Here is a 105,417-nt window from a genome sequence, read left to right on the forward strand (position 1 = left end):
AATGGCGCGTATCATGAGATCGCGGGAACCGTGATGGCTTCATGCACGACAGTTTATAACCTCTTACCAGGACAGGATGTATGCGCATTGAAGAAGATTTGAAACTGGGATTTAAAGATGTATTGATTCGCCCCAAGCGCTCAACGCTGAAAAGCCGTTCTCAGGTTGAGCTGGATCGCAGCTTTACCTTTAAGCATTCCGGTCTTAGCTGGAGCGGTGTGCCGGTTATCGCCGCCAATATGGATACCGTTGGCACCTTTCTGATGGCGGAGGCGCTGGCTGGTTTTAATATTCTGACGGCTGTGCACAAGCATTACAGCGTAGAGGAATGGCGGACATTCGTGCAACGCGTACCGAGTGCAGTGCTGAAGTATGTGATGGTTTCTACCGGGACCTCGGATGCCGATCTCAATAAACTGATCGCGATTATGGCGATCTCCGACGAGTTGCAGTTCATCTGCATCGACGTCGCCAATGGCTATTCTGAACACTTTGTCGATTTCCTGAAGCGCGCCCGTGAAACCTTCCCTGGTAAAACGATCTGTGCAGGGAACGTGGTGACCGGCGAGATGGTGGAAGAGTTAATCCTGTCTGGTGCAGACATCGTTAAGGTCGGCATTGGGCCTGGCTCGGTGTGCACCACGCGCGTCAAAACCGGCGTAGGCTATCCACAGCTCTCTGCGGTCATTGAGTGCGCCGACGCGGCCCATGGCCTGAGCGGGCAAATTGTCAGCGACGGGGGTTGTAGCGTACCGGGCGATATCGCGAAAGCCTTTGGCGGCGGAGCAGATTTCGTCATGCTGGGTGGCATGCTGGCCGCGCATGATGAGTGTGAGGGCCGGATCGTCGAAGAAAATGGCGAGCGTTTCATGCTGTTTTACGGCATGAGTTCAGAGTCGGCAATGAAACGTCATGCCGGTAGCGTCGCAGAATACCGCGCGGCAGAGGGAAAAACGGTGAAGCTGCCGTTACGCGGGCCGGTGGAGGAAACCCTTCGTGACATTCTCGGCGGTCTCCGTTCTGCCTGTACGTATGTTGGCGCTGAGCGTCTGAAAGAGTTAACCAAACGCACGACCTTTATCCGGGTAGCCGAGCAGGAAAACCGAACCTTTACCCGTTAAGGCAACCTGTTGTGCATGCAGTAAGGGTGAGGCTGCGCCTTTACTGCATCGCTTCTCCTAATCCAAACACGGGTAAGTACATGGCAATCACTAATGTGCCCACAATGCCGCCAATCACCACCATCATGATGGGTTCCAGCGAGGCTGCAAGATTATCAGCACGCGTCAGCGTCTGTCCTTCATGCCATTCAGCCAGACGTACCAGCATCACATCCAGTGCGCCTGCTTCTTCACCTACGCGAATCAACTGACTGCAGAGCGGGCTAAATAAGGGATGATTGTTCAGCGCCTGGTGCAGAGGATTGCCCTGAGCAATATGATGCTGAAGTGCCTCGATAGCTTCCCGCCACAGCAGCGAGGAGAGCGTGGCCTTCGCCGCCTCAAGCCCTTGCAGCAGCGTCAGTCCTGCCTGCTGCGTCAACTGCAAAACACTGTAGATTTGTGTCAGTTGACTTCCCCGCCATAGTCCGGCGATCACGGGAATGCGCAGCAAAGCTCGCTGCTCGCGACGCTGCCAGTTTTCAGCGTGCCGACGCCACTGTTGCCCTCCCATGGCCAGCAGAATAACCAACCCGGTTAACGGTAATCCCCATGCCTGCAATATCTCAGAGAGCGTAATAACAGCAGCGGTGAAAGCAGGTAAGGGGGCGTCAAAGGAGGCATACACCGAAACAAACTCCGGCAAGACAAACAGCAGCATGCCGCAGGTGACAGCCAGCGCGACAGCCAGGATAAACAGCGGATAACGCAGCGCTTTAATCACCTTGTCCCGTAAATGTTGCTGGCGTGTTTGCTGCTGTGCCAGTTGTTCGCAGCAGATGTCCAACTGGCCGGTCAGCTCACCGACCTCCATCAGGGCGGGATAAAGTGGCGGAAATATTTGCGGCCACTGACGCAAGGCGTGGGAAAAGGGCTCGCCTGCTAACACGTGATGTTGCAAAGCCAGCATCAGGGCACGCCAGGCTGCCTGAGGATGCCCTTCAGCAAGGAGGCTCAGGCTCTGTGACAGAGGAAGGCCCGCCTTAAGCAGCGTGGCGAGCTGGCGAATCAAATCGATTTTATGCTGCCACTTCCAGTCACTTCGGCGTATAACTTTTTCCCGTTTCCAGCTCACGGGCAGTAAATGACGTTGCGCCAGATCAGAAAACAGCCTGTCGCAGTCAGGTGCAAGGTGGTGGCCTGTTTGCAACCTTCCGCTGCTGTCTACCGCATGCCAGCGATACAAACAGAGGCTAGTCATTATCCAGTCCGATCACGCGCTGCATCTCTTCCAGCGAGGTTTCACCGCGACTGACGGCTTCCAGACCGGATGTCATCAGGGTACGCATGCCCTGCTGTTTGGCCAGGTCCAGTAAGCCTTCGACCGGCATTTCGGCGGCGATGGCGTTTTGTAACTTCGCCGTTACGGGCAGTAATTCAAATAATGCCAGCCGACCAAAATAACCCGAAAAGCAGTGATCGCAACCCGGAGCTCGCCAGGTTTGTAAGGTACCAGGCCAGAGTGACGCAGGAAAGTGGGCCACCGCCTGCGCCGGTTCGCGGCAGCGAGGGCACAAGCGTCTTACCAGCCGTTGTGCAACGATCAGGCGGAGTGCCGAACCCAGCAGATAGCCCGGAATGCCCATTTGACGTAAGCGAGTCAGCGTTTCCGCCGTCGAGTTGGTGTGCAGGGTCGAGAGAACCAGATGACCGGTTTGCGCTGCCTTAACGGCAATTTCCGCCGTCTCACCATCACGTATTTCACCCACCATGATGACGTCAGGATCCTGACGTAGCAGAGCGCGTAACACGCGGTTGAAATCAAGGCCATACTTTGGATTAATCTGGGTCTGGTTGATACCCGGAAGCGGGATCTCAACAGGATCTTCCACGCTGCAAAGGTTCTTATCCGGCTGGTTGATGGCGCTCAGCCCGCTATAAAGCGTAAAGGTTTTGCCGCTACCGGTTGGGCCTGTTACCAGAATCAACCCTTGCGGCTGCATCAGTGATGAGGTCAGCAGGCGTAGCTGCGCGGCAGGCAGTCCCAGCTTATCCAGTGACAATGCTGCGCCTTCACTCTGCAGCAGGCGTACCACGGCTTTTTCGCCGCCCTGAATGGGCAAGGTTGAGAGCCGAAAAGAGGCCGACCTGCCTTCAATATCACAACTAAATTGCCCATCCTGAGGCAGGCGCCGTTCGGCAATATCCAGACCGGCCAGAATTTTCAGCCGCGCCAGCAGTGCAGCCGGTTGCGTATCACACTGCGGGGGCAGGGGATGCAGGACCCCGTCAATGCGCAGGCGAATACGCAAGCCGTTCTGGTAAGGTTCGATATGAATATCCGACGCACGACGCAGTGTAGCCTGGCGCAAAAGCTGACTGGCGGCATCAATCGTCGATTCCCCTGGCGCTTTTTCTTTTGCCGTTAGCGGTTTATTCGTCGATTCAAACTGTTCCAGTCGGGCCTGTGGCCAGCATTCCACTTCGGTTTTACACGGGCTGGCAAACTGTAAGGCTTCAAGCAGGCCCGCCGGAATGCTTTCGGCAACGGCAAGGCGTAAGTGGGTCGTATTGTGATCGAGGACAATCGCTCGGTAGCGCTGGCAGATCAGCCTAATCGCATCATCAGGTTTTTGCATATGCGCCTCCCCGATCGGCAAAGCGGAATTGTTCCTGGCAGTTATCACGCAGAATCGTGTTATTGCTGGTACAGGTGCGCTGCCACACGATGGTGCCCTGGGTGCTGTCCCATACGGGGAGCATCTCAACGCTTAATCCGTTAAGGCTTTCCTGCCCGGTCAGGGTAATCATGCCGTTGACCACGGTGATGGCCGACACATAACGCGATGTGGTTCCCTGCGGAATACCGCGTTGCCCGGCCTGGCACTGATCAGGACCGCCGCGCTCAATGGCACACAGTTCAACGGCTGTCTTAAAGGGCACCATCGTTTGCAGCATGTCGGTTAGCGCGGCGCGCTGCAGATAGTTTTGATAAGCAGGCAGCCCAATAGCGCTGAGAATTGCCACGATGCCAACCACAATCATTAATTCAACCAGCGTGAAACCACGTTGATAGATCATTCCATTGCCTCCTGTGTAAGAAGGCCGCAGTGTAAAAAGCCTGTGGCGGCGATAACAGCAGCAGATCAGGAGAGTGGAAAAGCGCAGGCAGGAAAGAAAGCGGATTACAGCAATACAGCTTAAACAGTGGAAGAAACTGCACAAAACAGGCCGTGCCAGTGGCACGGCGAAAACGATTAGCTCGCTTGAAAGCGCATGGAAAGATCGAGGGCACGCACATGTTTAGTCAGTGCACCGACGGAAATATAGTCCACACCGGTCTGGGCGATTTGGCGGAGTGTCGTATCAGTGACATTGCCGGAGACCTCCAGCAGCGCGCGACCTGCCGTTACCGTCACCGCTTCGCGCATCTCATCCAGCGTAAAGTTGTCCAGCATGATGATATCGGCTGCCGCCTCAAGGGCTTCCTGTAGCTCCTTTAACGACTCGACTTCCACTTCCACCGGGACATCCGGATAGAGCCAAAAGGCTTTTTCCACCGCCTGGCGAATCGATCCACTGGCAATAATATGGTTCTCTTTAATTAAAAAAGCATCAGACAGCCCAAGGCGGTGATTGCTGCCCCCGCCGCACAGTACGGCATACTTTAAGGCCGTACGCAGCCCCGGTACGGTTTTACGCGTATCCAGAAGCTGTGTCTGTGTGCCTTCCAGCAGCGCGACATAGCGGCTGACTTCAGTGGCCACACCCGACAGCGTTTGCACAAAGTTTAGGGCAGTACGCTCGGCAGTGAGCAGCAGGCGAGCAGGGCCCTCAATGTCAAACAACCGCTGATCCGCGATAAGGGGTTGTCCATCTTCAACATGCCAGGTCAGAGCGTCATAGGCACCCAACTGGTTAAAGACCTCTTCCACCCAGCGTTTACCACAAAAAACACCGGCTTCGCGGGTAATGACCTGGGCATGGGCCCGGCTTTCGGCAGGCAACAGCTGCGCGGTAATATCCCGATCGCTGTCTATCTCACCGCCAAGATCTTCCTGTAATGCGCGTGCAACCGTTTCAGGAATATCATTTTCAATACGTTCAAGCAGCGCCTTGTGGCGACTGTCAGGATCATAGCGACGCACAGACATAGCGTTCAGCTCCAGCAAAAGTCAGATAACAGTGTGATTACCATATCCTGAATAATACAACGGTGCCAGTCCTGGACGGTGTTTTGTTTAGTATACTTAACAAAACAGTGTCGGCGCCCGGGTCGCGGCGCATTTTGGCGCAATAATTCCTTAGAATTCATGTTATTCTCAAACCGATTCCGCGATGAGAAACCAGTATGAAATTAGAAAAAGGATGGCTGACCGGTGTGCGACAGGTGCCGTCACCGCACTATAATGCGCGGCCGCATAACGAAGCACCTTCTCTTCTGGTTATTCATAATATTAGCCTGCCGCCGGGTGAATATGGCGGCCCGTGGATTGATAAACTGTTCACGGGCACACTGCCTTCAGACGCCCATCCTTACTTTGCTGATATCGCCCATTTACGCGTCGCCGCACACTGCTTAATTCGGCGTGATGGCGAGATTGTGCAGTATGTGCCCTTTGACCAGCGCGCCTGGCACGCGGGGATATCGCAGTTTGAAGGACGGGAAAACTGCAACGATTTTTCCATTGGTATTGAGCTGGAAGGAACGGATGTTGAACCCTATACCGAAGCGCAATACCAGGCTCTGCATCAGATCACGCAAATCTTGATGCAGCACTATCCGATAACGCCTGCCCGCATTACCGGACACAGTGATATCGCACCGGAGCGTAAAACCGATCCCGGCCCGGCGTTTGACTGGACCTATTATCAGCAGCGGTTACAGCAACGAAAATCATGATTTATCTGGAGTAACTATGACGTTATTTACCTTGTTACTGGTTTTAGGTTGGGAGCGGCTGTTTAAGCTGGGGGAGCACTGGCAACTGGATCATCGGCTTGAGCCCTTTTTCCGCGGTCGTCGGCACTTTTCTGTTATGCGCACCCTGTTGATGCTGTTTGTGGTGATAGTGCTGACCGCGCTGGTGGTATGGAGCCTGAAAGGCATTCTGTTTGGTATCCCTCAACTCGTGTTCTGGATTGTCGTGGGATTATTGTGCATCGGTGCCGGTGTGGTGCGTCAGCATTATCATGCCTATCTGCAGGCCGCGAGCCGTGATGAAGCCGCAGCGCATCAGGCAATGGCAGCAGAATTAACCCTGATCCACGGCGTGCCAGTTGAATGCAGTGAACGCGAATTTTTACGTGAGTTACAAAACGCCCTCATCTGGATTAACTTCCGTTTTTATCTGGCACCGATGTTCTGGTTTGTGGTGGGAGGCGCGTGGGGCCCGGTTTTGCTGGTGGGTTACGCTTTTTTACGGGCCTGGCAAAGCTGGCTGGCAAAACACTGTACGCCGATGGCGCGTGCGCAATCCGGCGTGGACAGCATTTTGCATCTGGTTGACTGGATTCCGGTGCGGCTGGCGGGCGTGGCCTATGCGCTGCTCGGCCACGGAGAGAAGGCGTTACCTGCCTGGTTTGCATCATTAACCGACAGGCACCGCTCTCAGTACCATGTGCTAACCACGCTGGCGCAGTTTTCCCTGGCCCGCGATCCACACAGCGATAAGGTCGCTACGCCACGTGTTGCGGTGGCGCTGGCGAAGCGTATTTCGCTGGTGTTAGTCGTGGTGGTTGCGCTCCTGACCATCTACGGCACGCTGGTGTGATCGGCAGGTGGCACGCCAAAATCCGGTGTGCCATCTTCTCGCCAGTGTATATATTTCAGGCGCGTGTGACGATTACCATCCCACAGAGGGTTCCCTTCAATTTCCGTATAGTTGCGCGCATGGTAGACCAGCAGATCGCGTCCGCTTTCATCCTGTGTAAAGCAACTGTGCCCTGGCCCGTACTGGCGATTTTCCCAACTGGTCGAGAATACCGGTCGCGCTGACTTTTGCCAGGCTAGCGCGTTCAACGGATCGGCGTCACGCTGAATAGACAGCAGGCCCATACAGTAATTTTCATCCGTTGCGCTGGCCGAATACGTAATGAAAAGCCGATCGCCATACACAATCGCTGCCGCCCCTTCATTAACACTAAAGCCCGCGCACTCCCATTCGTATTCCGGGCGGCTCAGCATCACCGGTTTACCTTTTAGCGTCCACGGATTGCGCAACTCCGCAAGGTAGAGGTTGGAATTACCCGGAATGCTGGGATCTTTCTGCGCCCATAAATACCAGTTTTTACCTTGATGAAAGAAGTGAGTGGCGTCCAGCGAGAAACTGTCGATGTGGCTTAAGACCTGGCGTGCAGGCTGCCAGCTGCCGCTGAGGGGATCCGCATCGTCGCAGACCAGTGCGTACATGCGGTGCTGAAACAGCCCGTCTTTGATGTCGCGTGAAGGGGCTGCGGCAAAATAGATGACCCACTGACCGTCAATATGGTGCAGCTCCGGTGCCCAAATCAACTCGCTAAAGGGGCCGATATCAGGCTTTTGCCATACCACAACCGGCTCTGCGTTGCGTAAGCCCATCAACGTGCTGGCACGACGGATTTCCAGACGATCGTATTCCGGTACGGAAGCAATGAAGTAATAGTGCTCTCCATGGCGCAGGATAAAAGGATCGGCACGTCGTTCGATAAAAGGGTTAGGCCAGTTCTCGCTCATTTCACTGCTCCCGTCTGGATCTCGCTGGTGTGTTGATCGTGTCCCGTCTGTACCGCTGTACGGCGCAGGGCAAGATCGCGTTGGATGGTTTGCATTAAGCTGCGATCCACTTTCATCAGCCGCACTACGCCGGCGGTAATCAAATAACCGATGCCCGGAATAATGGTAAACAGCAGCACGATCCCACTGATGGCATGCGCGGATTGCTGTTTCGCTCCGGCATCGTAGCCGTAAGCCGAGAGCAGAAAACCAACCATTGCACCTGCGACCGCCAGGCCCACCTTGAGGAAGAACAGGTTGCCGGAAAAGCTGATGCCGGTAATGCGCTTGCCGGTTTTCCACTCACCGTAGTCATCCACATCGGCCATAAGGGACCAATGCAAAGGCGAAGGAATCTGATGGAGGATATTCAGCAGGAAGTAGGCGATGACCACCGTGACGGTGGCATGGGGATCGAGCCAGTAAAAACCACTGGAGAACAACGCGAGGGCAATATTGGTCCAGAAAAAGACCTTCAGCTTACACCAACGATCGGTCAGCACTTTTGCCAGCGTACTGCCTAGCATCATGCCCACCACACCAAGGCTGATAAACAGCGTAGCAAAGTGAGGGGTTTGGCCCATCACCCAGGTGACGTAGTACATGGTTGCCGCCATACGAATAAACCCAGGGCAGACGTTGCAGAACGTCAGCAGCAGGATGCGCACCCACTGATCATTCTTCCACACGTCACGCAAATCGTGTTTCAGGTCATCATTTGTCGGCACGGCAGGGTGAATACGTTCACGGACGTTGGCGAAACAGAACAGGAACATCGCTAATCCCACCAGCGCCAGTACGCCCATCGCCATTTGATAGCCGCGCGCTTTATTCTCGCCACCAAACCACTCAGCCATGGGCAGCAGCGACAGCGAGAGGATCAACGTGGCAATGCCCACCATCACAAAGCGATAGGACTGACAGGACACGCGCTCACCGGGATCGTTGGTAATCACGCCGCCCAGCGAGCAATAGGGGATGTTAATCGCAGTGTAGGTCAGGGACATGAAAAAATAGGTGACAAACGCCCAAATAACCTTGCTGTGGTAGCTCCAGTCAGGTGTCGTAAACATCAGCACACTGAATATGACATAGGGCACCGATACCCAGAGCAGCCAGGGGCGAAAGCGTCCCCAGCGACTTTTGGTGCGGTCGGCAATAGCGCCCATTATCGGATCGGTGATGGCATCAAGAATCCGGACAGAGAGTAACAGTACACCGACCAATGCCGGGGCTAAGCCAAACACATCAGTATAGAAATAGCTGAGAAACAACATGACGGCACCGCCAATCATATTGCATCCGGCATCACCCATGCCGTAGCCCAGCTTTTCTCTGAACGAGAGCGTTTTACCTGTCATTATTGTTTCCTGCAGAAGGATTAAACAGAAAAGGATTATTAATGTTTAATCAGCAGGATGAGCGGCAATAAATCGTTGCGATGATGGACAAAACAGCCATGGAGAGAGAAGTGTGAACAGCGTCGGGTTTAACGACTGCCCACCCGCTTAAACATGCGCGCGGGTGGGCAGCGCTATCAGGCTTTTTGCGTTTTATTTTTAATTACATAACCAACAGCAAGGATGACCAGCCAGACAGGGATTAACCATACGGAAATGGCCATGCCCGGTGTCATCGCCATCAGGACCAGAATTCCGCCCAGGAAAACCAGGCAAATCCAGTTACCCAGTGGATACAGAACGGCCTTGAAGCGGGTCGTCACGCCCTGCTGATTTTTCTTTTTACGGAATTTCAGGTGCGCCAGGCTAATCATCGCCCAGTTGATAACCAGCGCAGAAACGACCAGCGACATCAACAGACCAAACGCTTCACCCGGCATCAGGAAGTTGAGCAGCACACACAGGGCAGTCGCAACGGCTGACACCAGAATACTCATTACCGGCACGCCGCGACGGTCAACGTTCAGCAGCGCTTTAGGCGCATTTCCCTGCTGTGCCAGACCAAACAGCATACGACTGTTACAGTAAACGCAGCTGTTATAGACCGACAGGGCGGCCGTCAGGATGACCACGTTCAGGGCATTCGCAACCATCGCATCGCCCAGTTCATGGAAAATAAACACGAAAGGGCTGGTGTCTTCGGTTACGCGCGTCCACGGCATCAAAGAAAGCAGTACCGCCAGCGAGCCGATATAGAAAATCAGGATACGCCACAGCACCTGATTGGTCGCCTTAGGGATCGTGGTTTCCGGGTTATCCGCTTCCGCCGCCGTAATTCCCACCAGTTCCAGCCCACCAAACGAAAACATGATAATCGCCATGACCATCACCAGTCCGCCCAGGCCATTAGGCAGAAAGCCGCCGTGCTCCCACAGGTTGCGCACGGTTGCCTGTGGACCGCCGGTACCGCTAAACAGCAGCCAGCCGCCGAACAGGATCATCGCAATAACCGCAATCACCTTGATAATGGCGAACCAAAATTCCATCTCACCAAACACTTTTACGTTGGTCAGGTTAACGGCATTGATCAGCACAAAGAAGATCGCGGCTGAGGCCCAGGTAGGAAAATCAGGCCACCAGAACTGAATATATTTACCGACGGCACTCAACTCGGCCATCGCCACCAGCACATACAGAACCCAGTAGTTCCAGCCCGATGCAAAACCAGCAAAGTTACCCCAGTATTTATAGGCGAAATGACTGAAGCTACCGGCTACCGGCTCTTCAACCACCATTTCACCAAGTTGGCGCATAATTAAAAAAGCGATAAATCCGGCAATGGCATAGCCTAAAATAACGGCTGGCCCTGCCGATTTGATGACCGACGCGCTGCCCAGAAACAGGCCGGTTCCCACTGCACCACCCAGGGCAATCAACTGAATATGGCGGTTTTTTAAACCGCGCTTCAGCGATTCGCCGTGCTGTTGTTCCATACACACCTCGTGATGTTGTTATTCTTCGCTGCAGTGCAAGCTGACTGTAAAGAATTGATTACATTAACGACTGATATTTTTAGGGTATCTGACTTGCGTAATGAAGCCAGTTGTAGCCTGGGGACCAGAATAGTGATAAGCGCAGGGCTTTGCACCTGCTTTCGCTTTAGCGGTCACGAGTTGCCTGAAAAAGAAGCAACCAGGTGGAATCCATAGCGATTGGCGATAAAGAAAAAGGCTCCGGCTCGGTCAAAAACCGCACAGCCAGCTAAATCGGTTTAACTGCCGACGTTATGTAATTTTTAGTAAAAGTTAAAAAAATTAACATTCCGCTAACGCCCGGCTTTCCACTTTTTAACTCTACAGTTATGGCAGCCACGCCGCATTCCTTCACTTTAATGTCACAGATGCCGTATAGACACAAGGTGAATACTTTGTTACTTTACGGGCACCTTTTTTGAATTGGTATTACCAATTTACTTTGTCAGACAGGCACATTTAAGAAGGGAAGATGGCTTACAGTAAGATTCGTCAACCCAAACTCTGCGATGCAATTGAGCAGCAACTTGAATCCCTGATCATGGAAGGGACGCTTCAGCCGGGAGAGAAGTTGCTTCCCGAGCGCGAACTCGCCAAACAATTCGATGTTTCACGTCCGTCTCTCCGCGAGGCAATCCAGCGTTTAGAAGCGAAAGGATTGTTACTTCGCCGTCAGGGCGGCGGAACATTCGTACAGAAGCATCTCTGGCAGAGCATGAGCGATCCTCTCGTTGAGCTTCTCGCAGAACATCCGGAATCTCAGTTTGACCTGTTGGAAACGCGCCATGCTTTAGAAGGTATCGCGGCTTACTATGCCGCACTGCGTGGCACAGAAGAAGATTTACAGCGTATTCGCGACTGTCATCTTCATATACAGCAGGCGCAGGACAGCGGCGATCTCGACGCTGAAGCAGACGCAGTGATGAAGTATCAGATCGCTGTCACAGAAGCCGCCCATAATGTCGTGCTTTTGCATTTGCTACGATCAATGGGCCCTATGCTGGAACAGAACGTTCGACAGAATTTTGAATTGCTCTACTCGCGCCGGGAAATGCTGGCGAAAGTGAGCGGTCACCGCGCCAGAATTTTTGAGGCGATTGTGGCTCGTGAGCCGGAACAAGCACGCGAGGCTTCACACCGTCACCTGGCGTTCATTGAGGAAATCTTGCTGGACAGAAGTCGGGAGCAGAGCCGTCGAGAACGCTCCCTGCGTCGTTTACAGCAACGTAAGGAATAACGTGCGGCAAAGATCGTGCGGACATGTGCGACGAGCCTGTCTCCCTGACGTTAACAGGCTCCCGATTTTTCAACGTATTAGACACAGATAAGGAATACCCCCCATGTCAGAACGTTTACACAATGACGTGGATCCGATTGAAACTCGTGACTGGCTACAGGCGATCGAATCGGTCATCCGTGAAGAAGGTGTTGAACGTGCACAGTATCTGATTGATCAGGTACTGAGTGCAGCCCGCAAAGGCGGTGTGAAAGTTGCTGGCGGTGCTGCCGCAATCAGTAACTACATCAACTCTATTGCCGTTGAAGATGAACCGGACTATCCGGGCAACACCTCACTTGAACGTCGTATCCGTTCCGCCATCCGCTGGAACGCCATCGTGTCAGTGCTGCGTGCATCGAAAAAAGATTTGGAACTGGGTGGTCACCTCTCCTCCTTCCAGTCTTCCGCCACCATTTATGAAGTGTGCTTTAACCACTTCTTCCGGGCGCGCAGCGAAAAAGATGGCGGTGATCTGGTTTACTTCCAGGGCCACATTTCGCCAGGCATTTACTCACGTGCCTTCCTTGAAGGTCGTCTGACTGAAGAGCAGATGGATAACTTCCGTCAGGAAGTTGACGGTAAAGGTCTGTCTTCTTATCCGCATCCAAAACTGATGCCGGAATTCTGGCAGTTCCCGACCGTCTCAATGGGCCTGGGTCCACTGAATGCAATTTATCAGGCTAAATTCCTGAAATATCTGGAACACCGTGGCCTGAAAGAGACGTCGGGCCAAACCGTTTATGCCTTCCTGGGCGACGGCGAGATGGATGAGCCAGAATCGAAAGGTGCGATTACCATCGCCACCCGTGAAAAACTGGATAACCTGGTCTTCATCATCAACTGTAACCTGCAGCGCCTGGATGGACCGGTAACCGGTAACGGCAAGATCATCAATGAGCTGGAAGGCATTTTTGCCGGTGCTGGCTGGGAAGTGATCAAGGTTATCTGGGGCGGTCGTTGGGATGAACTGCTGCGCAATGACACCAGCGGTAAGCTGATCCAGCTGATGAACGAAACCGTTGATGGCGACTACCAGACCTTTAAATCCCGCGACGGCGCTTATGTGCGTGAGCACTTCTTCGGCAAATATCCGGAAACCGCAGCCCTGGTGAAAGACTGGTCAGACGATGAGATCTGGTCACTGAACCGCGGCGGTCACGATCCGAAGAAAATCTATGCGGCCCTGAAAAAAGCGCAAGACACCAAGGGCAAGCCGGTGCTGATTCTGGCACATACCATTAAAGGTTATGGTATGGGCGACACGGCCGAAGGTAAAAACATCGCGCACCAGGTCAAGAAGATGAACATGGATGGCGTTCGCTACATCCGCGATCGCTTCAACGTGCCGGTAGAAGACGACAAGATCGAATCTCTGCCTTACATCACCTTCGATAAAGGCTCTGAAGAGTACAACTACCTGCACGGCCAGCGTGAGAAGTTAGGTGGTTACCTGCCATCACGTCAGCCGAAGTTCACTGAAAAGCTGGAAATGCCAGCGCTGGAAGAGTTCGGTGCGCTGCTTGAAGAGCAGAACAAAGAGATCTCGACCACCATCGCGTTTGTGCGTGCCCTGAATGTGATGCTGAAGAACAAGTCGATCAAAGATCGCCTGGTACCGATTCTTGCTGATGAAGCACGTACTTTCGGTATGGAAGGTCTGTTCCGTCAGATTGGTATCTACAGCCCGAACGGTCAGCAGTACACGCCGCAGGACCGCGAGCAGGTGGCTTACTATAAAGAAGACGAGAAAGGTCAGATTTTGCAGGAAGGGATCAACGAGCTGGGCGCAGGTTCATCCTGGCTGGCGGCGGCGACCTCTTACAGCACCAACAACCTGCCGATGATTCCGTTCTACATCTATTATTCGATGTTCGGCTTCCAGCGTATTGGCGATCTGATGTGGCTGGCGGGCGACCAACAGGCACGTGGCTTCCTGGTCGGCGGTACATCAGGCCGTACCACATTGAACGGTGAAGGTTTGCAGCATGAAGATGGTCACAGCCATATTCAGTCTCTGACGATTCCAAACTGTATCTCCTACGATCCGTCATATGCCTACGAAGTAGCCGTCATCATGCATGATGGCCTCGTCCGTATGTACGGCGAAGCGCAGGAAAATATCTATTACTACATCACCACGCTGAACGAAAACTACCACATGCCAGCGATGCCGAAAGGTGCCGAGGAAGGTATCCGTAAAGGTATCTATAAGCTGGAAACCGTGGACGGTAGCAAAGGTAAAGTTCAGCTGTTGGGCTCAGGCTCTATTCTGCGCCATGTACGTGAAGCCGCCCAGATCCTGGCGACCGATTACGGCATCGGTTCAGACGTTTACAGCGTTACCTCGTTCACCGAACTGGCCCGCGATGGTCAGGATTGTGAGCGCTGGAACATGCTGCATCCAACGGAAGCACCTCGCGTGCCTTACATCGCTCAGGTGATGAACGAAGCACCTGCCGTGGCGTCAACCGACTACATGAAGCTGTTTGCTGAGCAGGTTCGCAGCTATGTGCCGTCAAGCGATTACCGCGTGCTGGGTACGGATGGTTTTGGCCGCTCTGACAGCCGTGAAAATCTGCGTCACCACTTTGAAGTGGATGCATCTTACGTTGTGGTTGCCGCGCTGGGTGAACTGGCTAAACGTGGCGAAATCGATAAGAAAGTCGTGGCGGATGCGATCGTGAAGTTCAAGATCGATGCCGATAAAGTTAACCCGCGTCTGGCTTAAGAGGTAACAGAGTAATGGCTATTGAAATCAAGGTACCAGATATCGGGTCAGACGAAGTTGAAGTCACCGAAATTCTGGTCAAGGTTGGCGACAAGGTGGAAGCCGAGCAGTCGCTGATCACCGTGGAAGGCGATAAAGCCTCGATGGAAGTTCCCTCGCCGCAGGCCGGTGTGGTGAAAGAGATCAAAATCGCGACCGGCGACAAAGTAGAAACCGGCTCGCTAATCATGATGTTTGACGCAGACGATGCTGCAGAAGCCGCACCCGCGCCAGCGCAGGAGAAAAAAGCAGACGCAGCGCCAGCCGCTGCACCTGCCAGCGCCAGCAAAGACGTTAACGTACCGGATATCGGCGGCGACGAAGTTGAAGTCACCGAGATCCTGGTAAAAGTGGGCGACAAGGTAGAAGCTGAGCAATCGCTGATTGTGGTTGAAGGCGACAAAGCATCGATGGAAGTTCCGGCGCCGTTCGCGGGCGTGGTGAAAGAGATCATTATTACCACCGGCGATAAAGTGAATACCGGTTCTCACATCATGGTATTTGAAGCAGAAGGCGCTGCGCCTGCTGCTGATGCTAAGCCAGAAGTAAAAGAAGACGCGGCGGCTGCGCCAGCAGCAGCGGCTGGCGCAAAAGACGTCAATGTACCGGATATCGGTGGCGATGAAGTCGAAGTCACCGACGTGTTGGTGAAGGTGGGCGATAAAGTCGAGGCTGAGCAGTCACTGATTGTGGTGGAAGGCGATAAAGCCTCGATGGAAGTTCCTGCACCTTTCGCCGGTACGGTCAAAGCGCTGAAAGTCGCTACTGGCGATAAAGTCAGCACCGGCTCGCTGATTATGGTGTTTGAAGTGGAAGGCGCAGCGCCAGCCGCTGCACCTGCTGCCAAAAAAGAGGCAGCACCTGCGCCAGCGGCGGCGGCGGAATCTAAGCCTGCGGCTCCTGCTGCTGCGAAAGCAGACAGCAAAGGTGAGTTTGCCGAGAACGATGCCTATGTACATGCCACGCCGGTCATTCGTCGTCTGGCACGTGAATTTGGCGTGAATCTGGCGAAAGTGAAAGGCTCGGGCCGTAAGGGCCGTATCCTGAAAGAAGACGTTCAGGCTTACGTGAAAGATGCGGTGAAACGTGCAGAAGCCGCGCCAGCCGCTGCCAGCGGTGGTGGCCTGCCCGGCATGCTGCCATGGCCGAAGGTTGACTTCAGCAAGTTTGGTGAAATCGAAGAAGTGGAACTGGGCCGTATCCAGAAAATCTCGGGTGCGAACCTGAGCCGTAACTGGGTGATGATCCCGCACGTTACGCACTTTGATAAAACCGATATCACCGAGCTGGAAGCCTTCCGTAAACAACAGAACGCCGAAGCTGAGAAGCGTAAACTGGATGTGAAATACACGCCTGTTGTCTTCATCATGAAAGCGGTCGCTGCGGCGCTTGAGCAGATGCCACGCTTCAACAGTTCACTGTCTGAAGATGCGCAGAAGCTGACGTTGAAAAAGTACATCAACATCGGTGTGGCAGTTGATACGCCAAATGGCCTGGTTGTTCCGGTGTTTAAAGACGTGAACAAAAAGGGCATCACCGAGCTGTCTCGTGAGCTGATGGCGATCTCTAAAAAGGCGCGCGATGGCAAACTGACCGCTGGCGATATGCAGGGCGGCTGTTTCACCATCTCCAGCCTTGGCGGCCTGGGAACCACCCACTTTGCGCCGATCGTTAACGCGCCAGAAGTGGCCATCCTTGGCGTGTCGAAGTCAGCGATGGAGCCAGTATGGAACGGTAAAGAGTTTGCACCGCGTCTGATGATGCCAATCTCTCTGTCCTTCGATCACCGGGTTATTGACGGTGCAGATGGGGCACGTTTCATTACCATTGTTGGCAATATGCTGTCAGATATTCGTCGTCTGGTTATGTAAAACGCGCAAAAGGCCGGCAAATGCCGGCCTTTTTGTAACATTCAGGGCACCGCGGTTGGCAGTTTATTAACAATTCTGTAAACTCTTGCGGTGAACATGTCCCGGTGGAATAAGGACATTATGAGCCTATTCCATTAGGCATAATTGGCGTAGTCAGATTGAGTCACTGCCGCGCAAACCCGATAGCCGTGGGTTTGCAGCAGCATACGCAATATGGCCAGTTAACTAGCCTAATGGGATAGGCTCAGCGTCTGACCCGCCGGAAATCCAATAAGAGGTCATGATGAGTACAGAGATTAAAACTCAGGTCGTGGTACTTGGGGCAGGTCCTGCAGGTTACTCTGCAGCCTTTCGTTGCGCTGACTTAGGTCTGGAAACCGTACTGGTTGAGCGCTACAGCACCCTCGGCGGTGTCTGTCTGAACGTAGGCTGTATCCCGTCTAAAGCGCTGCTGCACGTTGCTAAAGTGATTGAAGAAGCGAAAGCGCTGGAAGAACACGGCATTGTGTTTGGTCAGCCGCAAACGGATATCAACAAAATCCGCAGCTGGAAAGAGAAAGTCATTAACCAGCTGACTGGCGGCCTGTCAGGCATGGCCAAAGGTCGTAAAGTTACTGTGGTTAACGGCCTGGGTAAATTTACCGGTGCGAATACACTGGTCGTCGAAGGTGAAGGTGGGGCAACCACGATTAACTTCGATAACGCCATCATCGCTGCAGGTTCACGTCCAATCGAACTGCCATTCATTCCTCATGAAGATCCACGCGTGTGGGATTCTACCGATGCGCTGGAACTGAAAGAAGTGCCTAAGCGTCTTCTGGTCATGGGCGGCGGCATTATCGGTCTGGAAATGGCCACCGTTTACCATGCGCTGGGTTCAGAGATCGACGTGGTTGAAATGTTTGACCAGGTTATCCCGGCTGCGGATAAAGACGTGGTTAAAGTCTTCACCAAGCGTATCAGCAAGAAATTTAACCTGATGCTGGAAACCAAGGTCACCGCCGTTGAAGCTAAAGACGACGGTATCTACGTTTCAATGGAAGGCAAAAAAGCGCCAGGCGAAGCCCAGCGTTATGATGCCGTTCTGGTGGCGATTGGTCGTGTGCCAAACGGTAAAGGCATGGACGCTGACAAAGCTGGCGTTGAAGTCGACGACCGTGGCTTTATCCGCGTTGACAAGCAAATGCGTACCAACGTGCCGCACATCTACGCGATCGGCGATATCGTCGGTCAGCCGATGCTGGCGCACAAAGGCGTGCATGAAGGCCACGTGGCTGCAGAAGTCATTTCAGGTCTGAAGCACTACTTCGATCCGAAAGTGATCCCATCCATTGCCTATACTGAGCCAGAAGTTGCCTGGGTCGGTCTGACCGAGAAAGAAGCGAAAGAGAAAGGCATCAGCTATGAAACCGCCACGTTCCCGTGGGCGGCATCAGGCCGTGCAATTGCTTCTGACTGTGCAGACGGCATCACCAAACTGATTTTCGACAAAGAAACCCACCGCGTTATCGGTGGTGCCATTGTCGGCACCAACGGCGGTGAGCTGCTGGGTGAAATTGGTCTGGCTATTGAAATGGGCTGTGATGCAGAAGATATCGCACTGACCATTCATGCCCACCCAACCCTGCATGAGTCAGTAGGACTGGCGGCTGAGATCTTTGAAGGCAGCATCACTGATTTGCCTAACGCGAAAGCGAAAAAGAAATAAGTCTCAGGACAGAAATAGCGGCCCCTTATGGGGCCGTTTTTTTATGGTTTCTTTTAATTCGGATAAGTAAACGAATAAAGGAAAGGGCGCCTGCGCGAACACATTCACACTGGCAAAAATGGCGGAGTTACCCCCGCCATTAACGAAGTTTTTACTGCCTGGTTTCGTAATTCAAGACAGCCGAAAGTTCAGCGCTCATTATTCTGAGGCGAAGTTCACATAATGAACTTCGGTTCGATAAGCTCAAACCTAAAAGAATTAACCCGCTAATAACAAGTAAACCGTATTTCGACTTCATGGTGGCACCTCTCTTGATTTTTATCGAGTGAGGGACTACCCTGACAGTGTTGAGGTGTTAGGGTGGTTCCCCCGCTCGCATTCGATGAATAGTGAATGTGAGCGGTTCCTTCCTCTTTCCACCTCAGGTTCTCACCCAAAGCAAAAAGCCTCAGGCGCCCAACCGCAGTCTACCCATTGATTATTTTATTGTCTCTGTGCTTTTAACTAATTTATGGTTGTTATTTTCTACTTTAATGATTAATGAAAGTCTCTACGTTTAATTGATTATGCCTGACGTGATTCTTAACATTAATTTCCTGGTGAGTGGTTTAAAATAATTTCGTCACTGTTATCACCTTGTCATGAAATTGGGTTAATTACTCACTTCATTATTATTAAAACGTAGCCAGTCAATAAAATGACGTAAAGGTGCTGAGACATAGCGCCTGCCGGGATAGTAAAGCCAGAATCCTTCCGCATTGCCTGTAAAGTCACTTAATAGCTCAACGAGTTCGCCACGTTGCAGGCTAGGATTCACGGCTGCCTGTTGCAGAAATGCGATGCCTGCGCCCGCGACAGTGGCCTGCAAAATCCGCGCGTTGTTGTCCAGTACCAATGGGCCACGTACGGCGATCTCCTGTTTTTTTCCTGCGTTCCAGAATTCCCAGCGATAGCGTCGGCCACTGGGAAAACGCCGTTCGATACAGGGAAACTGAAGCAGTTCATCCGGTGTTTGCGGTGTACCATGACGTTCGATAAACGCCGGGCTTGCGACCACCAGGGTGCGCATTGCCGGACCAAAGGGCAGGGCGATCATGTCCTGTGCCAGCACATCGCCGTAGCGAATACCTGCATCAAAACCCGCTTCCAGGATATCGACCAGTGCATCGTTACTGTCAATTTCCAGCGTGATGTCCGGGTACTGCTGGATAAACGGCAGAATCAAGCTATCAAAAAACAGCGCTTCTGCAGAACGCGGCATATTGAGCTTTAGCGTGCCGTGCGGACGGGCACGCCAGTCATTAAGCTCATCTACCGCCTGCGACAGATCGACCAGCGCGGGTTGGATACGCTGCAGAAAATATTCGCCCGCTTCGGTCAGTGAGACACTGCGTGTGGTGCGGTTAAGCAGTCTTACGCCGAGCCGTTGCTCAAAATGGCGCATGGCGTGGCTCAGCGCCAACGGCGTAACGTTACGCGCCTGTGCAGCCTTACGAAAGCTACGGTGGTGCGCGATGGCGCTGAACATTTCCAGTTCCTGCAGGGTTGCCCGCGAGAGTGTCATTGATGAGTTTTCCTCACTGAATCGGCAAAAATAGCGCAATTGTTGTTGTGATTGTTGAGGATTATAACAATAACACCGCAACAATAATGAGGAAGATGTCATGCAACAACGTCAATTAGGCAATCAGGGTTTACGGGTATCGGCGCTCGGACTGGGCTGTATGGGAATGACCTTTGCCTACGGCAACACCGATGAGCAGCAGGCATTGAATACGTTGTCCCGCGCGTTTGAACTGGGCGTCAACTTTCTGGATACCGCCGAGATCTATGGTCCCTTTACCAACGAAGCGCTGATTGCCAAAGCCATTAAAGGCCGCCGTGATAGCGTGACGATTGCGACGAAATTTGGTTTCAATATTACCGGTGCAGGTCAGGGCTGGGAGAACATTACCGGCGTGAACAGCCAGCCGCAGCATATTCGCGAAGCCGTCGAGGGATCGTTAACGCGTCTGGGCACCGATCATATTGATCTGCTTTATCAACATCGTTTTGATCCTGCCGTGCCGATTGAGGATGTTGTGGGCACCATGGCGGATTTGATTCAAGAAGGCAAAGTGCGTTACCTCGGACTGTCAGAGGTGTCCGCAGCAACGCTTCGCCGTGCCTGTGCGGTACATCCCATATCGGCTTTACAAAGCGAGTACTCACTTTGGACTCGCGATCCGGAGCAGGGCATTCTTGCTACCTGTCGCGAACTGAATGTGGGTTTTGTACCTTACAGTCCACTAGGGCGGGGTTTCCTGACCGGCAAGCTGGCATCCGTGGCGGATCTTGACCAAAGTGATTTCCGCCGCAGTTTGCCGCGCTTTCAACAGCAGGCACAGGAACATAACCAAAAGTTAGTTGATCAATTGACAGAGGTCGCACGGGGTTATGGTATTTCTGCGGCGCAGCTGGCGCTGGCGTGGGTTTTAGGCAAAGGCGAGGATATCGTGCCGATTCCGGGAGCGAGTAAGGTCCACCATCTTGAAGAAAACTGCGCGGCTGCGGCAGTCGTCGTGAAAGACACCGATAGTGATTATCTGGATGGGTTGTTTGCGCCGGAAAACGTTAGCGGTGCGCGCTATGTCAGCGCTGAATTTGGCATGATCGATCGCTAATCCGGGCGCGGCATTCCATTGTTAACAGGCAGGGCTTTACGCCCTGCTTTTTTTCGTTTACACCGCATTAGGCAGCTCATTCTGCTGAAGAAAACGCTAATGTTGCTTTTTTGTAAACAGATTAACAAGGCGGCTAAATCCTGCTATGCTGCCCCACGCGGAACCGGGCACCTTACCCTACTCATGGAATGCGTTGTCATCAGGGTGCACCGGAAACCCATACAATGAGAGCGAGGAGAACGTCGTGCTAGAAGAATACCGTAAGCACGTTGCCGAGCGTGCTGCCCTGGGGATTGTACCTAAGCCATTAGATGCTTCCCAGATGGCCGCGCTGGTTGAACTGCTAAAAAATCCACCTGCGGGTGAAGAAGAATTTTTGACCGATTTGTTGGTCAACCGCGTACCACCCGGCGTCGATGAAGCGGCGTATGTTAAAGCAGGTTTCCTGGCTGCTGTCGCCAAAGGCGAAACAACCTCTCCTCTGGTATCTCCTGAAAAAGCCATCGAACTGCTCGGTACCATGCAGGGCGGCTATAACATCCATCCTCTGATTGAAGCACTGGATGATGCCAGACTGGCACCGATCGCAGCAAAAGCGCTTTCTCATACGTTACTGATGTTTGACAGCTTTTACGACGTTGAAGAAAAAGCGAAAGCGGGCAATGCCCATGCGAAGCAGGTGATGCAGTCCTGGGCTAATGCCGAATGGTATCTGTCACGTCCTGAGCTGGCTGAAAAAATCACCGTTACGGTTTTCAAAGTCACTGGCGAAACCAATACCGACGACCTGTCTCCGGCACCTGATGCCTGGTCACGTCCGGATATCCCTCTTCATGCCCTGGCGATGCTAAAAAATGCCCGTGAAGGTATTGAGCCGGATGAAGCGGGTAATATCGGACCGATTAAACAGATCGAAGCGCTGCAGGCCAAAGGTTTTCCTCTGGCTTATGTGGGTGACGTTGTGGGTACGGGTTCATCACGTAAATCTGCCACCAACTCGGTGCTGTGGTTTATGGGTGATGACATCCCTAATGTGCCTAACAAAAAAGGCGGTGGTGTTGTCTTAGGCGGCAAAATTGCCCCTATCTTCTTCAACACGATGGAAGACGCCGGCGCGCTGCCAATTGAAGTGGACGTTAACGACCTGAATATGGGAGATGTCATTGATATCTATCCGTTTAAAGGCGAAGTCCGTCATCATGAAACCGGCGATCTGCTGGCAAGCTTTGAACTGAAGACAGACGTTCTGATTGATGAAGTGCGTGCCGGCGGCCGTATTCCACTAATCATCGGTCGTGGCCTGACCAGCAAAGCGCGTGAATCGCTTGGCCTGCCTGTCAGCGATGTGTTCCGCGTAGCGAAAGACGTCGCGGAAAGCTTACGTGGCTACTCACTGGCACAGAAAATGGTTGGCCGTGCCTGTGGCGTGGATGGCGTGCGTCCGGGAGCCTATTGCGAACCTAAAATGACGTCGGTGGGTTCTCAGGATACCACCGGTCCAATGACGCGCGATGAGCTGAAAGACCTGGCGTGCCTGGGCTTCTCTGCTGACCTGGTGATGCAGTCCTTCTGTCACACAGCGGCTTATCCTAAGCCTGTGGATGTAAGCACTCACCATACGCTGCCAGACTTCATCATGAACCGTGGCGGTGTTTCACTGCGTCCGGGTGATGGCGTTATTCACTCCTGGTTAAACCGCATGCTGCTGCCAGATACCGTGGGCACGGGTGGGGATTCCCACACGCGCTTCCCTATCGGTATTTCGTTCCCGGCAGGTTCTGGCCTGGTTGCCTTCGCGGCGGCTACCGGCGTTATGCCACTGGATATGCCTGAATCTGTGCTGGTCCGTTTCAAAGGTAAAATGGAGCCAGGCATTACGCTGCGCGATTTGGTTCACGCCATTCCGCTGTATGCCATCAAGCAGGGCCTGTTGACCGTTGAGAAGAAAGGTAAGAAAAACATCTTCTCCGGCCGCATCCTTGAAATCGAAGGTCTGCCGGATCTCAAAGTCGAGCAGGCATTTGAACTGACGGATGCCTCTGCTGAGCGCTCCGCTGCAGGCTGTACTATCAAGCTGGATCAGGCGCCGATCAAAGAGTATCTGACGTCCAACATTGTTCTGCTGAAATGGATGATCTCAGAAGGCTACGGCGATCGTCGTACGCTTGAGCGTCGTATTGATGGCATGGAAAAATGGCTGGCCGATCCACAGTTGCTCGAAGCCGACGCCGATGCAGAATATGCTGCGGTGATTGACATCGATCTGGCTGAGATCAAAGAGCCGATTCTGTGTGCGCCAAACGATCCTGATGACGCGCGTCTGCTGTCTGAAGTTCAGGGCGAAAAGATTGATGAAGTCTTTATCGGTTCGTGCATGACCAACATTGGTCACTTCCGTGCGGCAGGTAAGTTGCTGGACAGCCATAAAGGCCAGCTGCCAACCCGTCTGTGGGTCGCTCCACCGACCAAAATGGATGCGGCACAGCTGACGGAAGAAGGCTACTACAGCGTATTCGGTAAGAGTGGCGCGCGTATCGAGATCCCCGGCTGTTCACTGTGCATGGGTAACCAGGCACGCGTCGCCGATGGCGCAACGGTGGTATCGACCTCAACCCGTAACTTCCCGAACCGTCTGGGAACAGGAGCAAACGTCTACCTGGCGTCTGCCGAGCTGGCTGCGGTCTCATCGCTGTTAGGTAAGCTACCCACGCCGGACGAGTATCAGCAGTTTATGGCGCAGGTGGATAAAACAGCCAGTGATACTTATCGCTATCTCAACTTTGACCAGTTGAGCCAGTACACTGACAAAGCAGATGGCGTGATTTTCCAGACTGCCGTCTGATAGCTGACATTTATTGATCCATCGAAGAGGGACGCCCTGGCGTTCCTCTTTTTTTTATGTCTCACAAGACGATTATCAGGAATCAGGATGTGTGCGCTAAGCAGGTGCACAGCAATCAAAATAGCGGTATAACAGCGCGAGTTACTGACAAAGAGATAAGATCATGGAGTATGAATTTCTGCGGGACGTTACGGGCAAGGTAAAAGTCCGGATGTCGATGGGGCATGAAGCACTGGGCCACTGGTTCAATGAAGAAGTTGAGCATGACGCCAGCGTGCTTGATGAGGTGGAAGCAGAAGCCCTGAAGCTTAAAGGCAGCCAGCGCCAGTGGCAGCGTACCGGGCGTGAATATACGCTCTGGATGGACGACGAAGAGGTCATCGTCCGTGCGAATACGTTGAATTTTGAAGGTGATGAAATGGAAGAGGGCATGAATTACTACGACGAGGAAAGCCTGTGCTTCTGCGGTATGGAAGATTTCCTGGCGGTCATTGCCGCCTGGCGACGGTTTATGCAAAACACATGATCGCTGAGCCATCTTGTTACCCGCACTCCTCCTGCTATATTGATTGATTATGCTCAAATAACTGCATTTTATTCTGCGACTCACGCCACATCTTTTCATTAAATGATTCAATATCATCATGATGATTATAATTAATCAATCTGGTGATGATATGGATATTAAAGCAACCATTGAAAAAATCCCCGGCGGTATGATGGTTGTGCCCCTGGTCTTGGGGGCGGTGGTTAACACACTGGCCCCAGAAGCCTTACAGGTGGGGGGTTTTACCAGTGCCCTTTTTAAAGACGGTGCGCCCGCCCTGATTGGCGCATTTTTGTTTTGCATGGGCGCAGGAATCTCTCTCAACGCTGCGCCAAAAGCCCTGCTGACAGGCGTCGGTGTCACGGCAAGTAAGTTTCTTGTCGCTGTGGCGATGGGCTTTGCTGTCGATAGGTGTTTTGGCGCTGATGGGTTGTGGGGACTGACCTCGGTCGCTGTTATTGCGGCGATGAGCAACAGCAATGGCGGCCTTTATGCCGCGCTGGCGGGTGAGTTTGGTCGCGACAATGAAGTCGGGGCGACGCCCGTGATCGCCCTTAATGACGGTCCGATATTAACCATGATTGCCCTGGGCGCGGCAGGCATGGCAAACATACCGGTGATGTCGGTGGTGGTGGTGATCATCCCTATGCTGCTGGGCATGTTGCTCGGTAATCTCGACCCGCAAATGCGTGATTTCCTGTCTAAGGGCGGCCCGCTGTTAATTCCTTTCTTTGCCTTTGCTTTAGGTGCCAGTATTGATTTTGCCATGTTGCTCAAAGGTGGCCTGGCAGGCATTTTACTGGGTGGGTTAACCACGCTCGTCGGCGGTTTCTTTAATATTAAGGTTGATCGTTTGTTAGGTGGCAGCGGCATTGCCGGCACAGCGGCGTCGAGCACGGCTGGCAATGCTGTTGCCACGCCCATCGCCATCGCCCAGGCCGATCCCGCTTTGGCACATGTGGTCGCCACAGCGACGCCGCTGGTCGCCACCTCTGTCATTGTTACCGCAATTTTAACGCCCATGCTGACCTCATGGGTGGCCAAGGGCAATCAGCAACGATCACTGTCTTCCACGGAGAAACCATTATGAAAATGATCGTCATCGCCGACGATTTTACTGGCGCAAACGACACGGGCGTCCAACTGGCAAAAAAAGGGGCGCGCACGGAAGTGATGCTGACGCCACAACAGAAACCGTCGCGCCGGACTGACGTACTCGTCATCAATACAGATAGTCGGGCGCTCAGCGCTGAGCAGGCGACGATGGCCGTTACCCAGGCGCTTTCTGCCAGGCAGGACGAGGCGCAAAATGACGTGCTGATCTATAAAAAAATCGACTCAACTTTTCGGGGGAATCCGGGGGCAGAGATTGCAGCGGTCATGGCGGCAAGTGGTGCTACGCTGGCGATAGTTGCCGCTGCGATACCTTCGGCAGGGCGAACAACGCGCAATGGCGAATGTCTGGTGCACCAGCGTCCGTTGCTGGAGACGGAGTTTGCCAGCGATCCGCGCACGCCGATTATCTCATCGCGCATTCGTACGCTTATCAGCTTGCAGACCTGCCTGCCGGTGAATGAAATATCGCTGGATGAGGTACGAAGCGGCAACCTGAATGTCCTGCTTGAACGTGTGGCCCGGCAGGAATACAGCATAGTGGTCATGGATGCCGAAAGTGATAACGATCTGAATCTGATTGCCCAGGCGGCCTTAGCGCTGAAAAAACGTCCCCTGTTAGTGGGGGCGGCGGGACTGGCAAATGCGCTTCCGGCGGAAAGTTACATGAATATGCATCAAAGCTTGCCGGTGCTGGTGGTGGCGGGGTCGATGAGTGAAATGACCCGACGCCAGGTGGAGCAGGCACAGCGTCAGGGACGTGTTGAGGTTGTCAGGATTGATGTAAAAACGCTTCTGGCACCTGAAGACGAGAGTCATGACATTGTGACGCAGGCCTGCCAGATACTGATGCAGAACAGGCATTGTGTTTTGCAGACCAGCAGTAACGTTGACGATCGCAACCAGATAGACGCGCTAACCGCGCAATACGATATGAGCCGGGAAGTGTTAGGTGAAACGCTGAGCCGGCGTATCGGCGAAATCACCTTAGCTATCCTGGACCGTGCCCGCACAGGCGGCCTTTTCCTCACCGGCGGCGATATCGCTATTGCCGTGGCTAACGCCCTGGGTGCAGAAGGTTATCGTATTCAGAGCGAGGTTGCCCCCTGTATTCCTTGCGGCACCTTTGTTAACAGTGACATTGATGATTTGCCGGTCATTACCAAGGCGGGCGGATTTGGCACCGACAACACCCTTTGCGAAGCACTCCACTATATTGAGGAGTTGTATCGCAGACAGTGAGTATCAACCTGCACCTCGACGACTTTACAGTCGATGTGCAGGCTAAAATCGGTTTTAGAGAGCAGAAGGTAGGGCTTATTTGTATTAACGTCAGGGTGACAGACAATATTAAATGCCTTACACAACGCTGCGTTTTATTAAAAATAACCGTTCAAAAAATTATATGCCTGGTGTGCTGATGCGGCACTGTCAGGTTGTAACAAAAAATTGATTAATAATGCGCCTCCTTTAAGCCAAATTAAATTCGCCGATTCCCGGCAAGACCTGATCCGAAAAGATTTTCATTATCGTTTCGATTTTATCTGTTTGATTGTATGGTTTTTTTATTTTGTTTTCCTGCTTATTTATTTACTGCGCTACAGCCCGGATAGATAAATTTTCTTGTGATTTTCACTGTTACTGAGAATTAAATTTGTAACGCAGTGGCAATTTTCGAAACAGCGTTAATAATCAACTGAACATTAATACGCGTCTGTTAGCGTCACTCTGCCTCCGGTTGAGTGGGCAGGCTTTTCATTAAATTTATACGTCTGCTTTATTAATGTGTTTTGCCATTAGTCTCAGTTAATTAATGGAATTTAATTGTTTTTTCCACTCGCGGAGAAATTATGCTCAGCAATACATCTATCAGAACACGACTCTATATTGCTTTTGGCACCATTACGCTCGTCATGATTGTTGTTTGCAGCCTGTTTTATGCCGGTTTTGGTCGGGTGACGCAGGCCAGTCAGCTCAATATTCATACTTATCAAGTCGTTGAGGGATTGAACAAAACGACCGAAAATCTGCTTAATATGGAAACCGGTGTGCGCGGTTTTTCGCTCAGCGGAAAAACACCGATGCTGGCGCCGTTTAATGAAGGCAAACAGGCCTTCAGTCAATATATCGAGAGTATTCATCAACTGGTTCAGGATAATCCTGAACAGCAGAAGCGCTTAGCAGATTTGGAAAGCAGGCAACGAAACTGGCTGGAGACGTATGCGCAAAAGGTGATTGATGCGCGTGAACGCCTTAACCAGGGCAGCATGAGTCAGCAGAGCTTTTTCGACATCTTTGCCAGCGGGGAAGGAAAAATCCAAATGGATGCGATGCGCGCGGTGATTGCGTCAATGATTGTCACCGAAAAATCCCTGCTGCAATCACGTGAAGATGAATTGATGAATGAGCGCACAAAGACAAGGATGACCTTGATTGGCGGGTTAATTCTTTCGGCGGGCATTTCATTGATTCTGGGCTTGCTTATTTCACGCAGCATTTCCCGCCCTCTGACGCTGGCGGTGAATACAGCCGATACGATTGCCCGAGGTGACCTGACCTCCGTTATCACCGTTGATCGCAACGATGAAACCGGCAAGCTGCTGGCGGCGCTGGCAAATATGCAAAATCACCTGCGTACGCTGGTTTCCCAGATCAAAGACTCCGCCGCGTCGGTTGAGCTTGCGGCCAGCGAAATCGCCCAGGGAAATACCGAGCTGTCTTCCCGCACCGAAGAGCAGGCGGCGGCATTACAACAGACGGCAGCAAGTATGGAGCAAATCACTGCCACCGTTCGTAATAACACCTCTGTGGCTGAATCCACGGCCTCTTCGGCTCGTGAGACAGAATCGCTGACCCGCGCCAGTGAGAAAGCGGTCAATGAAATGAGTCAGACAATGCACAGCATTTCGGTCAGCGCCGCGAAAGTTAAAGAGATTACCGCGGTGATTCAGAGCATTGCGTTTCAGACCAATATTCTGGCGCTGAATGCGGCCGTTGAAGCCGCAAGGGCAGGCGAGCATGGTCGCGGTTTTGCCGTCGTGGCTACCGAAGTGCGCACGCTGGCACAACGCAGCGCGTCATCCTCTCGTGAAATCGGTAACCTGATTGAAGAAGCGGTCAATGGTGTAGAGAAAGGCGTTAAGGCTGCGGATAATACCGCACACAGTATTCTGAAAGCCGCAAGTGAGGTCGCGTCGCTGGCGCAATATATGGATGGCCTGGCGCTGGCATCGGTAGAGCAGATGCAAGGCGTTTCCCAGGTCAGCGTAGCGGTCACCCAGATGGACAGCGTCACGCAAAGTAACGCTGCGCTGGTCGAGCAGTCGGCTTCTGCCTCACAGTCTTTAACAGAACAGGCCAGAAGCCTGCGCGTGTTAACGGCGGCCTTTCAGGTCTGATTCCCGCTTGCCAGACATCGTAACGGATGTCTGGCAAGTTGGCGGCATTAGCCAGATAGTTTAACGGGTCAGAAAGCGTTCCAGTTCCTGGCCTTTATTGTTTTGTTGATCAAGTTGCGCGGCATAAAAGTCGCAATTGTGTTTCTTTTGACGTGAAAGCGCCGCCATTTTTCTGATCTCCCCGATCCCTTTTCCTTTCAGTCCACAGGCCAACCGTTCCAGGGCACGGGCATTTTCAAACTGATCGAACGCGCGAGGATAGATGAGTTGGGGCACGCCATTTTTGAGTAACTGCGCGGTCGTCCCAATGCCGCCATGATGAATGGCAAATAAGCACGTTTCTGCCAGCGCAATATTCAACTGAGGCACGGTCATAACGTCATCTTTTACCGATAACGCTTTTGCCGTTGGCGTAACAAGAACGCACTTCAGTCCCTCATCCTTTAAATCCTGCAATATCGGGGCAACCGATTTTTTCTCCGCCAGCGCCCAACTGGTAAAAAAGACCACCGTGCGCGAGTCGATAAAAGCAGTAATGCGATCGTCATCCGAGGATGCGCGACTTTTGTTAAGCAGAAAGCCCGCATAAAATCCGTCGCGCGCCTTTTTTTGATAGAACCAGGATTCATATAACACGATTGTATGCTGTTCGCTGCTTACCCAATCGGCATAAATATTACGACAAGCGGGCAGGTTATTGTCGCGGCGTAATTTGTCTATTGTGTCCTGAAGCGTGGGTGAAACCAGCGCTCGTTGAAATAAGGCCAGCTTCCAGTTCAAATTTACCTTAAAGCTTTTTTCCAGCGCGTTGATGAGTCGTCCGGGCTGCAATTTTAAATTTGAATTGGTCAGGCTGATTGCGTATTTCTTTATCTGATATTTATCGCTTACGGCTTTCGCCGCAAAGCACCATAAAGAATGAATGATGATGCAGTCATCGTCGACAAGGGCGCTCATGGCATCGAACATGGCTTCCTGCTGTTCCGCCATATAGTACGAAATCCGTTTTAAAGAATGCTTCTTTTCCCATAAGGATCGATCCTGTACTGCGTTCACGTAGGTTTCTTTATCGCCGACGGCAACAAAGGAAAGTCCGCGAGACACCGCTTCTGACCTGAAATAGTCGTTAGCGAGCAGGTAAACATCGTGATGTTTCTCTTTCAGGAGCGAACCCACTTCAATACAGGGAAAAACATCACCTGCCGAGCCCAGAGCGCCAATAATCACTTTCATTTCAGACACCAATTTGACTAAAAATGGTATTAAAGGCGGCGGCGGTTCGCTCCCGGCTGACCTTTCCTTCCAGGTCTAAAAAGTGTCCCGCATTCTCTGATTTGATAAAAGCGTGTTTTATCTGATTCCCCGCATATCTCTTCAATGTTTTTCTGTGGAGTATGAATATCCAGATCGCCATTGATGAAGTGAAACTGACATGCCGAATTATCGATAATGCGCTTGTAGTCATGATTGCGAATGTTAGAGATTTGCTCCAGGTGGAAACGCCCCTGCCGGTACTCAATCTCATCCAGCGTGGTCAGGTGCCTGAAGTTGCAGAATTTCATTTTATTCGGCAAATACGCACCCACTTCCTCATTCATCAAATGGGCAAGATCGACAAACTTTTTCTCTTTCGAGTACAGGTTTGCCTGCTTAACGTAGGTGCGCATACGATCGTTAAATTCGAAAGAGTAAGACGCAATAATGGCGTGTTCCAGGCCCTCTTCGCCGTTATGTAACAGCTTCAGCGTGGATGCGCCGCCCCATGAGGCGGAAGCGATAATGTTCGGCTTATAGATTGAAATAATTTCCCGGATGATGGCCACTTCATCATCCAGCGTGACGATATTACAGTCCTGCTCGTTGAAAGGCTTCGATTTGCCAGAAAACGGTAAATCGAAGGTAATCACATCGGATTTGTCTGCCAGGAACCGTTTCCAGTTGCGAAATGAAGAAGACGTTGCCAGCGCACCATTGATCAGGATGGTCCTGTTACGCGTAGGAACGCTGCATTTTGTTAACTCCACATAAACGTTAAGTTCATTTATGTTTAGGACGGAACATTCGTGACTCATATCACTCTCCTCACCAACAAGTACCTGCAAATCGTAAAATTTTCTAATGTATAGCACAGGGTGTTGTGATCATTAAGCGATTTTTATGTTTTATTTGAGTTTTTAAAAGGCTGTTTTTTATATTAATGATAATTAAGGTTTTTTATCATAATTTTTGTAATCCTACTGATGTTGCTTAGTTTTAATGACAAATTAAGCTTATGTTTTTCGCGTCCTTACTGTGACGAGGTTCAAGGAATTTCAGGCGGGGCTGGGATCGAAGCACATGCGTAAGGCTTCAGTTTAACGATTGGCATGATAGTTTTTAAGGTTAAATAAATTAATGTTTCCTGGCGGAGATAACGATGAGATTTGGTGTTTAGTCCTGTCTGTTTGTATTAATTCATTCGTTATCGCTGGAAAAGGTAAGCGATGCCGGAGAGTGGCAGGGTTCACCGCGATAAAACAGAGGAAAAGATAAGACAGGTTCTGCGAACAGGAAGCGGTACACACCGCAGCAGATAGCCCGATGAAAGCAGTGAAATGACGAAAAATCCGTTATAACAGCGCTATCCTGGTTTTCGGCGAGAAATAAGTCGTGTTTGAGTCGAATGGCAGGAGGCGTTACGGTCAGGCAAGAGGGGAGAAAATGGCCCCCAATCACGGGGGCGTTGCAGCGGTAAGTTGATTAGTACGTTTTTAATCCCACTGACGGAATATTTCTGCCGTAATAAATCTCGCGCATTTCTTTCCACAGCAGGTCGGTAATACGCTTGTGTTCCTGAGGCGTAAGATCTTCAGGACGGGTATTGAAAAGATAGTGTTTTAAATCGAACTCTTTTAATAACATCTTGGTGTGAAAGATATTTTCCTGGTAAACGTTAACATCAACCATGTCGTACATGCCCTTCATGTCCTCAGACATAAAGTTCTGAATAGAATTAATCTCATGGTCGATAAAATGTTTCACGCCGTTCACGTCACGTGTAAAACCCCGTACGCGATAATCCACAGTGACGATATCTGACTCCAACTGGTGAATCAGATAATTGAGTGCCTTAAGGGGGGAAATCACGCCACAGGTCGACACTTCAATGTCAGCACGGAAGGTGCAAAGGCCGCCTTCAGGGTGGCTCTCTGGGTAGGTATGGACACAAATATGGCTTTTATCCAGATGCGCGACCACAGAATTTGGCAGCGGCCCCGGATGCTCAGAGGTATCAATATCTTTGGGATCGATGGGCTCTTCACTCACCAGAATGGTTACGCTGGCACCCTGTGGCTCATAATCCTGACGCGCGATATTGAGAACATTCGCGCCAATGATCGAACAGGTTTCGGTCAGAATTTCTGTCAGGCGATTGGCATTGTATTGCTCGTCAATGTAAGCAATATAACCATCACGTTCAGCTTCAGTATTTGCATAGCAAATATCGTAGATACAAAAACTCAGGCTTTTGGTCAGGTTATTGAAGCCATGTAGTTTTAGCTTTTGCAATTTTACTCACCCCCTTATAAATGCCCAGTCAGCGCGGGTCTTCCAGTGCATTCAACAGATATTGTGGCAGGGCAAAGCTGCCAGTGTGGATTGCCGGTGTATAGTAACGGCAGTTCAGGCCAGAGGCCTCAAAACGCGCTTGCAGTATGGCAGGATCGGGCTGGCGTAACGCCGGATTGTCGCTTGCCCAGGCAAAGGTCATGATGCCGCCGTAGTAAGTCGGGATAGCGGCCTGATAAAAGCTGACGTCCTGAAAATAGTGACTGAGTTTGCGATGGCTGTTAACCGCCTCATCCTGCTGCAGGAAGCACACGCCGTTTTGGGCAACGAAAATACCGTTTTCATTCAGGGCGTTTTTACAGCCCGCATAAAATTCAGAGGTAAACAGACTTTCGCCAGGACCAATAGGATCGGTGCAGTCAGAGATAATAACGTCGAACTTTTCAGTCGTGTGATTAACGAAATTAACACCGTCATCAATCACCAGATTCAGCCGCGGGTCGTCATAAGCCCCGGCACTGTGGTTGGGCAAATACTGGCGGCAAAAGGTGACCACGCCAGCATCAATCTCGACCATGGTGATTTTTTGGATAGCAGAGTGGCGGGACACTTCGCGCAACATGGCACCGTCGCCGCCGCCAATGATCAGCACGCTTTTCGCCGAACCGTGAGCCAGCAACGGCACGTGCGTCATCATTTCGTGATAGATAAACTCATCACGTTCAGTGGTTTGCACCACGCCATCCAGCGCCATGACGCGACCCATTGCCGCGTTTTCAAAGATGATTAAATCCTGGTGGGCCGTTTTATCACGATAAAGCTGCTTATCGACGGTAAAATACTGGCCAAAGCCGGTATGAAGTGTTTCATACCACATCTCATTTTGGGCCATGATGGGGCTCTCCTTTCGTGACATCACCCTGAAAATCGGCGGGACATCATAGCTAACTATGATAGTCGTTGCACGGGCAAATGTCTGGCGGGAGAGCGGGCTGGCGCGCTATTTTACATAGGCAAGCAGGCTGAGAGAGTCTCGGGCCAACGACTTACATTTTTTGTCGTTAGCAATAGCGATACCGCTTAAATCACGATAGCTGGCTTCGCCGAGTGCCTTCATGTTGTAGTTGTTGTAATTGCTTAAATCCCAGCGGTTCTGCTGGGCAAAAAACACCAACGCCTTACGAATCTGCGCATCGGGCAAATCCTGGTAGCCACAATCATTTTTTAAATAAACGAATACCGCAGTGAGATCGGCAAGATCTTCTGCTTCGGATTCGCTCAGGGCAAAGCTGGTGGAGGAGAAGCCGAAGAGTCCCGCCAGCAGCAGGATCTTGATGCTTTTCTTCATAGTTATTCTCATCTGATAGGAGTCTTAGAGACGTTAGCACAGTTATGTAAAGATTTTCGATCAATTTACGTTTTTCGGGGCATTCTGTGTGGCAGGGCTTGACCTTGCCATAAGGGCAGGGTTTAGGCTTCAGGTCATTTCGTTACAAGGATGCTGATTATGCAACGTCGCCACTTTTTGAAACTCAGCGCGGCACTGGGCGCTGCGGGTGCGCTACCGCTCTGGAGCCGCTCGCTCATGGCAGCCAGCCGACCGCCGCTTCCCATCCCCGCGTTGCTGGAGGCGGATGCCAAAGGCCAGTACAGCCTGACGGCGATGGAGGGCAGCACGCAATGGCAGGGGAAAGCGGTGCCCACCTGGGGCTACAACGGCAGCCTGCTGGGGCCGGCTATTCGCCTGAAAAGGGGGACGACGGCCACCATTAACATCCATAACCGGCTCAGGGAGGCGACGACGCTGCACTGGCACGGCCTGGAAATCCCCGGCGAGGTCGACGGCGGCCCACAGGGCATTATTGCGCCGGGCGCGATGCGTCAGGTTACGTTCACCCCGGATCAGCCAGCGGCAACCTGCTGGTATCATCCCCATCTGCATGGCAAAACCGGTCATCAGGTCGCACAAGGGCTGGCGGGGTTAATCGTGCTGGAAGATCAGGCGTCAGGCACGCTCCGTCTGCCCAGCCAGTGGGGCACGGACGATGTGCCGCTTATTTTTCAGGACAAGCAGCTGACGCCGTCGGGCGAGCGTATCGATTACCAACTGGATGTCATGCGCGCGGCGGTAGGCTGGTTTGGCGACATGATGCTCACTAATGGCGTGCAGTATCCCCAGCATGCCGTCCCGCGTGGCTGGCTCCGTCTGAGGCTGCTTAACGGCTGTAATGCCCGTTCTCTGCATATTGCTGCCAGCGACAAGCGCCCTTTGTATGTTATCGCCAGCGACGGCGGACTGCTGTCTGAGCCGGTCAAACTAGACTCGCTCCCGCTGCTGCCGGGTGAACGCTTTGAGATCATGATCGATACCTCAGACGGCAACGCCTTTGATATCGTTACGCTGCCCGTCACGCAAATGGGCATGGCGCTGGCACCTTTCGATCACCCCTTACCATTGGTGAATATCTTGCCGCTGCGGATCATGGCCAGCGCAACCTTACCTGACCAGTTAGCGACGCTGCCGGCCGTGCCGAAAACAGAAAACCTGACAACGCGCTGGCTGCAGCTCAGTATGGATCCGCAGTTGGATCAACAGGGGATGCAGGCGCTGATGGCGCGCTATGGTGAGAAAGCCATGGGGAAAGGGGCGGACCATGATATGGCGATGGGCAACGATGCGAGTGGGATGAAACATGATGGCGATGCGCAGACGATGGATCACCAGAATATGGACCAGGGTGAGAAGGCTGCGGCGACCTATGATTTTCACAACGGAAATAAAATCAACGGCCTGCCGTTTGATATGACCCGGCCAGCCTTTGACGTGAAGCAGGGCACCCTCGAAAAATGGACCATTTCCGGCGAAGGCGACAGCATGCTGCATCCTTTCCATATTCACGGTACACAGTTCCGCATTCTTTCAGAAAACGGTAAACCGCCTGCCGCTCATCGTCAGGGTTGGAAAGACATGGTGAATGTCGACGGCTGGCGCAGCGAAGTGCTGGTCCGTTTCAACCACCTTGCCGCCGCCGATCATGCGTATATGGCCCATTGTCATTTGCTGGAGCATGAAGATACCGGAATGATGCTGGGTTTTACCGTGACCTGACCTCAGGCACGTTCAAGGGCCAGCCGGATATCCTCTACCAGGTCGCCGGCGTTTTCGATGCCGATAGATAATCGTATCGTCGCGTCGGTGATGCCAATCCGCTGACGCACTGCATCAGGCACGCCAGAATGGGTGGTGGTGCCGGGATGGCTGGCAAGCGATTCGGTGCCGCCCAGGCTGACGGCCTGTTTAAACAGTGAAAGCGCATTGAGAAAGCGAAACGCCGCGGGCTGTCCGCCAACAATGTCAAAAGAGAACGTTGATCCGGCGCCGCTGCACTGTTCACGATACGTTCTGCCTGCAGGGCTTTCTGCATCCAGGTAGGGTAACCAGTGCAGCGCTGCGACTTTGGGATGAGGGCGCAAAAAGGCGGCGACGGCTTCGGCATTGTGAAACGCTTTCTCCATGCGCAACGACAGCGTTTCCAGCGAACGGCCAATCATCCAGCTTGAGTGCGGGTCCAACTGTGTGCCAATCGCGCTACGCAGGGCACGAATTTGCGTCATCAGCGTTTTGTTACCCATCACCGCGCCAGCGATGAGATCGGAGTGCCCGCCCACGTATTTGGTCAGAGAATAAAGCGAGAGATCTGCACCCAGCGTCAAAGGCTGCTGAAAAATTGGGCCCAGCAGCGTGTTATCACAGGCGACCACCGGACGTGAACCCTGTTGCCGTGCAATGTCGTCGGCGATGCGTGCCATCAGGGCAATATTGACCAGGCTGTTAGTCGGGTTAGCCGGTGTTTCCACCAGAATCAGCGCAACCCGTCCCAACGCCATCGCGCTATGTGCCGCATCGCGCACTTTGGCCTCATCGTGCCCGTCACTAAAGCCAACCGCGTTGATGTTCAGATTATGCAGTGTCTTACTCAGCAGCGTTTCCGTACCACCATACAGCGGCTGAGAATGCAAAATGACGTCACCCGGCCTTGCAAAGGTTAACAGCGTTGTCGAAATGGCTGCCATACCGGAGGCGAACAAGGCACAGCTTTCTGCCTGTTCATAGATTGCCAGTCTGTCTTCAACGATCTCACTGTTAGGATGATTAAAGCGGGAATAGACCAGTCCGCCGCTTTTGCCTTCTGGCGGCTGACGGCGGCCTGAAACGTAATCGAAAAAGTCGCGGCCTTCTTCTGCGCTGTCAAAAACAAAGGTTGAGGTAAGAAACACCGGCGGCTTAACCGCCCCTTCAGACAGGCGAGGATCGTAGCCATAATTCAGCATCTGCGTTTCAGGATGCAGTTGACGATCGCCAACGTGCGTTTTCTTACTTGAGGGTAAGGCCATGGAGATCTCCCAATAAGGTCGTTAACCGCATAACGATATGTTGTTAAAATCGTATCATGCAGTAATTAATGCTGCTAAATGCCGTATTGTTCTAAGGTAATGCTGAAGATGCAACAGCCTGAACGCAGGTGAAGAATTTTACCGCACGTAAACGTTTGCTATTTCCGTGCGGCGTCAGTACTCAGTTCTACTATGATAAACTGCGTGGCTTTGTGAGCTACCAGGCAGAAGGCAATGAAACATACTGTTGACGTAATGATCCCTGAAGAGGCAATCGCCGCGCGCATTGCTGAACTGGGCAAAGAGATTACCGCCCATTACCGCGACAGCGGCAGTGATATGGTGCTGGTGGGGCTACTTCGTGGCTCGTTCATGTTTATGGCTGATTTATGCCGCGTCATTGACGTGCCACACGAAGTCGATTTTATGACCGCATCCAGTTACGGCAGCGGTATGTCCACGACCCGGGATGTCAAAATCCTCAAAGATCTGGATGAAGATATTCGGGGTAAAGACGTATTAATCGTCGAAGACATCATCGACTCCGGTAACACGCTTTCCAAAGTGCGCGAGATCCTGCGTCTGCGTGAGCCAAAATCACTGGCGATTTGTACCCTGCTGGACAAGCCTGAACGCCGTGAAGTCGACGTCAGGGTTGAATACGTGGGCTTTTCCATTCCTGACGAGTTTGTCGTGGGCTTTGGCATTGACTATGCGCAGCATTATCGCCATCTGCCTTACATTGGCAAAGTGGTGCCGCTCGAAGACTGAATGCCGTTTACCGCACATTCTTCCAAGGCCCGCGCCCTTCATTTCGTGTAGGCTTGTCGCGCACAGCGGTTACTGGCGCTAAAAATCGCCCTTAACCAACAGATTGGCCATGCCGTGACGATAGCGTTGCTCAAGGTTTTCCCGGCTGCTTGCCGTAACATCAAGGTTACGCAGGCAGCCATCCTGGATACCGTAAACCCAGCCATGCAGCGAAACTTTGCGTCCGCGCTTCCAGGCGGATTGCAGAATAGTGGAATGCCCCAGATTATAAACCTGCTCAACGACGTTGATTTCGCAGAGTTTATCCAGGCGTTTATCCGGCGGGAGTTCTCCCAGCAACACGCTATGCTTGTACCAGAGATCGCGAATGTGCAGCAGCCAGTTATCAATAAGACCGAGCTCTGGATTATCCATTGCGGCCTGCACACCGCCGCAACCATAGTGGCCGCACACGATGATGTGTTCAACTTCCAGCACTTCAACGGCGTATTGCACGACAGAAAGGCAGTTGAGGTCGGTATGAACCACCAGGTTGGCAACGTTGCGATGAACAAACAGTTCGCCGGGTTCAAGGCCGGTGAGACGTTCGGCGGGTACGCGGCTGTCTGAACAGCCAATCCAAAGGAAACGCGGTTTTTGCGCCTGAGCCAGTCGCTCAAAAAAGCCGGGATCTTCTTTGACCAGTAATGTGGACCATTCGCGGTTATTACTGATCAGGGTATCAATATCTGTCATGGCGTTAAGCAACCTGTTACTGCGCATTTGCGTGCGCGTACTATAGGCGAAGGCTTCCTAAATTCAAACGGCATTACAATGCCACAAAACAGGGTATGTATTCAGAATGACCTATGCACTGGAACTTTCCCGGCTGACCAAGACCTATCCCGGCGGCGTACAGGCGCTCAAGGGCATCGATCTCAACGTCGAAGCCGGTGATTTTTATGCACTACTGGGACCTAACGGCGCGGGTAAATCAACCACTATCGGCATTATCAGTTCGCTGGTGAATAAGTCTGAGGGAAGCGTACGCGTCTTCGGCCACGATCTGGAAAAAGACGTGGTCAATGCCAAACGCCAGTTGGGCCTTGTCCCACAGGAGTTTAACTTCAACCCGTTTGAGACGGTCATGCAGATCGTGGTGAATCAGGCCGGTTACTATGGCGTTGAGCGCCGTGAAGCGCTTCAGCGTGCGGAAAAGCATCTGAAACAGCTCGACCTGTGGGAAAAACGCAATGAGCGGGCGCGGATGCTGTCCGGCGGGATGAAACGTCGCCTGATGATCGCCCGTGCCCTGATGCATTCGCCTAAATTGCTGATTCTGGATGAACCCACTGCCGGGGTTGATATTGAACTGCGCCGCTCAATGTGGGTGTTTCTGAAAGATCTCAATGCCCAGGGCACCACCATTATCCTGACCACTCACTATCTTGAAGAGGCCGAAATGCTGTGCCGCAACATCGGCATTATTCAAAATGGTGAACTGGTAGAAAACACCTCAATGAAATCTCTGCTTTCAAAGCTGAAATCAGAAACGTTCATCCTGGATCTGGCCCCGCGCAGTCCGTTGCCGTCGCTGGAAGGTTTCCAGTACCGGCTGGTTGATACCTCGACGCTGGAAGTGGAAGTGCTACGCGAGCAGGGGCTGAACAGTGTATTTAGCCAGCTCAGCGCCCAGGGCGTACAGGTACTGAGTATGCGCAACAAAGCGAATCGTCTGGAAGAGCTGTTCGTCGGCCTGACGCAAGGAAAAACAGGAGCTAAAGCATGACACATTTGTACTGGGTGGCGTTAAAGAGCATCTGGGCCAGGGAGGTGAACCGTTTCGCCCGTATCTGGATTCAGACGTTGGTGCCGCCCGTCATCACCATGACGCTTTATTTTATTATCTTCGGTAACCTTATCGGTGCGCGCATCGGCGATATGAATGGGTTCAGCTACATGCAGTTTATTGTGCCTGGATTGATCATGATGTCGGTGATCACCAACGCCTATGCCAACGTGGCTTCCTCGTTCTTTAGCGCCAAATTTCAGCGCAATATCGAAGAGCTGCTGGTGGCACCGGTGCCGACGCACATCATTATTGCGGGCTACGTCGGTGGCGGTGTGGCACGCGGGGTTTGTGTTGGTGTGCTGGTCACGGCCGTCTCGCTGTTTTTCGTGCCGTTCCATGTGCACTCCTGGATGATGGTTGCCATCACGCTGCTGCTCACTGCCGTGCTGTTTTCGCTGGCGGGCCTGATCAATGCGGTGTTTGCCCGCACCTTTGACGACATCAGCCTGATTCCCACCTTTGTGCTGACGCCATTAACCTACCTGGGCGGCGTATTCTATTCGCTGACGTTGTTACCGCCAGTGTGGCAGGCGATTTCAAAGCTGAACCCGGTGGTATACATGATAAGCGGCTTCCGCTTTGGCTTTCTCGGTATCCACGACGTGCCACTGGCCCTGACCTTATCGGTTCTGATTGCCTTTATCGTGGTGTTCTATATCGCGGTGTACTTCCTGATCCAGCGCGGGCGTGGATTGCGCACCTGATGCAGTAACGGGCAAAAAAAAGCAGCGATATCGCTGCTTTTTTATGCCAACTGACCTATGCCAGCTGTACCGGCAGCGCTTTTGCGAGGCGCTTCATCTGATTATCCCCTTCAAAGTAGGCCACGTTGGGCTGCCACTGGCGGGCTTGTGCATCATCGACCTGCACATAGGAGCAAATAATCAGGATATCGCCTTCGCAGGCACAGCGAGCCGCTGCACCGTTTACCGAAATGATTTTCGAGCCACGTTCGGCCGCGATGGCATAGGTGGAGAAACGCTGACCGTTGGTAACGTTATAAATATCAATGGCTTCATATTGCAGGATGCCAGAAGCATCAAGGAAATCCTGATCGATGGCGCAGGAGCCTTCATAGTTCAGGTCCGCCTGCGTCACTTTCACGCGATGCAATTTGCCTTGTAAAACCGTGCGAATCATAGTCAGAAACCTTGTTAAACAGCCAAAAATACGACCTTCAACCCGCAGCCTTTACTGCGTGAGGTCGACCTGTTGATTATCGATCAGCCGTGCGTTCCCCAGCCAGGCCGCCATTAAAACCACGGCACGCTGACTGTCCACCGTCAGAGGCTGTAGCGTTTCTGCATCACAGATTGCCAGACCGTCCGGGCGAAAGCCTTTTTCCTGCAGCGACAGATTCGCGGCATCAATAATATCGTCAATCTGCCGCTCGCCATTAGCCAGTCGGGCTGCCATCTCATTCATCACCTGGCTCAGCGCGGGGGCCAACTTGCGTTCATCATCAGTGAGATAACCATTGCGTGAACTGAGTGCCAGACCGTCTTTGGCGCGCACCGTGGGCACACCAATAATCTCAATGTCGAAACCCATATCCGCCACCATTTTACGAATGATGGCTAACTGCTGAAAATCTTTCTCACCGAAGCAGGCAATATCGGGCTGAACCAGATTGAATAATTTACTGACGATGGTCGCGACGCCGCGAAAATGGCCGGGACGACTCGCGCCTTCCAGCAGCGATGACAACACGGGGACGTCCACAAACGTCTGATTGTCCAATCCCTGAGGATAAACCTCCGCAGGTGAGGGGGCAAACACCACATCGACCGCATGGCGGTTCAGCTTTTCGCAATCCTCCTGAAGCGTGCGCGGATAGCGGGCCAAATCGTCAGGACGATCAAACTGCATGGGGTTGACGAAAATGGACACGATCACGATATCACCCCGTTCACGTGCCTCGTCGACCAGCGTCAAATGTCCTTCGTGCAGATTGCCCATAGTCGGCACCAACGCGATGCGTTTACCTTGCTCGCGCCAGCGACGAACGTCGCGGCGTAACATGGGCAGAGTTTCGATGATCAGCACGGCAATTCTCCTGAATTACTGGAAACTGTGTTCCACGGCGGGGTAGCGTCCTGCTTCAACTTCGGCAATATATTGGCGAATGGCCGCCCGAATATCGCCCGTCTCCGCCAGGAAATTTTTAGCAAATTTGGGAACATGTCCGCCAGTGATGCCCAGGGCGTCATGCATGACCAGTATCTGACCGTCAGTGACATTGCCTGCGCCGATACCAATAACCGGAATCGCCAGTGCCTGGGTCACGCGCTGTGCCAGCGCAACAGGGACGCACTCCAGCACAAGCAGCTGTGCACCCGCCGCCTCCAGGGCCAGGGCATCAGCCAGAAGCTGCTCTGCGCCCGCTTCATCGCGGCCCTGCACTTTATAGCCACCAAAAATATTCACGGACTGCGGCGTTAATCCCAGATGCCCGCAAACCGGAACGGCGCGCTCCGTCAGCATTCGTACGCTGTCCGCCAGCCATGCGCCGCCTTCCAGTTTCACCATATTGGCACCGGCGCGCATCAATTGCGCCGCATTATCAAAGGTTTGCTGAGGCGTGGCATAACTCATAAAGGGCAGGTCAGCCAGCAAAAGCGACTGAGGCGCGCCACGGCGCACTGCAGCGGTATGGTAGGCAATGTCATTTACCGTAACGGGCAACGTTGAGTCATGGCCTTGCACGGTCATTCCAAGTGAATCGCCCACCAGCAGGACCTGAATGCCTTCATCGGCAAACAGTCGGGCAAAACTAAACTCGTAGGCGGTCAGGGTGGCGAATTTTTTGCCGCTTTCTTTCCACTGACGCAGGTGAGAAATGGTGGTGGGTTTCATGGTGCTCTCAACTCAGAAATTCAGATTGGCGCATTTTACTGGATAGTGTTGCAGAGCGGAATCCATGAAGTGTGATTAGGTGCTTAGCTGTGCCATGGTCGGATGCTGGAACGGTCCAGCTGTGCCAGGATTGGTTTAAGCGACCGACCATCTGGCAGGCTCAGATCGGGGGCAATCTCCAGCAACGGAACCAGCATAAATGCGCGATTAAGCAAATCATAATGCGGCACGGTGAGACGGTCGCTGTTGAGGCTGGCCGTACCAAACAGCATGATATCAATATCCAGCGTGCGTGGTCCCCAGCGCTCGGCCTTGCGAACGCGACCGTGTTCCTGCTCAATGCGCTGCGTCTGGTCCAGCAGCGCCTCGGCAGACAACGCGGTATCGAGAGCTACGGCCGCATTGAGATAATCGGGCTGGTCCGGTGGGCCGTAGGGCGGCGTCCGGTAAAAAGCGGAGGTCGCCACGCGCTGTGTATCAGGGAGTGCATCCAGCGCTGACAGCGCTGCATCAATCTGATGCAGCGGATCGGCAAGGTTACTGCCTAGTGCCAGAAACACACGTGTCATGACGCGCTATTGTTATCACGACGCGGAGCCGTTGAACGGCGACGTGGGCGACGTGTGCGGCTGCGTGGTGCCGGATCGTCTCCCAGCGTATTCAGCATGGTTTTCTGCTGTGGCGGCGCGGCCACCTGGAACTCGCCCCACCACTTACTCAGACGCAGCAGTTCCGGGTTATTTTCTACCTCAGCCCGCAAAGAAAGCAGGTCATAAGCGGCGCGGAACTTCGGATGCTCCATCAGCTTCCAGGCTCGCTTACCATGGCGACGAGACATGCGTAACTGCAGCTGCCAGATATCACGAATTAACGATGTGATGCGTTTAGGGATCGCCAGCGCACGGCAGGCTTCATCCAGCGTATCGTTCATTGCCAGGGCAAAGGCATCGTAATAGGTCAGGCCACTTTCCTGCGCAATGCGTTCGGCGGCTTCAAGCTGGGGATACCAGAACATCGCGGCAAACAGAAACGCCGGATTAACCCGCATATCATTCTGAATACGGTTATCGGTGTTCTTCAGCACCTGCGCCAGCATGCGTTCCATGTGGCTGTCGCCGTTCTCGGTAAAGTTACGCGCCAGCGTCGGGAACAGCGGCTGAAATAACTGGTATTCACACAGTTTAAGCCAGGTACTGTAGCCATAGCCGGCCTGCAGCAGCTTTAGCGACTCTTCAAACAGGCGCGCGGCGGGCACGTCACGTAGCAACGACGCCAGGCGTGGAATCGGCTCGGCCGTTTCAGGCGCAATGCGCATATTCAGTTTGGCAGCGAAACGCGCGACACGCAGCATCCGCACCGGATCTTCGCGATAACGGGTTTCCGGGTCGCCAATCAGGCGAATGATGCCTTGTTGCAGATCGTTCAGCCCACCAACATAGTCGCGCACCGAAAAATCAGCCACGCTGTAATAGAGGCTGTTGATGGTCAGATCGCGACGCTGGGCATCATCTTCGATGTTGCCAAAAATGTTGTCGCGCAGCAGCATACCGCTCTGGGCACGCTGAGAGTTGTTCTGATCGTCGGTGGTCTCTTCAATCTGATGATGACCGCGGAACGTTGCCACTTCGATCACTTCCGGGCCAAACATCACGTGCGCCAGACGGAAACGACGACCAACCAGACGGCAGTTGCGGAACAGTTTACGCATCTGCTCCGGCGTGGCGTTTGTGGTCACGTCGAAGTCTTTCGGCTTCTGCCCCAGCAGCAAATCGCGTACGCCACCGCCAACAAGATAGGCTTCATAACCGGCTTTATTCAGGCGATATAGCACCTTGAGGGCATTTTCGCTGATGTCTTTACGTGAGATGGTGTGGCTTTCACGAGGAATGATGGTCATATGACTCTCAGGTTCAACCTCTGCTGGTGCTTCCTCGTCATCACGCTTCAGGACTTTCCGGCAAAAATTAGCTACTCGGGTAAAAATGGGACACCTCGACAGTGACAATTAGGGTGTAGGTAAAATCAGCGGCTAATCATAGCCTGTTGTGAATCATTTGAGAATGCTGTTGTCTATGCATCCGTTATCAGGGCGTTATCATGAGGTATCAAAGCGATATTCCACTGCTTCACGGCCTCAGACAGCAGTTTCTCCTGCGTTTTGTCCTTCCAACCTTCGCCAACCGGCTGCCCCAGAAAGCGTAAAGCCTGTACCAGGCAGGGACGTGTATCCCCATCAGGCAGCGCGGGCGCATGATTTTGTTTAGAAAGTTTGTGACCATCAGCGGTGATCGCCAGGGGCAAATGCAGATAGTCCGGCGGCATCCAGCCGAATTGCTGATAAAGCGCAATCTGCCGTACCGTTGGCTCAATTAAATCAGCCCCACGCACAATTTCTGTGATGCCCTGATGATGATCGTCCACGACCACCGCCAGATTGTAAGCAAACAGCCCATCACGACGATGAATAATAAAATCTTCTTCAGCCAGTCGCCTGTCGGCGACGACCTCGCCCCTGAGCCGATCCTGAAAACGATAGACAGGTGCATGCTGGCGCAGGCGCAGGGCTGCCTTATCGGGGCCATGTTGCCGGTCCCGACAGTGACCATCGTAAAAGCCGCCAGTTTGCTGAATGCGGCTTCGCGAACAGGTGCAGAAATAACTTTGACGCTGCGTTCTCAACCACTGTAGTGCGTCACGATAGGCGTCATGACGCTGCGACTGCCACATCACCTCACCATCCCAGTTCAGGCCGTAATGCTCCAGCTGTTGCAGAATCCGCGTTGCGGCACCCGCGACTTCACGAGGCGGATCGATATCTTCAATACGCACCAGCCAGCGACCATGCTGTGCGCGAGCGCTGAGGTAACTGCCTAACGCAGCAATCAGGGAGCCGAAATGGAGTTCACCGGAAGGGGATGGCGCAAAGCGCCCAACGCAGGATGAGAATGACATAGGCATTATGAACCAGACGGCGGAAAAAGATGGCCTTTTCCCGCCGTGTGGCTGCAGTCAGACGGCAACATTAGCCCGCCATTTGCTTCTCACGAATTTCTGCCAGTGTCTTACAGTCGATGCACAGATCGGCAGTAGGACGCGCTTCAAGACGGCGGATACCGATCTCGACGCCACAGGAATCGCAATAGCCGAAGTCGTCGTCTTCGACTTTCTTCAGCGTTTTTTCGATCTTCTTAATTAACTTACGCTCGCGGTCGCGGTTACGCAGTTCCAGGCTGAACTCTTCTTCCTGAGCGGCACGGTCAACCGGGTCCGGGAAGTTTGCAGCTTCATCCTGCATGTGTGTAACGGTGCGATCGACTTCGTCCCGCAATTGATTGCGCCAGGCTTCCAGAATCTTGCGAAAATGGTCCAGTTGCGCGTCATTCATATACTCTTCGCCTGGCTTCTCCTGATAAGGCTCCACCCCAGCGATGGCGAGAATACTCAGGGACGATGTTTTACGGTTTTGCCCTTCTTGCATGTTGTTTCTCTCCTGGATAACACGCACTATACCCTTTGATTGCCATCGGTAAGCGCATACACGCTAACCTTAATGATGACCCTCTCTTGGGTACATCGATCCCCCAACGGGGAAAAAACAGGCCGCTATAAATAACAGAAGCAGTCAAGGTTGGCAATTATTCCTGATCGCATCTTGACAAGCCTGTGAGGAACAGCGTAGTTAGCCCCTGACAGAAGATAGTCATATCACAGAACGATGCCAATGATATTACAATGTTACGTCAATGGCGGTCGTCAGAAACATTCCTGCTGATGACAGTTCTGCCCGGTAAGCCAAAATCTCCACGCCACTCAGCTGCGCCTGTACCAGTTGTTCTGCGTAAGCAGCATCAATGTGACGCGCCGGGGAAACGTCCTCAATCCCCGAGTGCAGAACGGCAAACAACAAAACGGCCCGATGACCTTCTGCGGCAGCCTTACTCAGCTCACGCAGGTGTTTCTGCCCTCGAATCGTCACCGCATCCGGAAAATAGCCTTTACCTTCCTGTAAAAGCGTTACGGATTTCACCTCAATATAGCACTCAGGTCGCTCCTCTGCTTTGAGCAGGAAATCAATTCGGCTTTTTTCACTGCCGTATTTAACTTCCGCCTGACATTTCGCGTAGCCGGTCAGCGGTAAAAGTCGGTTTTCGTCCAGCGCTTCACGCACCAGTTGATTGGCGCGCAGCGTATTGACACAGATCCAGTGGCCTTGCTGCGTCTCGGTCATTTCCCAACTGTGCGGGTATTTGCGCGTCAGGCTGTCAGACGTGGAGTACCACACGGTATCGCCCGGCGTGGCACAGCCGGTCATTGCGCCGGTATTCGCGCAATGTATCGTCAGCGTTTCGCCTTCGGGCGTCACAACATCGGCCAGAAAACGCTTGTAGCGAGTAATAAGACGCGCGGGTTTAAGAGCGGGAGAAAAAAGCATAAGGCTCCTGATTAAGAGAGTAACGGCCAACTGGCCAGCGTGCGGTAGCGTGTCCGGCCTTGCGCGTACTCTGAGGCAAAAAGGGAAAATTGCCTGACCGTAAATTGCCAGTGAAAGCCACGTGGCGGCAGGGCGACAGGCTGGGTCGCCGCACGCAACAGACTGACGTGGGGATGAAAGGGCTGAGCCGGTTGTTCGCAGCCATGTCGCGCGGCCTGAGCGCGCAGCAGGCTTGCCAACTGCAACAAGCCGCGCGGGGGGCGCTGGCAACCCAGCCACACGACGCCGGGGCGCGGCCAGTGACCTGCATCGTCTAACGCAACGTCAAATGCTGGCTGGTTTATGCGTGACGCCAGGGCCTGCAACTGCTGTGACGTTCCAGCCGACACATCGCCCAGAAAAGCCAGCGTCAGGTGAAGGTTCGCTGCCGCAATCGGGCGGCCAGCCTCCGCATGAAAGGTTTGTGCCCGCCAGTGCACCAGTTGCTGCTGCAGCGTGTCAGGCGGGGTAATAGCAAAAAATAAGCGTTGTAACGCCATGGCGGTCTCCGGCAATCCTCACGGATGAGTGCTACAATGCGCGCCATCTTAACATAGCCATTCGCGGAGTTTGCGGTGAGTGATTTACCCGTCAGCGCGGTGTTGCCTGACCTTCTGAGTGCGCTTAATGATGCCTCAAACATCCTGCTGGCCGCGCCCACGGGCGCAGGTAAATCCACCTGGCTGCCACTTCAGCTTTTACAGCACAAGGCCCTGCCGGGACGCATTATTATGCTGGAGCCGCGCCGTTTAGCCGCGCGCAACGTGGCGCAACGCCTGGCCGAGCAGTTGGGTGAACAACCGGGCGTGACGGTGGGCTACCGTATGCGCGGCGAAAACTGCACAGGGCCAATGACCCGGCTTGAAGTGGTGACCGAAGGCATTCTGACCCGAATGCTGCAACAGGATGCGATGCTGGAGGGCGTGTCGCTGGTTATCCTGGATGAATTTCATGAGCGGAGCCTGCAGGCCGATCTGGCGCTGGCGCTGCTACTGGATGTGCAACAGGGGTTACGTGAAGATCTAAAAATCCTGCTGATGTCGGCGACGCTTGATAATGCGCGGCTGGCGGCACTGTTGCCGGACGCTCCTTTGATTACTTCTGAAGGGCGCAGCTATCCGGTTGAACGGCGCTATACGGCGCTGAGCCAGACCTTGCGTTTTGATGATGCGGTCGCGCGCGAAGTCGCACAGTTACTGCGCGACGAAACGGGCTCGCTGCTCCTGTTCCTGCCCGGCATCGCCGAAATTGAGCGGGTAAAACGGGAACTGGAGACGCGCGTTGACGACGACGTGGATTTAACGCCGCTGTATGGTGCACTTCCTCTTGCGGCCCAGCAACGGGCCATCCTGCCTGCCGCCAGCGGACGCCGCAAAGTGGTGCTGGCGACCAACATTGCCGAAACCAGCTTAACCATTGAAGGCATCCGGCTGGTCGTGGACAGCGCCCTGGAGCGAAAAGCCCAGTTTGACGCTCGCAGCGGCGTTACGCGCTTGCAGACTCAGCGCATCAGTCAGGCGTCCATGACCCAGCGAGCCGGACGAGCCGGACGTGTCATGCCCGGTATTTGTCTGCATCTGACACCACAGGAACAGGCCTCACGCGCGCCCGCGCAAAGCGAAGCAGAAATTTTGCACAGCGATCTCGCGTCGTTGTGGCTGGAGTTGCTGCAGTGGGGCTGTACCCGTATCGAACAATTGCAGTGGATAGATCTGCCGCCGGAAAAACACCTGCGTGCGGCGCAGCAGCAGCTGGTGCGGCTTGGGGCTCTGGACGAGCAGGGCCACCTCAATGCCCAGGGACGACGCATGGCGCAACTGGGTAGCGACGCCCGGCTCAGCGCTATTTTATGTGCAGCAGGCAGTGACCCTGACGCCGTTGCCAGCGCGGCCTTGCTGGTGGCGGTTCTGGAAGATCCGCCTCGCAGTGCCGGAGCCGATCTGCGTGATGCGCTTTATCGTCCATTGCCACAGTGGCAGCGCCGCGCACAGCACTGGCAAAAACGCATCGGCGTAAAGGGCGGTCGGGTAGACGAAGACCATTTTGCCGCCCTGCTGACCGCCGGCTTCAGCGACCGTCTGGCACGTCGCCGCGATAACAGCGGCCGCTATCAGTTAGCTAACGGCCTGGGCGCGATGCTGGACGAACAGCAGGCGCTGACGCGTTATGAATGGTTAATTGCCCCCACCTTGTTACAGGGCAGCAGCGCGCCCGACGCGCGTATCCTGATGGCGATTCCCGTTGATATCGAGGCACTGACGCAGCAGTGTCCGCAGCTGATTGAACAGCGCACCGAGGTGGAATGGGATGAGGAGAAGGGCACGTTACGCACGTTGCGCCGCGAGCAGATTGGCGAATTGATACTGAAAACCCAGCCGCTAGCCCGTCCCGACGCAAAAGTCTTGCAGGCGGCAATGCTACGCTGGATTGGCAAGAAAGGGCTATCGGTGTTGGGCTGGACGCCGGAGGCAGAACAGTTGCGTCTGCGCATCCAGTGTGCGGCCCAGTGGTTGCCAGAGGAACACTGGCCTGAGGTTGACGACGCCAGCCTGATCGAGACGCTTGAACACTGGCTTCTGCCCCAGATGACCACGGTGCGTGATCTGAAAAGTTTACAGGCGGTGAATCTGGTCAGCGCGCTCTTACATTTGCTCACATGGTCACAACGTCAGCGGCTGGATACTGTGCTGCCAACTCATTACACTGTGCCCACCGGAAGTCGGCTGCCTGTTCGCTATGATGCAGATAAACCGCCTGCACTGGCGGTGCGCATCCAGGAAATGTTCGGCGAAGCCAGCAACCCAAGCGTGGCAGAAGGGCGCATTCCACTGGTACTGGAGCTGTTATCGCCCGCCCAGCGGCCCTTGCAGATTACCCGTGACCTCGCCGCTTTCTGGCGTGGTGCCTATAAGGACGTGCAAAAAGAGATGAAAGGGCGTTATCCCAAACATCCCTGGCCTGACGATCCGGCTTCCGCCTTGCCGACAAGACGGACAAAAAAGAAGACGTCACAGGGTGGAACCTCTGATTAATTCAGAGGGTTCTGCCATGCGACAGTGAAGAAAGCAGTTAGAGTAGCGGCGCAGCCGTAAGCTATGCCTGGAGAATAAAACGAATGTCTGGGAACGATCGCGAACCTATTGGGCGCAAAGGAAAAGCGCTGCCTCCGCGCAGCAGCGCCCGCCGTGGGCGGCGCAGAGACATCGATGACGATGTTGCTCAGGACGATTTTGATGATGACTACGAGGAGGAAGCGCCGGTGCCACGTAAAGGTAAAGGTGGAAAACCGCCGCGCGGCAAACGCCGTTGGCTGGGATGGTTAATTAAGCTGTTCCTGGTATTTGTGGTGGTAATGGCCGCGTGGGGCGTATACCTCGACTCGGAAATTCGCAGCCGCATTGACGGTAAAGTGTGGCAACTGCCCGCAACCGTATATGGTCGTATGGTCAGCCTTGAACCCGGCATGGCCTACAACAAAAGCGAAATGGTCGCCCTGCTTGAAGGCACACAATACCGTGAAGTTTCACGTATTACGCGCCCGGGTGAGTTCTCGGTTAAGGGCAACACTATCGAACTGTTGCGCCGTCCATTTGATTTCCCGGACAGCAAAGAGGGGCAGATTCATGCCCGTATGACCTTTAGCAAAGATGAACTCAGCGAGATTAAAAACGTTGAAACCGGGCGCGATTTTGGTTTCTTCCGTCTTGATCCGCGTCTGATCACCATGCTGCAGTCGCCTAATGGTGAACAGCGCCTGTTCGTGCCCCGTGCGGGCTTCCCGGATCTGCTGGTCGATACGTTAATCGCCACCGAGGATCGCCATTTTTATGAGCATGATGGCATCAGCCCGTACTCCATTGGCCGTGCCTTTGTCGCGAATATCACGGCAGGTAAGGCGGTTCAGGGTGGCAGTACGCTGACTCAGCAGCTGGTAAAAAACCTGTTCCTGACCAACGAGCGTTCGCTGTGGCGTAAAGCGCGTGAAGCCTATATGGCCGTGATCATGGACGCGCGTTACAGCAAAGATCGCATTCTGGAGCTTTACCTTAACGAAGTGTATCTCGGTCAGGCAGGTAACGATCAGATTCGTGGTTTCCCTTTGGCCAGCCTTTACTACTTTGGCCGTCCGGTGGATGAGCTGAGTCTGGATCAGCAGGCAATGCTGGTCGGCATGGTAAAAGGCGCTTCGCTCTATAACCCCTGGCGTAACCCGAAACTGGCACTGGAAAGACGCAATCTGGTGCTGCGCTTGTTGCAGCAGCAGAAAGTCATCGACCAGGAACTGTATGACATGCTGTCGGCGCGTCCGTTAGGCGTGCAGCCGAAAGGCGGTGTGATTACGCCACAGCCTGCGTTTATGCAGATGGTGCGTAATGAACTTCAGGCAAAACTCGGTGACAAGGTTAAAGATCTGTCGGGGGTGAAAATTTTCACCACCTTAGATCCGGTCTCGCAGGATGCGGCTGAAAAAGCGGTTATCGACGGCATTCCAACCCTGAAAAAACAGCGCGGTCTGAAAGATCTGGAAACCGCGATGGTGGTCGTTGACCGTTTCAGCGGTGAAGTCCGCGCGATGGTCGGCGGGGCCGATCCGCAGTTCGCCGGGTATAACCGTGCGTTACAGGCCCGCCGTTCTATTGGTTCACTGGCAAAACCGGCCACCTATCTCACCGCACTGAGCCAGCCAAATACATATCGACTCAATAGCTGGATTGCCGATGAGCCTATTGCGCTGAAACAGCCCAATGGCAGCATCTGGAAACCCATGAATGACGACCGCCGCTTCAGTGGCAAAGTCATGCTGGTGGATGCGTTGACCAACTCCATGAACGTGCCGACGGTGAATCTTGGCATGACGCTGGGGCTGAATGCGGTGGTGGATACCTGGACCAAACTGGGTGTACCTAAAGATCAGCTCAACCCGGTGCCGGCAATGTTGCTGGGCGCACTCAACCTGACGCCGATTGAAGTGGCCCAGGCGTTTCAGTCGATTGCCAGCGGAGGGAATCGTGCGGACCTGTCAGCGGTGCGTTCCGTGATTGCCGAAGACGGAACGGTGCTGTACCAGAGCTTCCCGCAGGCGCAACGGGTAGAGCCAGCGCAGGCTGCCTATTTAACGTTGTACACGATGCAGCAGGTTGCCGATCACGGTACGGCACGCGCCCTGGGCGCTCGCTTCCCTAATGCGCATCTGGCGGGCAAAACAGGGACCACTAACGACCTGATAGACAGCTGGTTCGCCGGTGTCGATGGTAAAGAAGTGGCGATCACCTGGGTTGGGCGTGATAACAACCAGCCGACCAAGCTGTACGGTGCCAGCGGTGCGATGCAGATCTACCGTCGCTATCTTGATAACCAGGCACCGATGCCGTTGCAACTGACGCCGCCGGAAGACGTGACGATGATGAATATCGACTCAGCGGGCAACTTTGTTTGTGGCTCAGGCAGCAGTACCTGGCGCTCATTGCCGGTTTGGGCACTGGACCCGAATGCACTGTGTCAGCAACAGCAGCAACAGGTTCAGCAAATGCAGCAGCAACAGCAACAGCAGCAATTGCAACAGCAGCAACAGCAGGAGCAAAAAGACAGCGATGGCGTTGCAGGTTGGATAAAAGACATGTTCGGCAAGTAACGGGTCAAAAGCAGTGAAAAGAAGGCACTTCGGTGCCTTTTTTTATGCCTGATAAATACGCTGTAAACAGGCTACAAACAGCGCCACAGTAGGGAATTCTGCTTGCAGAGATTGTTGCACTTCGCATATTATCGAACCGTTATAATAATCATTATCGTTTCGATTCGCTTAATCATCCCCATTTGAGAGACACCTTCATGACTGCGCGCACCACCACTTTTGGTTTCACACCAGGGTCGTTTACCCCTCGTCCTTTGGCACTGATGATTGCGCTGATATCCAGTGGCGCAACTCCCCTGGCCTTCGCCGAACAAACGGTGGTGGTTTCAGCAAACGGCGGTGCCGCTGTTGCGCAGGAAAGTCCGTGGGGCCCGGCACCGACCGTCGCCGCGAAACGCAGCGCCACCGGCACCAAAACGGATACGCCGATTGAAAAGAACCCGCAGTCGGTTTCCGTGGTCACGCGTGAAGAAATGGACATGCGCAGCGTCAGCAGCGTCAAGCAGGCATTTAACTATACGCCTGGTGTACTGACCGGCAACCGCGGCAGTTCCGCAGTCATTGACGCGCTGTCGATTCGCGGCTTTAGCGAAACCAACACCAATCAGTATCTCGATGGGCTGAAGCTGCAGGGTGACAACTACTCTGAATTCGCTATCGATCCCTATTTTCTGGAGCGGGCTGAACTGCTGCGCGGTCCGGTTTCCGTGCTGTACGGTAAAAGCAATCCCGGCGGTGTCGTCGCTCTAGTCAGCAAGCGTCCCACTCAGGAAACGCTGCGCGAAGTCCAGTTCCAGATGGGCAACCATAACCTTTACTCCACCGGTTTCGATTTTGGCGGCGCAATAGACGACGCAGGCGTGTACAGCTACCGACTGACAGGCCTGGCCAGTAGCCAGGATGCCCAGCAGGCGAATAACAAGCAGAAGCGTTATACCATCGCGCCTTCATTCAGCTGGCGACCAGATGAAAATACCCGTCTTGATCTGCTGACCTATTTCCAGAACGAGCCGGATACCGGCTACTACGGCTGGCTCCCGCGTGAAGGGACCGTGGTGCCGATCACCCGGCCTGATGGCAGCCAGTACAAACTGCCGACCAACTTTGATGAGGGCGAGAAGAGCAACCGCATCTCACGCAATACCAAAATGCTGGGCTACAGCTTTGAGCACCGTTTTGATGAGACCTGGACGGTGCGGCAGAACCTGCGTTATGCCGAATTAACCACGGATTACCGCAGTATTTACGGCTTTGGTTATAATCCGGACACGCAGCTGATTACGCGCAATTCAGCACTTTCCAAAGAGAAGCTGAACCAGTTTGCTGTGGACAATCAGGTACAGGCTAAATTTGCCACCGGTGAACTCGCTCATACCTTATTGCTTGGCGTTGATTTCCAGCGTACCCGTAATGATATTGACGCACAGTTCGGTACGGCAACAGCGTTAAATCCGTTTAACCCGCAATATGGCAATGATACGACTTCGCCCTATGCTGAACCCTACAAGCACTTAAATAAACAGCGCCAGACAGGTCTTTATGCGCAGGATCAAATGGAATGGGATCGTTGGATCCTGACATTAGGTGGCCGCTACGACTATGCCATGACGTCAGTTTACAACCGCTACAACGGTAATCTTGATCGTCAGAACGATCAGGCCTTCACCTGGCGCGGTGGACTGAATTACGTATTTGATAACGGCATTGCACCTTACTTCAGTTACAGCGAAGCGTTCCTTCCTAATGCTGGCTCGACTTATGAAGGTAATGCGTTCGATCCTTCACGTGCTAAGCAGTATGAAGCAGGTGTGAAATATGTGCCGAAAGATCGTCCAATAGTTATGACGGCCGCAGTTTATGAGCTGACTAAGACTAAAAATCTGACGGCAGATCCCAATCCATTGCATCCTTTTGCCAGCATCCAGAGCGGCGAAATCCGTTCTCGCGGTGTTGAACTCGAAGCGAAAGCGGCGCTGAACGCCAACGTTAACCTGACGGCCTCTTATACCTATACCGATGCCGAATATACGGAAGATACCCAACTTCAGGGCAAGACCCCGGTTGAGGTGCCCAAACACATGGCGTCACTGTGGAGTGACTATACCTTCCACGAAACCGCGCTGTCAGGCGTCACGGTCGGCGCGGGCGTCCGTTACGTGGGCGAAAGTCAGGGGCTGTATAGCAACGGTCCTGATGCCAACCAGAACTTTAGCGTGGCGGGTTATACCACCGTCGATGCTGCGCTGAAATATGATTTAGGACGTTTTGGTTTGCCTGGATCAACGGTAGGCGTTAACGTTAATAACCTGTTTAACCGCGACTACGTTGCCAGTTGTTACCGTGAATATGCGTGCTACTGGGGCGCAGAACGGCAGATTGTAGGCACCGCCACGTTCCGGTTCTGATCGATGAGGGCGCTTCGGCGCCCGTTTACAGGGATTACCATGCAGCTTCCGCAGCACCAACAGACGACCTTCCAACTGGATAATGCCAGCTTTCGTGTACCCGGTCGCACGCTTCTCCAGCCGCTGTCTCTCTCTTTTACACCAGGCAAAGTAACCGCGCTGATTGGTCACAATGGTTCGGGAAAATCCACGCTGTTAAAAATGCTGGGGCGGCATCACGCGGCCAGCGAAGGCCGGGTGCTCCTGAATGAACGGCCCGTGGATAGCCTGAACAGCAAAGTATTTGCCCGTGAGGTCGCCTATTTACCTCAGCAACTGCCGGCTGCAGAAGGCATGACGGTGCGCGAGCTGGTGGCCATTGGGCGCTATCCCTGGCATGGGGCGCTGGGGCGTTTCACTCAGGAGGACCGCGACCGCGTTGAGCAGGCGATTTCGCGCGTGGGGTTAACGCCTTTTGCCTCACGGCTGGTAGACAGCTTATCGGGCGGCGAACGGCAACGTGCCTGGCTGGCGATGATGGTAGCGCAAAACAGCCGCTGTCTGCTGCTGGATGAACCCACTTCCGCCCTGGATATCGCCCATCAGGTTGATGTGCTGGCCCTGATTCAGACGCTGAGCCGGGAGCATGGCTTAACCGTTATTACGGTATTACACGATATCAATATGGCTGCCCGTTACTGTGACCATCTGGTGGCATTACGCGGTGGCGCGCTTATCGCTGAAGGCGGGCCGGACCACATTATGCAGGCGGACGTTTTGCAGGCGATTTACGGTATTCCAATGGGGATCTTCCCCCATCCCGGCGGCGGTGCGCCGGTGAGTTTTGTGTGTTAAGGACCCGATAATGCCCGATTTGTTCCGCCGTCGCCTGATGATGGCGATGGCGTTATCGCCACTGATGAGCCCCTTTTCACTCCAGGCGGCGCAGCCCGATCCCAATCCCGATCGCATCATCGCGCTGGAGTGGTTACCCACCGAGCTGCTGCTGGCGTTAGGCGTTAAGCCCTTTGGGGTCGCCGATGTGCATAATTATAATATCTGGGTTGGGCAGCCAGCCTTGCCTGCCGGCGTGGTGGATGTTGGGCTGCGTACCGAGCCTAACCTTGAACTGATGACCCAGATGCATCCCTCACTGATTCTCTGTTCAAACGGTTATGGACCGCCTAAAGAAAAACTCCAGCGTATTGCGCCGATTATGGGGTTTGACCTGCACGGCGGCGACGGTAAACCGCTCTCCCGGGCGCGTGTCTCTCTGCAGGCCCTCGGCGCCAGGCTGGGGCGGGAAGCCCAGGCCGCCGCGCACCTGCAACGCATGGACGAGGAAATCGCCGCGGCGCGCCAGCGTCTGGCACCGCATGCCGGACGTGCCATCCTGCTGATGTCACTGCTTGACAGTCGCCATGCCATCACCTTCGGTAAAAACAGCTTATTCCTTGAGGTCATGGCGTTGCTGGGTCTGCAGAACGCCTGGCAGGGCGAAACCAATTTCTGGGGAAGTTCAGTGATTGGCCTGGAACGGCTGGCGGCGTTTCACGACGTGGAAGCCATCTGCTTCGATCATGACAATGCGGCTGTTATGCAGCAGCTGTCACGCAGCCCGCTGTGGCAGGCAATGCCTTTTGTCCACAGCGGCCATTTTCAACGCGTACCGGCGGTCTGGTATTACGGGGCAACACTTTCTGCCTTGCACTTTGTACGCGTGCTGGAACATGCGCTGGAGAAAGTCTGATGCGCTATCGTTTTTTCTCTGTCACCGTGCTGGGCGTACTGTTTTTACTGGCGCTGGCGCTCACCGCAATAAACTTTCAGCAGGCGTTGCCCATAGGGCAATGGACACAGGCCCTGTGGGCACCTGATACCACGAATGTGCAACAGATGGTGTTTCACTACAGTTTGCTGCCGCGCTGGGCGTTGGCGCTGTTGGTGGGGGCCGGTCTGGGATTGGCGGGACTGCTGTTTCAGCAGGTTCTGCGTAACCCTCTGGCGGAACCGGGAACATTAGGCGTTTCATCCGGCGCACAACTGGGAATTACCGTCGCCACGTTGTGGCACCTGCCGGGCGGAGTCGTTACCCAGCAGCTTGCCGCCTCGGGTGGTGCGTTGCTGGTGGGGGCGCTGGTATTTAGCGTGGCCTGGAGCAAACGCCTGTCACCCGTAACCTTGATCCTGGCCGGGCTGGTCCTCAGTCTTTACAGCGGTGCTGTTAACCAGATCTTCGCCATCTTCAATCACGACCAACTGCAAAATATGTTTCTGTGGAGCACAGGCGCATTGAACCAGATGAGCTGGGACAGTGTTACCCAGCTCTGGCCGCGCCTGATGCTGGCGCTGGTACTGTCACTGGCGCTGCTGAGGCCGCTGACGCTCATGGGGCTGGACGATGGCGTGGCAAAAAACCTCGGGCTGGCCCTGTCCGCTACCCGGTTAGCGATTCTGGTGCTGGCGATATTGCTTAGCGCACAGTTGGTGAGCGTCGCCGGTATCATTGGTTTTATCGGCTTGTTCGCGCCGCTGCTGGCAAGGCTGCTCGGTGGACGCCGCTTGCTGAGCCGCATGCTACTGGCCCCGCTGATTGGCGCATTGCTGCTGTGGCTGGCTGATGCCTGCGTCCTGTGGCTTACGACGCACTGGCGCGAGGTTTCAACCGGCACGGTGACGGCGCTCCTGGGCGTGCCGATTCTGCTGTGGCTGTTGCCGCGTCTGCGAACCGGTTCCGTTCCACCCGCACTGGATCAGGGCGACAAGGTTCCGGTCGAACGCCATCACGTTCTGCGCTGGAGCCTGATCGGCTTAGCGCTGTTAGGCATGCTGGCATGGCTGTGTCTGGCGTTTGGACGGGATGCGCAAGGCTGGATCTGGACCAGCGGTGACCTGCTACAGCAGCTGCTGCCCTGGCGCGCACCGCGTGTGCTGGCGGCCCTGGAGGTAGGCTTAATGCTTGGCGTTGCCGGCAGCCTGATCCAGCGACTCACGGGTAACCCGATGGCCAGCCCTGAAGTCTTGGGCATCAGTTCCGGCGCGGCCTGCGGCGCAGTCGTGATGTTGTTCTTCGTGCCCGGCAATGCGCTGGCATTCCTGTTACCCGCCGGTGCGCTGGGCGCGGCGGTGACGCTGGCGATTATTATGTTGGTGGCCAGTCGCGGCGGTTTTTCCCCTGAACGCATGCTGCTGGCCGGGATGGCGTTAAACAGTGCCTTTGTCACCATCCTGATGTTGTTGATGGCCAGTGGCGATCCCCGGATGTCGGGGTTACTGACCTGGATCTCCGGCTCCACTTATAACGTCAGTGCCACCCAGGCGCTGCAAAGTGCTGTCTGTGCGGTGGTGCTGGTGTCATTAGCGCCGCTGGCCAGCCGTTGGCTCACGCTGTTGCCGCTTGGCAGCGCGACGGCGCGCTCGGCCGGAATGGCACTCACCGCCTCGCGTCTGGCACTGCTGCTGCTGGCTGCGGCCTTAACAGCCTGCGCCACGCTGACGATTGGGCCTCTGAGCTTTGTGGGACTGATGGCACCGCACATGGCGCGCATGCTGGGCTTCCGGCGGGCGCTACCGCAGCTGTTACTGTCTGGATTGCTCGGGGCAGGTTTAATGGTGGTTGCTGACTGGTGCGGGCGAATGGTGGCTTTTCCAAACCAGATTCCGGCAGGATTGATGGCAACCTTTTTAGGCGCGCCCTATTTTATCTGGTTGCTGCGGCGTTCACGTTAAAAAAAAGACCGGCGTTTGCCGGTCTGTCACCTTACAGCTTAGCGAAGCAGCGACGCGCGGCATCGATGGTGTGCTGAATATCCTCTGCACTGTGCGCCAGCGACATAAAGCCGGCCTCAAAGGCGGAGGGCGCAAAGTAAACGCCTTCTTCGAGCATCAAATGGAAGAAGCGCTTAAAGCGTTCAACATCGCACTGCGTCACGTCTTTATAGCAGGTGACGCTCGCGGCATCGGTGAAGAACAGGCCAAACATGCCGCCAACCTGATTCACGACGACAGGAATATTTTCCTGTTTTGCCGCCTCAACCAGTCCCTGTGCTAACTGTGACGTCAGGCTGTTCAGCTTGTCATGCATGCCCGGCTGGGCAATCTGGGTTAAGCAGGCATAACCGGCAGCCATGGCGACAGGGTTACCGGACAGCGTCCCTGCCTGATAAACCGGGCCGGTCGGTGCCAGTGCATTCATCACCTCCCGACGGCCACCAAAGGCACCGACAGGCATGCCACCACCGATGATTTTGCCGAGGCAGGTGAGATCCGGTTTCACATTGTAATGTGCCTGCGCGCCACCCAGCGCAACGCGGAAACCTGTCATTACTTCATCGATAATCAGCAGCGCGCCAAACTCATCACAGAGCGCGCGCAGGCCCGGTAAAAACGTGGGTTGGGGCGGAATACAGTTCATATTCCCGGCAACGGGTTCGACGATAATGGCAGCGATAGCCTGCGGATACTGTTCAAACGCCGCGCGAACCGAATCGAGATCGTTGTATGTGCAGGTCAGCGTATGCTTTGCAAAATCGGCAGGCACGCCAGGGGAATTAGGTTGCCCCAGCGTCAAGGCACCGGAACCGGCTTTCACCAGCAGGTGATCGGCATGACCGTGGTAGCAACCTTCAAATTTAATGATTTTGTCGCGCCCGGTAAAACCCCGCGCCAGACGAATCGCGCTCATGGTGGCTTCGGTACCGGAGTTCACCATCCGCACCATTTCCATGCTGGGGACCAGCTTACACACCAGCTGCGCCATGGTGACTTCCATCTCAGTTGGCGCACCAAAGCTCAGGCCGCGCTGGGCTGCCTCAATCACGGCATTACGGATGCCATCGTTATTATGTCCCAGCACCATGGGGCCCCATGAACCGACATAATCGATGTATTTTTTACCATCGGCGTCATAAAGATATGCACCGTCAGCATGTTCAATGAACAGCGGAACGCCGCCCACACCGGTAAACGCACGTACCGGCGAGTTCACACCGCCGGGAATCAGGCGTTGTGCTTCAGCGAACAGTTCTTCAGACTTACTCATTTTCGGCTCCAGCAGTTCATAAAATATCGGGCTATTCTACGGAAGAGGGGCGGCAGACGAAAGGCCGCTATAATTAACCAGGTGAATCCGGCACAGAGTGCGAAGCTGAGAGCTTGATTGCGTCGGGTCGCTGGCAGATAATAGCAACATTGAGGTCGTTTTCTGACCCGGGCGTTTACGGAGTAACACATGAGTGATGAAGTAGTAGCACTGCCGTTGCAGTTTACCGACGCAGCAGCCAACAAAGTTAAGAATCTGATTGCTGACGAAGATAACCCGGCGCTGAAGCTGCGTGTGTATATCACTGGTGGTGGTTGCAGCGGTTTTCAGTATGGTTTTACCTTCGACGATCAAATGAATGACGGCGATATGACCATCGAGAAGCAGGGCGTTTCGCTGGTGGTTGATCCCATGAGCCTGCAATATCTGGTGGGCGGTTCTGTGGATTACACTGAAGGGCTGGAAGGATCGCGCTTTATCGTGACCAATCCCAATGCCAAAACCACCTGCGGCTGCGGGTCGTCATTTAGCATCTGATAGCATCTGATTAGCGAGCCGCCATCACCCGGCGGCCTCGTTTACCATTCAATGGTCACCAGCCGATCGCTGGTTCCCCTACTCCCCTGGCGTTTTAGCACCGTTTGCGTCACGCGCGGCTGTGCGCTGATTTGACGACCACACTCAACCTGCGGCACAGATTGACCCACTGAAGTGTTAATTTCACAACGTGAATAGATGACGAGTCTGACGTTAATAGAGCCGGTCGTCGATCCCGCGAATGCCTGTTGCGCGATCACAAGCCCTATGGCCAGAAGCAGGGCTTTGGTCATATTAAATACCTGGTGTAGTAAAAAGCGCTGAGCGCTAAAAAGGACATCGGGCTTACGTGGCACGTGTCTCATATCTAAAATTAACGGCAGTAAGGGTGATTTCTTTAATTTATAGCGTTACGCACGCCAGTCTGCAGCATTATTTAACTGGATGCAGGGCTTTACAAAGCTGATATGCGGCTAACAGGATGCGCGGCCCCGGGCGGCTGATCCAGTCGTCGTTAAGGGCAATGACTCTGACGCTAAGTTGTGGCAGCCAGAATTGCGCAGTCTGACTCGCCTGTTGGGCATCGCCGGTGGTAATGATGACCTGAGGATGGCGCATCAGCACCTGTTCACGACTCACCTGAGGCCAACTGACTGCACTGTCAGCAAAGATATTCTGCCCGCCGCACAGCCTGATGACGTCGTTCTGCAGCGTCGCCTTAGCCGCGGTAAACATGGGTGAAAAGCCAAACTGCAGAAAGACCGGGACAGGGCGCTGTTGGCTATAGCGCTGTCGCAGTGCGGCTTCCTGCTTTCGCAGTTGCCCGGCGGCTTGCGCGGCGCGTTGCGGGTCCGGACTCCACGTTGCTAATCCCGCCAGCGCATCAATCATGTCATCCAGCGTTGAGGCATCGACCCATTCCACGTTAATACCGAGCTGCCGCAGCTGATCCACCTGACGCTGCGGGTTACCGCCACGCCACGCGAGTACCACATCGGGTTTAAGCTGCAAAATACGTTCGAGATTAATGCCCTGCCAGTTAGCAACCTGTTCAATTTTTTTCGCCTCAGCGGGATAACTGGACCATGCGCTGACCGCAATCGGGGTAATCCCGGCGGCAAAGGCCAGTTCAGTCAGGTGCGGGGCAAGGGTGATGACGCGGGACGGGGCAGCAAACAGGCTGCTGCTCAACAGCAGCAGCCAGCAAAACAGCAGGTGTTTAGCCACGAGCCAGGCGGGCCAGCAAATTTTCAACCATCAATGATGACTGTCTGGCGGCGACGCTTAGAAACTCGTCAAAGCTCAGGTGGGATTCCTGATCGGCAACGTCGGAAATCGCCCTGACGACCACAAAAGGCACCTGGAACTGATGGCAGACGTGGCCGATGGCGGTCGCTTCCATTTCAACCGCAATGGCCTGCGGGAAGGTCGCACGGATGCGTGCCAGGGGTTCTGAACCATTGATAAAGGCATCGCCACTGACCACCAGACCGCGTACGGCGTTCAGGTTTAGCTGCTTTATGCAGGCTTCCGCCTCGGCAATCAGGTTACTATCAGCCGTAAAGGCGGCAGGACAACCCGCCATCTGGCCTGGTTCATAGCCAAACGCCGTGACGTCAGCATCGTGATAGCGCACTTCTTCAGACACCACGATGTCGCCCACGGTTAACGTAGGGGCTAAACCGCCCGCGGAGCCGGTGTTAATAACCAGATCGGGTTTACATAATTGCAGCAGCAGCGTTGTGCCGAGAGCGGCTGAGGTTTTACCGATGCCTGATTTCAGCAACGCAACCTCGACACCATTGAGTGTGCCTGTGTAAATTTCACAACCCGCCAGAGACAGGGTCTGGCGATTTTCAATTTTGTCACGCAGCAGGGTAACTTCCTGCTCCATTGCGCCAATGATGCCTGCTTTCATTTTGCGTCTCGCTAATGTAATGAATGTAAAAATCGGGCATAGTCTATCATGGCAATGACGGGATTATTTCACGAAAAAATACGGGGACATGTATGGCAGCGATCAATTTCAGGACGAAGATCAGCTTCACTCGCCCTTATAGCAACCGTAAAGATCCGCAAGGCGAATATTTTATTACCCGCCATTTTGAAAGCGATCGCGGACGCATCATTAATTCGGCGGCTATTCGCCGACTGCAACAAAAAACGCAGGTATTCCCGTTGGAGCGTAACGCCGCAGTACGTTCCCGCCTGACGCATTCGCTTGAAGTGCAGCAAACCGGTCGATATATCAGTAAAGAGATTCTGCAAACGCTAAAAACGCAGGGTGGACTGGCAAAATATGGACTGGAAGACATGGAAGGAGCATTTGAAAGCCTGGTCGAAATGGCGTGCCTGCTACATGATGTGGGTAATCCACCGTTTGGCCATTTCGGCGAAGCCGCCATTAACGACTGGTTTGAAGATAATCTGGCTGCCGAGCTGGTCGATCCGCTGGTAGCTGGGGTAGAAACTGATGAGCAGCGCCATGCGTTTGACCAGATGAACGCCATGATTCGTCAGGATTTATGCCATTTTGAAGGCAATGCTCAGGCCATTCGCATGGTGCACACGCTGCTGGAGCTTAACCTGAGCTATTCCCAGGTTGCCTGTATTCTAAAATATACCGCGCCGGCATGGTGGCAGGGCGAGAAACCGGCTGAATTTAGCGTCTTAATGAAAAAACCGGGTTTCTATCTCTCTGAACGGGAATATATCCGCGACCTCCGTGCGGCCACCAATTTGACGGAGCATCATCGTTTCCCCCTGACCTATATCATGGAAGCGGCTGATGACATTTCATATTGTATTGCCGATTTGGATGATGCCGTCGAAAAAGCCATTTTCAATGTAGACAGTTTGTATGAATATCTCAGCAAAGCCTGGGGGACGATAAATAATAATGATGCGTTCAGCCGCACCGTAGGCGAAGCCTGGCGCGAGGCGGGAAGTAAAAAACGCCGCAGCCGTAGCGATCAATTCTTCATGTCACTCCGGGTTAATGTTCAGAATGTTCTGGTCACCTATGCCGTTAAGCGTTTTATTGATAACCTGCCCGCTATTTTTGATGGAAAATTCAACCATGCGTTATTAGAAGATGAGGGTGAAGAGGGCCGTTTACTACAAATATTTAAAACCGTTGCGCGTCAGCAGGTGTTTAATCACTCTGAGGTTGAACAGTTGGAACTCCAGGGTTACCGGGTTATCAAAGGTTTGCTGGAAATATATCAGCCGCTGATGATGTTAAATTATGAAGCTTTCACTACGCTGATAAACGAAGACTTTTTACGCAATCACCCGATTGAAACGCGCCTGTTTCATAAGCTTTCTGGAAAACACAGGAAAGCCTATTTGCATAAAATGCGCACGCTGGTTGTTGAACATAAATATGAGCGTTTATTATGGGAGCGGTATTATCGGTTTCGCTTAATTCAGGACTACATTAGTGGCATGACCGATCTCTATGCCTGGGATGAGTACCGTCGTTTGATGGCGGTGGAATAAGCCGAGAATTGTAAAGAGCGCGAATAAATTTTTACCTTTGCCTAAAACTTTTAGAGGAACTTCGCGCTAAAACATTTATCTCAACATTCGACCACAGCAATGGTCAGTATATCCATCATTGTGAGATACCAAAATGAAAAAAACCTCGTTAATGTTAAGCGCCCTGGCGCTTAGTCTTGGCATGGCACTGACCCCTGTGAGTGCTTTCGCTGCAGAAACGTCATCTTCCGTTTCATCCTTCACGACCCAGCCGTTGCCAAGCCTTGCCCCAATGCTGGAGAAGGTGATGCCTTCGGTTGTAAGCATCAGCGTTGAGGGAAGCACCACGGTCAAAACGCCGCGGATGCCACAGCAGTTCCAGCAATTTTTTGGCGATAATTCGCCTTTCTGCCAGGACGGTTCGCCGTTCATGGGCTCGCCCCTGTGTCAGGGCGCGGGTGGCAGCGGCGGCGGTGCGCCTGCCGGTCCTGATACGCAGCAGCAAAAATTTAAAGCGTTGGGTTCAGGCGTCATTATTAACGCAGAAAAAGGCTATGTGGTGACCAATAACCATGTGGTCAATGATGCGACGAAAATCCAGGTCAAACTGAGCGACGGCCGTAGCTACGATGCTAAGGTGATCGGCAAGGACCCCAGCTCCGATATCGCCCTGATTCAACTGGAAGGCGCGAAGAATCTGACCGCGATCAAAATGGCTGACTCCGACAATTTACGCGTTGGCGATTATACCGTGGCGATCGGTAACCCCTATGGCTTGGGCGAAACCGTGACATCGGGCATTGTCTCCGCGTTAGGACGTAGTGGTCTGAACGTTGAGAACTATGAAAACTTTATTCAGACCGATGCCGCGATTAACCGCGGTAACTCGGGTGGTGCCCTGGTCAATCTCAACGGAGAGCTGATCGGTATTAATACCGCTATTCTGGCTCCGGACGGAGGCAACATTGGTATCGGTTTTGCCATCCCAAGCAACATGGTGAAAAATCTGACCGCCCAGATGGTGGAATATGGTCAGGTGAAACGCGGCGAGCTGGGTATCATGGGGACCGAGCTTAATTCTGAACTGGCTAAAGCGATGAAAGTCGATGCGCAACGCGGCGCGTTCGTCAGCCAGGTGGTGCCAAATTCAGCCGCAGCAAAAGGCGGCATTAAAGCCGGAGACGTGATCGTTTCCATGAACGGCAAGCCATTGACCAGCTTTGCCTCACTGCGTGCCGAAGTGGGATCGTTACCGGTGGGCACTACGCTGAAGCTGGGCCTGCTGCGTGACGGTAAACCACTGGATGTCTCTGTGCAGTTGCAGCAGAGCACACAGGACAAAGTGCAGTCCGCGACGATTTACACGGGCATTGAAGGTGCGGATCTGAGCAACAACGCAGGCAAAGAGAAAGGGGTTCGGGTCGATAGCGTAAAAGCAGGCAGTGCTGCGGCACGAGTGGGTCTCAAAAAAGGCGACCTGATTCTTGGCGTCAACCAGCAGCCGGTAACCAACTTAGGGGAACTGCGTAAGATCCTGGATACCAAACCACCGGTACTGGCGCTGAACGTGCAACGCGGCGATACCTCGCTTTATCTGCTGATGCAGTAATCACAGTCTTGTGTTTAGCAGGCGGACTTCGGTCCGCCTTTTTTATGCCACAAATCACAAATGTGATGCCTGCCGCATTTCTGTTAACGCCGCCGCGGCTATGGGCGAATGCATAATGTTCTGCGCGTGACGCACCGCTATCCTGTTCTCCCTCTTATATGACTCAGGAGTAAAGGATGGCTACCTGTCATCTCGACGCACGGCTGGCGCAGGAAATTGTCGCGCGCACCATGAAAATCATTGATGGTAATGTCAACGTCATGGACGCACGTGGACGAATCATTGGCAGCGGCGACAGGGAGCGCATTGGCGAGTTGCATGAGGGCGCGCTGTTGGTGTTGTCTCAGGGACGCATCGTGGATATTGATGATGCCGTGGCAAGGCATCTGCATGGCGTGCGGCCGGGCATTAATCTTCCGCTGCGCATTGACGGGGCGATCGTTGGCGTAATTGGTCTGACAGGCGAGCCGGGTGCACTCCGTCACTATGGTGAGCTGGTCTGTATGGCGGCAGAGATGATGCTGGAGCAGGCACGGCTGTTACATATGCTGGCTCAGGACAGCCGCCTGCGTGAAGAGCTGGTGCTTAACCTGATTCGCAGTGATGAGCTGACGCCGCAACTGACGGAATGGGCTCAGCGCCTGGGGATCGATCTTAATCAGCCCCGCGTTGTGGCGGTTATCGAAGTCGACAGCGGGCAGTTAGGCGTGGACAGCGCCATGTCTGAGTTACAACAGCTGCAAACGTTACTGACAACGCCTGTCAGGGATAACCTGATAGCCATTGTGTCGTTGACCGAAATGGTGGTACTGAAGCCCGCCTTAAACGCACACGGACGTTACGACCAGTACGATCACCGGCGGCGGGTTGAACAGCTCATGCAGCGTATGAACGAAAGCGGTCATCTGCGAATGCGTATTGCACTGGGCAACTTCTTCACCGGCCCGGGCAGCATTGCCCGCTCTTATCGCACCGCGCACACGACCATGGTGGTGGGAAAGCAGCGTATGCCAGACGTACGCAGCTACTTTTATCAGGACCTGATGCTCCCGGTCTTGCTGGACAGTTTGCGCGGTGGCTGGCAGGCAAACGAACTGGCGCGTCCGCTGGAAAAACTGAAAAGTATGGACAGCAATGGCTTACTGCGGCGCACTTTGAGCGCCTGGTTCAGCAATAACGTGCAGCCCGGTGCCACGTCGCGGGCGCTGTTTATCCACCGTAATACTCTGGAGTACCGCCTCAATCGCATTGCTGAATTGACGGGACTGAACATTGGCCATTTTGACGACCGGTTACTGCTGTATATTGCATTACAGTTGGATGAGCAGGGCTGAGGCTGTTCACCGTAACCGGGAGGAACCCCAGATGCGTACACTGTTTTTAACACTTTGCCTGCTGATATTCACGTTCACCTGCCAGGCACGGCCTGACAACCTGGTTTTTCTGTCTGCTGACGCGTTAGTGAAAACCCGACAGGCACTCCAGAAGCATCAGGCAGATGCACTGACCGAACAGGCCTGGCGTCAGTTGCAACGTCAGGCGGATAAGGCGCTCAGTCAGCCTGACCCCAGCGTCATGGACAAAGGTCTGATACCACCCAGCGGCTCGCGGCATGATTATCTCAGCCTGAGCGCCTATTGGTGGCCGGACGCCCGGCAGAAAACGGGTTTACCTTGGATACGTCGGGATGGTGAGGTGAATCCTGATACCAAAAACGACCAAACCGACGGCGTGCGCCTGGCGCGATTTAGCGCAGACGTGCAGGCACTGGCGTTGGCATGGTTCTTTTCAGGGGATGCGCGCTACGCCAGCAAGGCACAATCCATGATCCGCCACTGGTTTATCGATCCTGCCCGTCGTATGAACCCAAACCTGAACTATGCGCAGGGCATTCCGGGTCGAACCGCGGGTCGTCATGATGGCGTACTGGACGGGCGCTATTTTGCAACCCGCATGGTTGATGCGCTGATATTGCTGCGTCAGTCGCCCGGCTGGCGGAATAGCGACGAGGCGGCGTTGCATCGCTGGTTCAGCGACTATCTCAGTTGGTTGCAGACCAGCAAGCTGGCGCAACAGGAGCGGAATGCGCCCAATAACCACGGTAGTTGGTACAGTGTTCAGGTTGCCGGCATTGCCGCTTATCTGGACAACCGTGCGGTGATTGCAGACATGACTGCCCTGGCCAAAAGCAAGATTGACGGGCAAATAGAGCGTGAGGGAACTCAACCGCTTGAACTGGCCCGAACCCGTTCTTTTCATTACAGCTTCTTTAATTTACAGGCGCTGACCGCAATGGCGGCGTTGGCTTCCCAGCGGGGAGAGGGCGATCTCTGGCATTATAAAAATAAACAGGGCGGCTCACTGCTGACCGCGCTGGATTATATGGCGCCTTTCAGCGATCCGGCACGTCACTGGCCGTGGAAAACGCGCGAACGAAACAGCGAACGGTTAATTCCCTTGCTGCTGTTGGCGGACACCACACTCAAGTCAGATCGTTACCAATCCTGGATCAATCACGTGGTATGGCGTGATGCGTCTGCCGAGGTGGTGCGCGACGTGTGGTTGCTCAGGCACTAATCGGGCAGGGTGACAATAAAAAAGGCCAGCCGCGTGAGGTGAATTCCACCACATACGGCTGGCCTTATCGTTGTCTGAAATAATTAACGACCGTTGCGGGTCAGTTTTTCCAGATCGGATTCAATTTCCGCGATCTTATGAGAAACCACACCTTCAAGATGACGCAGGTCATCGAGGATTTTACGTTTCAGATCGACTTCAACCTGGTCGCGCTGACAGATTTGATCCAGTTCATCAATAACATAACGCAGGTTCGGGCTGATTTCCTGCACTTCACGATAGCCCTGAGAGGCGTTATCGGCAACGACGGTTTTACGCTGACGAGGATATTTAAATTTCACGCTTTTGGCGAAGAATTCACCTTTATCTTTGCGGAAATAAATTTTCAAAATATCGTTATTCGCTTCCTGACGCAGGCTATAGCGATCGATATCCTCAGGGTTACTAATGCCTAAGCTCTTAATATTGTCATACATAACGTTTTTTCCACCAAATGAATAAGCGCGCAGAAGTGTTCATGACTTAATGACTATAGACATAAATAACATGAATCAGTGCGCAACAGGATTTAACTGGCGCGAATTATGACCTGGATGAAAAGTAAACGCACCTGTTGGTTCGCGTAGAAAAACAACATTACCCGTAACAGCTGTAAACAAAAGATGACGGGCTGTCTGGTGCAGCCCGTCCGACAGTCCGACAAATTAGTCGATAGTGCGCAGCAGTTCGTTGATACCGGTTTTCGCCAGGGTTTTCGCATCGACCTTTTTCACGATCACTGCACAGTAGAGGCTGTAGCTACCATCTTTAGACGGCAGATTACCCGAGACGACGACAGAACCGGCAGGTACGCGACCATAGTGGATCTCTCCGGTTTCGCGGTCGTAAATCTTGGTACTCTGACCGATGTAAACGCCCATTGAGATGACGGAGCCTTCTTCAACGATGACGCCTTCAACAATTTCAGAACGTGCACCAATAAAGCAGTTATCTTCGATAATGGTTGGGTTGGCCTGCAGCGGCTCAAGGACACCACCGATTCCTACGCCACCGGATAAATGCACGTTTTTACCAATCTGCGCACAGGAGCCGACGGTCGCCCAGGTATCTACCATGGAGCCTTCGTCAACATAGGCACCGATATTTACATAGGAAGGCATTAACACCGTGTTACGCGCAATATAGGCACCTTTGCGTACCGCAGCAGGCGGTACAACGCGGAAGCCCGCTGCTTTAAAGCGCGCGTCATCCCAGTCGGCAAACTTCATCGGTACTTTGTCATAAAAACGGGTTTCAGCCCCTTCCATCACCTGATTGTCATTGATGCGGAAAGAGAGCAGAACGGCCTTTTTCAGCCACTGATGCGTTACCCATTCACCCTCGATTTTTTCAGAAACGCGTAGCTCACCGCTGTCCAGTTTAGCGATAACCTGATTAATCGCTTCGCGAGTTTCCGTATCGACACTGGTCGGGGTGATGTCAGCGCGACGTTCGAAGGCAGATTCAATAACACTCTGTAACTGTTGCATATTTTTTCCTGATCTGTCATTTGTGGTGCCAGCCAGTGACCGGCACGGGTAAAAAGTTGATGTTCACAAATTGAAGCGGGTCACACTTTATCGTTTGGATTAAGGGCCTCTGTCAACCGTTGTTGCAACGTGTGACGCATTTCCTCGTCCAGTGCCTTGCGTTCGCTATTCGCTAAAATGAACAAATCCTCGACTCGCTCCCCGATGGTGCTGATACGTGCGCCATGCAGAGAGACGCCAAGATCGGCAAACACTTCGCCCACGCGCGCCAGTAACCCCGGCTGATCCAGGGCCACCAGCTCCAGATAACTGCGACGATCGGTGTGCGTTGGCAGGAAATTCACCTCGGTATCCACGTTGAAGTGTTTCAGCCTGGCGGCCTGGCGACGGGTCCGCGGTGGCACCCATTCTGACTGGGTAATCGCCTGCTCCAGCGCCTGAATGATCAGCGCATGACGATCGGGCGACAGCGGGCTGCCATCCGGCTCCAGCACGATGAACGTGTCCATCGCCATGCCATCGCGGCTGGTAAAAATTTGCGCATCATGCACGCTGAGATTGCGACGATCCAGTTCGCCTGCCACGGCGGCAAACAGGTGTGGACGATCCGGACTCCAGATAAAAATTTCGGTGCCGCCGCGCGTCGCCTGCGGGCTGACCAGCACCAGAGGGTGATTAAGATCGTGCACCAGTAAATGACGGGCATGCCAGGCGATCTGATTGGGCGTATGGCGCAGGAAGTAGTCGGCGCGACAACGGTTCCAGATATGGTGTAAGCGCTCTTCATCAATGTTGTCCATGCGCAGCAGTGCCAGTGCCTGCAGACGGTGATGGCGCACGCGCTCGCGCAGATCCGGGCTGTTCTCCATACCGCGGCGTAGCTGTTTTTCGGTAGCAAAGAACAGTTCACGCAGCAGACTTTGTTTCCAGCTGTTCCATAAGCTCTCATTGGTGGCACAGATGTCAGCGACCGTCAGGCACACCAGATAACGCAGTCGGTTTTCGTTCTGCATGACCTCGGCGAACTGCTGAATCACCGTGGGGTCCTGAATGTCGCGGCGCTGAGCCGTCACGGACATTAACAGATGATGGCGCACCAGCCAGGCGACAAGTTGCGTTTCACGCGAGTTAAGGCCGTGCATCTCGGCGAACGCCAGCGCGTCCTCGGCACCAAGAACAGAGTGATCGCCGTTGCGTCCTTTCGCGATGTCGTGCAGCAGCGCCGCCATGAGCAGTAATTCCTGCTGGGGCAGGCGCGGCCACAGCTCAACGCATAAAGGATGCTGTGGACGCGTCGCTTCATTGGCAAAACTCTCCAGCTTCTGTAACACCCGGATAGTGTGCTCATCGACGGTATAAGCGTGGAACAGGTCAAATTGCATCTGTCCGACGATCTGGCCCCAGAGCGGCGTATAAGCCCAGAGCACACTGTGGCGATGCATGGGCACCAGGGCGCGACTGACCGCACCAGGATGACGCAGGATCGACATAAATAAGCGCCGTGCTTCAGGCAACTGGCACAGCGGCTGCTTGAGGTGACGGCGAGTATGACGCAGGCGGCGCAGCGTGGTGGAGTAGATGCCTTTGATATTTTGATTGCGCACCATGACGTAGAACATGCGCATAATCGCCTGGGGCTCTCGGTCAAACAGGGTTTCATCACGCAGATCGATCAGGTTGCCCCGAAGCTGAAAGTCATCATCAATGGCACAGGGTTTTTCGTTAGTGGAGAGCGCCAGAATGGCTTCATCGAACAGCTGCAACAGCATCTGGTTCAGTTCGCTGATACGACGCGTGACGCGATAAAAATCCTTCATCATGCGCTCGACCGGTTCGTTGCCTTCGCCCTGATAATTAAGGCGCTGAGCAACGCTCAGTTGGCGATCAAACAGCAGGCGGTTATCGTAACGCGGCAGAGACAAATGCAACGCGAAACGAATCCGCCAAAGAAACGACTGGCACTCGTTCAGTTCGCTGCGTTCGGCTTCTGTCAGAAAGCCAAATCCCACCATTTCGTCAAGTGTTGTGGCACCAAAGTGACGCCGTGCAACCCACTGCAACGTATGAATATCGCGTAATCCGCCGGGACTGCTTTTAATATCCGGTTCCAGGTTGTAGCTGGTGCCGTGATAGCGCTTATGGCGTTCTTGCTGTTCGTCTATTTTGGCGGCGAAAAAGCGAGATGATGGCCAGAAGCCATCGCTGAAGACATTTTTTTGCAGTTCAAGAAACAGGGCGACATCGCCGGTCAGCATCCGCGCTTCAATCAGATTGGTTGCCACCGTCAGGTCGGATAAACCTTCCAGCAGGCACTCTTCCAGGCTGCGTACGCTGTGGCCCACTTCCAGCTTGAGATCCCACATCAGCGTCAGCAGTGCGCTGGCACTCTGGGCGGCCGCTTCATTCAGCGGCTGACGACTGAGAATTAAGACGTCAATGTCGGAGAGCGGATGAAGCTCACCCCGGCCATAGCCTCCTACGGCGACAAGGGCGATGGATTTCATACTGTCGAAGCCAAAAAAACGCCATAAACGACGTAAGAGGCGATCGATATACAGGGTTCGGGCATAAACCAGACTTTCGACAGCCTCACCACTGTCAAAGGCCGCCGCCAGGTGCTGCTGGAAGCCCTCAAGGCGCTGCTTGATTATTTCACGTGTTAGCTGATCGTCCTGCCACTCGCCAGGCGAATCTTTCAGGCCGTTTTTTACTTCTTGCGACAGGCTCATGCAACGCTCTCATCGTTAACCATAAAAAAACCGGCATAGCGCCGGCTTTTTCATCAGTGGTGGAATTAATCCTGGTTAACTAACACCGCGGGAAGGGTGTCGTCTTTGCGCAGGGTTAAAATCTCACAGCCGTTATCCGTCACCACAATAGTATGCTCATACTGCGCCGACAAGCTGCGATCTTTGGTTTTCACCGTCCAGCCATCTTTCATAGTACGAATGCGATAGTCACCGGCATTCACCATCGGCTCTACGGTAAAGGTCATGCCCGCCTGCAGGATAACCCCGCTGTCATCGGCATCGTAGTGCAGCACCTGTGGCTCTTCATGGAAACCTTTGCCAATGCCGTGACCGCAATATTCACGCACCACCGAGAAGTCATTCGCTTCGACATATTTTTGGATAGCGCGGCCTAACTCACGCAGGCGAATACCCGGTTTTACCAGGCGTAAGGACAAATAAAGGCTTTCCTGCGTCACACGACACAGGCGCTCACCCTGGATAGTGGGTTTGCCGACAATAAACATTTTCGACGTATCGCCGTGGTACTCGTCTTTAATGACGGTCACGTCGATATTCACGATGTCGCCATCTTTTAACGGGCGATCGTCACTGGGAATACCGTGACAAACCACTTCATTCACAGAGATACAGACGGATTTGGGAAAACCGTGGTAACCCAGGCAAGCGGATATGGCCTGTTGCTGCTGCGTAATGTGTTCATGGCAGAGCCGGTCCAGTTCACCGGTGGTCACGCCGGGCTGCACATGCGGTTCGATCATTTCAAGCACTTCGGCGGCCAGGCGGCCTGCGACGCGCATTTTTTCGATTTCTTCGGGGGTTTTAATTGTGATTGCCATTAAATTATTCCGCTGCTGCTGAAATTTTCAGCAATAATGAAAGCTGTGCTCTCATGTTAACAGCAAGCCAAAAGGGCTGCCAAACAGAGAACGCTTCGCGGCCAGTTAGCGAACATTTATTGGCGTCCAAAGCGTGATTATGGTATAAAGCGCGCCGACGATTCTCTGTATGGCCGTTAAGGTCAGCGGGAAACGCAACAATCTCACTATGTGTAAATAAAACACACATGTATCGACACATACGCCGGGGTGCCTTGAAAGAGGTCGGTTGTATGGGATACATGGAGGCCCAACCCCAATTAAACTAGAGGTAGTAATCATGGCAACTGTTTCCATGCGCGATATGCTCAAGGCTGGTGTTCACTTCGGTCACCAGACCCGTTACTGGTGTCCAAAAATGAAGCCATTCATTTTTGGTGCGCGTAACAAAGTTCACATCATCAACCTTGAAAAAACGGTACCAATGTTCAACGACGCTCTGGCTGAGTTGACCAAAATCTCTTCCCGTAAAGGTAAGATTCTGTTCGTTGGTACTAAGCGCGCTGCTGCCGAAGCGATCAAAGAGTCTGCACTGAGCTGCGACCAGTTCTTCGTAAACCACCGCTGGTTGGGTGGCATGCTGACCAACTGGAAAACCGTTCGTCAGTCTATCAAACGTCTGAAAGAGCTTGAGACTCAGTCTCAGGACGGCACTTTCGACAAACTGACCAAGAAAGAAGCGCTGATGCGCGCTCGTGAGCTGGCCAAGCTGGAAAACAGCCTGGGCGGTATCAAAGACATGGGCGGTTTGCCGGATGCACTGTTTGTTGTCGATGCTGACCACGAACACATCGCAATCAAAGAAGCAAACAACCTGGGTATCCCAGTATTTGCTATCGTTGATACTAACTCCGATCCAGATGGCGTTGATTACGTTATCCCAGGTAACGACGATGCGATCCGTGCTATCAACCTGTACCTGACTGCCGTTGCGACCACCGTTCGCGAAGGCCGCTCTCAGGATCTGGCTGAGCAGGCTGAAGAAGCGTCTTTAGAAAACGCTTAATTAAGGTTTGCTCTGCATAAGAGCCCTTAGCATTCAGATGTGATCTGTAAGGGGCCAAACTTGGCCCCTTTATTTTATCCAAGTCTGTTACGCCCCTGTTCAGGTCGGCGGGACAGAGTAAATTTTCCGCAAATAAGTACCTTCTGACGCACTTGTGCTCAGGTACGAACCGAGGATTCTGGAATGGCTGAAATTACCGCTGCATTGGTAAAAGAACTGCGTGAGCGTACTGGCGCAGGCATGATGGACTGCAAAAAAGCGCTGACTGAAGCGAGCGGCGACATCGAGCTGGCGATTGAAAACATGCGTAAGTCTGGCGCAATTAAAGCAGCGAAAAAAGCGGGTAACGTTGCTGCTGATGGCGTAATCAAAACCAAAATCGTTGGTAACTACGGTGTGATTCTGGAAGTTAACTGCCAGACTGACTTCGTTGCAAAAGACGGCGGTTTCCAGGCGTTTGCTGACAAAGTTCTTGACGCTGCTGCGGCTGACCGCATCACCGACGTTGACGTTCTGAAAGCACAGTTCGAAGAAGAGCGTGTTGCCCTGGTAGCTAAAATCGGCGAGAACATCAACATTCGTCGCGTTGCACTGCTGGAAGGCGAAGAACTGGGCAGCTACCTGCACGGCGCACGTATCGGCGTTCTGGTTTCTGCCAAAGGCGCTAACGACGATCTGATCAAACAGATCGCCATGCACGTTGCGGCAAGCAAACCTGAGTTTGTTAAGCCAGAAGACGTTTCTGCAGACGTCGTTGATAAAGAATACCAGGTTCAGCTGGACATCGCGATGCAGTCTGGCAAGCCAAAAGAGATCGCTGAGAAGATGGTTGAAGGCCGTATGAAGAAATTCACCGGCGAAGTCTCTCTGACAGGTCAGGCATTCGTTATCGACCCAAGCAAAACCGTTGGCCAGGCGCTGAAAGAGCAGGGCGCTGACGTGATTAACTTCATCCGCTTTGAAGTGGGCGAAGGCATCGAAAAAGTTGAGACTGATTTTGCTGCTGAAGTTGCAGCAATGTCCAAACAGTCTTAATGATCTGAAAGAACCGCCAGATGGCGGTTCTTTTTTGTCTGCCTCAGGCAAAAGATACGTTTTCAGTTTCATCCCAATAGCAATTCTTTTGCTCTAAGCGGATGATTGATCGGAATTACTTCTCATTCATCATATCTTCCAGGAAGAATTGACCATGGCGACCAACGCAAAACCTGTTTATCAACGTATCCTGCTCAAACTCAGCGGCGAAGCACTCCAGGGTGCAGAGGGTTTTGGTATCGACGCGAGCGTGCTTGACCGCATGGCTCAGGAAGTCAAAGAGCTGGTCGAGCTGGGTATCCAGGTGGGCGTTGTGATTGGCGGCGGTAACCTGTTCCGTGGCGCCGGTCTGGCACAGGCAGGCATGAACCGTGTTGTGGGCGACCATATGGGGATGCTTGCGACGGTAATGAACGGCCTGGCGATGCGTGATGCACTGCACCGCGCGTACGTGAACGCCCGTCTGATGTCCGCCATTCCCCTGAATGGCGTTTGTGACAACTACAGTTGGGCAGAAGCCATCAGCCTGTTACGTAACAACCGCGTTGTCATCTTTTCTGCGGGTACCGGCAACCCGTTCTTTACGACGGATTCCGCTGCCTGTTTGCGTGGCATTGAAATCGAAGCGGATGTGGTGCTGAAAGCCACCAAAGTTGACGGTGTTTACTCGGCCGACCCCGTGAAGCAGCCCGATGCAACCCTGTACGAAAAACTGACTTATGCGGAAGTGCTGGATCAAGAGCTTAAAGTGATGGATCTCGCCGCGTTTACGCTGGCGCGCGATCACAAACTGCCAATCCGCGTTTTCAACATGAACAAGCCTGGCGCATTGCGTCGCGTAGTGATGGGTGAAAAAGAAGGTACCCTGATTACGCATTAATACCCGAGGCGAGATAAAATAAGGTATATTCTGTCAGTGCGGTATTGTTTAACCGTGCACCAGTCAGGATTATCGATGATTATCGATCCCGCTTCCGGTGATGCCGGAACTGGCCAGGTCAAACCGAATCCAAGGGTTTTAACGTGATTAACGACATTAAAAAAGATGCTGACACGCGCATGGACAAATGCGTCGAAGCATTCAAAACCACTATCAGCAAGGTACGCACAGGTCGTGCTTCACCTTCACTGCTCGACGGCATTATCGTTGAATATTACGGTACGCCGACGCCACTGCGTCAGCTGGCTTCCGTCACCGTTGAAGACTCCCGTACGCTGAAAATCAACGTGTTTGATCGCTCTCTCGGCCCGGCCGTAGAAAAAGCGATTATGGCATCCGATCTTGGACTTAACCCGAACTCAGCGGGTGCTGACATCCGTGTTCCACTGCCTGCGCTGACGGAAGAGCGTCGTAAAGATCTGATTAAAATCGTACGCGGTGAAGCGGAGCAGGGACGTGTATCCGTACGTAACGTCCGTCGCGACGCCAACGATAAAATCAAAGCGTTGCTGAAAGATAAAGAAATCAGCGAAGACGACGAACGTCGTGCGCAGGACGAAATCCAGAAAATGACCGATGTGCACATCAAGAAAGTTGATGCGGCATTGGCCGAAAAAGAAACGGAGTTGATGGACTTCTGATTCCATCATCACCGATTAAAACGCCGTACAGAGAGGCCTTCTGACAGAAAGCCACCTCTGGCGGCGTTTTACATTGTGCCCCACGTTTTACCTTTACATGGACAGCATTATGAAGCGATTAACTCTGCTCGGTTCTACCGGTTCGGTAGGCACCAGTACGCTGGCAGTGGTCAGTGCCAATCCCACGCTTTACCAGGTCACGGCGCTGGTGGCGGGTAAAAATGTGGCTCTAATGGCGGAGCAGTGCGTGCAGTTCCAACCGCGCTATGCGGCAATGGCAGATGAAGAGTCCGCCGCCGCGCTACGTGAGCGACTGAGAGCATTAAAGATCAACACTGAAGTGCTCTCCGGCGTTCAGGCAGCCTGTGAACTGGCAGCATTAGATGACGTTGACCAGGTGATGGCGGCGATTGTGGGTGCCTCAGGGTTATTACCGACATTGGCAGCGATTCGCGCGGGTAAAACCGTCTTGCTGGCTAACAAAGAATCACTGGTGACCTGCGGCCGTTTATTTATGGAGGCGGTGCGCCAGCACAATGCCCAGCTGTTGCCGGTAGACAGCGAGCACAATGCGATTTTTCAGAGTTTGCCCGCTACCATCCAGCATCAGTTAGGTTACGCTGACCTGCAGAATAACGGCATTGAGTCGATTATTCTTACGGGATCGGGTGGCCCTTTTCGTGACACAAATTTAGCGGATCTGAGCAGCATGTCGCCAGATCAGGCCTGTGCACATCCGAACTGGTCAATGGGGCGTAAAATCTCTGTTGATTCGGCCACCATGATGAATAAAGGTCTTGAATACATTGAAGCTCGTTGGCTGTTTAACGCCAGCGCAGCGCAGATGGAAGTGATTTTGCACCCACAATCGGTGATCCACTCCATGGTGCGTTACTGCGATGGCAGCGTGCTGGCACAGTTAGGTTCGCCTGACATGCGAACACCTATCGCCCACAGTATGGCCTGGCCAGCGCGAATTCACGCTGGGGTCACACCGCTGGACTTTACCCGCATGTCGGCACTGACGTTCTCAGAACCTGATTTTGGCCGTTATCCCTGTCTGAAACTGGCGATTGATGCCTGCGAAGCCGGGCAGGCGGCGACCACCACGCTCAATGCGGCCAATGAGATAGCCGTGGCGGCTTTCCTGAATCAGCGAATTCGCTTTACGGATATTGCGGCGTTAAACAGTGCGGTGCTGTCAGCTCAGCAGTGTCAGGAACCGGACTCTGTGGACGCTGTCATCGAAATTGATCGTATCGCGCGGGCGGCGGCGACAGAAATGTTGCCACGTTACACGGTATAACAACGATTGCGTTGAGGCTATTTGTTCGCTTCAGGTGAAAATGTTATAGTCGCTGGCTCGCGTTTAACGGTCTGTCACCAAATTCGGTGTGGCCTGGCAGACAATGTCGGGATTTGTACCGGGCGCAATGTATTCAGAAACCACAGCATTTCTGATGAAAGGAATTGATTACGCGTTATGTCGTCTGAAAATCACAACAACACCGATGACCAACAGGGAACCGGTCCACGCCACGTCGCTATCATCATGGATGGCAACGGCCGCTGGGCTAAGAACCAGGGAAAACTGCGTATCTCCGGTCACAAAGCTGGCGTGAAATCAGTGCGCCGCGCCGTAAGCTTTGCCGTCAGCAATAATCTGGAAGCGTTAACGCTTTACGCCTTTAGTAGCGAAAACTGGAGCCGTCCAGCGCAGGAAGTGACTGCCTTGATGGAACTGTTTGTCTGGGCGCTGGATAGCGAAGTGAAAAGCCTGCACAAGCACAATGTCCGCTTACGCATCATTGGTGATATCAGCCGTTTCAGCCCGCGTATTCAGGAACGTGTCCGTCGTGCAGAAGCACTGACGGAGAATAACGATCGACTGACGCTGAACATTGCTGCTAACTACGGCGGGCGTTGGGATATTATCGAAGGCGTTAAAAAGTTGGCTGAGCAGGTTCAGGAAGGCTTGTTACGCCCTGACCAGATAACCGAAGAGAGTCTGACGTCTCAACTGTGTATGAACCAGTTAGCGCCAGTGGATTTAGTGATAAGGACCGGGGGAGAGCATCGGATTAGCAACTTCCTGTTGTGGCAAATTGCCTATGCGGAATTCTATTTTACTGATGTGCTTTGGCCGGATTTTGATGAACACGTTTTTGAAGGTGCACTGAATGCATTCTCTCTGCGGGAGCGACGCTTTGGCGGCGCTGCACCAGGCGGCGCCTGAGCAATCTGGGGGTAACCTTTGCTGAAGTCTCGTCTGATCACCGCGCTGATTCTTATCCCGCTGGTGATCGCTGCATTGTTCTGGTTACCGCCTGTTGGCTTTGCAATTATTACGATCATTATCTGCATGCTTGCCGCCTGGGAATGGGGGCAGCTGTCTGGTATGGCATCTCGTCAGCAACGTGTCTGGCTGGCACTGATATGCGGTCTGGTACTGACGCTGATGCTGTTGACCCTTCCTCCTTACGAACATAATGCGCATCTGCCGCAGGTGGCTGTCTGGCTGTGGGCCTCGCTGGCCTGGTGGATCGGTGCGTTACTACTGGTTCTGTTTTATCCTGCCTCTGCCGCAATATGGCGTCGCTCACGGCCATTGCGCCTGTTGTTTGGCGCGCTAACGGTTATCCCTTTCTTCTGGGGCATGATGGCGCTCCGTCAATATCATTACGAAGCCGATCACTTTGCCGGTGCATGGTGGCTGCTGTTTGTCATGTTTCTGGTATGGGGCGCCGATTCGGGTGCCTATATGTTTGGCAAACTGTTTGGCAAACACAAACTGGCGCCAAAAGTCTCCCCGGGCAAAACATGGGAAGGCTTTCTGGGTGGACTGGTTTCTTCCGCGTTGATTGCGGTGCTGTTTGCCAGTTTTGCGCCGCTTTCCGTTCCTACCGGCACACTGGTGATATGTGCTGTGATATCGACCCTTGCATCGGTACTGGGCGATCTCACTGAAAGCATGTTTAAACGCGAGGCCGGCATCAAAGACAGCGGCAACCTGATTCCGGGACATGGCGGTATTCTTGACCGCATCGACAGCCTGACAGCAGCAGTGCCGGTATTTGCCTGTTTATTGCTGTTGGTGTTTCAGACACTCTAAGGGCAAACAACGATGTTAAGCGTAATCTGGAGTTTTGCCGCATTTATCGTTGCACTGGGCGTACTCATCACCGTGCATGAATTTGGTCACTTTTGGGTGGCGCGGCGTTGCGGTGTGAAAGTAGAGCGCTTTTCGATCGGGTTTGGCAAAGCGTTATGGCAACGACGCGACCGTCACGGTACCGAATTTGTCATCGCCCTTATTCCTCTTGGCGGTTACGTCAAAATGCTGGATGAGCGGGTTGAAAGCGTGCCCGCTGAGCTTCGGCATCAGGCATTTAACAATAAAGCCATCTGGCAGCGCGCTTCGATTATTGCGGCGGGCCCGATTGCCAACTTCCTGTTCGCTATCTTTGCCTATTGGGTTGTGTTTATCCATGGCGTGCCCGGTATAAAACCGGTTGTTGGTGAAATTCTGAACGGTTCGGTGGCGGCAGAAGCGCAAATTACACCCGGTACGGAACTTAAGGCCGTTGACGGTATCGAAACGCCTGATTGGGAAGCTGTCCGCATGGCGCTCATCGGTAAAATCGGTGATGCCAGCACCACGCTAACGGTGAGCCAGTTTGGCGAGCAGGGGACGCAGCAGAAGCAGGTCGATTTGCGCAACTGGCAGTTCGAGCCTGATAAGCAGGACCCGGTCGTGGCGCTGGGGATTCGTCCTCGTGGGCCGCAGATTGAAACGACCCTGGCTGAAGTGCAAAAGAATTCGCCAGCCAGTGAAGCCGGTTTGCAAGCTGGCGACAGGATCGTTAAAGTCGATGGTCAGTTATTAACGCAATGGCAGCTTTTTGCCACTCAGGTTCGGGATAACCCTGGAAAAAGCATCGCTCTTGAGGTCGATCGTAACGGTGAAGCGGTGCAGTTAACCCTGACGCCGGAAGCGAAGCCTGGGAATACAGCGCAAGGATTCGCAGGGGTGATCCCCCGCGTTGTGCCATTGCCAGACGAGTACAAAACGGTAAGACAATATGGTGCGTTTTCAGCCATTGGTGAAGCCAGTGTAAAAACCTGGCAATTAATGAAGCTGACCGTTTCCATGTTGGGCAAGTTAATAACCGGTGATGTGAAGTTGAACAACCTGAGCGGCCCGATTTCGATTGCGCAAGGTGCAGGTTTGTCAGCTGAGTATGGAATGATTTACTACCTGATGTTCCTGGCGTTGATTAGCGTCAACTTAGGAATTATCAACCTGTTCCCGCTACCGGTTTTAGATGGTGGGCACTTGCTCTTCCTTGCGATCGAAAAGATTAAAGGTGGACCGGTGTCCGAGCGAGTTCAAGACTTTAGTTACCGCATCGGTTCAATACTGCTGGTGATGTTAATGGGGCTTGCACTTTTCAATGATTTCTCACGTTTGTAACCGCTGGAACGCGAGCTTGCGTGGGATGTGTTAGGAAAACGCATAATAACGATGGCGATGAAAAAGTTGCTCATAGCGTCGCTGCTGTTTAGCAGCGCCACCGTTTACGGTGCAGACGATTTCGTGGTGAAGGACATTCATTTCGAAGGGCTGCAGCGAGTCGCCGTTGGCGCGGCTCTGCTGAGCATGCCGGTTCGGGTTGGCGATACGGTGAATGACGATGACGTCAGAAATACCATTCGCTCCCTGTTCGCAACTGGCAACTTTGAGGATGTTCAGGTCCTGCGAGATGGTAATACGCTGATTGTTCAGGTCAAAGAACGTCCCACCATCGCCAGCATTACCTTTAGCGGTAACAAAGCGGTTAAAGACGATCAGCTCAAACAAAACCTTGAAGCCTCAGGCGTGCGCGTCGGCGAAGCGCTGGACCGCACCACCATCTCTTCTATCGAGAAGGGACTGGAGGACTTCTACTACAGCGTGGGCAAATATACCGCCAGCGTTAAAGCCGTGGTCACGCCGCTGCCGCGTAACCGCGTCGATTTGAAACTGGTGTTTACCGAAGGTGTTTCTGCAAAGATTCAGCAGATCAACATTGTAGGTAACAAAGCGTTTAGCTCAGATGAGTTGATTTCTCGCTTCCAGTTGCGCGACGAAGTGCCGTGGTGGAACGTCGTGGGTGACCGTAAATATCAGAAGCAGAAACTGGCGGGTGACCTTGAAACCCTGCGCAGCTTCTATCTGGATCGCGGTTATGCCCGTTTCAACATCGATTCGACGCAGGTCAGCCTGACGCCGGACAAGAAAGGCATCTACATCACCGTTAACATTAACGAAGGCGATCAGTACAAGATTGCTGGCGTTATCGTCAACGGCAGCATGGCGGGCCATTCGGCTGAAATCGAACATCTGACAAAAATACCGGCGGGCGAGCTGTATAACGGCACGAAAGTTACGTCGATGGAAGATGATATCAAGAAGCTGCTGGGCCGTTATGGCTACGCTTATCCCCGCGTTGTGACGCAGCCTGAAATCAACGATGCCGATAAAACCGTTAAGCTGCATATCAACGTCGATGCGGGCAACCGTTACTACGTGCGTAAAGTGCGCTTCGAAGGTAATGACACATCGAAAGATGCCGTCTTGCGTCGTGAAATGCGTCAGATGGAAGGTGCCTGGCTGGGCAGCGACCTGGTCGATCAGGGCAAAGAGCGTCTGAACCGTACGGGTTATTTCGAAACCGTTGATGTCGATACGCAGCGTGTACCAGGTTCACCTGACCAGGTTGACGTGGTGTATAAAGTCAAAGAGCGTAACACCGGTACCTTTAACTTTGGTGTGGGCTACGGTACGGAAAGTGGCGTCAGCTTCCAGGTCGGCGTAACTCAGGATAACTGGCTCGGTACCGGTAATACCGTAGGTATCAGCGGGACCAAAAACGACTATCAGACCTATGCAGAATTCTCTCTGACCGATCCTTACTTCACCGTTGACGGTGTGAGTCTGGGCGGCCGGGTGTTCTACAACAACTTTAAAGCCAGCAACGCGGATCTCTCCGGCTATACCAACAGAAGTTATGGTACAGACGGGACATTGGGCTTCCCAATCAATGAGAACAACTCGCTGCGCGTCGGTCTGGGCTATGTCCATAACGACCTGTCAGACATGCGTCCGCAGGTTGCAATGTGGCGCTATCTCGACTCGGTTGGTAAGCCACAGCAGTTGAACAGCAATGGTGACTTCTCGGCGGATGACTTCACCTTTAACTATGGCTGGACATACAATACGTTGGACCGTGGTTTCTTTGCCACCTCAGGTAACCGTACTAACCTGAACGGCAAGGTCACGATTCCGGGTTCTGACAACCAGTTCTACAAAATGACCTTAGACAGTCAGCAGTATGTTCCCATCAATAAAGATCATACCTGGGTTGTCTTAGGCCGTGGTCGTGTTGGTTATGGCGATGGACTCAGCGGTAAAGAGATGCCGTTCTATGAGAACTTCTATGCCGGTGGCTCCAGTACCGTGCGTGGTTTCCAGTCCAACACCATTGGTCCTAAAGCGGCTTACCTGAACGATGGCTCTTCATTCTGTAACCTGAGCGATCCGAACGGTATTTGTAAGTCGAGTGATGCCATCGGTGGTAACGCCATGGCGATTGCCAGCCTTGAGCTGATCACGCCGACCCCGTTCCTGAGTGAGAAATATGCTAACTCAGTTCGTACCTCGCTGTTTGTCGATGCAGGTACGGTCTGGGATACCAAATGGCAGAACACGGCGGAAACGCGTGCTGCTGGCATTCCTGACTACAGCGATCCGAACAATATTCGCGTTTCGACCGGTGTATCTTTACAGTGGATGTCGCCGCTGGGGCCGTTGGTATTCTCTTACGCCCAGCCGATCAAGAAAGTTGATGGAGATAAGTCAGAGCAGTTCCAGTTTAACATTGGTAAAACCTGGTAATGCTCTACACAGGGATGTGAAAAAATTAGCTTGCAGGCGTGGCGCATTGCTATGCTCCACGCTGCAAACATACATGTTGAGGGTAAGGAGTTTATAGTGAAAAAGTTGTTATGTGCAGTTACTCTGGGTGTTGCATTGGCTGCTTCTGCTGGCGCACAGGCGGCGGACAAAGTCGCAACTGTTGATCTGAGCCAGGTTTTCCAGAAATCACCTCAGCGCGCGACCATCACCAAACAGCTCGAGAGTGAGTTCCAGGGCCGCGCGGCAGAACTCCGTTCTCAGCACGATAAAATCCAGCAGGAAATGCAGGATCTGCAGCGTAATGCGCCAACCATGAAAGCCAGCGAGCGCAGCAAGAAAGAGAAGCAGATCACCGCTGAGCGTGATGCATTCCAGGTGAAAGCGGATGCGTTCGAAAAAGACAACCAGACGCGTCAGGTTCAGGAACGTAACAAGTTACTGGAAAAAATCCAGACCGCTGTTCAGTCTGTTGCCAAAAGCGGCGGTTATGACCTGGTGCTGAATTCTCAGGCTGTCCTGTATTCGGGTTCCGATGTTAAAGACATCACCGATGATGTTGTAAAGCAGGTTAAATAATCGATGTCATCAATTCGACTGGCTGATTTAGCCCAGCAGTTGGATGCAGAATTGCACGGAGATGGCGATATCGTCATCTCCGGCATTGCTTCTATGCAATCCGCCACCTCTGGTCAAATCACATTTCTTGCCAACAGCCGTTACCGCGAGCAGCTCGCCCTGATTCAGGCATCAGCCGTGGTGCTGACGGAAGCGGATCTGGAGTGGTGTAAAACCGCTGCGCTGGTGGTCAAAGACCCTTATCTCACCTATGCGCGCATGGCGCAGTTGATGGATACGACGCCGCAGCCGGCGCAGAATATTGCACCCAGCGCCGTAATCGATTCCAGCGCCAGACTCGGTGAAAATGTCTCTGTCGGTGCGAATGCCGTGATTGAGTCCGATGTTGAGCTCGGTGATAACGTTGTCATCGGCGCAGGCTGCTTCGTCGGCAAAAAAACCCGTATCGGCAAGGGCTCGCGTTTATGGGCTAACGTCTCGGTTTACCATGAGGTGCAGATTGGTCAGGATTGTCTGATTCAGTCCGGTACCGTCATTGGTTCGGATGGGTTTGGTTATGCTAACGATCGCGGCAACTGGGTGAAAATACCGCAGTTGGGCTCCGTGGTGATTGGCGATCGGGTAGAAATTGGTGCCTGTACCACCATCGATCGTGGCGCTCTGGATAACACTCTGATCGGCAATGGTGTTATCATAGACAACCAGTGTCAGATTGCTCACAACGTGGTTATTGGCGACAATACTGCGGTTGCTGGCGGTGTGATCATGGCGGGTAGTTTGAAAATTGGTCGTTATTGTATGATTGGCGGTGCCAGCGTCATCAATGGCCATATGGAAATCTGTGACAAAGTGACCGTAACCGGCATGGGCATGGTTATGCGTCCGATAACAGAACCTGGTGTATACTCCTCAGGGATTCCATTACAGCCCAACAAAACCTGGCGCAAAACTGCAGCGTTGGTGATGAATATCGATGAAATAAGCAAACGCTTAAAAGCAATCGAGCGGAAAGTCGGTAAAGACGACTAAACGCCATCCCATGACTGACCGGCTTTCATAATAACAGTGTTAAGCAGGGAAGCCAGGCGCCACGGAACCTATTTGCGGCCTGCCAACGATCATGATGATCGGTGCAGGCCGTGTTATTGATGTCATCAGATTTTTTAGGACAGGAAGAGTATTTTGACTACTGAAACTCATACTCTGCAAATTGAAGAGATTTTAGAGCTGCTGCCGCATCGTTATCCGTTTCTGCTGGTAGACCGCGTGCTGGATTTTGAAGCAAACAAATATCTGCGCGCCGTGAAGAACGTCTCCTTTAACGAACCGTTTTTCCAGGGACATTTCCCTGGTAAACCGATTTTTCCCGGCGTGCTGATTCTGGAAGCGATGGCTCAGGCCACCGGCATTCTGGCATTCAAAAGCGTAGGTAAACTGGAGCCAGGCGAGCTTTATTATTTTGCTGGCATTGATAATGCCCGTTTCAAGCGTCCGGTTGTACCGGGCGATCAAATGATCATGGAAGTGACCTTCGAGAAAACCCGTCGCGGTCTGACTCGCTTTACTGGCGTAGCGACTGTCGATGGTAAAATCGTCTGTGAAGCGACCATGATGTGTGCCCGTAGCCGGGAGGCATAATTCGTGATTGATCCAACCGCCAACATCCATCCCAGTTCAGTGATCGAAGATGGGGCAATTATTGGCCCCGGCGTGCATATTGGCCCTTTCTGTTTTATTGGGGCAAATGTCGAGATTGGTGAGGGAACCGTACTCAAGTCACACGTGGTCGTGAATGGCCATACGCGTATCGGCAAAGACAATCAGATCTATCAGTTCGCATCGATTGGCGAAGTGAATCAGGATTTGAAATACGCGGGTGAACCTACCCGGGTTGATATTGGCGACCGTAATCGCATCCGTGAAAGCGTGACGATTCATCGCGGTACGGCGCAGGGTATTAACACCACGACCATTGGTAGCGATAACCTGTTTATGGTGAATGCCCATATCGCCCATGACTGCGTGGTGGGTAACCGCTGTATTTTTGCCAATAACGCGACCCTGGGTGGGCATGTCACTGTGGATGATTTTGCTATCATTGGCGGCATGACGGCGGTGCATCAGTGGTGCACTATTGGTTCACATGTCATGATCGGCGGTTGTTCAGGCGTTGTTCAGGATGTCCCTCCGTATGTGATTGCGCAAGGCAACCATGCCACGCCATTCGGTATCAACATTGAAGGCCTGAAGCGCCGTGGCTTCAGCAAAGAAGCACTGCACGCTATCCGCAACGCCTACAAGTTACTTTATCGCAGCGGCAGAACGCTGGATGAAGTCAAACCGGAAATCGAAGCGATTGCTCAGCAGCACAGCGAAGTGCAGCCTTTCTTTGATTTCTTTGCCCGCTCAACACGTGGATTAATTCGCTAATTCATGTCAGCGCGTCCCCTTACGATAGCCCTGGTCGCCGGAGAAACCTCTGGCGACATTCTTGGCGCAGGCCTGATTCGGGCTTTAAAAGCCCGTCATCCTGATGCCCGCTTTGTCGGTGTCGCTGGCCCATTGATGCAGGCCGAAGGCTGTGAAGCCTGGTACGAGATGGAAGAACTGGCGGTAATGGGCATTGTTGAGGTGCTGGGGCGGTTACGGCGTTTATTGACGATTCGCCGCGATTTGACCCAGCGCTTTATCTCGCTCAAACCTGACGTATTTGTTGGGATAGATGCGCCGGATTTTAACATCACGCTGGAAGGCAACCTCAAACGCGCAGGTATTCGCACCATTCATTACGTCAGTCCCTCTGTCTGGGCCTGGCGGCAAAAACGTGTGTTTAAAATTGGTCGCAACACCGATCTGGTACTGGCGTTTCTGCCTTTTGAAAAAGCGTTTTACGACCGTTTTGACGTCCCCTGCCGCTTTATTGGACACACGATGGCCGATGCCATGCCGCTACAGCCCGACAAATCAGCGGCGCGCCGTCATCTGGGCATAGATGAGGATGCGCTCTGCCTCGCGTTGCTGCCGGGCAGTCGCGGTGCCGAAGTCGAAATGCTCAGTGCAGACTTCCTCAAAACGGCGCAACGACTGCGCCAACACTATCCGTCGCTGGAAATTGTTGTGCCCCTGGTTAACGCTAAGCGCCGCGAGCAGTTTGAAAAAATCAAAGCGGAGGTTGCGCCTGAGCTGCCAATGCATCTGCTGGATGGACAGGGACGGGAAGCGATGGTGGCCAGTGATGCTGCACTGCTGGCGTCTGGCACGGCCGCGCTTGAGTGCATGCTGGCAAAATGTCCGATGGTTGTCGGCTACCGCATGAAGCCGTTCACCTTCTGGCTGGCTAAGCGACTGGTCAAGACTGACTACGTTTCGTTGCCAAACCTGTTGGCCGGGCGTGAGTTGGTCAAAGAGCTGTTGCAGGATGAATGTCAGCCTGAAGCGCTGTCAGCCGCGCTGGACCCGTTGCTGCACGCCAGTAGCGAACGTGAAACGCTGCTGCATACTTTTTACGAACTGCATCAGCAGATTCGCTGGAACGCCGATGAACAAGCCGCAGATGCGGTGCTGGAGCTCGCCAATGGCTGATTTTATCTATCCTGCTGCCCGGTGCATTGCCGGTGTGGATGAAGTGGGCCGCGGGCCATTAGTGGGCGCGGTGGTGACCGCTGCCGTGATCCTCGATCCCGCCAACCCGATCCCCGGCCTGGCGGACTCCAAAAAACTGTCCGAAAAACGCCGCCTGGCGCTGTTTGATCAGATCAAAGAGAAAGCGCTCGCCTGGAGCCTGGGGCGCGCAGATCCAGAAGAGATCGACCGTCTTAATATCCTGCATGCCACCATGCTGGCAATGCAGCGCGCGGTGGCTGGCTTGCCGCTCACGCCAGACTTTGTGCTGATTGACGGCAATCGCTGCCCGGCGTTACCGATGCCTTCTCTGGCCGTGGTAAAAGGGGATAGCCTGGTCGCCGAAATCAGTGCCGCGTCCATCATTGCCAAAGTCACGCGCGATCGCGAAATGGCAGAACTGGATTTGTTGTTTCCCCAGTATGGTTTCGCGCAACATAAAGGTTATCCTACGGCGTTACATAGGGAAAAGTTAACGCAGTACGGTGCGACACCACATCATCGGCGCAGCTTTGCGCCTGTGCGCAATGCGCTGATTGATGCCGACGTGCTGGCGAGCAGCCTGACCACGCTGCGCTAATCCGACCTTGTTTTAACCGGAAACTGATATGGCCGAACCTCGTTTTATACATCTGCGCGTTCACAGCGACTATTCAATGGTCGACGGTCTGGCGAAAACCGGACCGTTGGTTAAGAAAGCGGCTGCGCTGGGTATGCCAGCCATTGCGATTACCGACTTCACCAACCTTTGCGGTCTGGTGAAATTTTATGGTGGTGCGCATAGCGCAGGGGTTAAACCAATTATCGGGGCAGATTTTAACGTTGCCAGCGAGTTAATGGGCGATGAACTGACCCAGATTACCGTGCTGGCGACCAATAACACCGGCTATCAAAATCTGACGCTGCTGATCTCTCGTGCTTACCAACGGGGATACGGTATTGCCGGCCCCATTATCGATCGCGACTGGCTGGCTGAACTGCAGGAAGGACTGATTCTGCTGTCAGGCGGGCGACGCGGGGATGTGGGCCGTAGCCTGCTGCGCGGTAACAGTACCCTGGTGTCGGACTGCCTGGCTTTCTACCAGCAACACTTTGCCGATCGCTACTTCCTTGAGTTGATCCGTACCGGTCGTCCTGACGAAGAGAGCTACCTGCATGCGGCGGTTGAGCTGGCGATTGCAGAAGGAATCCCGGTTGTTGCCACTAACGAAGTCTGCTTCATCAATGAAGAAGATTTCGATGCCCATGAGATCCGGGTTGCCATTCATGATGGTTACACGCTCGACGATCCTAAGCGTCCGCGCAACTACAGCCCTCAGCAATATATGCGCAGTGAAGAAGAGATGTGCGAGTTGTTCGCAGACATCCCGGAAGCGCTGGAAAACAGCGTAGAGATTGCTAAGCGTTGTAATGTGACGGTACGACTGGGTGAGTACTTCCTGCCTCAGTTCCCTACCGGCGATATGACCACCGAAGACTTTCTGGTGGTGAAATCACGGGAAGGGCTGGAAGAGCGTCTGGCGATGCTGTTCCCTGACGAAGCCGAGCGCGCAGAGAAGCGTCCAGAATACGACGAGCGTCTTGAGGTCGAGCTTAACGTCATCAACCAGATGGGTTTTCCGGGCTACTTCCTGATCGTGATGGAATTTATCCAGTGGTCCAAAGACAATGGCGTGCCGGTCGGTCCGGGACGTGGTTCAGGTGCGGGATCGTTGGTGGCCTATGCACTCAAGATCACCGATCTTGATCCGCTGGAGTTTGACCTGCTGTTCGAACGCTTCCTGAACCCGGAACGTGTCTCCATGCCCGACTTCGACGTCGATTTCTGCATGGAAAAACGCGACCAGGTAATTGAACACGTTGCCGACATGTACGGCCGCGAAGCCGTGTCCCAGATCATCACCTTCGGAACGATGGCGGCGAAAGCGGTGATTCGGGATGTCGGTCGCGTACTGGGCCATCCTTATGGTTTCGTCGATCGTATTTCAAAACTGGTGCCGCCCGATCCCGGCATGACGCTGGAAAAAGCCTTTGCTGCGGAACCGCAACTGCCGGAAATCTATGAGGCAGATGAAGAGGTCAAAGCGCTGATCGATATGGCGCGCAAGCTGGAAGGGGTAACGCGCAACGCCGGTAAACATGCGGGTGGTGTGGTTATCGCGCCAACGAAAATCACCGATTTTGCGCCGCTTTACTGTGACGAAAACGGACAGTATCCGGTTACACAGTTCGATAAAAATGATGTGGAATATGCCGGTCTGGTGAAGTTCGACTTCCTGGGACTACGCACGCTCACCATTATTGACTGGGCGCTGAAGATGATTAACCCGCGCCGTGAAAAGCAGGGTCTGCCGCCGATTGATATCGCCACCATCCCGCTGGAAGACAAAAAGAGCTTTGATATGCTGCAGCGCGCGGAGACCACGGCGGTCTTCCAGCTTGAATCGCGCGGCATGAAAGATCTGATTAAGCGCCTGAAACCTGACTGCTTCGAAGATATGATCGCTCTGGTGGCGCTGTTCCGCCCTGGCCCGTTGCAGTCGGGCATGGTGGATAACTTTATCGACCGTAAGCATGGTCGTGAAGCCATCTCCTATCCTGATATCCAGTGGCAGCATGAAAGCCTGAAGCCGGTGCTTGAGCCAACCTATGGCATCATCCTTTACCAGGAACAGGTCATGCAGATCGCCCAGGTCCTGTCAGGCTATACGCTTGGCGGGGCGGATATGCTGCGACGCGCCATGGGTAAAAAGAAACCCGAAGAGATGGCTGAGCAGCGCTCAATATTTAAAGACGGCGCGGAAACGATGGGCATCGACGGTGAACTGTCGATGAAAATCTTCGATCTGGTAGAGAAATTTGCTGGATACGGTTTTAACAAATCGCACTCTGCTGCTTATGCGCTGGTGTCCTACCAAACGCTGTGGCTGAAAGCGCATTACCCGGCTGAGTTTATGGCGGCGGTAATGACGGCCGATATGGACAACACCGAAAAAGTGGTTGGCCTGGTGGACGAATGCTGGCGCATGGGGCTGAAGGTCTTGCCGCCGGATATTAACTCAGGGCTGTATCAGTTCCACGTGAACGATGAAGGCGAGATCGTTTACGGCATTGGCGCGATTAAAGGCGTGGGTGAAGGCCCGATCGAAGCGATCATTGATGCGCGTAATGAGGGCGGTTACTTCCGTGAACTGTTCGATCTGTGCGCGCGCACCGACACCAAAAAGATCAACCGTCGGGTCATGGAAAAGCTGATCATGTCCGGTGCCTTTGATCGTCTGGGGCCGCATCGTGCTGCCTTGATGAGTGCGCTGAACGATGCGCTGAAAGCGGCGGATCAACATGCGAAAGCCGAAGCCATCGGCCAGGCGGATATGTTTGGCGTGCTGGCCGACGAGCCTGAACAGGTCGAACAGTCTTATGCCAGTGTTACGCCCTGGCCAGAACAGGTGCAGTTGGATGGTGAGCGAGAAACCCTTGGGTTGTATCTTACCGGCCATCCCATTAACCAGTATTTAAAAGAAATTGAGCGTTACGTTGGCGGGATGCGTTTGAAAGATATGCATCCTACCGATCGTGGTAAGATTACCGTCGCGGCAGGTCTGGTGATTGCGGCGCGTGTAATGGTGACCAAACGCGGCAACCGAATTGGTATTTGTACACTTGACGATCGCTCTGGTCGTCTCGAAGTCATGTTATTTACCGATGCGTTAGATAAATACCAGCAACTGCTGGAGAAAGACCGTATCCTGATCGTTAGCGGACAGGTCAGCTTTGATGACTTCAGCGGTGGGCTTAAAATGACCGCCCGGGAAGTCATGGACATCGACGAAGCGCGCGAAAAATACGCGCGTGGACTTGCTATCTCGCTGACGGACAGGCAAATTGATGACCAGCTATTAAACCGACTCCGTCAGTCCCTGGAACCTCATCGTTCAGGGACAATTCCGGTGCATCTCTACTATCAGAGAGCCGACGCGCGAGCGAAGCTACGCTTTGGTGCAGCGTGGCGAATTTCGCCCAGCGATCGTTTACTCAACGATTTGCGGTCGTTAATTGGGTCGGAGCAGGTGGAACTGGAGTTTGACTAAAACAGGAACATTATGAGTCTTAATTACCTGGATTTTGAACAGCCAATTGCAGAACTGGAAGCGAAAATTGATTCGCTTACCTCGATTGGTCGTCAGGACGATAAACACGTCAATCTCGACGAAGAAGTGAAGCGACTGCGCGAGAAAAGCGTTGAGCTGACCCGTAAAATCTTCGCCGATTTGGGCGCATGGCAGATTGCGCAACTGGCACGTCATCCATTACGTCCTTATACCTTTGATTACGTGCGCAATGCCTTTGACGATTTCGATGAGCTGGCGGGTGACCGTGCTTATGCGGATGACAAAGCCATTGTGGGCGGGATTGCGCGACTCGATGGTCGCCCGGTCATGATCATTGGTCACCAGAAAGGACGTGAAACCAAAGAGAAGATTCGCCGTAATTTTGGTATGCCAGCACCAGAAGGCTATCGCAAAGCGCTGCGCCTGATGGAAATGGCTGAACGCTTTAAGATGCCTATCCTCACCTTTATCGATACGCCGGGTGCTTATCCCGGTGTCGGCGCGGAAGAGCGCGGTCAGTCTGAAGCGATTGCCCGTAATCTGCGGGAAATGTCAGGTCTGAAAGTGCCGGTGATTTGTACGGTCATCGGTGAAGGCGGGTCAGGTGGCGCGCTGGCGATTGGTGTTGGTGACAAAGTTAACATGCTCCAGTACAGCACGTATTCTGTCATCTCTCCGGAAGGCTGTGCTTCAATTCTGTGGAAAAGCGCCGATAAAGCGCCGCTGGCTGCAGAAGCAATGGGCATTACCGCTCCGCGTCTGAAAGAGCTAAAGCTGATTGATTCGGTTATCCCTGAGCCACTGGGCGGTGCACATCGTCACCCGGTTGAAATGGCACAGTCGCTGAAAAAGCAACTGTTGGCCGATCTGGCCGATCTGGAAGGACTCAGCACCGAAGAACTGTTAGATCGCCGTTATCAACGGCTGATGAGCTACGGTTACGCCTGATTCAGCCTCATCAAGCGCTAAAGCGGACTTCGGTCCGCTTTTTTTATGCCACTAATCTGACTGCAGTATAGCGGTATGATTCGCTATGCTTACTCAATGCCTCAACAATCAGGGAGATGTGCATTGAATATTCTGGCGATCATGGGCGCGCACGGCGTGTTTTTCAAAGATGAACCCTTACGCGAGCTGGAAGTCGCACTGAGTCAGCAAGGTTTTCAACTTATCCATCCCAAAAATCATGACGATTTGCTCAAGCTCATTGAGCATAATCCCCGAATCAGCGGTGTCATTTTTGACTGGGATGAGCACAACAGCCCGGAGCTGTGCGGCGAAATTAATCAGCTCAATGAACATCTGCCGCTGTATGCCTTTATCAATACCCATTCTCAGATGGATATCAGCATCAACGAAATGCGTTTGCCCCTGCATTTCTTTGAGTACGCGCTGAATGCCGCCGAGGATATCGCCTTACACATTCGCCAGTACACGGATGACTACCTCGACAACATTACACCGCCGTTAACCAAAGCGTTGTTTACCTATGTGAAAGAGGGGAAGTACACCTTCTGTACGCCAGGGCATATGGCCGGCACCGCCTTCCAGAAAAGCCCGGTCGGCTGTTTGTTCTATGACTTTTTTGGCGCTAATACGCTGAAGTCCGATATCTCCATTTCGGTAACGGAACTGGGCTCGCTGCTTGATCATACCGGGCCGCATCTCGACGCTGAGGAGTACATCGCGAGAACCTTTGGTGCAGAACAGAGTTATATGGTGACTAACGGTACCTCGACCTCGAATAAGATCGTGGGGATGTATGCGGCACCGGCAGGCAGCACCATACTGGTGGATCGCAACTGCCATAAATCGCTCACCCACCTGTTGATGATGAGCGATTTGATCCCTGTCTGGCTGAAACCGACACGCAACGCACTAGGCATTCTGGGCGGGATTCCGCAAAAAGAATTCACCCGTGCCAGCATCGAGCAGAAGGTCGCCGCCACGCCGCGCGCAAGCTGGCCGGTCCATGCGGTGATCACCAACTCGACCTATGATGGTTTGCTCTACAACACGCAATACATCAAACAAACGCTGGACGTGCCATCGATCCACTTTGATTCTGCCTGGGTTCCTTATACTAATTTCCATCCTATCTATGAGGGAAAAAGCGGCATGAGTGGCGAGCGGGTGCCGGGTAAAGTCTTTTATGAAACCCAGTCCACGCATAAACTGCTGGCAGCGTTTTCTCAGGCGTCGCTGATTCATATTAAAGGCGAGTATGACGAGCAGACGTTTAATGAAGCCTACATGATGCACACCACCACCTCACCCAACTATGCCATCGTTTCATCCATTGAGACGGCGGCGGCGATGCTGCGGGGGAATCCGGGTAAAAGGCTTATCAATCGCTCAGTGGAACGCGCACTGCACTTTCGTCGCGAGATACAGCGGTTGCGAGAGGAGTGCGACAGCTGGTTTTTTGATATCTGGCAGCCCGAACACGTCGATGAAGCCCAGTGCTGGCCGATCCAGCCGGGGGAAGAAGACTGGCATGGATTTACCCAGGCCGATCGCGATCATATGTACCTTGATCCGATCAAAGTGACCATTCTGACACCGGGCATGAGCGAGCTGGGCGAGATGGCAGAAGAGGGGATTCCGGCCGCGCTGGTGGCAAAATTTTTGGATGAGCGCGGGATTGTGGTTGAAAAAACCGGCCCTTACAATCTGCTGTTCCTCTTCAGCATCGGCATCGATAAAACCAAAGCGATGAGCGTGCTGCGGGGATTAACGGAATTTAAGCGCGCCTACGATCTCAATCTTCGGGTCAAAAATATGTTGCCGGATCTCTATGCGGAAGATCCTGATTTTTACCGTAACATGCGTATTCAGACGCTGGCGCAGGGGATTCATCGTCTCATCCAGCAACATGATCTACCCAGGCTCATGTTGAAAGCGTTTGATGTCTTACCCGAAATGAAAATGACGCCGCATCAGGCTTTTCAGCAGCAGGTCAAAGGCAATATTGAAACGGTGAGCATCAATGCGCTGGTGGGCCGCATCTCCGCCAACATGATCCTGCCTTATCCTCCCGGTGTCCCGCTGGTAATGCCCGGTGAAATGATCACAGAACAAAGTCGCGCCGTACTCGACTTCCTGTTAATGCTGTGTAGCATTGGACGCCATTATCCCGGCTTTGAGACAGATATTCACGGCGCGACCTTAACCGAAGAGGGTGAGTATCGGGTTCGTGTGCTGAAACAGGCTGAATACCAGGATATCAATGTTTAACAGGGAGCAAACATGCTGCAGCTAACGCACATCCATCACATCGCCATCATTGCGTCTGACTACCCGCGCAGTAAAGCTTTTTACTGCGACATTCTGGGCTTTGAATTGCAAAGCGAGCACTACCGTGAAGCGCGTGATTCCTGGAAAGGTGATCTGGCATTGAACGGCCAGTATACGATTGAGCTGTTTTCTTTTCCGACGCCGCCTGCCCGCGTCAGTCAACCGGAAGCCTGCGGCTTACGTCATCTGGCCTTTAGCGTACCGGATGTCGAGGCCGCGGCAGATTATCTGGCGAGCCAGGGCGTAACATGTGAACCGATTCGCATCGATGCGCTGACCGGTAAACCCTGTACGTTCTTTGCCGATCCGGATGGTTTGCCGCTGGAACTCTATCAAGCGTAAAATAGCGACTTTATGGCTACACCGCTAGCCGTCTCATGGATTGACATCATGTCTGATTTCGACGCACTGCTGAATGAGCGTGACGCGCTGGTCGTGGCCTTTAGCGGTGGCCTGGATTCGACCGTCCTGCTGCATCAGCTTCGGGCCTGGCAGCAACGTCATCCGTTATCCCGGCTACGTGCGCTGCATGTGCACCATGGCCTCAGCCGGAATGCCGATGACTGGGCGGCGCACTGCCTGAATGTGTGCGAACAGTGGCAGATCCCCTGTGACGTTCTGCGTGTGCAGATCGCGGAGAAGGGACAGGGCATCGAAGCGGCGGCGCGTCAGGCGCGTTATCAGGCACTGAGCCAGGCACTCCACGGGGATGAAAAGCTGCTGACTGCGCAGCATCTGGACGATCAGTGTGAAACGCTGCTCCTGGCGCTGAAGCGCGGCAGCGGCCCGGCGGGCCTGGCGGCCATGCCGATGGTGGCCATGCTTGCCGGACATCCCTTATTAAGGCCACTGCTACACCATTCCCGCCTGAGCCTGGAGCAGTATGCCGACGCGCACCAACTGACCTGGGTCGAGGATGAAAGTAATCAGGATGTGCGTTATGACCGCAACTTTTTACGTCAGCAGCTATTACCTGCGGTACTGAGCCGCTGGCCGCATTTTGCCGAGGCGACGGCACGCAGTGCCGCCTTGTGTGGTGAGCAGGAGCAACTCCTGGATGAATTGCTGGCCGGGCAACTCAGCGAGCTAATACAACCCGACGGTAGCCTGTGCTTTACGCCGTTAGTGACCATGAGTGAGGCGAAAGGGAATGCCCTGTTGCGTCGCTGGCTGGCCAGACAGGGTGAGAAGATGCCCTCGCGGGAAGCATTACGCCGTATTCGTCAGGACGTCATGCTCTGCCGGGAGGATGCCCAGCCGCGGTTAACGTTAGGGAACCACGAGATCCGTCGCTACCGCCAGCAGCTTTACCGCTTGCCTCTCAGTGCGTCCTTAACCGACTGTGAAATGGCATGGCCTGACCTCAATCAGCCCCTGGTTTTACCGCAGAACCTGGGCGTACTCACGTCCGAAAAAAACGTGAGTACGCTTCGCTGTCCACAGCCGGAGGAGCAGGTATTCGTGCGGTTTTACGCAACAGGCTATGTTCATATTGTGAATCGCACAGGGGGACGTGACATAAAGAAAATCTGGCAGATGCTGAATATTCCCCCCTGGCAGCGTACGCGCATTCCATTAATTTATTTTAATCAGACACTGATTAGCGCACCCGGGCTGTTTGTCACCCGTGAGGGCGCAAGTCAGGATGCCCATGGCTGGCAAGTCAACTGGCAGAAAACGACGGGAGCGCCATGATGATACAACGACTAGCAGCCTTGCTGCTGCTAACCGTCTTACCGGCCCACGCCGCAGGCGATGTGAAAGCGGGCGAACAACGTTCGGCCGCCTGCATGGCCTGCCACGGGGCACAGGGGAAAGCGACCGCGCCCCTTTATCCTAATCTGGCCGGGCAAAATGCCGCTTATCTTAATCATGCGTTACAGGCGTATAAAAAAGGGGAACGAAGCGGTGGTCAGGCTGAAGTGATGAAGGCGTTTGTCGCAGGCTTAAGTGATGACGATATGGCAAACTTAGCCGCGTACTACAGTGCGTTAAAACCTTGATGAGATGGGCGGGAGTGCATCCCGCCCGACGGGAAGTGAATTACTCTTCGCTGACAACAACGGTGCCAAGTTCAGGATGGCTAAAGCTGGCAATGTGGTCGAGACGTAGCTCGCGTGTTTCACCGGAAAGATCAATCGCCAGGTACTCAACGTTTTTACGTGAAAGAATATCCCTGGCCTTGGCCTTGAGCTGTTCGCCATCTTTCAACTCCAGCGTCAGCATCCAGTTTTTTTGGCAGGCGAGTTCCAGATTATCGTAGTCATCGCAATTGATGGGTTTATAAGCTTCATTCATCAACATAGTCGCTCACCAATAAGTTTGCGGCGGCGTAGGCCGCCTGTTCCCTGAGAGAAGCATTTAGCGCAGCATTCGCGGCAATATCATCAAGCGCTTTTAAGGCGCAGCCTATCGCATCGGGTACATATCCCAGATCCCCGCTGCCGATTTCGGCATATTTTTGGCGAACTAACTCACAATATTTTTGCACAGGCACCTCCTCAGCAGAGCATAAATACCCTGGTTGATTAGCGACTATATCACAGGCATTTCCAGAAAATCAGCCAGGCAAAAGCAGGAACAACGCGCAAATCACTGCTAAAGTAGCTGGCTATGCAGTATCAGACGACTCAGGATAAAGCACGAAAGGTTAAGTTGATGAACAGCCCAGGACAAAAACACACGAATTGGACGCAGGCAGGTGGCAGATGATTATGCTGTCACGTAACGTGGAGCTGCCGGACAGTGAAATTGAGCTGACGGCCATTCGGGCGCAGGGTTCCGGCGGTCAGCATGTGAATAAAACCAGCACCGCCATTCATTTGCGTTTTGACATTGCCGCCTCGTCCTTGCCACCGTTCTATAAAGAGCGGCTGTTAAATGCCAGCCATCATTTAATTACGGGTGAGGGAACCGTCATCATTAAGGCGCAGGAATACCGTAGTCAGGAGATGAACCGGGAAGCGGCACTGCAGCGGCTGATCAACCTGATTCGTGAGCTTACCACGGTAGAGAAAGTCCGGCGGTCAACGCGGCCTACGCGCGCTTCGAAAGAGCGCAGGCTGGAAGGCAAGTCGCGTCGCAGTAGTACCAAAGCGCTGCGCGGCAAGGTGCAATAACGCTTAGATGCTTATGCGCGCGGGACTTAATAACCGCAATACGTGTCTGTGGGTTCTGAAAGCGTAAATAAGCGACAGAGCAGGGCGTTATTCAGCGGGGAATAAAAACGCCCCATGAAGGGGCGTTTTGAGGGCGTTACTTATTCAGTGCGTTAAGCAGGAACCCGACAATCTCATCCTGCTTGATCATCTGTTTCTCACCGGCACGACGGGCTTTATACTCAATCTCGTGGTTATCAAGATTGCGGTCGCCAATCACGATGGTGTGCGGTACGCCAATCAGTTCCATATCGGCAAACATCACACCCGGACGCTCTTTACGATCGTCCAAAATCACTTCTACGCCTTTGGCGCGCAGCGTGTTGTACAGCTCTTCTGCTAACTCTTTCACGCGGAACGATTTCTGCATGTTCATGGGCAGAATCGCCACCTCAAAAGGTGCCAGTGCTGCAGGCCAGATGATGCCGCGATCGTCATGGTTTTGCTCGATGGCTGCCGCAACGACACGGGTAATACCGATACCGTAACAGCCCATGGTCATGACCTGGTTACGACCATCCTCACCCTGTACAGAGGCTTTCATCGCTTCGGAGTACTTGGTGCCCAGCTGGAAAATATGGCCGACTTCGATACCGCGTTTAATCTGCAATGTGCCTTTGCCGTCCGGGCTAAGGTCGCCTTCCACAACATTGCGGATATCGGCCACCTGCGCCATAGGAAGATCGCGTTCCCAGTTGATGCCGAAATAATGTTTACCATCAATGTTGGCACCGGCGCTGAAATCGCTCATCTTCGCCACCGTACGGTCGGCAATAACCGGCATATTCAGCCCGACCGGGCCGAGCGAGCCTGGACCGGCACCGACCGCTGCGCGGATCTCGTCTTCTGTCGCGAACGTCAGGGGAGAAGCGACAAGCGGTGATTTTTCTGCCTTGATTTCATTCAGCTCGTGATCGCCGCGAACCAGTAACGCAACCAATGCGTGACCGCTTTCTTCTGCGCCCTTAACCATCAGGGTTTTCACGGTTTTCTCAATCGGCAGCTGGAACTGACTCACCAGTTCTGCGATGGTTTTGGCATTCGGCGTATCGATCTGGCGCATCTCTTCTGCAGGCGCAGGACGATCGCCAGCTGGCGCGACGGCTTCAGCCAGTTCAATGTTGGCAGCGAAGTCAGACTCCGTGGAGAAAATCACATCATCTTCACCACTTTGTGCCAGTACCTGGAACTCGTGAGATGCGCTTCCACCAATCGAACCGGTATCAGCCTGCACCGCGCGGAAATCCAGGCCCATACGGCTGAAAATCTGGCTGTAGGCGCGGTACATCGCGTCATAGGTTTCCTGCAGCGATTCCTGGGTCGTATGGAAAGAGTAAGCATCTTTCATGATGAATTCACGCGAACGCATCACGCCAAAGCGCGGGCGCACTTCATCACGGAATTTGGTCTGGATTTGATACAGATTCAGCGGCAGCTGCTTATATGAGCTCAGCTCATTGCGAATCAGATCGGTAATCACTTCTTCATGCGTCGGGCCGAGCACAAACGGACGCTCGTGGCGATCCGCAACACGCAGTAATTCTGGGCCGTACTGCTCCCAGCGCCCGCTCTCTTGCCACAGGTCTGCGGGTTGGACCACAGGCATTGAAATCTCAATGGCACCGGCGTTGTTCATTTCTTCACGAACGATGTTTTCGACTTTTTTTAATACGCGCAGACCGGTTGGCAGCCAGGTATATAAACCCGAAGCCAGTTTACGGATCATTCCGGCACGCAGCATCAGCTGATGGCTGATCACTTCCGCGTCAGAAGGTGTCTCTTTCTGAGTAGAGAGCAGATATTGAGTAGTACGCATTGATTACGATTCCAGTTGATCGGAAATTCACAGACAAAAATTTGCTGGCGGCTAGTGTACCAGTGAGATCACTGGCTAAAAAGCGGGTTTTAACGCGGATCGATAGCCACGACTTCTGTCCCTGCCTCATCAATGCGCCAGCGCACATTAAACTCCAGTAGCCAGGCGGCATATTCCCGGTCCTGGGTTTCACCTTTACGGTAAGCGGGCCGCGGATCCTGAGCGAGTACTTCGCTGATAAATCTCGCCAGATGGGGATAGCGGCCGTGTTGTTGCAGTTGCTGCTGGGCGTGCGGTGAAAACCGGACCGGCATGGTGCTTTCCGGCGCGGACTGGGCAAAACCTGCACGAGCCTGGGGCAGGGCTTCGGCAAAAGGCAGGTAGGGTTTGATATCGACAACCGGTGTACCGTCTACCAAATCCAGACTGCCCAACTGCAGAATGACCTGTTGTTTCTCGCAGCGAATGCCTTTGAGCTCAACCAGCGACATGCCAACAGGGTTGGGGCGAAAGGTGGATCGTGTGGCAAAAACGCCCATGCGGGCGTTACCGCCCAGGCGCGGCGGTCGCACAGTAGGACGCCAGCCACCGTCCATGGTCTGATGAAAAACGAACAGTATCCAGAGATGGCTGAAGTCTTCCAGGCCGCGCACCGCATCCGCCTGATTGTAAGGCGGCAAAAGATGCAGTTCGCCGCCGCCATCCTGAACCAGCCCCGGCTGGCGCGGCACGGCGAACTTCTCTTTCCATGGTGAACGGATCACGCCGATTTGCGCAAAGGCGAATTCACTCATTGACTGGTGACTTTCAGCGCCGATCCCTGACAAACAGCCTGACGGTAGCAGCCTTGCGTGCTGCTGACGATTTCACATTTATGCAGCAGCACAGCATTGGCTTTCATCTGTGACGCTTTGATTTGCATACGTTTACGTGCGGTAGCGATATTGGGGGGCGAACTCTGGTTGCTTACCTGGCAATCTTCAGCGGACACTTCGCCCAGATCGCGGAAGGGTTTGCTCACCAGATCGGCAGCGTCGGTATAAACCTTAACAGGTGCGGGTCGATACGTTGGCTTACGTGTCGGTTCGCTGGGTTGCTGCGGCTGAGAAGGTGCGCTGCTTATTGGGTGGTACTCTCGAACACACCCTGTCAGCATCAATGCTAACAAGCAGAGCGGTAAAAAACGCATGGCAACATCCTCAAGTTTCAAAAAGTGGCGTTATTGAAACAAGGACACGGATAAATAACAAGTCAGCAAAGCGCAATAACAGAAAGGGCGGCTAAAAGCCGCCCTGAGGGAAGATGTCAGACGGGATTACCAGCCTTTAACCGCGCCGCCGTTAAAGACTTTATTCGCGGCGTCAGCAACTTCGTCAGACTGATAAGCCTGAACGAATTTCTTCACGTTTTCCGCGTCTTTGTTGTCTTCACGCGCCACAATCAGGTTGACGTAGGGTGAGTCTTTGTCTTCAACAAAGATGCCATCTTTCGCCGGCGTCAGGCCAATCTGGCTGGCGTAAGTGGTATTGATCACCGCCAGCGCAATTTGCTGATCGTCCAGTGAACGTGGCAGCTGCGGTGCTTCCAGCTCAACAATTTTCAGGTGTTTTGGATTCTCAACGATATCCAGTGAGGTTGGCAGCAGGCCCACACCGTCTTTCAGCTTAATCAGGCCAACTTTCTGCAGCAGAAGCAGCGAGCGACCCAGATTGGTTGGGTCATTAGGAATCGCCACCTGTGCGCCATCCTGCAGTTGATCAAGTGATTTGATTTTTTTCGAGTAGCCAGCAATCGGATAAACAAAAGAATTACCAACGGATACCAGCTTGTAACCGCGATCTTTGATTTGTTGATCCAGATACGGTTTGTGCTGGAAGGCGTTCACATCAATATCGCCTTTACTCAACGCTTCGTTAGGCAGCACGTAGTCGTTAAACGTGACCAGCTCAACATCCAGGCCATACTTGTCTTTAGCAACCTTGGCCGCAGCTTCTGCAACCTGCTGCTCTGCGCCTACGATCACACCCACTTTAATGTGGTTTGGATCTTTAGCTTTTTGATCGCATCCTGCCAGCGCAATCGCGCCAATTAATGCACCCACAGCGGCAATTTTTTTAAATTTGAAAGACATATCCTTTCCTTAAGAGTGATATTGCTTGCTTATTTATGGGACACAGCACGCACGATGCGGTCACCACAGAATTGTATGAGATACACCAAAACGACTAATAACACTAATACCGTATTCATCACCGTGGCGTTATATCCGATATAACCATATTGGTAGCCAATCTGGCCCAGGCCGCCCGCGCCTACTGCGCCGCCCATTGCGGAGTAGCCAACCAGCGTAATCAGCGTGATGGTGGCAGCATTGACCAGGCCGGGCAGCGCTTCAGGCAGCAGGACTTTACGGACGATTTGCATCGGCGTTGCGCCCATTGCGCGCGAGGCTTCAATCAATCCGGTCGGAAGTTCCAACAGCGCGTTTTCAACCATACGGGCAATAAACGGGGCTGCGCCCACAGTCAGCGGCACGATGGCGGCCTGCAGACCGATTGAGGTGCCGACAATAATGCGGGTAAACGGAATCATCCATACCAGCAGGATAATAAAAGGAATAGAACGGAAGATGTTGACCAGCGCCGACAGCACCCGGTACAAGCCTTTGTTTTCAAGAATCTGCCCCGGACGGGTAACGTATAACAGCACGCCCACCGGTAAACCCAGCACGAAACCGAAAAAGCCAGAGACAAAGGTCATCATCAACGTTTCCCACACGCCGCGCCCCAGCAACGCAATCATCGCTTCAGACATAACCTAATACCTCTACTTTTACATGATGTTCTTGCAGCCACTGAATAGCGGCTTGTGTATCACTTTCACTGCCGTGAATTTCCGCCAGCATGATGCCGAACTTCACACCGCCGGCGTAATCCATCTGCGCACTGATAATATTGTTATTGATATTAAAACGACGTGCGGCTTCAGACAGTAAAGGTGCATCAACGGACTGCCCGGTGAATTCCATACGCAGCAACGGCATGCTTTCAGGACCGGCTTCAGGCGACAGGCGCTGTTGATAATCGTCTGGAATATCCAGATGCAGTGTTGACTGGATAAACTGCTGTGCCAGCGGCGTTTTAGGATGCGAGAAGACTTCGCTCACGCTGTCCTTTTCGATTAGCTCACCTTGACTGATCACCGCGACCTGATCGCAGATGCGCTTTACGACATCCATCTCATGCGTAATCAACAGAATGGTCAGGCCGAGACGACGGTTAATATCTTTGAGCAATTCAAGAATCGAACGCGTGGTGGCTGGATCGAGCGCGCTGGTGGCTTCATCGCACAGCAGAACCTTGGGGTTGCTCGCCAGCGCACGCGCAATGGCAACACGCTGTTTCTGACCACCGGAAAGATTGGCTGGCCAGGCGTCGTGCTTATCAGCCAGACCGACCAGGTCTAACAGTTCAGCCACACGCTTTTTAATCTCGTCACGGGTGAGGTTGCCCAGCTCTAACGGCAGGGCAACGTTGCCAGATACCGTGCGGGAGTTCATCAGGTTAAAATGCTGAAAAATCATGCCAATCTGGCGACGCGCCTGAGTCAACTGCCGTTCACTCAGCGCCGTTAAATCCGCACCATCAACCAGTACCCGGCCTGAGGTAGGGCGTTCAAGCAGATTAACGCAACGAATGAGCGTACTTTTACCGGCACCGGATGCGCCGATGACGCCATAGATTTGTCCGGCAGGCACATGCAGGCTGACATTGGATAACGCCTGTATCGAACGCGAACCTTGCTGGAACACTTTGGTGATATTTTCTAATTTAATCATTACGTTATTTATTATCGTCTTGCATTGTCCGTGGTCTGGTGTGCTTCCATAGATGAAAGCATGCATAAGCTGGATGGATGGTAAGGCATCCAGACGTCTAAATCAATGGAAGTGATTCAATCTGACATTCTCCCTTTTATGGCAATCGTGCGATACTAAGCGGCAATTTTTATAGCAGGAGTTTTTACGTGACGAATCAAGTCCCGGCCATTTTTCTCGATCGCGATGGCACCCTCAATGTTGATCACGGCTATGTCCATGAAATCGATAATTTCCAGTTTATCGATGGCGTCATTGAAGCATTACAGCAGTTAAAGAAGATGGGCTTTGCGCTGGTGGTCGTAACCAACCAATCCGGCATTGCACGCGGTATGTTTAGCGAAGATCAGTTTATGCGGCTCACCGAGTGGATGGACTGGTCATTGGCCGATCGGGATATCGATCTTGATGGTATCTATTTCTGTCCGCATCTCCCCGATGCGACGATTGAAGAATTTCGCCAGCAGTGTGACTGCCGTAAACCTCAGCCAGGGATGTTTCTGTCAGCACAAAAGGAGCTGCACATCGATATGGCTGCTTCTTATATGGTAGGTGACAAACTGGAAGATATGCAGGCCGCTCAGGCCGCTGGCGTAGGTAAAAAAGTATTAGTGCGCAGCGGTAAGCCGGTTACGGCTGAAGGTGAGGCCCTGGCTGACTGGGTCATCGCGAGTCTTGCCGAGCTGCCTTCGCGCATTAAAAACGCGTAAAACAGCGCTTTTGTGCAAATTTCAGACGAACAGCAAAAAAGTTTAAATTTGCACTTGCGCTCTGTGAAAGCTTCCCTATAATGCGCCTCCACTGACACGGCACAACGGCTTACGGAACGCGGTGTCGGGAGGTTCAGGAAACTGAGCCGCCGGAGAAAAACTTCTGAAAAAGAGGTTGACTCTGAAGGAGGAAAGCGTAATATACGCCACCTCGCGACAGACGGTTAACCCGCTGTTCGCACTGCTCTTTAACAATTTATCAGACAATCTGTGTGGGCACTCGCAGGATTGATATCAGCGTCTCCGGACGTAAAAAATATCAAGTCTCACGAGTGAACACATAATGAAATTCATTATGACGTTTTACAGATGAGCACCGCTGAACTGGTTTCAGCAAATCAAACTT

General features: G+C 53.4%; 91 protein-coding genes. 51 read left to right on the plus strand and 40 right to left on the minus strand.

The window, feature by feature from the left end; all coding sequences use genetic code 11:
* Nucleotides 1-80 precede the first annotated feature (80 nt).
* Entirely contained in the window at nucleotides 81-1,121 is a 1,041-nt protein-coding gene (locus FBY13_RS04750) for a GMP reductase (protein WP_063878416.1), read from the plus strand.
* A 40-nt stretch (nucleotides 1,122-1,161) separates the two neighbouring features.
* On the opposite strand, the gene hofC is transcribed toward FBY13_RS04750, so the two are convergent.
* From hofC to nadC, 4 genes are all read right to left on the minus strand, one after another.
* Nucleotides 1,162-2,361: a protein transport protein HofC gene (gene hofC / locus FBY13_RS04755; protein ID WP_145393620.1), complete on the minus strand. Its 1,200-nt coding sequence runs from the start codon at nucleotides 2,359-2,361 to the stop codon at nucleotides 1,162-1,164.
* Nucleotides 2,354-3,739 carry a type II secretion system protein GspE gene (gene gspE / locus FBY13_RS04760; protein ID WP_109718228.1) on the minus strand — a complete coding sequence of 462 codons (1,386 nt, stop codon included), beginning with the start codon at nucleotides 3,737-3,739 and terminating at the stop codon, nucleotides 2,354-2,356. The genes hofC and gspE overlap by 8 nt, the downstream gene beginning before the upstream one ends.
* Entirely contained in the window at nucleotides 3,726-4,181 is a 456-nt protein-coding gene (gene ppdD / locus FBY13_RS04765; RefSeq protein ID WP_109718229.1) for a prepilin peptidase-dependent pilin, read from the minus strand. The genes gspE and ppdD overlap by 14 nt, the downstream gene beginning before the upstream one ends.
* A gap of 176 nt (nucleotides 4,182-4,357) precedes the next feature.
* Nucleotides 4,358-5,254, minus strand: a complete 897-nt coding sequence (gene nadC / locus FBY13_RS04770; protein WP_145393621.1) for a carboxylating nicotinate-nucleotide diphosphorylase — start codon at nucleotides 5,252-5,254, stop codon at nucleotides 4,358-4,360.
* A gap of 197 nt (nucleotides 5,255-5,451) precedes the next feature.
* Between nadC and ampD the strand changes: the two genes are divergently transcribed.
* Both ampD and ampE read left to right on the plus strand, forming a co-directional pair.
* On the plus strand, nucleotides 5,452-6,003 hold the full coding sequence (gene ampD / locus FBY13_RS04775) for a 1,6-anhydro-N-acetylmuramyl-L-alanine amidase AmpD (protein WP_096012070.1): 552 nt from the start codon (nucleotides 5,452-5,454) through the stop codon (nucleotides 6,001-6,003).
* A 16-nt stretch (nucleotides 6,004-6,019) separates the two neighbouring features.
* Entirely contained in the window at nucleotides 6,020-6,874 is an 855-nt protein-coding gene (gene ampE / locus FBY13_RS04780) for a beta-lactamase regulator AmpE (protein WP_145393622.1), read from the plus strand.
* Here ampE and FBY13_RS04785 read toward each other — a convergent pair.
* From FBY13_RS04785 to aroP, 3 genes are all read right to left on the minus strand, one after another.
* The gene (locus FBY13_RS04785) at nucleotides 6,856-7,815 is read right to left on the minus strand and encodes a family 43 glycosylhydrolase (protein ID WP_145393623.1); all 960 of its coding nucleotides are present in this window, start codon (nucleotides 7,813-7,815) and stop codon (nucleotides 6,856-6,858) included. The genes ampE and FBY13_RS04785 overlap by 19 nt on opposite strands.
* Nucleotides 7,812-9,215 carry a glycoside-pentoside-hexuronide (GPH):cation symporter gene (locus tag FBY13_RS04790; protein ID WP_145393624.1) on the minus strand — a complete coding sequence of 468 codons (1,404 nt, stop codon included), beginning with the start codon at nucleotides 9,213-9,215 and terminating at the stop codon, nucleotides 7,812-7,814. Before FBY13_RS04790 ends, FBY13_RS04785 begins: the two co-directional genes overlap by 4 nt.
* 176 nt (nucleotides 9,216-9,391) lie before the next feature.
* Entirely contained in the window at nucleotides 9,392-10,747 is a 1,356-nt protein-coding gene (gene aroP, locus FBY13_RS04795; RefSeq protein WP_145393625.1) for an aromatic amino acid transporter AroP, read from the minus strand.
* Between the two features lie 511 nt (nucleotides 10,748-11,258).
* Here aroP and pdhR point away from each other — a divergent pair.
* The 4 genes from pdhR to lpdA all read left to right on the plus strand — a co-directional run bounded on the left by pdhR (nucleotide 11,259) and on the right by lpdA (nucleotide 18,411).
* Nucleotides 11,259-12,023, plus strand: a complete 765-nt coding sequence (pdhR, locus tag FBY13_RS04800) for a pyruvate dehydrogenase complex transcriptional repressor PdhR (protein ID WP_063878426.1) — start codon at nucleotides 11,259-11,261, stop codon at nucleotides 12,021-12,023.
* 103 nt (nucleotides 12,024-12,126) lie between these two features.
* Nucleotides 12,127-14,793, plus strand: coding sequence for a pyruvate dehydrogenase (acetyl-transferring), homodimeric type (gene aceE / locus FBY13_RS04805; RefSeq protein WP_145393626.1), 2,667 nt, complete (start codon nucleotides 12,127-12,129; stop codon nucleotides 14,791-14,793).
* A 14-nt stretch (nucleotides 14,794-14,807) separates the two neighbouring features.
* Nucleotides 14,808-16,703 (plus strand): pyruvate dehydrogenase complex dihydrolipoyllysine-residue acetyltransferase, encoded by a 1,896-nt coding sequence (gene aceF / locus FBY13_RS04810; RefSeq protein ID WP_145393627.1) that lies wholly within the window; start codon nucleotides 14,808-14,810, stop codon nucleotides 16,701-16,703.
* 283 nt (nucleotides 16,704-16,986) lie between these two features.
* Complete coding sequence (gene lpdA, locus FBY13_RS04815; RefSeq protein ID WP_063878429.1) at nucleotides 16,987-18,411, plus strand: dihydrolipoyl dehydrogenase; 1,425 nt, start codon at nucleotides 16,987-16,989, stop codon at nucleotides 18,409-18,411.
* 652 nt (nucleotides 18,412-19,063) lie between these two features.
* Here lpdA and FBY13_RS04820 read toward each other — a convergent pair.
* Nucleotides 19,064-19,975, minus strand: coding sequence for a LysR family transcriptional regulator (locus FBY13_RS04820; protein ID WP_145393628.1), 912 nt, complete (start codon nucleotides 19,973-19,975; stop codon nucleotides 19,064-19,066).
* A 100-nt stretch (nucleotides 19,976-20,075) separates the two neighbouring features.
* Between FBY13_RS04820 and FBY13_RS04825 the strand changes: the two genes are divergently transcribed.
* The 6 genes from FBY13_RS04825 to FBY13_RS04850 all read left to right on the plus strand — a co-directional run bounded on the left by FBY13_RS04825 (nucleotide 20,076) and on the right by FBY13_RS04850 (nucleotide 28,974).
* The gene (locus FBY13_RS04825) at nucleotides 20,076-21,074 is read left to right on the plus strand and encodes an aldo/keto reductase (RefSeq protein ID WP_145393629.1); all 999 of its coding nucleotides are present in this window, start codon (nucleotides 20,076-20,078) and stop codon (nucleotides 21,072-21,074) included.
* A 244-nt stretch (nucleotides 21,075-21,318) separates the two neighbouring features.
* Nucleotides 21,319-23,916 carry a bifunctional aconitate hydratase 2/2-methylisocitrate dehydratase gene (acnB, locus tag FBY13_RS04830; protein WP_145393630.1) on the plus strand — a complete coding sequence of 866 codons (2,598 nt, stop codon included), beginning with the start codon at nucleotides 21,319-21,321 and terminating at the stop codon, nucleotides 23,914-23,916.
* 163 nt (nucleotides 23,917-24,079) lie between these two features.
* Nucleotides 24,080-24,442, plus strand: a complete 363-nt coding sequence (gene yacL, locus FBY13_RS04835) for a protein YacL (RefSeq protein ID WP_063878433.1) — start codon at nucleotides 24,080-24,082, stop codon at nucleotides 24,440-24,442.
* A gap of 151 nt (nucleotides 24,443-24,593) precedes the next feature.
* A complete protein-coding gene (locus FBY13_RS04840) occupies nucleotides 24,594-25,553 on the plus strand; it encodes a 2-keto-3-deoxygluconate permease (RefSeq protein ID WP_145393631.1) in 960 nt (319 codons plus the stop codon).
* Entirely contained in the window at nucleotides 25,550-26,818 is a 1,269-nt protein-coding gene (locus FBY13_RS04845; protein WP_167385756.1) for a four-carbon acid sugar kinase family protein, read from the plus strand. The genes FBY13_RS04840 and FBY13_RS04845 overlap by 4 nt, the downstream gene beginning before the upstream one ends.
* A gap of 608 nt (nucleotides 26,819-27,426) precedes the next feature.
* Entirely contained in the window at nucleotides 27,427-28,974 is a 1,548-nt protein-coding gene (locus FBY13_RS04850) for a methyl-accepting chemotaxis protein (RefSeq protein WP_109718236.1), read from the plus strand.
* 60 nt (nucleotides 28,975-29,034) lie between these two features.
* Here FBY13_RS04850 and FBY13_RS04855 read toward each other — a convergent pair whose 3' ends face one another.
* From FBY13_RS04855 to FBY13_RS04875, 5 genes are all read right to left on the minus strand, one after another.
* Nucleotides 29,035-30,207, minus strand: a complete 1,173-nt coding sequence (locus FBY13_RS04855) for a nucleotide disphospho-sugar-binding domain-containing protein (protein ID WP_145393632.1) — start codon at nucleotides 30,205-30,207, stop codon at nucleotides 29,035-29,037.
* Nucleotides 30,208-30,236: 29 nt separating this feature from the next.
* Nucleotides 30,237-31,046 (minus strand): alpha/beta fold hydrolase, encoded by an 810-nt coding sequence (locus FBY13_RS04860; protein ID WP_255474419.1) that lies wholly within the window; start codon nucleotides 31,044-31,046, stop codon nucleotides 30,237-30,239.
* Nucleotides 31,047-31,713: 667 nt separating this feature from the next.
* Nucleotides 31,714-32,523 carry an adenosylmethionine decarboxylase gene (speD, locus tag FBY13_RS04865; RefSeq protein WP_013024649.1) on the minus strand — a complete coding sequence of 270 codons (810 nt, stop codon included), beginning with the start codon at nucleotides 32,521-32,523 and terminating at the stop codon, nucleotides 31,714-31,716.
* A 28-nt stretch (nucleotides 32,524-32,551) separates the two neighbouring features.
* Entirely contained in the window at nucleotides 32,552-33,415 is an 864-nt protein-coding gene (speE, locus tag FBY13_RS04870; RefSeq protein ID WP_063878439.1) for a polyamine aminopropyltransferase, read from the minus strand.
* Nucleotides 33,416-33,523: 108 nt separating this feature from the next.
* Entirely contained in the window at nucleotides 33,524-33,871 is a 348-nt protein-coding gene (locus tag FBY13_RS04875; RefSeq protein ID WP_063878440.1) for a YacC family pilotin-like protein, read from the minus strand.
* Between the two features lie 159 nt (nucleotides 33,872-34,030).
* Here FBY13_RS04875 and cueO point away from each other — a divergent pair, with 159 nt between their 5' ends.
* Nucleotides 34,031-35,632 carry a multicopper oxidase CueO gene (gene cueO, locus FBY13_RS04880; RefSeq protein ID WP_145393633.1) on the plus strand — a complete coding sequence of 534 codons (1,602 nt, stop codon included), beginning with the start codon at nucleotides 34,031-34,033 and terminating at the stop codon, nucleotides 35,630-35,632.
* A gap of 2 nt (nucleotides 35,633-35,634) precedes the next feature.
* Here the strand turns inward: cueO and FBY13_RS04885 are convergent, their stop codons facing one another.
* Complete coding sequence (locus FBY13_RS04885; protein ID WP_063878441.1) at nucleotides 35,635-36,918, minus strand: cystathionine gamma-synthase family protein; 1,284 nt, start codon at nucleotides 36,916-36,918, stop codon at nucleotides 35,635-35,637.
* A 234-nt stretch (nucleotides 36,919-37,152) separates the two neighbouring features.
* Between FBY13_RS04885 and hpt the strand changes: the two genes are divergently transcribed.
* Nucleotides 37,153-37,689 (plus strand): hypoxanthine phosphoribosyltransferase, encoded by a 537-nt coding sequence (gene hpt, locus FBY13_RS04890; RefSeq protein ID WP_096012086.1) that lies wholly within the window; start codon nucleotides 37,153-37,155, stop codon nucleotides 37,687-37,689.
* Nucleotides 37,690-37,767: 78 nt separating this feature from the next.
* On the opposite strand, the gene can is transcribed toward hpt, so the two are convergent.
* Nucleotides 37,768-38,424 carry a carbonate dehydratase gene (can, locus tag FBY13_RS04895; RefSeq protein WP_172823888.1) on the minus strand — a complete coding sequence of 219 codons (657 nt, stop codon included), beginning with the start codon at nucleotides 38,422-38,424 and terminating at the stop codon, nucleotides 37,768-37,770.
* Nucleotides 38,425-38,530: 106 nt separating this feature from the next.
* On the opposite strand from can, the gene FBY13_RS04900 reads away from it, so the two are divergent.
* Together FBY13_RS04900 and FBY13_RS04905 are read left to right on the plus strand one after the other, a co-directional pair.
* Entirely contained in the window at nucleotides 38,531-39,457 is a 927-nt protein-coding gene (locus FBY13_RS04900) for an ABC transporter ATP-binding protein (protein ID WP_145393634.1), read from the plus strand.
* Entirely contained in the window at nucleotides 39,454-40,224 is a 771-nt protein-coding gene (locus FBY13_RS04905) for an ABC transporter permease (protein WP_063878445.1), read from the plus strand. The genes FBY13_RS04900 and FBY13_RS04905 overlap by 4 nt, the downstream gene beginning before the upstream one ends.
* A gap of 55 nt (nucleotides 40,225-40,279) precedes the next feature.
* On the opposite strand, the gene panD is transcribed toward FBY13_RS04905, so the two are convergent.
* From panD to thpR, 9 genes are all read right to left on the minus strand, one after another.
* Nucleotides 40,280-40,660 (minus strand): aspartate 1-decarboxylase, encoded by a 381-nt coding sequence (gene panD / locus FBY13_RS04910; RefSeq protein ID WP_063878446.1) that lies wholly within the window; start codon nucleotides 40,658-40,660, stop codon nucleotides 40,280-40,282.
* Nucleotides 40,661-40,711: 51 nt separating this feature from the next.
* On the minus strand, nucleotides 40,712-41,566 hold the full coding sequence (gene panC / locus FBY13_RS04915) for a pantoate--beta-alanine ligase (RefSeq protein ID WP_145393635.1): 855 nt from the start codon (nucleotides 41,564-41,566) through the stop codon (nucleotides 40,712-40,714).
* A gap of 15 nt (nucleotides 41,567-41,581) precedes the next feature.
* Nucleotides 41,582-42,376: a 3-methyl-2-oxobutanoate hydroxymethyltransferase gene (gene panB / locus FBY13_RS04920; RefSeq protein ID WP_145393636.1), complete on the minus strand. Its 795-nt coding sequence runs from the start codon at nucleotides 42,374-42,376 to the stop codon at nucleotides 41,582-41,584.
* An 83-nt stretch (nucleotides 42,377-42,459) separates the two neighbouring features.
* Nucleotides 42,460-42,945, minus strand: coding sequence for a 2-amino-4-hydroxy-6-hydroxymethyldihydropteridine diphosphokinase (gene folK, locus FBY13_RS04925; RefSeq protein WP_063878449.1), 486 nt, complete (start codon nucleotides 42,943-42,945; stop codon nucleotides 42,460-42,462).
* Nucleotides 42,942-44,360, minus strand: coding sequence for a polynucleotide adenylyltransferase PcnB (gene pcnB, locus FBY13_RS04930; RefSeq protein ID WP_208625032.1), 1,419 nt, complete (start codon nucleotides 44,358-44,360; stop codon nucleotides 42,942-42,944). Before pcnB ends, folK begins: the two co-directional genes overlap by 4 nt.
* Before the next feature lie 86 nt (nucleotides 44,361-44,446).
* Nucleotides 44,447-45,328, minus strand: coding sequence for a tRNA glutamyl-Q(34) synthetase GluQRS (gene gluQRS, locus FBY13_RS04935; RefSeq protein ID WP_063878451.1), 882 nt, complete (start codon nucleotides 45,326-45,328; stop codon nucleotides 44,447-44,449).
* Nucleotides 45,329-45,398: 70 nt separating this feature from the next.
* A complete protein-coding gene (gene dksA, locus FBY13_RS04940) occupies nucleotides 45,399-45,854 on the minus strand; it encodes an RNA polymerase-binding protein DksA (RefSeq protein WP_006117731.1) in 456 nt (151 codons plus the stop codon).
* Nucleotides 45,855-46,103: 249 nt separating this feature from the next.
* Nucleotides 46,104-46,808 (minus strand): DNA/RNA nuclease SfsA, encoded by a 705-nt coding sequence (sfsA, locus tag FBY13_RS04945; RefSeq protein ID WP_063878452.1) that lies wholly within the window; start codon nucleotides 46,806-46,808, stop codon nucleotides 46,104-46,106.
* A gap of 11 nt (nucleotides 46,809-46,819) precedes the next feature.
* The gene (gene thpR, locus FBY13_RS04950) at nucleotides 46,820-47,347 is read right to left on the minus strand and encodes an RNA 2',3'-cyclic phosphodiesterase (RefSeq protein WP_063878453.1); all 528 of its coding nucleotides are present in this window, start codon (nucleotides 47,345-47,347) and stop codon (nucleotides 46,820-46,822) included.
* Nucleotides 47,348-47,422: 75 nt separating this feature from the next.
* On the opposite strand from thpR, the gene hrpB reads away from it, so the two are divergent.
* The 6 genes from hrpB to fhuB all read left to right on the plus strand — a co-directional run bounded on the left by hrpB (nucleotide 47,423) and on the right by fhuB (nucleotide 58,592).
* Nucleotides 47,423-49,879, plus strand: coding sequence for an ATP-dependent helicase HrpB (hrpB, locus tag FBY13_RS04955; RefSeq protein WP_145393637.1), 2,457 nt, complete (start codon nucleotides 47,423-47,425; stop codon nucleotides 49,877-49,879).
* Between the two features lie 83 nt (nucleotides 49,880-49,962).
* Nucleotides 49,963-52,479 (plus strand): bifunctional glycosyl transferase/transpeptidase, encoded by a 2,517-nt coding sequence (gene mrcB / locus FBY13_RS04960; RefSeq protein ID WP_109718242.1) that lies wholly within the window; start codon nucleotides 49,963-49,965, stop codon nucleotides 52,477-52,479.
* Nucleotides 52,480-52,676: 197 nt separating this feature from the next.
* Entirely contained in the window at nucleotides 52,677-54,884 is a 2,208-nt protein-coding gene (gene fhuA / locus FBY13_RS04965) for a ferrichrome porin FhuA (protein ID WP_145393638.1), read from the plus strand.
* Nucleotides 54,885-54,923: 39 nt separating this feature from the next.
* A complete protein-coding gene (gene fhuC / locus FBY13_RS04970) occupies nucleotides 54,924-55,718 on the plus strand; it encodes a Fe3+-hydroxamate ABC transporter ATP-binding protein FhuC (protein WP_145393639.1) in 795 nt (264 codons plus the stop codon).
* A gap of 10 nt (nucleotides 55,719-55,728) precedes the next feature.
* Nucleotides 55,729-56,613, plus strand: a complete 885-nt coding sequence (fhuD, locus tag FBY13_RS04975) for a Fe(3+)-hydroxamate ABC transporter substrate-binding protein FhuD (protein WP_145393640.1) — start codon at nucleotides 55,729-55,731, stop codon at nucleotides 56,611-56,613.
* On the plus strand, nucleotides 56,613-58,592 hold the full coding sequence (gene fhuB, locus FBY13_RS04980; protein ID WP_145393641.1) for a Fe(3+)-hydroxamate ABC transporter permease FhuB: 1,980 nt from the start codon (nucleotides 56,613-56,615) through the stop codon (nucleotides 58,590-58,592). Before fhuD ends, fhuB begins: the two co-directional genes overlap by 1 nt.
* A 31-nt stretch (nucleotides 58,593-58,623) precedes the next feature.
* Here fhuB and hemL read toward each other — a convergent pair whose 3' ends face one another.
* On the minus strand, nucleotides 58,624-59,904 hold the full coding sequence (hemL, locus tag FBY13_RS04985) for a glutamate-1-semialdehyde 2,1-aminomutase (RefSeq protein ID WP_063878460.1): 1,281 nt from the start codon (nucleotides 59,902-59,904) through the stop codon (nucleotides 58,624-58,626).
* 189 nt (nucleotides 59,905-60,093) lie between these two features.
* Here hemL and erpA point away from each other — a divergent pair, with 189 nt between their 5' ends.
* Nucleotides 60,094-60,441: an iron-sulfur cluster insertion protein ErpA gene (gene erpA, locus FBY13_RS04990; RefSeq protein ID WP_006117744.1), complete on the plus strand. Its 348-nt coding sequence runs from the start codon at nucleotides 60,094-60,096 to the stop codon at nucleotides 60,439-60,441.
* Between the two features lie 41 nt (nucleotides 60,442-60,482).
* Here erpA and FBY13_RS04995 read toward each other — a convergent pair whose 3' ends face one another.
* The 3 genes from FBY13_RS04995 to mtnN all read right to left on the minus strand — a co-directional run bounded on the left by FBY13_RS04995 (nucleotide 60,483) and on the right by mtnN (nucleotide 62,359).
* Complete coding sequence (locus FBY13_RS04995) at nucleotides 60,483-60,734, minus strand: hypothetical protein (protein ID WP_063878461.1); 252 nt, start codon at nucleotides 60,732-60,734, stop codon at nucleotides 60,483-60,485.
* A gap of 139 nt (nucleotides 60,735-60,873) precedes the next feature.
* Nucleotides 60,874-61,668, minus strand: a complete 795-nt coding sequence (gene btuF / locus FBY13_RS05000; RefSeq protein ID WP_145393642.1) for a vitamin B12 ABC transporter substrate-binding protein BtuF — start codon at nucleotides 61,666-61,668, stop codon at nucleotides 60,874-60,876.
* A complete protein-coding gene (gene mtnN / locus FBY13_RS05005; protein WP_063878463.1) occupies nucleotides 61,661-62,359 on the minus strand; it encodes a 5'-methylthioadenosine/S-adenosylhomocysteine nucleosidase in 699 nt (232 codons plus the stop codon). The genes btuF and mtnN overlap by 8 nt, the downstream gene beginning before the upstream one ends.
* 92 nt (nucleotides 62,360-62,451) lie before the next feature.
* Between mtnN and dgt the strand changes: the two genes are divergently transcribed.
* The 4 genes from dgt (at nucleotide 62,452) to FBY13_RS05025 (ending at nucleotide 68,107) form a co-directional block, all read left to right on the plus strand.
* Nucleotides 62,452-63,942 carry a dGTPase gene (gene dgt / locus FBY13_RS05010; RefSeq protein WP_145393643.1) on the plus strand — a complete coding sequence of 497 codons (1,491 nt, stop codon included), beginning with the start codon at nucleotides 62,452-62,454 and terminating at the stop codon, nucleotides 63,940-63,942.
* 133 nt (nucleotides 63,943-64,075) lie between these two features.
* Nucleotides 64,076-65,530: a serine endoprotease DegP gene (degP, locus tag FBY13_RS05015; RefSeq protein WP_145393644.1), complete on the plus strand. Its 1,455-nt coding sequence runs from the start codon at nucleotides 64,076-64,078 to the stop codon at nucleotides 65,528-65,530.
* 176 nt (nucleotides 65,531-65,706) lie between these two features.
* Complete coding sequence (locus FBY13_RS05020) at nucleotides 65,707-66,864, plus strand: CdaR family transcriptional regulator (protein WP_063878466.1); 1,158 nt, start codon at nucleotides 65,707-65,709, stop codon at nucleotides 66,862-66,864.
* Between the two features lie 31 nt (nucleotides 66,865-66,895).
* Nucleotides 66,896-68,107, plus strand: coding sequence for an alginate lyase family protein (locus tag FBY13_RS05025; RefSeq protein ID WP_145393645.1), 1,212 nt, complete (start codon nucleotides 66,896-66,898; stop codon nucleotides 68,105-68,107).
* Between the two features lie 83 nt (nucleotides 68,108-68,190).
* Here the strand turns inward: FBY13_RS05025 and FBY13_RS05030 are convergent, their stop codons facing one another.
* The 4 genes from FBY13_RS05030 to map all read right to left on the minus strand — a co-directional run bounded on the left by FBY13_RS05030 (nucleotide 68,191) and on the right by map (nucleotide 73,225).
* Nucleotides 68,191-68,583, minus strand: a complete 393-nt coding sequence (locus FBY13_RS05030) for a DUF3461 family protein (RefSeq protein ID WP_063878468.1) — start codon at nucleotides 68,581-68,583, stop codon at nucleotides 68,191-68,193.
* A 228-nt stretch (nucleotides 68,584-68,811) separates the two neighbouring features.
* The gene (gene dapD, locus FBY13_RS05035; protein ID WP_145393646.1) at nucleotides 68,812-69,636 is read right to left on the minus strand and encodes a 2,3,4,5-tetrahydropyridine-2,6-dicarboxylate N-succinyltransferase; all 825 of its coding nucleotides are present in this window, start codon (nucleotides 69,634-69,636) and stop codon (nucleotides 68,812-68,814) included.
* A gap of 80 nt (nucleotides 69,637-69,716) precedes the next feature.
* Nucleotides 69,717-72,365 carry a bifunctional uridylyltransferase/uridylyl-removing protein GlnD gene (glnD, locus tag FBY13_RS05040; RefSeq protein WP_145393647.1) on the minus strand — a complete coding sequence of 883 codons (2,649 nt, stop codon included), beginning with the start codon at nucleotides 72,363-72,365 and terminating at the stop codon, nucleotides 69,717-69,719.
* A gap of 65 nt (nucleotides 72,366-72,430) precedes the next feature.
* A complete protein-coding gene (gene map / locus FBY13_RS05045; RefSeq protein ID WP_063878471.1) occupies nucleotides 72,431-73,225 on the minus strand; it encodes a type I methionyl aminopeptidase in 795 nt (264 codons plus the stop codon).
* A gap of 319 nt (nucleotides 73,226-73,544) precedes the next feature.
* On the opposite strand from map, the gene rpsB reads away from it, so the two are divergent.
* From rpsB to FBY13_RS05150, 21 genes are all read left to right on the plus strand, one after another.
* Nucleotides 73,545-74,270 carry a 30S ribosomal protein S2 gene (rpsB, locus tag FBY13_RS05050; protein ID WP_014592960.1) on the plus strand — a complete coding sequence of 242 codons (726 nt, stop codon included), beginning with the start codon at nucleotides 73,545-73,547 and terminating at the stop codon, nucleotides 74,268-74,270.
* 183 nt (nucleotides 74,271-74,453) lie between these two features.
* Entirely contained in the window at nucleotides 74,454-75,305 is an 852-nt protein-coding gene (tsf, locus tag FBY13_RS05055; protein ID WP_063878472.1) for a translation elongation factor Ts, read from the plus strand.
* A gap of 154 nt (nucleotides 75,306-75,459) precedes the next feature.
* Nucleotides 75,460-76,185: a UMP kinase gene (pyrH, locus tag FBY13_RS05060; RefSeq protein ID WP_063878473.1), complete on the plus strand. Its 726-nt coding sequence runs from the start codon at nucleotides 75,460-75,462 to the stop codon at nucleotides 76,183-76,185.
* 143 nt (nucleotides 76,186-76,328) lie between these two features.
* Nucleotides 76,329-76,886, plus strand: coding sequence for a ribosome recycling factor (gene frr / locus FBY13_RS05065; protein ID WP_063878474.1), 558 nt, complete (start codon nucleotides 76,329-76,331; stop codon nucleotides 76,884-76,886).
* A gap of 109 nt (nucleotides 76,887-76,995) precedes the next feature.
* Nucleotides 76,996-78,192: a 1-deoxy-D-xylulose-5-phosphate reductoisomerase gene (ispC, locus tag FBY13_RS05070; RefSeq protein ID WP_109718262.1), complete on the plus strand. Its 1,197-nt coding sequence runs from the start codon at nucleotides 76,996-76,998 to the stop codon at nucleotides 78,190-78,192.
* A 177-nt stretch (nucleotides 78,193-78,369) separates the two neighbouring features.
* Nucleotides 78,370-79,122 (plus strand): (2E,6E)-farnesyl-diphosphate-specific ditrans,polycis-undecaprenyl-diphosphate synthase, encoded by a 753-nt coding sequence (gene ispU, locus FBY13_RS05075; protein ID WP_013024690.1) that lies wholly within the window; start codon nucleotides 78,370-78,372, stop codon nucleotides 79,120-79,122.
* Between the two features lie 18 nt (nucleotides 79,123-79,140).
* Nucleotides 79,141-79,998 carry a phosphatidate cytidylyltransferase gene (gene cdsA / locus FBY13_RS05080; RefSeq protein WP_096012104.1) on the plus strand — a complete coding sequence of 286 codons (858 nt, stop codon included), beginning with the start codon at nucleotides 79,141-79,143 and terminating at the stop codon, nucleotides 79,996-79,998.
* Nucleotides 79,999-80,010: 12 nt separating this feature from the next.
* Nucleotides 80,011-81,360, plus strand: coding sequence for a sigma E protease regulator RseP (gene rseP, locus FBY13_RS05085; protein WP_096012105.1), 1,350 nt, complete (start codon nucleotides 80,011-80,013; stop codon nucleotides 81,358-81,360).
* A 51-nt stretch (nucleotides 81,361-81,411) separates the two neighbouring features.
* The gene (gene bamA, locus FBY13_RS05090) at nucleotides 81,412-83,823 is read left to right on the plus strand and encodes an outer membrane protein assembly factor BamA (RefSeq protein WP_109718251.1); all 2,412 of its coding nucleotides are present in this window, start codon (nucleotides 81,412-81,414) and stop codon (nucleotides 83,821-83,823) included.
* Between the two features lie 96 nt (nucleotides 83,824-83,919).
* Nucleotides 83,920-84,420, plus strand: a complete 501-nt coding sequence (locus FBY13_RS05095) for an OmpH family outer membrane protein (protein WP_063878479.1) — start codon at nucleotides 83,920-83,922, stop codon at nucleotides 84,418-84,420.
* 3 nt (nucleotides 84,421-84,423) lie between these two features.
* Nucleotides 84,424-85,449: a UDP-3-O-(3-hydroxymyristoyl)glucosamine N-acyltransferase gene (gene lpxD, locus FBY13_RS05100; protein ID WP_145393648.1), complete on the plus strand. Its 1,026-nt coding sequence runs from the start codon at nucleotides 84,424-84,426 to the stop codon at nucleotides 85,447-85,449.
* A 153-nt stretch (nucleotides 85,450-85,602) separates the two neighbouring features.
* Nucleotides 85,603-86,058 carry a 3-hydroxyacyl-ACP dehydratase FabZ gene (gene fabZ, locus FBY13_RS05105; protein WP_063878481.1) on the plus strand — a complete coding sequence of 152 codons (456 nt, stop codon included), beginning with the start codon at nucleotides 85,603-85,605 and terminating at the stop codon, nucleotides 86,056-86,058.
* Between the two features lie 3 nt (nucleotides 86,059-86,061).
* A complete protein-coding gene (gene lpxA, locus FBY13_RS05110) occupies nucleotides 86,062-86,850 on the plus strand; it encodes an acyl-ACP--UDP-N-acetylglucosamine O-acyltransferase (RefSeq protein ID WP_063878482.1) in 789 nt (262 codons plus the stop codon).
* A 3-nt stretch (nucleotides 86,851-86,853) separates the two neighbouring features.
* Nucleotides 86,854-88,002, plus strand: a complete 1,149-nt coding sequence (gene lpxB, locus FBY13_RS05115; protein WP_145393649.1) for a lipid-A-disaccharide synthase — start codon at nucleotides 86,854-86,856, stop codon at nucleotides 88,000-88,002.
* Nucleotides 87,995-88,621, plus strand: a complete 627-nt coding sequence (gene rnhB, locus FBY13_RS05120; RefSeq protein ID WP_063878484.1) for a ribonuclease HII — start codon at nucleotides 87,995-87,997, stop codon at nucleotides 88,619-88,621. The genes lpxB and rnhB overlap by 8 nt, the downstream gene beginning before the upstream one ends.
* Nucleotides 88,622-88,649: 28 nt before the next feature.
* Nucleotides 88,650-92,132: a DNA polymerase III subunit alpha gene (dnaE, locus tag FBY13_RS05125; protein WP_063878485.1), complete on the plus strand. Its 3,483-nt coding sequence runs from the start codon at nucleotides 88,650-88,652 to the stop codon at nucleotides 92,130-92,132.
* Nucleotides 92,133-92,144: 12 nt separating this feature from the next.
* Nucleotides 92,145-93,101: an acetyl-CoA carboxylase carboxyl transferase subunit alpha gene (gene accA, locus FBY13_RS05130; protein WP_063878486.1), complete on the plus strand. Its 957-nt coding sequence runs from the start codon at nucleotides 92,145-92,147 to the stop codon at nucleotides 93,099-93,101.
* 123 nt (nucleotides 93,102-93,224) lie between these two features.
* Nucleotides 93,225-95,390 (plus strand): lysine decarboxylase LdcC, encoded by a 2,166-nt coding sequence (locus FBY13_RS05135; RefSeq protein ID WP_063878487.1) that lies wholly within the window; start codon nucleotides 93,225-93,227, stop codon nucleotides 95,388-95,390.
* Between the two features lie 12 nt (nucleotides 95,391-95,402).
* Entirely contained in the window at nucleotides 95,403-95,792 is a 390-nt protein-coding gene (locus FBY13_RS05140; RefSeq protein ID WP_145393650.1) for a VOC family protein, read from the plus strand.
* Nucleotides 95,793-95,840: 48 nt separating this feature from the next.
* Complete coding sequence (gene tilS / locus FBY13_RS05145) at nucleotides 95,841-97,145, plus strand: tRNA lysidine(34) synthetase TilS (RefSeq protein WP_145393651.1); 1,305 nt, start codon at nucleotides 95,841-95,843, stop codon at nucleotides 97,143-97,145.
* On the plus strand, nucleotides 97,142-97,453 hold the full coding sequence (locus FBY13_RS05150; protein ID WP_370513131.1) for a cytochrome c: 312 nt from the start codon (nucleotides 97,142-97,144) through the stop codon (nucleotides 97,451-97,453). Before tilS ends, FBY13_RS05150 begins: the two co-directional genes overlap by 4 nt.
* Nucleotides 97,454-97,493: 40 nt before the next feature.
* Here the strand turns inward: FBY13_RS05150 and rof are convergent, their stop codons facing one another.
* Together rof and FBY13_RS05160 are read right to left on the minus strand one after the other, a co-directional pair.
* Nucleotides 97,494-97,754 (minus strand): Rho-binding antiterminator, encoded by a 261-nt coding sequence (gene rof, locus FBY13_RS05155; RefSeq protein ID WP_063878490.1) that lies wholly within the window; start codon nucleotides 97,752-97,754, stop codon nucleotides 97,494-97,496.
* A complete protein-coding gene (locus tag FBY13_RS05160) occupies nucleotides 97,741-97,941 on the minus strand; it encodes a YaeP family protein (RefSeq protein WP_063878491.1) in 201 nt (66 codons plus the stop codon). The genes rof and FBY13_RS05160 overlap by 14 nt, the downstream gene beginning before the upstream one ends.
* Before the next feature lie 217 nt (nucleotides 97,942-98,158).
* Between FBY13_RS05160 and arfB the strand changes: the two genes are divergently transcribed.
* A complete protein-coding gene (arfB, locus tag FBY13_RS05165) occupies nucleotides 98,159-98,569 on the plus strand; it encodes an alternative ribosome rescue aminoacyl-tRNA hydrolase ArfB (RefSeq protein ID WP_063878492.1) in 411 nt (136 codons plus the stop codon).
* 136 nt (nucleotides 98,570-98,705) lie between these two features.
* Here the strand turns inward: arfB and proS are convergent, their stop codons facing one another.
* The 6 genes from proS to metN form a co-directional block, all read right to left on the minus strand.
* Nucleotides 98,706-100,424, minus strand: coding sequence for a proline--tRNA ligase (gene proS / locus FBY13_RS05170; protein ID WP_063878493.1), 1,719 nt, complete (start codon nucleotides 100,422-100,424; stop codon nucleotides 98,706-98,708).
* An 89-nt stretch (nucleotides 100,425-100,513) separates the two neighbouring features.
* Nucleotides 100,514-101,218, minus strand: a complete 705-nt coding sequence (gene tsaA / locus FBY13_RS05175) for a tRNA (N6-threonylcarbamoyladenosine(37)-N6)-methyltransferase TrmO (protein WP_145393652.1) — start codon at nucleotides 101,216-101,218, stop codon at nucleotides 100,514-100,516.
* Nucleotides 101,215-101,613: an Rcs stress response system protein RcsF gene (rcsF, locus tag FBY13_RS05180; RefSeq protein ID WP_145393653.1), complete on the minus strand. Its 399-nt coding sequence runs from the start codon at nucleotides 101,611-101,613 to the stop codon at nucleotides 101,215-101,217. The genes tsaA and rcsF overlap by 4 nt, the downstream gene beginning before the upstream one ends.
* Before the next feature lie 126 nt (nucleotides 101,614-101,739).
* Nucleotides 101,740-102,555: a MetQ/NlpA family lipoprotein gene (locus FBY13_RS05185; RefSeq protein WP_014592975.1), complete on the minus strand. Its 816-nt coding sequence runs from the start codon at nucleotides 102,553-102,555 to the stop codon at nucleotides 101,740-101,742.
* Nucleotides 102,556-102,584: 29 nt separating this feature from the next.
* A complete protein-coding gene (locus tag FBY13_RS05190; protein WP_013024713.1) occupies nucleotides 102,585-103,238 on the minus strand; it encodes a methionine ABC transporter permease MetI in 654 nt (217 codons plus the stop codon).
* Nucleotides 103,231-104,262 carry a methionine ABC transporter ATP-binding protein MetN gene (gene metN / locus FBY13_RS05195; protein WP_145393654.1) on the minus strand — a complete coding sequence of 344 codons (1,032 nt, stop codon included), beginning with the start codon at nucleotides 104,260-104,262 and terminating at the stop codon, nucleotides 103,231-103,233. Before metN ends, FBY13_RS05190 begins: the two co-directional genes overlap by 8 nt.
* Nucleotides 104,263-104,450: 188 nt before the next feature.
* Here metN and gmhB point away from each other — a divergent pair, with 188 nt between their 5' ends.
* Entirely contained in the window at nucleotides 104,451-105,011 is a 561-nt protein-coding gene (gene gmhB, locus FBY13_RS05200; RefSeq protein ID WP_145393655.1) for a D-glycero-beta-D-manno-heptose 1,7-bisphosphate 7-phosphatase, read from the plus strand.
* Nucleotides 105,012-105,417 lie beyond the last annotated feature (406 nt).

This window comes from Pantoea sp. SJZ147, from assembly GCF_007828605.1.
Taxonomy (GTDB): Bacteria; Pseudomonadota; Gammaproteobacteria; order Enterobacterales; family Enterobacteriaceae; genus Pantoea; species Pantoea allii.

What these genes read in the sequence shown, in the direction of transcription:
- FBY13_RS04750 (WP_063878416.1), top strand. Translation starts at nt 81, where the DNA reads ATGCGCATTGAAGAAGATTTGAAACTGGGATTTAAAGATGTATTGATT.
- hofC (WP_145393620.1), bottom strand. Translation starts at nt 2,361, where the DNA reads ATGACTAGCCTCTGTTTGTATCGCTGGCATGCGGTAGACAGCAGCGGA.
- gspE (WP_109718228.1), bottom strand. Translation starts at nt 3,739, where the DNA reads ATGCAAAAACCTGATGATGCGATTAGGCTGATCTGCCAGCGCTACCGA.
- ppdD (WP_109718229.1), bottom strand. Translation starts at nt 4,181, where the DNA reads ATGATCTATCAACGTGGTTTCACGCTGGTTGAATTAATGATTGTGGTT.
- nadC (WP_145393621.1), bottom strand. Translation starts at nt 5,254, where the DNA reads ATGTCTGTGCGTCGCTATGATCCTGACAGTCGCCACAAGGCGCTGCTT.
- ampD (WP_096012070.1), top strand. Translation starts at nt 5,452, where the DNA reads ATGAAATTAGAAAAAGGATGGCTGACCGGTGTGCGACAGGTGCCGTCA.
- ampE (WP_145393622.1), top strand. Translation starts at nt 6,020, where the DNA reads ATGACGTTATTTACCTTGTTACTGGTTTTAGGTTGGGAGCGGCTGTTT.
- FBY13_RS04785 (WP_145393623.1), bottom strand. Translation starts at nt 7,815, where the DNA reads ATGAGCGAGAACTGGCCTAACCCTTTTATCGAACGACGTGCCGATCCT.
- FBY13_RS04790 (WP_145393624.1), bottom strand. Translation starts at nt 9,215, where the DNA reads ATGACAGGTAAAACGCTCTCGTTCAGAGAAAAGCTGGGCTACGGCATG.
- aroP (WP_145393625.1), bottom strand. Translation starts at nt 10,747, where the DNA reads ATGGAACAACAGCACGGCGAATCGCTGAAGCGCGGTTTAAAAAACCGC.
- pdhR (WP_063878426.1), top strand. Translation starts at nt 11,259, where the DNA reads ATGGCTTACAGTAAGATTCGTCAACCCAAACTCTGCGATGCAATTGAG.
- aceE (WP_145393626.1), top strand. Translation starts at nt 12,127, where the DNA reads ATGTCAGAACGTTTACACAATGACGTGGATCCGATTGAAACTCGTGAC.
- aceF (WP_145393627.1), top strand. Translation starts at nt 14,808, where the DNA reads ATGGCTATTGAAATCAAGGTACCAGATATCGGGTCAGACGAAGTTGAA.
- lpdA (WP_063878429.1), top strand. Translation starts at nt 16,987, where the DNA reads ATGAGTACAGAGATTAAAACTCAGGTCGTGGTACTTGGGGCAGGTCCT.
- FBY13_RS04820 (WP_145393628.1), bottom strand. Translation starts at nt 19,975, where the DNA reads ATGACACTCTCGCGGGCAACCCTGCAGGAACTGGAAATGTTCAGCGCC.
- FBY13_RS04825 (WP_145393629.1), top strand. Translation starts at nt 20,076, where the DNA reads ATGCAACAACGTCAATTAGGCAATCAGGGTTTACGGGTATCGGCGCTC.
- yacL (WP_063878433.1), top strand. Translation starts at nt 24,080, where the DNA reads ATGGAGTATGAATTTCTGCGGGACGTTACGGGCAAGGTAAAAGTCCGG.
- FBY13_RS04840 (WP_145393631.1), top strand. Translation starts at nt 24,594, where the DNA reads ATGGATATTAAAGCAACCATTGAAAAAATCCCCGGCGGTATGATGGTT.
- FBY13_RS04845 (WP_167385756.1), top strand. Translation starts at nt 25,550, where the DNA reads ATGAAAATGATCGTCATCGCCGACGATTTTACTGGCGCAAACGACACG.
- FBY13_RS04850 (WP_109718236.1), top strand. Translation starts at nt 27,427, where the DNA reads ATGCTCAGCAATACATCTATCAGAACACGACTCTATATTGCTTTTGGC.
- FBY13_RS04855 (WP_145393632.1), bottom strand. Translation starts at nt 30,207, where the DNA reads ATGAAAGTGATTATTGGCGCTCTGGGCTCGGCAGGTGATGTTTTTCCC.
- FBY13_RS04860 (WP_255474419.1), bottom strand. Translation starts at nt 31,046, where the DNA reads ATGAGTCACGAATGTTCCGTCCTAAACATAAATGAACTTAACGTTTAT.
- speE (WP_063878439.1), bottom strand. Translation starts at nt 33,415, where the DNA reads ATGGCCCAAAATGAGATGTGGTATGAAACACTTCATACCGGCTTTGGC.
- FBY13_RS04875 (WP_063878440.1), bottom strand. Translation starts at nt 33,871, where the DNA reads ATGAAGAAAAGCATCAAGATCCTGCTGCTGGCGGGACTCTTCGGCTTC.
- cueO (WP_145393633.1), top strand. Translation starts at nt 34,031, where the DNA reads ATGCAACGTCGCCACTTTTTGAAACTCAGCGCGGCACTGGGCGCTGCG.
- FBY13_RS04885 (WP_063878441.1), bottom strand. Translation starts at nt 36,918, where the DNA reads ATGGCCTTACCCTCAAGTAAGAAAACGCACGTTGGCGATCGTCAACTG.
- hpt (WP_096012086.1), top strand. Translation starts at nt 37,153, where the DNA reads ATGAAACATACTGTTGACGTAATGATCCCTGAAGAGGCAATCGCCGCG.
- can (WP_172823888.1), bottom strand. Translation starts at nt 38,424, where the DNA reads ATGACAGATATTGATACCCTGATCAGTAATAACCGCGAATGGTCCACA.
- FBY13_RS04900 (WP_145393634.1), top strand. Translation starts at nt 38,531, where the DNA reads ATGACCTATGCACTGGAACTTTCCCGGCTGACCAAGACCTATCCCGGC.
- FBY13_RS04905 (WP_063878445.1), top strand. Translation starts at nt 39,454, where the DNA reads ATGACACATTTGTACTGGGTGGCGTTAAAGAGCATCTGGGCCAGGGAG.
- panD (WP_063878446.1), bottom strand. Translation starts at nt 40,660, where the DNA reads ATGATTCGCACGGTTTTACAAGGCAAATTGCATCGCGTGAAAGTGACG.
- panB (WP_145393636.1), bottom strand. Translation starts at nt 42,376, where the DNA reads ATGAAACCCACCACCATTTCTCACCTGCGTCAGTGGAAAGAAAGCGGC.
- folK (WP_063878449.1), bottom strand. Translation starts at nt 42,945, where the DNA reads ATGACACGTGTGTTTCTGGCACTAGGCAGTAACCTTGCCGATCCGCTG.
- gluQRS (WP_063878451.1), bottom strand. Translation starts at nt 45,328, where the DNA reads ATGTCATTCTCATCCTGCGTTGGGCGCTTTGCGCCATCCCCTTCCGGT.
- dksA (WP_006117731.1), bottom strand. Translation starts at nt 45,854, where the DNA reads ATGCAAGAAGGGCAAAACCGTAAAACATCGTCCCTGAGTATTCTCGCC.
- sfsA (WP_063878452.1), bottom strand. Translation starts at nt 46,808, where the DNA reads ATGCTTTTTTCTCCCGCTCTTAAACCCGCGCGTCTTATTACTCGCTAC.
- thpR (WP_063878453.1), bottom strand. Translation starts at nt 47,347, where the DNA reads ATGGCGTTACAACGCTTATTTTTTGCTATTACCCCGCCTGACACGCTG.
- mrcB (WP_109718242.1), top strand. Translation starts at nt 49,963, where the DNA reads ATGTCTGGGAACGATCGCGAACCTATTGGGCGCAAAGGAAAAGCGCTG.
- fhuA (WP_145393638.1), top strand. Translation starts at nt 52,677, where the DNA reads ATGACTGCGCGCACCACCACTTTTGGTTTCACACCAGGGTCGTTTACC.
- fhuC (WP_145393639.1), top strand. Translation starts at nt 54,924, where the DNA reads ATGCAGCTTCCGCAGCACCAACAGACGACCTTCCAACTGGATAATGCC.
- fhuD (WP_145393640.1), top strand. Translation starts at nt 55,729, where the DNA reads ATGCCCGATTTGTTCCGCCGTCGCCTGATGATGGCGATGGCGTTATCG.
- fhuB (WP_145393641.1), top strand. Translation starts at nt 56,613, where the DNA reads ATGCGCTATCGTTTTTTCTCTGTCACCGTGCTGGGCGTACTGTTTTTA.
- hemL (WP_063878460.1), bottom strand. Translation starts at nt 59,904, where the DNA reads ATGAGTAAGTCTGAAGAACTGTTCGCTGAAGCACAACGCCTGATTCCC.
- erpA (WP_006117744.1), top strand. Translation starts at nt 60,094, where the DNA reads ATGAGTGATGAAGTAGTAGCACTGCCGTTGCAGTTTACCGACGCAGCA.
- FBY13_RS04995 (WP_063878461.1), bottom strand. Translation starts at nt 60,734, where the DNA reads ATGACCAAAGCCCTGCTTCTGGCCATAGGGCTTGTGATCGCGCAACAG.
- mtnN (WP_063878463.1), bottom strand. Translation starts at nt 62,359, where the DNA reads ATGAAAGCAGGCATCATTGGCGCAATGGAGCAGGAAGTTACCCTGCTG.
- dgt (WP_145393643.1), top strand. Translation starts at nt 62,452, where the DNA reads ATGGCAGCGATCAATTTCAGGACGAAGATCAGCTTCACTCGCCCTTAT.
- degP (WP_145393644.1), top strand. Translation starts at nt 64,076, where the DNA reads ATGAAAAAAACCTCGTTAATGTTAAGCGCCCTGGCGCTTAGTCTTGGC.
- FBY13_RS05020 (WP_063878466.1), top strand. Translation starts at nt 65,707, where the DNA reads ATGGCTACCTGTCATCTCGACGCACGGCTGGCGCAGGAAATTGTCGCG.
- FBY13_RS05025 (WP_145393645.1), top strand. Translation starts at nt 66,896, where the DNA reads ATGCGTACACTGTTTTTAACACTTTGCCTGCTGATATTCACGTTCACC.
- FBY13_RS05030 (WP_063878468.1), bottom strand. Translation starts at nt 68,583, where the DNA reads ATGTATGACAATATTAAGAGCTTAGGCATTAGTAACCCTGAGGATATC.
- dapD (WP_145393646.1), bottom strand. Translation starts at nt 69,636, where the DNA reads ATGCAACAGTTACAGAGTGTTATTGAATCTGCCTTCGAACGTCGCGCT.
- glnD (WP_145393647.1), bottom strand. Translation starts at nt 72,365, where the DNA reads ATGAGCCTGTCGCAAGAAGTAAAAAACGGCCTGAAAGATTCGCCTGGC.
- map (WP_063878471.1), bottom strand. Translation starts at nt 73,225, where the DNA reads ATGGCAATCACAATTAAAACCCCCGAAGAAATCGAAAAAATGCGCGTC.
- rpsB (WP_014592960.1), top strand. Translation starts at nt 73,545, where the DNA reads ATGGCAACTGTTTCCATGCGCGATATGCTCAAGGCTGGTGTTCACTTC.
- tsf (WP_063878472.1), top strand. Translation starts at nt 74,454, where the DNA reads ATGGCTGAAATTACCGCTGCATTGGTAAAAGAACTGCGTGAGCGTACT.
- pyrH (WP_063878473.1), top strand. Translation starts at nt 75,460, where the DNA reads ATGGCGACCAACGCAAAACCTGTTTATCAACGTATCCTGCTCAAACTC.
- ispC (WP_109718262.1), top strand. Translation starts at nt 76,996, where the DNA reads ATGAAGCGATTAACTCTGCTCGGTTCTACCGGTTCGGTAGGCACCAGT.
- ispU (WP_013024690.1), top strand. Translation starts at nt 78,370, where the DNA reads ATGTCGTCTGAAAATCACAACAACACCGATGACCAACAGGGAACCGGT.
- rseP (WP_096012105.1), top strand. Translation starts at nt 80,011, where the DNA reads ATGTTAAGCGTAATCTGGAGTTTTGCCGCATTTATCGTTGCACTGGGC.
- bamA (WP_109718251.1), top strand. Translation starts at nt 81,412, where the DNA reads ATGGCGATGAAAAAGTTGCTCATAGCGTCGCTGCTGTTTAGCAGCGCC.
- lpxD (WP_145393648.1), top strand. Translation starts at nt 84,424, where the DNA reads ATGTCATCAATTCGACTGGCTGATTTAGCCCAGCAGTTGGATGCAGAA.
- lpxB (WP_145393649.1), top strand. Translation starts at nt 86,854, where the DNA reads ATGTCAGCGCGTCCCCTTACGATAGCCCTGGTCGCCGGAGAAACCTCT.
- rnhB (WP_063878484.1), top strand. Translation starts at nt 87,995, where the DNA reads ATGGCTGATTTTATCTATCCTGCTGCCCGGTGCATTGCCGGTGTGGAT.
- dnaE (WP_063878485.1), top strand. Translation starts at nt 88,650, where the DNA reads ATGGCCGAACCTCGTTTTATACATCTGCGCGTTCACAGCGACTATTCA.
- accA (WP_063878486.1), top strand. Translation starts at nt 92,145, where the DNA reads ATGAGTCTTAATTACCTGGATTTTGAACAGCCAATTGCAGAACTGGAA.
- FBY13_RS05140 (WP_145393650.1), top strand. Translation starts at nt 95,403, where the DNA reads ATGCTGCAGCTAACGCACATCCATCACATCGCCATCATTGCGTCTGAC.
- tilS (WP_145393651.1), top strand. Translation starts at nt 95,841, where the DNA reads ATGTCTGATTTCGACGCACTGCTGAATGAGCGTGACGCGCTGGTCGTG.
- FBY13_RS05150 (WP_370513131.1), top strand. Translation starts at nt 97,142, where the DNA reads ATGATGATACAACGACTAGCAGCCTTGCTGCTGCTAACCGTCTTACCG.
- rof (WP_063878490.1), bottom strand. Translation starts at nt 97,754, where the DNA reads ATGTTGATGAATGAAGCTTATAAACCCATCAATTGCGATGACTACGAT.
- arfB (WP_063878492.1), top strand. Translation starts at nt 98,159, where the DNA reads ATGATTATGCTGTCACGTAACGTGGAGCTGCCGGACAGTGAAATTGAG.
- proS (WP_063878493.1), bottom strand. Translation starts at nt 100,424, where the DNA reads ATGCGTACTACTCAATATCTGCTCTCTACTCAGAAAGAGACACCTTCT.
- tsaA (WP_145393652.1), bottom strand. Translation starts at nt 101,218, where the DNA reads ATGAGTGAATTCGCCTTTGCGCAAATCGGCGTGATCCGTTCACCATGG.
- rcsF (WP_145393653.1), bottom strand. Translation starts at nt 101,613, where the DNA reads ATGCGTTTTTTACCGCTCTGCTTGTTAGCATTGATGCTGACAGGGTGT.
- FBY13_RS05185 (WP_014592975.1), bottom strand. Translation starts at nt 102,555, where the DNA reads ATGTCTTTCAAATTTAAAAAAATTGCCGCTGTGGGTGCATTAATTGGC.
- FBY13_RS05190 (WP_013024713.1), bottom strand. Translation starts at nt 103,238, where the DNA reads ATGTCTGAAGCGATGATTGCGTTGCTGGGGCGCGGCGTGTGGGAAACG.
- metN (WP_145393654.1), bottom strand. Translation starts at nt 104,262, where the DNA reads ATGATTAAATTAGAAAATATCACCAAAGTGTTCCAGCAAGGTTCGCGT.